Annotated in this window: 100 protein-coding genes and 1 tRNA gene; 35 read left to right on the forward strand and 66 right to left on the reverse strand. The window is 65.6% G+C overall.

Annotation, left to right across the window (positions count from 1 at the left end; translation table 11 throughout):
* Nucleotides 1-207, forward strand: a 207-nt coding sequence (locus ASC78_RS08745; RefSeq protein ID WP_162246093.1) for a response regulator transcription factor, incomplete at its 5' end; no start/stop codon positions are given.
* Nucleotides 208-252: 45 nt separating this feature from the next.
* On the opposite strand, the gene ASC78_RS08750 is transcribed toward ASC78_RS08745, so the two are convergent.
* The 15 genes from ASC78_RS08750 to ASC78_RS08815 form a co-directional block, all read right to left on the reverse strand.
* On the reverse strand, nt 253-1,158 hold the full coding sequence (locus ASC78_RS08750; RefSeq protein ID WP_055799403.1) for a type II secretion system F family protein: 906 nt from the start codon (nt 1,156-1,158) through the stop codon (nt 253-255).
* Nucleotides 1,159-1,169: 11 nt separating this feature from the next.
* Complete coding sequence (locus ASC78_RS08755; RefSeq protein WP_055799405.1) at nt 1,170-2,162, reverse strand: type II secretion system F family protein; 993 nt, start codon at nt 2,160-2,162, stop codon at nt 1,170-1,172.
* 9 nt (nt 2,163-2,171) lie between these two features.
* The gene (locus ASC78_RS08760) at nt 2,172-3,545 is read right to left on the reverse strand and encodes a CpaF family protein (protein ID WP_055799408.1); all 1,374 of its coding nucleotides are present in this window, start codon (nt 3,543-3,545) and stop codon (nt 2,172-2,174) included.
* A 66-nt stretch (nt 3,546-3,611) separates the two neighbouring features.
* On the reverse strand, nt 3,612-4,763 hold the full coding sequence (locus ASC78_RS08765; protein ID WP_055799413.1) for an AAA family ATPase: 1,152 nt from the start codon (nt 4,761-4,763) through the stop codon (nt 3,612-3,614).
* Between the two features lie 22 nt (nt 4,764-4,785).
* Nucleotides 4,786-5,214 carry a TadE family protein gene (locus tag ASC78_RS08770; protein ID WP_055799416.1) on the reverse strand — a complete coding sequence of 143 codons (429 nt, stop codon included), beginning with the start codon at nt 5,212-5,214 and terminating at the stop codon, nt 4,786-4,788.
* Entirely contained in the window at nt 5,211-5,675 is a 465-nt protein-coding gene (locus tag ASC78_RS08775; protein WP_055799419.1) for a TadE/TadG family type IV pilus assembly protein, read from the reverse strand. The genes ASC78_RS08770 and ASC78_RS08775 overlap by 4 nt, the downstream gene beginning before the upstream one ends.
* Nucleotides 5,676-5,680: 5 nt before the next feature.
* Nucleotides 5,681-6,949, reverse strand: a complete 1,269-nt coding sequence (locus ASC78_RS08780) for a Tad domain-containing protein (RefSeq protein ID WP_055799422.1) — start codon at nt 6,947-6,949, stop codon at nt 5,681-5,683.
* Nucleotides 6,950-6,995: 46 nt separating this feature from the next.
* Nucleotides 6,996-7,172: a Flp family type IVb pilin gene (locus ASC78_RS08785; RefSeq protein WP_055799425.1), complete on the reverse strand. Its 177-nt coding sequence runs from the start codon at nt 7,170-7,172 to the stop codon at nt 6,996-6,998.
* Between the two features lie 94 nt (nt 7,173-7,266).
* Nucleotides 7,267-7,482, reverse strand: coding sequence for a Flp family type IVb pilin (locus tag ASC78_RS08790; RefSeq protein ID WP_055799429.1), 216 nt, complete (start codon nt 7,480-7,482; stop codon nt 7,267-7,269).
* Between the two features lie 164 nt (nt 7,483-7,646).
* On the reverse strand, nt 7,647-7,925 hold the full coding sequence (locus ASC78_RS08795; RefSeq protein WP_055799431.1) for a hypothetical protein: 279 nt from the start codon (nt 7,923-7,925) through the stop codon (nt 7,647-7,649).
* An 11-nt stretch (nt 7,926-7,936) separates the two neighbouring features.
* The gene (locus ASC78_RS08800; RefSeq protein ID WP_443082710.1) at nt 7,937-9,388 is read right to left on the reverse strand and encodes a type II and III secretion system protein family protein; all 1,452 of its coding nucleotides are present in this window, start codon (nt 9,386-9,388) and stop codon (nt 7,937-7,939) included.
* Nucleotides 9,389-9,460: 72 nt separating this feature from the next.
* Nucleotides 9,461-10,303, reverse strand: coding sequence for a Flp pilus assembly protein CpaB (gene cpaB, locus ASC78_RS08805; RefSeq protein ID WP_055799436.1), 843 nt, complete (start codon nt 10,301-10,303; stop codon nt 9,461-9,463).
* A 36-nt stretch (nt 10,304-10,339) separates the two neighbouring features.
* Nucleotides 10,340-10,924, reverse strand: a complete 585-nt coding sequence (locus ASC78_RS08810; protein WP_055799440.1) for an A24 family peptidase — start codon at nt 10,922-10,924, stop codon at nt 10,340-10,342.
* 43 nt (nt 10,925-10,967) lie between these two features.
* A complete protein-coding gene (locus ASC78_RS27695) occupies nt 10,968-11,114 on the reverse strand; it encodes a hypothetical protein (RefSeq protein WP_200934285.1) in 147 nt (48 codons plus the stop codon).
* Between the two features lie 269 nt (nt 11,115-11,383).
* Nucleotides 11,384-12,091 carry an SDR family NAD(P)-dependent oxidoreductase gene (locus ASC78_RS08815; protein ID WP_055799443.1) on the reverse strand — a complete coding sequence of 236 codons (708 nt, stop codon included), beginning with the start codon at nt 12,089-12,091 and terminating at the stop codon, nt 11,384-11,386.
* Nucleotides 12,092-12,235: 144 nt separating this feature from the next.
* On the opposite strand from ASC78_RS08815, the gene ASC78_RS08820 reads away from it, so the two are divergent.
* Nucleotides 12,236-12,311 (forward strand) — tRNA-Lys (locus ASC78_RS08820).
* Between the two features lie 88 nt (nt 12,312-12,399).
* Here ASC78_RS08820 and ASC78_RS08825 read toward each other — a convergent pair.
* The 22 genes from ASC78_RS08825 to ASC78_RS08930 all read right to left on the reverse strand — a co-directional run bounded on the left by ASC78_RS08825 (nt 12,400) and on the right by ASC78_RS08930 (nt 37,131).
* The gene (locus ASC78_RS08825; RefSeq protein ID WP_055799446.1) at nt 12,400-12,864 is read right to left on the reverse strand and encodes an acyl-CoA thioesterase; all 465 of its coding nucleotides are present in this window, start codon (nt 12,862-12,864) and stop codon (nt 12,400-12,402) included.
* 2 nt (nt 12,865-12,866) lie between these two features.
* Nucleotides 12,867-13,394: a MarR family winged helix-turn-helix transcriptional regulator gene (locus tag ASC78_RS08830; RefSeq protein WP_055799449.1), complete on the reverse strand. Its 528-nt coding sequence runs from the start codon at nt 13,392-13,394 to the stop codon at nt 12,867-12,869.
* Nucleotides 13,394-14,170, reverse strand: a complete 777-nt coding sequence (locus tag ASC78_RS08835) for an SDR family NAD(P)-dependent oxidoreductase (RefSeq protein ID WP_055799453.1) — start codon at nt 14,168-14,170, stop codon at nt 13,394-13,396. Before ASC78_RS08835 ends, ASC78_RS08830 begins: the two co-directional genes overlap by 1 nt.
* Nucleotides 14,171-14,259: 89 nt before the next feature.
* Entirely contained in the window at nt 14,260-15,873 is a 1,614-nt protein-coding gene (locus ASC78_RS08840; RefSeq protein ID WP_055799456.1) for an ATP-dependent acyl-CoA ligase, read from the reverse strand.
* Entirely contained in the window at nt 15,863-16,594 is a 732-nt protein-coding gene (locus ASC78_RS08845; protein WP_055799460.1) for an ABC transporter ATP-binding protein, read from the reverse strand. The genes ASC78_RS08840 and ASC78_RS08845 overlap by 11 nt, the downstream gene beginning before the upstream one ends.
* Nucleotides 16,591-18,387, reverse strand: a complete 1,797-nt coding sequence (locus ASC78_RS08850; protein WP_055799463.1) for a branched-chain amino acid ABC transporter ATP-binding protein/permease — start codon at nt 18,385-18,387, stop codon at nt 16,591-16,593. The genes ASC78_RS08845 and ASC78_RS08850 overlap by 4 nt, the downstream gene beginning before the upstream one ends.
* Nucleotides 18,384-19,439: a branched-chain amino acid ABC transporter permease gene (locus tag ASC78_RS08855; protein WP_055799466.1), complete on the reverse strand. Its 1,056-nt coding sequence runs from the start codon at nt 19,437-19,439 to the stop codon at nt 18,384-18,386. The genes ASC78_RS08850 and ASC78_RS08855 overlap by 4 nt, the downstream gene beginning before the upstream one ends.
* A gap of 43 nt (nt 19,440-19,482) precedes the next feature.
* On the reverse strand, nt 19,483-20,646 hold the full coding sequence (locus ASC78_RS08860; protein ID WP_055799468.1) for an ABC transporter substrate-binding protein: 1,164 nt from the start codon (nt 20,644-20,646) through the stop codon (nt 19,483-19,485).
* Nucleotides 20,647-20,687: 41 nt separating this feature from the next.
* Nucleotides 20,688-21,155 (reverse strand): aromatic-ring-hydroxylating dioxygenase subunit beta, encoded by a 468-nt coding sequence (locus ASC78_RS08865; protein WP_055799472.1) that lies wholly within the window; start codon nt 21,153-21,155, stop codon nt 20,688-20,690.
* Entirely contained in the window at nt 21,152-22,477 is a 1,326-nt protein-coding gene (locus tag ASC78_RS08870) for an aromatic ring-hydroxylating dioxygenase subunit alpha (protein ID WP_055799475.1), read from the reverse strand. The genes ASC78_RS08865 and ASC78_RS08870 overlap by 4 nt, the downstream gene beginning before the upstream one ends.
* Before the next feature lie 19 nt (nt 22,478-22,496).
* Nucleotides 22,497-23,639 carry an ABC transporter substrate-binding protein gene (locus tag ASC78_RS08875; protein WP_055799478.1) on the reverse strand — a complete coding sequence of 381 codons (1,143 nt, stop codon included), beginning with the start codon at nt 23,637-23,639 and terminating at the stop codon, nt 22,497-22,499.
* A gap of 1 nt (nt 23,640) precedes the next feature.
* On the reverse strand, nt 23,641-24,807 hold the full coding sequence (locus ASC78_RS08880; RefSeq protein ID WP_055799481.1) for an ABC transporter substrate-binding protein: 1,167 nt from the start codon (nt 24,805-24,807) through the stop codon (nt 23,641-23,643).
* Between the two features lie 46 nt (nt 24,808-24,853).
* Nucleotides 24,854-25,576, reverse strand: coding sequence for an SDR family NAD(P)-dependent oxidoreductase (locus tag ASC78_RS08885; protein ID WP_055799484.1), 723 nt, complete (start codon nt 25,574-25,576; stop codon nt 24,854-24,856).
* 139 nt (nt 25,577-25,715) lie between these two features.
* Nucleotides 25,716-26,528, reverse strand: a complete 813-nt coding sequence (locus tag ASC78_RS08890; protein WP_055799487.1) for a cyclase family protein — start codon at nt 26,526-26,528, stop codon at nt 25,716-25,718.
* A gap of 16 nt (nt 26,529-26,544) precedes the next feature.
* Nucleotides 26,545-27,798, reverse strand: a complete 1,254-nt coding sequence (locus tag ASC78_RS08895; RefSeq protein WP_055799490.1) for an SDR family NAD(P)-dependent oxidoreductase — start codon at nt 27,796-27,798, stop codon at nt 26,545-26,547.
* Nucleotides 27,795-28,967: a thiolase family protein gene (locus ASC78_RS08900; RefSeq protein ID WP_055799493.1), complete on the reverse strand. Its 1,173-nt coding sequence runs from the start codon at nt 28,965-28,967 to the stop codon at nt 27,795-27,797. Before ASC78_RS08900 ends, ASC78_RS08895 begins: the two co-directional genes overlap by 4 nt.
* The gene (locus ASC78_RS08905; RefSeq protein WP_055799497.1) at nt 28,964-30,589 is read right to left on the reverse strand and encodes an AMP-binding protein; all 1,626 of its coding nucleotides are present in this window, start codon (nt 30,587-30,589) and stop codon (nt 28,964-28,966) included. The genes ASC78_RS08900 and ASC78_RS08905 overlap by 4 nt, the downstream gene beginning before the upstream one ends.
* A gap of 7 nt (nt 30,590-30,596) precedes the next feature.
* On the reverse strand, nt 30,597-31,085 hold the full coding sequence (locus tag ASC78_RS08910; protein ID WP_055799499.1) for an aromatic-ring-hydroxylating dioxygenase subunit beta: 489 nt from the start codon (nt 31,083-31,085) through the stop codon (nt 30,597-30,599).
* On the reverse strand, nt 31,085-32,398 hold the full coding sequence (locus tag ASC78_RS08915) for an aromatic ring-hydroxylating dioxygenase subunit alpha (RefSeq protein WP_055799502.1): 1,314 nt from the start codon (nt 32,396-32,398) through the stop codon (nt 31,085-31,087). Before ASC78_RS08915 ends, ASC78_RS08910 begins: the two co-directional genes overlap by 1 nt.
* Before the next feature lie 20 nt (nt 32,399-32,418).
* Nucleotides 32,419-33,411 (reverse strand): PDR/VanB family oxidoreductase, encoded by a 993-nt coding sequence (locus ASC78_RS08920; RefSeq protein WP_055799504.1) that lies wholly within the window; start codon nt 33,409-33,411, stop codon nt 32,419-32,421.
* 14 nt (nt 33,412-33,425) lie between these two features.
* On the reverse strand, nt 33,426-34,934 hold the full coding sequence (locus ASC78_RS08925; protein WP_055799507.1) for an indolepyruvate oxidoreductase subunit beta family protein: 1,509 nt from the start codon (nt 34,932-34,934) through the stop codon (nt 33,426-33,428).
* A gap of 4 nt (nt 34,935-34,938) precedes the next feature.
* Nucleotides 34,939-37,131, reverse strand: a complete 2,193-nt coding sequence (locus ASC78_RS08930) for a thiamine pyrophosphate-dependent enzyme (protein WP_055799510.1) — start codon at nt 37,129-37,131, stop codon at nt 34,939-34,941.
* 159 nt (nt 37,132-37,290) lie between these two features.
* Here ASC78_RS08930 and ASC78_RS08935 point away from each other — a divergent pair, with 159 nt between their 5' ends.
* Nucleotides 37,291-37,767, forward strand: coding sequence for a MarR family winged helix-turn-helix transcriptional regulator (locus ASC78_RS08935; protein WP_055799513.1), 477 nt, complete (start codon nt 37,291-37,293; stop codon nt 37,765-37,767).
* On the opposite strand, the gene ASC78_RS08940 is transcribed toward ASC78_RS08935, so the two are convergent.
* From ASC78_RS08940 to orn, 6 genes are all read right to left on the reverse strand, one after another.
* A complete protein-coding gene (locus ASC78_RS08940; RefSeq protein ID WP_055799516.1) occupies nt 37,764-38,642 on the reverse strand; it encodes a quinone oxidoreductase family protein in 879 nt (292 codons plus the stop codon). The genes ASC78_RS08935 and ASC78_RS08940 overlap by 4 nt on opposite strands.
* Nucleotides 38,639-39,439, reverse strand: a complete 801-nt coding sequence (locus tag ASC78_RS08945) for an alpha/beta fold hydrolase (RefSeq protein WP_055799520.1) — start codon at nt 39,437-39,439, stop codon at nt 38,639-38,641. Before ASC78_RS08945 ends, ASC78_RS08940 begins: the two co-directional genes overlap by 4 nt.
* On the reverse strand, nt 39,436-40,440 hold the full coding sequence (locus ASC78_RS08950; protein ID WP_055799523.1) for a 3-hydroxybutyryl-CoA dehydrogenase: 1,005 nt from the start codon (nt 40,438-40,440) through the stop codon (nt 39,436-39,438). Before ASC78_RS08950 ends, ASC78_RS08945 begins: the two co-directional genes overlap by 4 nt.
* Nucleotides 40,430-41,503: an NAD/NADP octopine/nopaline dehydrogenase family protein gene (locus tag ASC78_RS08955; RefSeq protein WP_055799525.1), complete on the reverse strand. Its 1,074-nt coding sequence runs from the start codon at nt 41,501-41,503 to the stop codon at nt 40,430-40,432. Before ASC78_RS08955 ends, ASC78_RS08950 begins: the two co-directional genes overlap by 11 nt.
* A gap of 214 nt (nt 41,504-41,717) precedes the next feature.
* A complete protein-coding gene (locus ASC78_RS08960) occupies nt 41,718-43,652 on the reverse strand; it encodes a DEAD/DEAH box helicase (protein ID WP_055799529.1) in 1,935 nt (644 codons plus the stop codon).
* A 247-nt stretch (nt 43,653-43,899) separates the two neighbouring features.
* Complete coding sequence (gene orn, locus ASC78_RS08965) at nt 43,900-44,496, reverse strand: oligoribonuclease (protein ID WP_055799690.1); 597 nt, start codon at nt 44,494-44,496, stop codon at nt 43,900-43,902.
* Nucleotides 44,497-44,554: 58 nt separating this feature from the next.
* Between orn and ASC78_RS08970 the strand changes: the two genes are divergently transcribed.
* From ASC78_RS08970 to rsgA, 3 genes are read left to right on the forward strand one after another with little or no spacing between them, the layout of a single operon-like run.
* Entirely contained in the window at nt 44,555-45,820 is a 1,266-nt protein-coding gene (locus tag ASC78_RS08970) for a M48 family metallopeptidase (protein WP_055799532.1), read from the forward strand.
* Nucleotides 45,821-45,847: 27 nt separating this feature from the next.
* Entirely contained in the window at nt 45,848-46,198 is a 351-nt protein-coding gene (locus ASC78_RS08975) for a 4a-hydroxytetrahydrobiopterin dehydratase (RefSeq protein ID WP_055799535.1), read from the forward strand.
* Between the two features lie 12 nt (nt 46,199-46,210).
* The gene (gene rsgA, locus ASC78_RS08980) at nt 46,211-47,164 is read left to right on the forward strand and encodes a ribosome small subunit-dependent GTPase A (RefSeq protein ID WP_055799539.1); all 954 of its coding nucleotides are present in this window, start codon (nt 46,211-46,213) and stop codon (nt 47,162-47,164) included.
* Nucleotides 47,165-47,173: 9 nt separating this feature from the next.
* Here rsgA and hisC read toward each other — a convergent pair whose 3' ends face one another.
* The 7 genes from hisC to rpsP form a co-directional block, all read right to left on the reverse strand.
* Nucleotides 47,174-48,262: a histidinol-phosphate transaminase gene (hisC, locus tag ASC78_RS08985; protein ID WP_055799542.1), complete on the reverse strand. Its 1,089-nt coding sequence runs from the start codon at nt 48,260-48,262 to the stop codon at nt 47,174-47,176.
* Between the two features lie 20 nt (nt 48,263-48,282).
* Nucleotides 48,283-49,281 (reverse strand): CobD/CbiB family protein, encoded by a 999-nt coding sequence (locus ASC78_RS08990; RefSeq protein WP_055799545.1) that lies wholly within the window; start codon nt 49,279-49,281, stop codon nt 48,283-48,285.
* A gap of 48 nt (nt 49,282-49,329) precedes the next feature.
* Nucleotides 49,330-50,049: a CoA pyrophosphatase gene (locus tag ASC78_RS08995; protein ID WP_055799693.1), complete on the reverse strand. Its 720-nt coding sequence runs from the start codon at nt 50,047-50,049 to the stop codon at nt 49,330-49,332.
* Nucleotides 50,050-50,202: 153 nt separating this feature from the next.
* A complete protein-coding gene (gene rplS, locus ASC78_RS09000) occupies nt 50,203-50,577 on the reverse strand; it encodes a 50S ribosomal protein L19 (protein WP_028259815.1) in 375 nt (124 codons plus the stop codon).
* 132 nt (nt 50,578-50,709) lie between these two features.
* On the reverse strand, nt 50,710-51,456 hold the full coding sequence (gene trmD, locus ASC78_RS09005) for a tRNA (guanosine(37)-N1)-methyltransferase TrmD (RefSeq protein WP_055799548.1): 747 nt from the start codon (nt 51,454-51,456) through the stop codon (nt 50,710-50,712).
* 22 nt (nt 51,457-51,478) lie between these two features.
* Nucleotides 51,479-52,033 carry a ribosome maturation factor RimM gene (gene rimM / locus ASC78_RS09010; protein WP_055799552.1) on the reverse strand — a complete coding sequence of 185 codons (555 nt, stop codon included), beginning with the start codon at nt 52,031-52,033 and terminating at the stop codon, nt 51,479-51,481.
* Between the two features lie 16 nt (nt 52,034-52,049).
* Complete coding sequence (gene rpsP, locus ASC78_RS09015) at nt 52,050-52,313, reverse strand: 30S ribosomal protein S16 (RefSeq protein WP_007831311.1); 264 nt, start codon at nt 52,311-52,313, stop codon at nt 52,050-52,052.
* Between the two features lie 182 nt (nt 52,314-52,495).
* Between rpsP and ASC78_RS09020 the strand changes: the two genes are divergently transcribed.
* Nucleotides 52,496-53,020: a GNAT family N-acetyltransferase gene (locus ASC78_RS09020; protein ID WP_055799555.1), complete on the forward strand. Its 525-nt coding sequence runs from the start codon at nt 52,496-52,498 to the stop codon at nt 53,018-53,020.
* Nucleotides 53,017-53,463 (forward strand): NINE protein, encoded by a 447-nt coding sequence (locus ASC78_RS09025; RefSeq protein ID WP_055799557.1) that lies wholly within the window; start codon nt 53,017-53,019, stop codon nt 53,461-53,463. Before ASC78_RS09020 ends, ASC78_RS09025 begins: the two co-directional genes overlap by 4 nt.
* Nucleotides 53,464-53,495: 32 nt before the next feature.
* Here the strand turns inward: ASC78_RS09025 and ASC78_RS09030 are convergent, their stop codons facing one another.
* The 5 genes from ASC78_RS09030 to hda all read right to left on the reverse strand — a co-directional run bounded on the left by ASC78_RS09030 (nt 53,496) and on the right by hda (nt 58,265).
* Nucleotides 53,496-54,506 carry an inorganic phosphate transporter gene (locus tag ASC78_RS09030; RefSeq protein ID WP_055799560.1) on the reverse strand — a complete coding sequence of 337 codons (1,011 nt, stop codon included), beginning with the start codon at nt 54,504-54,506 and terminating at the stop codon, nt 53,496-53,498.
* Nucleotides 54,507-54,520: 14 nt separating this feature from the next.
* Complete coding sequence (locus ASC78_RS09035; protein ID WP_021006205.1) at nt 54,521-55,165, reverse strand: DUF47 domain-containing protein; 645 nt, start codon at nt 55,163-55,165, stop codon at nt 54,521-54,523.
* Between the two features lie 118 nt (nt 55,166-55,283).
* Entirely contained in the window at nt 55,284-55,925 is a 642-nt protein-coding gene (gene folK / locus ASC78_RS09040; protein ID WP_327198118.1) for a 2-amino-4-hydroxy-6-hydroxymethyldihydropteridine diphosphokinase, read from the reverse strand.
* On the reverse strand, nt 55,922-57,559 hold the full coding sequence (pcnB, locus tag ASC78_RS09045; protein ID WP_055799563.1) for a polynucleotide adenylyltransferase PcnB: 1,638 nt from the start codon (nt 57,557-57,559) through the stop codon (nt 55,922-55,924). The genes folK and pcnB overlap by 4 nt, the downstream gene beginning before the upstream one ends.
* A gap of 19 nt (nt 57,560-57,578) precedes the next feature.
* Nucleotides 57,579-58,265, reverse strand: coding sequence for a DnaA regulatory inactivator Hda (gene hda, locus ASC78_RS09050; RefSeq protein WP_055799699.1), 687 nt, complete (start codon nt 58,263-58,265; stop codon nt 57,579-57,581).
* 132 nt (nt 58,266-58,397) lie between these two features.
* On the opposite strand from hda, the gene purM reads away from it, so the two are divergent.
* The 5 genes from purM to ASC78_RS09075 all read left to right on the forward strand — a co-directional run bounded on the left by purM (nt 58,398) and on the right by ASC78_RS09075 (nt 62,818).
* On the forward strand, nt 58,398-59,438 hold the full coding sequence (gene purM / locus ASC78_RS09055) for a phosphoribosylformylglycinamidine cyclo-ligase (protein WP_055799566.1): 1,041 nt from the start codon (nt 58,398-58,400) through the stop codon (nt 59,436-59,438).
* A gap of 40 nt (nt 59,439-59,478) precedes the next feature.
* Nucleotides 59,479-60,543, forward strand: a complete 1,065-nt coding sequence (locus tag ASC78_RS09060; protein ID WP_055799569.1) for an AI-2E family transporter — start codon at nt 59,479-59,481, stop codon at nt 60,541-60,543.
* Between the two features lie 108 nt (nt 60,544-60,651).
* Nucleotides 60,652-61,236, forward strand: coding sequence for a cysteine hydrolase family protein (locus ASC78_RS09065; RefSeq protein WP_055799702.1), 585 nt, complete (start codon nt 60,652-60,654; stop codon nt 61,234-61,236).
* Nucleotides 61,233-61,856 carry a DJ-1/PfpI family protein gene (locus tag ASC78_RS09070; RefSeq protein WP_055799572.1) on the forward strand — a complete coding sequence of 208 codons (624 nt, stop codon included), beginning with the start codon at nt 61,233-61,235 and terminating at the stop codon, nt 61,854-61,856. Before ASC78_RS09065 ends, ASC78_RS09070 begins: the two co-directional genes overlap by 4 nt.
* Nucleotides 61,826-62,818 (forward strand): GlxA family transcriptional regulator, encoded by a 993-nt coding sequence (locus ASC78_RS09075; RefSeq protein WP_055799574.1) that lies wholly within the window; start codon nt 61,826-61,828, stop codon nt 62,816-62,818. The genes ASC78_RS09070 and ASC78_RS09075 overlap by 31 nt, the downstream gene beginning before the upstream one ends.
* Before the next feature lie 27 nt (nt 62,819-62,845).
* Here the strand turns inward: ASC78_RS09075 and ASC78_RS09080 are convergent, their stop codons facing one another.
* The 6 genes from ASC78_RS09080 to murJ all read right to left on the reverse strand — a co-directional run bounded on the left by ASC78_RS09080 (nt 62,846) and on the right by murJ (nt 68,093).
* On the reverse strand, nt 62,846-64,144 hold the full coding sequence (locus ASC78_RS09080; RefSeq protein ID WP_055799577.1) for an RNA polymerase sigma factor: 1,299 nt from the start codon (nt 64,142-64,144) through the stop codon (nt 62,846-62,848).
* A 2-nt stretch (nt 64,145-64,146) separates the two neighbouring features.
* A complete protein-coding gene (locus ASC78_RS09085; protein WP_055799580.1) occupies nt 64,147-64,566 on the reverse strand; it encodes a YciI family protein in 420 nt (139 codons plus the stop codon).
* A gap of 26 nt (nt 64,567-64,592) precedes the next feature.
* Nucleotides 64,593-65,021, reverse strand: coding sequence for a YciI family protein (locus ASC78_RS09090; RefSeq protein WP_055799583.1), 429 nt, complete (start codon nt 65,019-65,021; stop codon nt 64,593-64,595).
* Nucleotides 65,022-65,151: 130 nt separating this feature from the next.
* Nucleotides 65,152-65,580 (reverse strand): bleomycin resistance protein, encoded by a 429-nt coding sequence (locus tag ASC78_RS09095; RefSeq protein WP_055799586.1) that lies wholly within the window; start codon nt 65,578-65,580, stop codon nt 65,152-65,154.
* A complete protein-coding gene (locus ASC78_RS09100; RefSeq protein ID WP_055799589.1) occupies nt 65,580-66,431 on the reverse strand; it encodes a SirB1 family protein in 852 nt (283 codons plus the stop codon). The genes ASC78_RS09095 and ASC78_RS09100 overlap by 1 nt, the downstream gene beginning before the upstream one ends.
* Nucleotides 66,432-66,539: 108 nt before the next feature.
* Complete coding sequence (murJ, locus tag ASC78_RS09105; protein WP_055799592.1) at nt 66,540-68,093, reverse strand: murein biosynthesis integral membrane protein MurJ; 1,554 nt, start codon at nt 68,091-68,093, stop codon at nt 66,540-66,542.
* A 106-nt stretch (nt 68,094-68,199) separates the two neighbouring features.
* Here murJ and rpsT point away from each other — a divergent pair, with 106 nt between their 5' ends.
* Nucleotides 68,200-68,514 (forward strand): 30S ribosomal protein S20, encoded by a 315-nt coding sequence (gene rpsT, locus ASC78_RS09110; protein ID WP_055799596.1) that lies wholly within the window; start codon nt 68,200-68,202, stop codon nt 68,512-68,514.
* A gap of 132 nt (nt 68,515-68,646) precedes the next feature.
* Here the strand turns inward: rpsT and ASC78_RS09115 are convergent, their stop codons facing one another.
* Nucleotides 68,647-68,976, reverse strand: coding sequence for a DUF3579 domain-containing protein (locus ASC78_RS09115; protein ID WP_055799599.1), 330 nt, complete (start codon nt 68,974-68,976; stop codon nt 68,647-68,649).
* A gap of 161 nt (nt 68,977-69,137) precedes the next feature.
* Between ASC78_RS09115 and ASC78_RS09120 the strand changes: the two genes are divergently transcribed.
* From ASC78_RS09120 to ASC78_RS09155, 8 genes are all read left to right on the forward strand, one after another.
* Nucleotides 69,138-70,346, forward strand: coding sequence for an aspartate aminotransferase family protein (locus ASC78_RS09120; RefSeq protein WP_055799602.1), 1,209 nt, complete (start codon nt 69,138-69,140; stop codon nt 70,344-70,346).
* A complete protein-coding gene (gene argF, locus ASC78_RS09125) occupies nt 70,343-71,278 on the forward strand; it encodes an ornithine carbamoyltransferase (protein WP_055799605.1) in 936 nt (311 codons plus the stop codon). Before ASC78_RS09120 ends, argF begins: the two co-directional genes overlap by 4 nt.
* A gap of 19 nt (nt 71,279-71,297) precedes the next feature.
* On the forward strand, nt 71,298-71,606 hold the full coding sequence (locus ASC78_RS09130; RefSeq protein WP_055799608.1) for a YkgJ family cysteine cluster protein: 309 nt from the start codon (nt 71,298-71,300) through the stop codon (nt 71,604-71,606).
* Nucleotides 71,607-71,681: 75 nt separating this feature from the next.
* Entirely contained in the window at nt 71,682-72,332 is a 651-nt protein-coding gene (gene kynB, locus ASC78_RS09135) for an arylformamidase (protein WP_055799611.1), read from the forward strand.
* Between the two features lie 10 nt (nt 72,333-72,342).
* Nucleotides 72,343-73,620, forward strand: a complete 1,278-nt coding sequence (gene kynU / locus ASC78_RS09140; protein ID WP_055799615.1) for a kynureninase — start codon at nt 72,343-72,345, stop codon at nt 73,618-73,620.
* A 13-nt stretch (nt 73,621-73,633) separates the two neighbouring features.
* Nucleotides 73,634-74,119, forward strand: coding sequence for a hypothetical protein (locus ASC78_RS09145; RefSeq protein ID WP_055799618.1), 486 nt, complete (start codon nt 73,634-73,636; stop codon nt 74,117-74,119).
* A 16-nt stretch (nt 74,120-74,135) separates the two neighbouring features.
* On the forward strand, nt 74,136-74,972 hold the full coding sequence (kynA, locus tag ASC78_RS09150) for a tryptophan 2,3-dioxygenase (RefSeq protein ID WP_055799622.1): 837 nt from the start codon (nt 74,136-74,138) through the stop codon (nt 74,970-74,972).
* A gap of 59 nt (nt 74,973-75,031) precedes the next feature.
* Nucleotides 75,032-76,282 (forward strand): hypothetical protein, encoded by a 1,251-nt coding sequence (locus tag ASC78_RS09155; protein WP_055799625.1) that lies wholly within the window; start codon nt 75,032-75,034, stop codon nt 76,280-76,282.
* Between the two features lie 18 nt (nt 76,283-76,300).
* Here ASC78_RS09155 and ASC78_RS09160 read toward each other — a convergent pair whose 3' ends face one another.
* Genes ASC78_RS09160 through ASC78_RS09175 form a run of 4 tightly spaced genes read right to left on the reverse strand, consistent with a single transcriptional unit; the run spans nt 76,301 to nt 80,003 of the window.
* Nucleotides 76,301-77,485: an FAD-dependent monooxygenase gene (locus ASC78_RS09160; protein ID WP_055799628.1), complete on the reverse strand. Its 1,185-nt coding sequence runs from the start codon at nt 77,483-77,485 to the stop codon at nt 76,301-76,303.
* 5 nt (nt 77,486-77,490) lie between these two features.
* Nucleotides 77,491-77,778, reverse strand: a complete 288-nt coding sequence (locus ASC78_RS09165) for a DUF6587 family protein (RefSeq protein ID WP_055799633.1) — start codon at nt 77,776-77,778, stop codon at nt 77,491-77,493.
* 28 nt (nt 77,779-77,806) lie between these two features.
* Nucleotides 77,807-79,705: a ferrous iron transporter B gene (gene feoB, locus ASC78_RS09170; protein ID WP_055799634.1), complete on the reverse strand. Its 1,899-nt coding sequence runs from the start codon at nt 79,703-79,705 to the stop codon at nt 77,807-77,809.
* Nucleotides 79,698-80,003, reverse strand: a complete 306-nt coding sequence (locus ASC78_RS09175) for a FeoA family protein (protein WP_055799637.1) — start codon at nt 80,001-80,003, stop codon at nt 79,698-79,700. Before ASC78_RS09175 ends, feoB begins: the two co-directional genes overlap by 8 nt.
* A gap of 526 nt (nt 80,004-80,529) precedes the next feature.
* Here ASC78_RS09175 and ASC78_RS27700 point away from each other — a divergent pair.
* From ASC78_RS27700 to ASC78_RS27945, 13 genes are all read left to right on the forward strand, one after another.
* Nucleotides 80,530-80,781 carry a TcpQ domain-containing protein gene (locus tag ASC78_RS27700; protein ID WP_200934286.1) on the forward strand — a complete coding sequence of 84 codons (252 nt, stop codon included), beginning with the start codon at nt 80,530-80,532 and terminating at the stop codon, nt 80,779-80,781.
* Nucleotides 80,781-81,749, forward strand: a complete 969-nt coding sequence (locus ASC78_RS09185; RefSeq protein WP_082517480.1) for a virB8 family protein — start codon at nt 80,781-80,783, stop codon at nt 81,747-81,749. Before ASC78_RS27700 ends, ASC78_RS09185 begins: the two co-directional genes overlap by 1 nt.
* Nucleotides 81,746-82,525, forward strand: a complete 780-nt coding sequence (locus ASC78_RS09190) for a TrbG/VirB9 family P-type conjugative transfer protein (RefSeq protein WP_082517481.1) — start codon at nt 81,746-81,748, stop codon at nt 82,523-82,525. The genes ASC78_RS09185 and ASC78_RS09190 overlap by 4 nt, the downstream gene beginning before the upstream one ends.
* A gap of 188 nt (nt 82,526-82,713) precedes the next feature.
* Entirely contained in the window at nt 82,714-83,787 is a 1,074-nt protein-coding gene (locus tag ASC78_RS28240; protein ID WP_200934287.1) for a TrbI/VirB10 family protein, read from the forward strand.
* A gap of 16 nt (nt 83,788-83,803) precedes the next feature.
* Nucleotides 83,804-84,844 (forward strand): P-type DNA transfer ATPase VirB11, encoded by a 1,041-nt coding sequence (gene virB11 / locus ASC78_RS09200; protein ID WP_055799649.1) that lies wholly within the window; start codon nt 83,804-83,806, stop codon nt 84,842-84,844.
* Nucleotides 84,845-84,875: 31 nt separating this feature from the next.
* Nucleotides 84,876-85,670, forward strand: a complete 795-nt coding sequence (locus tag ASC78_RS09205) for a lytic transglycosylase domain-containing protein (protein ID WP_055799653.1) — start codon at nt 84,876-84,878, stop codon at nt 85,668-85,670.
* A gap of 39 nt (nt 85,671-85,709) precedes the next feature.
* Nucleotides 85,710-86,153 (forward strand): TrbC/VirB2 family protein, encoded by a 444-nt coding sequence (locus tag ASC78_RS09210; RefSeq protein WP_082517483.1) that lies wholly within the window; start codon nt 85,710-85,712, stop codon nt 86,151-86,153.
* Entirely contained in the window at nt 86,146-86,454 is a 309-nt protein-coding gene (locus ASC78_RS09215) for a type IV secretion system protein VirB3 (protein ID WP_055799655.1), read from the forward strand. Before ASC78_RS09210 ends, ASC78_RS09215 begins: the two co-directional genes overlap by 8 nt.
* A 22-nt stretch (nt 86,455-86,476) precedes the next feature.
* On the forward strand, nt 86,477-88,966 hold the full coding sequence (locus ASC78_RS09220) for a VirB4 family type IV secretion/conjugal transfer ATPase (RefSeq protein ID WP_055799658.1): 2,490 nt from the start codon (nt 86,477-86,479) through the stop codon (nt 88,964-88,966).
* Nucleotides 88,967-89,014: 48 nt separating this feature from the next.
* Nucleotides 89,015-89,365 carry a hypothetical protein gene (locus tag ASC78_RS09225; protein WP_055799661.1) on the forward strand — a complete coding sequence of 117 codons (351 nt, stop codon included), beginning with the start codon at nt 89,015-89,017 and terminating at the stop codon, nt 89,363-89,365.
* Nucleotides 89,366-89,401: 36 nt separating this feature from the next.
* Complete coding sequence (locus ASC78_RS09230) at nt 89,402-89,695, forward strand: hypothetical protein (protein ID WP_055799664.1); 294 nt, start codon at nt 89,402-89,404, stop codon at nt 89,693-89,695.
* A 57-nt stretch (nt 89,696-89,752) separates the two neighbouring features.
* Nucleotides 89,753-90,544 (forward strand): hypothetical protein, encoded by a 792-nt coding sequence (locus ASC78_RS09235; protein WP_157634416.1) that lies wholly within the window; start codon nt 89,753-89,755, stop codon nt 90,542-90,544.
* 543 nt (nt 90,545-91,087) lie between these two features.
* Nucleotides 91,088-91,558: type IV secretion system protein (locus ASC78_RS27945; protein WP_235505032.1), on the forward strand; the 471-nt coding region annotated here is incomplete at its 3' end.
* Between the last annotated feature and the right edge of the window lie 304 nt (nt 91,559-91,862).

Below are 91,862 nucleotides of genomic sequence, written 5' to 3' on the forward strand. Positions count from 1 at the left end.
AGCCTGACGCAGAAGGAACGGCAGGTCATCCGTGCCGTGGTCGAGGGCAACGACGCTCCGAACAAGACGCTTGCGTCACGGCTGTTCGTGACCGAGCACACCTTCCGCAATCACCTCACGGCGATCTACCGGAAGCTGGGTGTGGCGAACCGGCTGGAGCTGTATATCTACGCTATCAAGCACCAACTGGATGTGGTGCCTCACTGAACGCGAGGCGTGCGACGCCGCCGCCTTGCTTCAGTGCACCACGGATCAATGGCCGCCGAGCATGGGCATCATGATGCGGATCACGCGAATTGCCGCCGGCGTCAGAATGACCATGGAAATGCACGGAAAGATGCACAGCACCAGTGGCAGCAGCATTTTGGTGGGCACCTTCGCGGCCAGCTCTTCCGCACGCACCTGCCGCTTGTGGCGGAGATCGTCGGAGAACACCCGCAGCGACTCGCCGATGCTGGTACCGAATCGGTCCGCCTGGGTCAGCATGGTCGCGAAGGTCCCGATCTCTTCCACCCCGGTACGAAGCGCCAGGTTGCGCAGCGACATCTCGCGCGTGCCGCCTGCGCGCATCTCGAGATTGGTCCAATGCAGCTCCTGCGCCAGGGCCGTGCTCTTGACGCGGATCTCTTCCGTGACCTTGACCATCCCAGCGTCCAGCCCGAGCCCTGCCTCCACACACACCAGCATCAGGTCGGCCGCATCCGGAAAATTCTCGAAAATCTCGCGTTGCCGGCTTCGAATCATCATCCGCAGCACGAGGTTCGGCAGGTAGCAGCCGAACAGCGCCGCAACCGACAGCCACAACAACGTTGTCAGCCCCTCACCAGCCCCTGCCGCGCGTACGGCCATGAATGTCAAGCCGGCCAAACCCAAGGGCAGCAGCGTCTTCAAGCCGAAGTAGACGAGGGCCGCATCCGTATGCCGGACGCCCGCGTTCAGAAAGCGCAGGCGCAGCGGCGACGTCTCGCCGTCTTCGGTAGGCGAGGACAACTGAGCGAACGGACCGACGATCTTCACGGCAGTTTCGGCCCACGCGGACTTTCCTGCCGAAGGTGCGACTTCGCGCAAGCGCTGCTCGGTGCGAGTTGGCAGCACCCAGATCATGAAGCCCCCGAGTGCGAGGGTAACGGCAATGAACACAAGGACAGGGAACAGCATGTTCTTCTCCTTCAGACACGGATTTTCACAATCTTGCGCAGGATCAGCGCACCGATCACCATCAGGCCCAGCATGTACTTGATAATCATGATGCCGATTGGGTCGGTCCACAAAGGCGACATGAACTCCGGATTGAAGACGTTCATGAGCGCTACCAAAGCAAACGGCATCAGCCCCAAGATCCAGGCCGACAGGCGCCCTTCGGCCGACAGTACCCGCACGCGCCCCAGCAGCTTGAGCCGCTCGCGGATAAGTCGGCTCAGATTGCCGAGCACTTCAGTCAGGTTGCCGCCTGAATCGCGTTGGATCAGTACCGACACCACGAAGTAGCGCAGGTCTGTGAGCGGCACGCGTTCGCTCAGGTTCGTGAGTGCCTGTTGCAGCGAGACCCCGAAGTTGACCTCGTCCGCCACCATGCGGAACTCGCCCGCAATAGGCTCCGACATTTCGTCACCGATCATCTGCACGCTGCTCGCAAACGAATGGCCCGCTCGCAAGGCCCGTGTCACCAGATCCAGGGCTTCTGGCAGCTGCCTCTCGAGACGCGCCAGACGGCGACCGCGCCGATGGCTCAGCAAGAGCAGCGGCACCGCCGCGCCAGCGCAGCCGGCCAATGCGGCAACCCACACAGGTTGGTTTGCCAGCGACATCATTGCCAGGAAAACAAGCACGCTCGACAGCAGGCAGGCAAGCAGGACGTGCGACACCGTCCACTCCAACCCAGCCTGCAAGATGAATCGATCCAGGCTATGCACTCGCGGCAGCTTCAGCAGCACGCTCTGCAACCACGGTGCGTCGCTGAGCATTCGGTCTCTCACGAGCCGCGCCTGCGCACCGCGGCTGCCACCGGCAGAGAGCGCCTGAAGCCGCTTTTCGATCTTTTTGGCATCGCCCCCCCGATAGGAGTTCCACAGTAAGTAAAGACCCTCGATGACCATCAGCACCGTGACGAAAACCAGCACGGCCAGAATGATGAGAGTGTCGCCAACCAGGTTGTCGAACATGATGGCCTCCTATTCGTAGTGCTTGTCGGGATCGAACATGTTGTCGGGCAGCGTGACGCCAAAGGACTGCAGCCGTTCAACGAATTTGGGCCGCACGCCCGTCGCATGAAAATAGCCTCGCAGCTGGCCGTCGGGGCCCATGCCCGTCTGGCGGTAGGCAAAAATCTCCTGCATCGTGACGACCTCCCCTTCCATGCCAGTGATCTCCTGAATGCTGGTGACCTTGCGCCGGCCGTCGATCATCCGCAGGACTTGAATCACCACGGTGATGGCCGATGCGATCTGCTGGCGCACGGTGCGGTGCGGCAGGTTCAGGTTGGCCATGCCAATCATGTTTTCCAGCCGCGCCAGCGCATCCCGGGGCGTGTTGGCGTGAATGGTGGTCAGCGAGCCTTCGTGGCCCGTGTTCATGGCCTGCAGCATGTCGACCGCCTCGGCACCGCGCACCTCACCAATCACGATACGGTCGGGCCGCATGCGCAGCGCATTGCGCACCAGCGCACGTTGCGTGATCTCGCCCTTGCCCTCGATGTTCATCGGCCGCGTTTCCATTCGCGCGACGTGCGGCTGCTGGAGCTGAAGTTCGGCCGCGTCCTCGATGGTGATGATGCGTTCGGTGGCGGGAATGAAGCCCGAAAGAATGTTCAGTAGCGTCGTCTTTCCCGCGCCGGTACCACCGGAAATCAGCATGTTGACCTTCGACTGGGCCAGGCCTTCAAGCATCTGCGCCATCTGCGGCGTGAGCGTCTTCAGGTCGTTCACCAAGTTTTCCATCTTCAGCGGAATCTTTGCGAACCGCCGAATCGACATCATTGGGCCGTCCAGCGCCACCGGCGCAATCACCGCGTTGACGCGGGATCCGTCGGGCAGCCGGGCGTCGACCATAGGGCTGGACTCGTCGATACGCCGGCCGACGAGCGACACGATCTTGTCGATGATTCGCAGCAGGTGCTTCTCGTCGGTGAAGCTCACGTCCGTCAGCTCCAGCCGACCCCTGCGTTCGACGTAGATCTGTTCGTGCGAGTTGATCAGGATGTCCGAGACCGTTGGGTCCGCCATCAACAGCTCGATGGGCCCGAAGCCGAGCATCTCGTGCTGGATGTCGCGTATCAGCGTGCGCCGCTCGATGTCGTTCAGCGCCTCGGGGTCTTCCTGCAGCAGCCGCGTGACCATGGTGGAGATTTCTTGCCGCAGAAGCTCGGGCTTCAGGGTTTCGAGCGCGGCCAGGTCAAAGCGGTCCAGCAGCTTCAGGTGCATTCGCTCTTTCAGGAGCTTGTAGGAATCCGATGCAAAAGACGAAAGCGTCGCCTCTGCCAAGTGCGGCCCCGGCGGGCGCGCGGTCGGTTCGGCTTCGATTGCATTGAGCTGTTCTCGAAATGACATGGGGAACCTGCCTTGCTATGGAAGAAGGAATAGGGAAGAAATGATCTACAGGGGCGCCTTGGGCGCTCAGGCTCTGCGGAAAAGCCGGCCAATGAACCCCGTCGATTCCTTTGGGCGCGGACTGAGCGAGTGCGAGATCTCCGCAAGCTGCTTGCAGAGCGGACTGCTCCGAGACATGTCGGCTAAGGGCACACCGCGATTGATTGACGCATCAACGTCCTTGCCGCCGTCGGGCACGCTGATCAGCGTGGCGCCGCCGAGCGAACGGCGCATGTCGGACAGCCCGATTTCTGTGCCCCCGGCGCTGCGGTTGACCAGCAACTCGACCTTGCCGGCCGCATAGCCCAGCGACTTGAACACCTGCATGAGGCGCGTCACGTTGCGGATGTGCGGCAGGCTCGGCTGAAGCACCGGAAAGATGCGGTCGGCACGGTCCAGAACGCGAATGGTGAGCGGATCCATACGCAGTCCAAGGTCGAACAGCACGAAGTCGTACTGGGCCGCAGCCACCTGGAGAATGGTGTCGATGTGCTCGGCCTTGACCTCAAGCGCACGCGAAAGATCATCCGGTGCTGCAAGAATACTGAAGCCGGGTGCAACTTTCACCGCGCTTGCGGCGAGCAGCGACGCGTCGAGCCGGCCGATGTCGCGCGCCACGTCGGCCACCGTGGACGACGGCCGCAGGTCGCTCACATAGGAAAGCGCATCGCCGAACTGAAGGTTCAGGTCGATGAGCAGCACCGATCGGCGCATCGAAAGCTGATGTCCGATGTTGGTCGCAAGAAAGGTCGCGCCGCTACCGCCCTTGCACGGCATGAACGCAACCACCTGCCCCTGTTCTCGCGCCAGCGTGCCGGCCATCTTGATCGCAATGCGCTCCACGGCTGCTTCGAGGGCCGCGGGCTCGGGCGGCGAAGGCAGCACCTCCCGCACGCCTGATCGCATGGCAAGAATCAGGAATTCTGGCGTCTGCATTGCACACATCAGCACCACCGCAATGGCGGGGTGGCGCATGGTGAGCTGCTCGACCATCTCCAGCTCCTGGGGGTCGCAGCACATGCCGTCCACCAGCATCAGGTCGGGTGCCGATCGCTCGACGACCCATTGCATGCGGCTCTTGCCTCCTTCGAACACCGAGACGGCGTGGGAGCGTGCCTCGAGTACCTTGCGCATTTCTTGCAAGTGGACAGGGTTGGGCGAGATGATCGAGATCTTCATGGTGGGTTCCGTTTCGTCTCTACTACGAGCAGATGGTTGGGCTGTGAGGGTCCTTCCGCATCACTTCGCGCGGCAGGAAGGTGGAAAAACTCGGCATCGGAATCAATGGCGCAGCCACGCCGACAATGGGCGAGATCCATTGGTAGTTGAGGCCGGTGATGCCAACCGTGACCCCCTCGCAGGTGGAGGCGGTGCAGCCCGCCGGCGTCCATGCCACGCTCGCCGTGGTGATCTGCGGCAGCAAGGCCTGCATGCGGGCCAGCACCAGCGCCTGCTGGCTGGTGTCGTCGCAGACCACGGCGTAGCGTGCCCCCGCACGCGTGGCCTCATTGGCCGCGTTCCAAGTGAACAGCATGCGCGCGAAATCCAGGATGCCCAGGAACAGCATCAGAAAGACGAGCAGGCCCAATGCAAACTCGACGGTGGTGGCACCGGCTATCTGGCGTTTCATGATGGAGCCCTCATGGTGGCGGTGATGTCGCTGAAGACGATGTCGCCGTTTGCATCGGCAAACACGACGCCCATCACCGACGGAAAGAGCGAATGGAAGGTATAGCTGCTGATGCGCACGGTCACCGTGTTGATGATTGGATTCGCCCCCACCGTCTGCCAGGTGCAGCAACTGCCCGCAGGCACGTTCGTCAGGCTCAGGCCACGAGCCAGCGGCGTGCCCGTGCCTGCGGTGTTGCCGTACACCATCAGGTTGCGAGCTTCTGTGATGTGCGTGCCCGGCGTTTGCACCGACAGGTAGCGAACCGCATCGCGGGTCGCCTTCACTACCGTGTTGTACTCGTACATGGCGCGGCCGAACTCGGTTGTGATGAATGTGAGCAGCAGCAAGAGCGGCATGATGAGCGCTAGCTCGATCAGCGCTGCGCCGCGCTGCGGCCTGGAGTTGGATGCCTTTTTCATTCGCATCACCTCACCAGGACCGGAACCAACGGACCCGCCGCACCTCCAGCGAGTCCGCTGGTCGTGCAGGGGCTGTTGATTGCACCGGCATTGCCGCGGAACTCCAGCCACGTGTCAGTCATTGGAATGCTCAGCGGCTGCAGCATCAGCAGGCAGGCGTAGTCGATGACATGCCCGGCGCCGTCGATGATCGGCGCAGTGACGATGCGTCGATCGGCCCCGTACTGCATGTGACCGCCCGCGACATTGCCTGGTGCTGCCAGTTTCTGGAAGCCATTGAGCGACAGCCCCGTGATGGCCTCGCAGCCGTTCGCGCCCTTCACGTTGGTGCCGGTGTCGGCGCAGGACGCAAAGGCTGCCCGCTTGGTCAGGAAGTTCTGGGCGCTCGCAGGCGATCCGGGTGCCGGGCCGTCGTAGGCATTGGATTGCGCGGGCCAGCTGAGGGCCGTGTAGGCATAGCCGGTGTAGTCGGGTCGCTGGGTGCTCGGATTTCCGCTGTTCTTGTAGATACCGAAGCGCTGGTTCCAGACGTCGACGATCGAAGTCTGGACGCCGGGCGTGCCGAGCACATCGCCCACCTCGGTTCCACAGTAGTTGTTCATCTCGGACTCGGTCTCCGAGGCGCTGTTGCTTCCATCGAGATTGGCCCAACCGATCTCGCCACCGGCAGCCCCGCTCTGCGCCTGGATCAGCTTCACCCACTCGCCGACTGCGAAGCCGTAGTTGGGCGCGGCGCTACCGGGCTTGGGTTTCACGCCGACGGGAATGGGGCATGTCGTCTGCGCGCTTGCGCGGGTTGCGACTGCGCTGGCCGCGACATTTTGCGTGGCGGGGTAAGCGGCAGCATTTCCGGAGAATGCGCCCATGACCTTCATGAGCCAAATGTCGATATTGGGCTGTGTGTGCGCGCACTGCGCATAGGTGGCCACGAGCGGATCGGTCGTGGGGGCATAGGCGGTATCGCGAAAGCTGATGTCAGCGGCGACGATCTGGCCCTGCCCACTCCATGTGACCGACTGCATGTTTACCCGGTTTGCGTTGCCTGCCGACTGCCCGGCGCTCTGGGCTCGGGTGATCGCGGTAGCTTGTTTGTCGAGCTCACGCGCCGCTGCCAAGGCGCAACTGTCCACGGCAGTCTGAAGCTCGGTCTTGACAACGAACAGGTGACCGAAGTCCAGCGCGATACCCATGAATCCAAGGAGGAACAGCAGGGCCAGAGCGGCGGTGATGATCATCGCACCGCGCTGGCGGCGGACGGAAGTCTGGACTTTCATGATCGTCTTCCTGTGCAGTGATGGCAGTTCGAAAAAGCCCCGCGCTTCAGCCGCAGTCCATATTGCCGAGGCAGGTACGGACGACCTCGACCAGATCACTGAGGCGGGTGTCAGTTGCAAGTGGCTGCAGCGCGACGATAAGCAGGATTGAGATCACAGCGACAATCAGCGCGTACTCCACCACCTGGGCGCCGCCCTCTTCCTTCAGAAAGGACTTGACCATGGGACTGCTCCTTTTTCTTTGAGAAGAATGCGGGCCTATAAACCGAGGCGGCGAGCGTGGGGCATGCCCCGCTCGCGCGCCTCAGCCCCAGCTACTAGATGCAAGAGGCCCCTGTAGTCAGACAGGTGGTAACGCGACCGATGAATGTCGCGAAGCCTCCAGCGGGATCTTCGGTAAGCCCTCTCAGCAATACGATCAGCGCGATCGAGACGACCGCGATGATCAGCGCGTACTCGATGACTTGGGCGCCTTCTTCATCACGCAGGAAGCTACGGGTAAATTGGCCGATGGATTGGAGAATGTTGGACATGAGTCTTTCCTTTCAAGGTTCAAACGAGAAAACAAGATTTACTGAATGAGTGAAATGTGTGCATAAGAGTGATGACTTTGGTCGTGACTCTCCTTTCGTACAAAGCTGGTTGCTAAAGAAAAAGGGCGATGGAAAGAAGTGCGATCGGTCGTTGGACCAGCGCACTACTTTTGGCCCCCTATCGCCCCGCCGATATTGATGACGTTCACCGCTGGCGGCGGCGTCTTGTAGGACTCCTGGTACTGCAGCATCGACTCGCGTGCTGCGCGGCCGTCCATGCCCACCACCGGATTCCCGTCTTTGCCGGCATTGGGGTTGAGCGTCATCTTTCTTTTGGCGTCGCGCACGGCATCGCCAAAGCGCGCGTCATAGTTGGGGGTGACGTGGGAGCAGCCGGTGCCTACGAGCAGCGTCAGCGCAAAGATGGTCGACTTGAAGAACATGGTGATGCTCCTTATTGGGTATCGCTGCCCGGTGCGACCGGGGCCGGGGTGCTGCTTTCGAGGCTTCCGTTCAGGTAGATCTCGGCGCGGCTTGGAACGACGTGGTTGTCGGTCGGAACGCGAGGCGAATCGCCGAGCGGCCGAACGAGACGCGGCGTAATGACGAACATCAGCTCGGTCTGGTCGTTCTGGAATTCGGTGCTGCGGAACAGCGCCCCCATCACCGGAACCTCGCCCAAGCCGGGGTAACGCTTCACGGTTTCGGTCGAGTTGCTCTTGATGAGCCCCGCGATGACAAAGCTCTGGCCATCGTTGAGCTGCACGGTGGTGTCCGCGCGGCGTACGGTCAGCGAAGGCAGCACGGCGGTTGCGCCGCCCACGGTGGTGAAGGGTGAACCGGTCTGCGACAGGTCCGACACTTCCGAGATCATCTTTAGATTGATCCGCCCGCCGTTGAGCACGGTGGGGGTGAACTTCACGCCGATGCCGAATTCTTTTTCTTCCAGCGTGATGGTCGAACCGGCGCGGCCGTTGGAGTTCTGCGAAACCGGGATGAAGATCTTTCCGCCCGACAGGAAGCTGGCCTGCTGGCCGCTGATGGACATGATGTTGGGCTCGGCCAGGATGCGCACCAGGCCGTCGTCTTTCTGGCCGTCGATAGAGATGGATGCGCGGCCAATGCGCAGCGCCTCGACAAGGCCGCCCCCGCCGCTCAAGAAGTTGGAGATCAGCGAATAGGTGTTGAGCCCGCCGCTGGCCGTGCGTTGCAGGCCGACGCGCGCCCCCAGGCGATCCAACAGCGTCTTGCTGACCTCTGCGATTTTGACTTCGAGCATCACCTGCTGCGGCGCCGCCACGCGCATCAGGTTGACCACCTTCTTGCCGTCGGCGCCATAGGCCATGGCCAGGCTCATCACGTCGTCGAGCTTGAGCGCATCGCTGATCTCGCCGGTGAGCACGATCGATTTTTCGGCGCTGCGCACGCGGATGCGGCTTTCTTCCGGCATCAACTCGGCGAGCTTGGACTGCAGCGCGCCCGGATCGATGGTGACGATGACGTCCTTGATGTAGCAGGTGCCGTCGACGCTTTGCAGTACAACGTTCATCGAGCCCGCCTGGCGGCCGCGGAAGAAAAGATCGGTTGGGCTCAGCAGCATGACGTCGACATCCGCAATGCCATCACCTGCATTTCGCGCAGCGGCAGGCGGCTGTGCGGCAGCGGCCGGTGCAGCCGCTGGCGCGCCGCTTGGCGGCTGACCGCTGACCACGATGCGCGCAACTCGCGCCTTGAGCGGGATGACCACCGACTTGCCGAGCACGGCGTAGGTCGGCTGGTCGTCCGGGATGATCGCGGTGCAGCGCCGGGTGGCAGGAGCGGCCGGTGCTGCGGCCGGGGTTGCAGCAGCAGCAGCCGGCGCCGCAGCCACTACGTCCGCGGCCATGGCGGGTGCCGCCAGCGTCATGAGTGCCGCCAGCAGCCAGGCGGGTGAAGAAGAAGAGAGATGTTGCACTTGTGGTTCCTCCTGCGGGGGTGATCAGAAGCAATTGAGCGAGCGGGCTGCGTGCTGGATAACTTCCACGCACTCAGATTGCCGCATTGCCACGGGGGCGGCACGCGGCACTCGCACGGGGGCCGGCCGCGCTGCCACAGTGGTGGAGATCGGCAGAATTTCCTTTTCGCCGAACAACTGGCCCTTGGTGATACCGGCGGTCGCAACCGTGGTCTTGTCCATCTGGTTGCGCAGCACGAGCGAGAGGGTTCCCACGCTGCGAGCCAGGTCGAGCTTTTCCGAGTCTTCGAGCGAGAGCTCGAGCGTCACGGCGCTGACCACCTTGGGTTTGGTGTCGTCGCGGTTGGCCTCCTGCGCCACCGCCAGCACCAGCACTTTTTCAAGTACCGTTTTGCTGATCTGACGGTTCTCCTCGCCACGGTTCTTGTCTTGTTGGGCATTGACCATTACGTCGACGTAGTTGCCTGGCAGTGCGAAGCCCGCTACGCCCACCACGTCGTTCACTCGCACGGTCATGGCGCGCTTGCCGTTTGCAATGACCGCGGAAAGTCCGCCCTTGGTGCCGACGGGCGCAAGCTTGCCCTCCAGAATGGCTTCGCCGCGCAGCACGCCAACCTTGACCACCCGGTCTTCCAGCGACTTGGCGTCCTTGAACGAGCCCGACGGCAGGGAGCCGCTCGGCCAGTCGACCAGCGACAGCATCTGGGGGTTGACCCGGCTTCCCAGCTCGATGTCGACCGCGGCCACGACCACCTTGTTGGAGGCGATTCCGCCCTGTCGCGAGACCCATCCCGCCGCGTAGACTGCGGCGGCCAGACCAGTGAGGAGGGCCAGCAGCAGCAGCCCGAGTGCCTTGATGTTTTTCATGCGAATCTCCGAGTGCGGTGGGACGAAAATGGCGGACTACACGTAGCCCAGTTGATGCGCCAGGACCTGTGAAATCGTCCCCACGCAAATGCAAATTCCGTAAGGCAGCTTTCCGATGGATTGCTGCATGTCGATGGTTCCGTTGGGCCGCAGGCCCGCAATGCCCGACATCGCGATGCCGTTCACGGCGTCCTTCACGTTGGTCAACATGTGACCGAGGCGGCGCCGGTGCATGGCAACGATCAGCGCGGCCGCGCCGCCCGCAATGCAGGTGAACAGAATGGCCCACAGCGTCTGATAGGGGCCGATAAAGGCACCGACCATGGCCATCAGCTTGACGTCGCCCGCGCCCATGATTCCCAGCGCATAGAGCGGCAGCATGATCAAAAGGCCCGTTCCCAGCCCAGCCAGTGCCTGCGTCGCGCCCACCAGCGGCGTGCGAGCCGCGAAGGTTCCGTAGATCAGCGCGAAGACCATGCCGCCGAACGTCAGCCAGTTGGGAATGCGATATGTGCGCAAGTCGCTGACTGCGGCTATCACCAGCAGGACAAGCAGCGCAACCATGCGGAAATCAGTTGCCAGCATTGCCAGCAGTCCGAAGAAGGCGTCGAATTCACGCATGAATGGCTCCGTATGTCGTTGTTGTTGATTTGCCGTTGCGCATTCAGGCGCTGCGCCGTACAGCAAACAGCAGCAACAAACTCACGAACACCACGAGGGAACCGAGCAACGCGAATTCCATGAACGACATGCCCGCGTCTTCCCGCAGCAGGTTCATGAAATTTCTTGGCGGCAAGGTGATCGATTCCATGCAGGTCTCCAGTGATGTGGTCGGCTGGCGTTGCCTTGCTGCCCTCATCGGGCACCAACGTTTCGCCGTGGAGTCACTGTAGAAATTGCGCCGCCCGGGCACATGAGCGGTGCGCCCCTTCTGAAGCGAGACAAGCGCCCCGCGCGCCCTGCCCGCATCCATGACAAAGCGCCTGCCCCCAAAACGCGCGCCATTGCGGCCGCAGAGGGCAAAAAAAGGGCCCTGGCATTGCGCCAGGGCCCTGTGTCACTACCGATCTATCTGCTGTCTCAGGTGTCGAGCGTCAGGTGCTGGCCATGCAGTGCCGCCGCCGCGGGCGACGCAAGAAAGCCGATGGTCTGCGCCGCCACTGCGGTCGACACCCATTCCGCCGGGTTGGCGTCGGGCATGGCCTGCCGGTTGGCCGGCGTGTCGAGCACGCTGGGCGCCACGCTGTTGACGGCCACGCCATGCGGCGCCGCCTCGGCCGCCATGGCTTCCACCAGGCGCTGCAGCGCACTCTTGGATGCGATGTAAGCCGCCATGGCCGGCAGGCCGCGCGCCGCCACCTTGGCCGTGACCGCCACGATACGGCCGGCGCCGTGCTCGATCATCGACGGCAGCACCGCCTGCGTGACCGCGACGAAAGACCAGGCGTTGAGATTCATCATGCGGTCCCAGCTTGCACGCGAGAGCGCATGCGTGGCCTCGCCCATCTCGAAGCCGCCCGCAATGTGGATCAACGCGTCGATGCGGCCGAAGGCCTTGAGAGCCTGGCCCGCAAGCTCCGACATCTCAGCCGCCGAGGTCACGTCGCCCGCCAGCAGCAGGTGCTGCGAATTGTCCAGGCCCGGGAAGACCTCGGACAGGTGGTCGGCACGGTGGTCGACCAGTGCAAGGCGTGCGCCCTGCTCCAGAAAATGCTGCGCCACTGCGCGCCCCAACGCGCCGGCGGCCCCGGTGATCACAACATGAGGCATGGTGGTTGTATCTGGCATGGAAGATTCTCCTGGTGGAGGGCCCCCGGGGACCCGCGGATGATGGCCAATGCTAACGCCGCCGCGTACAAAACCGTTGAACCCAGGAATTTTTACGCTATACTTGCGGTCTTGCCAAAAAACGCAAAACGTTTTCTAGTGCAAGGGCTCTTAGCTCAGTTGGTAGAGCAGCGGACTCTTAATCCGTAGGTCGAGTGTTCGAGTCACTCAGGGCCCACCAACCAACATCGCGGAAACGCTGAAAAGCCTGCTACCTCATCGGTAGCAGGCTTTTTTTATTGGGCGAGCCTGCGTAGGTTCGTTTGGCTTCAGGCCCGCGACGGCGTTGCGCCGCGCAAGATGGCCGCGCGCATGTCCTGCGGAACCTCAACCGCGCGATGGCTTTCGAGCGAGGTAGTCACAAGCACCTGCTTCATCTGCATGCGCAGTTCGCCGCTGGCGGGATCGAAGCAGCGCAACACGAGCGTCAGGGAGCGCGAGCCCAGCCGCTCCACCGCCAGGCCGAGCGTGACCTTGTCGCCCATGCGGCTCACGGCGCGAAAGTCGGCCTCGAGCCGCACCGTCGGCAAGCCGATGCGCCGCTCGCTGATAAACGCGTGGTAGTCGATGCCCAGTCCGTCGCTCACCCAGTCTTCCACCAAGCCGTTGAGCATGACGAAGTACTGCGGATAGAAGACGATGCCGGCGGGGTCGCAATCGGAAAAGCGGATCATCCGCGGGCGCTGGAACTCTGCACCTGAGACTTCTTGTGGCTGCGCTGCTGCACTCGTCATGTTCAGCCCTCCTCGCCCGAAGGCTCGCTGCGCATCACGTGCACGCGCAACTGGCCGAGCTGCGTGTGCATCTGCTTGACGGTCTTCATGTCGAGGCCCGAGAACATTTCCAGAATCCACTGCTCGTGTTCCTTGGCCATGGTCTCGAAGCTCGCGCGGCCCTTGGGCGTGAGGCTCACGATCCATGAACGGCGGTCGTCTGGGCTGTGTGCGCGCGCCACCAGGCCATCACGCTCGAGCTCGTCGGTCAGGCCCGTGACGTTGCCACCGGTCACCATCAGGTAACGCGACAGCACGCGCATCTTGAGGCCTTCTTCATAGCGGTAGAGCTGGGCCATGTAGTCGAAGCGGGCCAGCGAGATACCGAAGCGCTCACGCAGCCGGCGCCGGATCTCGGCTTCGATCTGCGTGGTGCTGGCGAGCATGCGCAGCCAGAGCCTGAGCATCGCGTGATCTTCGCGGCCGGCGCGGGCCTCGTGGCCGAGTTCTTCTGCATCGCTGAGCGCGGCATGCGAGGCATCGTTGCGCATCACATCACCTCCCCGCCCGAGACCGAGACCGACTGTCCGGTGACGGATGCGGCACCATTGCCGCAGAGCCAGCGCACCGCATCGGCCACCTCGGCCGGCTGCACGATGCGCCGCTGCGGATTGACGCTGGAGAACTCGGCCAGCGCGTCGGCTTCGCTGCGCCCAGTCTTGTCCACCACGTTGGCAACGCTTGCTCGCAGGATGTCGGTGTCGGTGTAGCCAGGGCACACCGCGTTCACGGTGATGCCCTTGCGCGCCACTTCGAGTGCGAGCGATCGCGTGAGCCCGATCACGCCATGCTTGGCCGCCGAATAGGCTGCGACGTAGGCATAGCCCTTCTGCCCCGCGGTACTGGCGACGTTGACGATGCGGCCCCAGCCGGCTTCGAGCATGTCGGGCAGCGCCGCCTGCGTGCACAGGAAACTGCCGGTCAGGTTCACCGACAGCATGCGCTGCCAGAGTTCGACCGAGGTCTTGAGAAACGGCGCGCTCTCGGCCGCGCCAGCATTGTTGACGAGGATGGCGATGGGCCCGCGCTCGGTACGGGCCAGTGCAAAGGCCGACTGCACCGCTTGCGCGTCGGCCACGTCGGCGGCGGCAACACCGTGCCCCTGGCCCGCGAGCGTGTCGGCCACGCGCCGGAGCGCATCGGCGTCGCGCCCCAGCAGGGTCAACGTTGCACCCTCCGCAGCCAGTGTGCGGGCAATCTCGGCGCCGATGCCGCGCGCGGCACCGGTGACGAGGGCGTGGCGGCCAGTCAGTGAATTTGCGTGCATACCTGAAATGTTTAGTTCTGAACGATTTTAGCGATTGTGACCTATCGCCTCGTCAACCGGCAAACTCGCTGCAAGCGTGCGGACGAAACTCATGCCTTGGCCGCCGAACGAGCGGCTGGCCCGCGGTCCCAGGTCTGCGCGCCGACGCCGCGCTCGCGCAGCTTGAACTTCTGAACCTTGCCGTTCTCGGTGCGCGGCAGGTCTTGCAGCACGTCGATGTAGCGGGGCACTGCGAAGTAAGGCAGCCGGCTCTCGCAGAAGCGAACCAGTTCGGCGGGGTCGATGCGCTCGCCGTCGCGCGGCACCAGCGCGGCCATCACCTCGTCTTCGGCCAGCTCGGATTGCACGGGATACACGGCGCAGGAGGCCACCGAGGAGTGGCTCAGCAGCACCTGCTCGACCTCGAACGACGAGATGTTTTCACCGCGCCTGCGGATCGCGTCTTTGATGCGGTCGACAAACCGGAAGGCGCCGTCGCCATCGCGCACCACGCGGTCGCCGGTGTGAAACCAGAGGTTGCGCCAGGCTTCGACCGTTTTCTCGGGCATGTTGAAGTAGCCGCTTGCGAAGGCGTGCGGCTCGTCGGCGCGCAGCAGCAGTTCGCCGGCTTCTCCGGTGGGCAGTTCCGCATCGCTTTCGTCGGCCACGCGCGCCTGAAAGCCGGGCCGAAGCCATCCCATCACGCCGCCGCGCGGCGAGTCCGGCGCCGTGGCAATGGCAAAGTTGGTTTCGGTGGAGCCGTAGCCTTCGAGCAGGCGAACACCGGTGCGCTCGAAAAAGGTCTTGCCCGCGGCGTCGGGCACGCCCGGGCCGAGCCCGGTGCGCACGCGATGATTTCGCTCCGCCTCGCCCGCGGGTTGCGCAAGCAGTATCGGAACCATGGCGCCCAGCAGGTAGACCACGGTGGCGCCATTCGCACGCATCGAAGGCCAGAAGCCGGAAGCCGAAAAGCGCGTTTCAAAGACGACCTCGGAACCCGTGAGCGCCGCCTGGGCAAAGGTGTTGAGCGCGTTAATGTGGAACAGCGGCAAGGTGGTGCACAGCACGTCCTCCGCGCCCACGCCCAGCACCTCCGCGCTATTCGCGCCCCACCAGAAATACTGCGCATGCGGGCACACCACGCCCTTGGCCGGGCCCGTGGTACCCGAGGTATATAGGATGGCCAGCGGATCGCCGGGCTGCATATCGGCGGGCGGAATGGCTGGCCCGCCAGCGGGATAGGCGCGCACGCGCACGCCGGCCGGCGGCTGCCATGCAGCACCGCTGCCCGCCGGCGCATCGCCGACAACCCAGATTTCCTCGAGCTTCGTCTGCGCAAGCTCCGCAGTCTGCAGGCGTTCCAGAAAGCCGGCTTCGATGACCAGCAGCCTGGCCTCGCTATGCGCCAAAAAGTACCCGATCTGAGGCCCCATGGAGGCGGTGTTCACCGGCACCGTGGAAGCGCCGATCCAGCCGGCACCCAGGAAGGTTTCGAGAAACTCGATGCGATTGCCGCACATGACGGCGATGCGGTCGCCCCGCGCGACGCCGGCTTGCGCCAGCACGGCAGCTCGCACGCCCGCCTCTTCGGCCGCTTCGGAATGCGACCACTGGCGACCCGCGATGCGCAGCAGCGGACGCGAACCGAACAGCGCCGCCTGCCGACGCAACATGTCGGGCAAAGTACGTTGAACGGCCGGCACCGCGCGCGGGTCATTCGTCATCGTGCGTTCCTCCGCCGAGGTAAGTGGCCTGCACCCGCGGATCGCTTGCCAGTTCGCCCGAAGCACCAGAGAGCGCGATCTCGCCGGTTTCGAGCACATAGCCGTGGTCCGACGTTTCGAGCGCGGCGCGCGCGTTCTGCTCCACCAGCAGGATCGAGACGCCGTCGTCGCGCAGCTTGCGCACGATCGAAAGAATGTCGCGCACGATGAGCGGCGCCAAGCCGAGGCTCGGCTCGTCGAGCATCAGCAGGCGCGGCGCGGACATGAGCGCGCGGCCCACCGCGAGCATTTGCCGCTCGCCGCCCGAGAGCGTGTCGGCGCGCTGCGAGCGACGCTCGGCCAGGCGCGGGAAACGGTCGTACACCGACTGCAGCTGCCGCTTCATCGCATCGCTGCGCAGCCGTTTGGCATAGGCGCCGAGCTGCAGGTTGTCGAGCACCGTGAGCTCGCCGAACAGCTCGCGCTTCTCGGGCACGAGGCACAGGCCGCGCTCCACACGCGCCTCCACGTCGAGCCCCTGCAGGTCCTCGCCCTCGAAGCGCAGCGTGCCCTTGCACGGCAGCAGGCCCATCGCAGCCGCAAGCAGCGTGGTCTTGCCCGCGCCGTTCGGGCCGATCACCGAGATGATCTGGCCCGGCTGCAGCTCGAGCGACACTCCGCGCACCGCCTCGACCTGCCCATAGGACACGTGCAGGTCGCCGATTTCCAGCATTGCGCTCATACGACGCTCCCCAGGTAAGCCGCCTGCACGCGCTCATCGGCCCGGACCGCAGAAGGCACGCCTTCCACAAGCTTGGAGCCGAAGTTCATCACCACCAGACGGTCCACCAGTTTCATCACGAAGTCCATGTCATGTTCGACGATGAGGATGGTCACGCCCTCCTCGCGCAGCTTGCGCAGCAGGTCGCCGAGCGCCATCTTTTCCTTGCGGCGCAGGCCCGCCGCGGGCTCGTCGAGCACCAGCAGCACCGGGTCCGCTGCCAGCGCGCGCGCAATTTCCAGGATGCGCTGCGTGCCCAGCGGCAGGCTGCCCGCGAGCTCGTGCGCGCGGTCGCCCAGGCCGATGCGATCGAGCTGGCGCTGCGCTTCCTGCAGGATCTGCTTTTCTTCGGCGCGGTCGAGCCGCAGGCCCGCCTTCAGGATGCCCGAGCGCGTGCGCGAATGCGCGCCCAGCGCCACGTTGTCGAGCAGGCTCATGTGCGGCCGCAGCTTCACGTGCTGGAAAGTGCGCGCCAGGCCCAGCCGCGCCACCTGCCGCTGCGGCATGCCGGCAATGTCGTGTTCCAGAAAGCGCACCTGCCCCGCGCTCATCGGCAGCGTGCACGTCAGCAGGTTGAACATGGTCGACTTGCCCGCGCCGTTAGGCCCGATCAGACCAACGATCTCGCCCGCGTTCACTTCAAAGCTCACGTCGTTGACCGCCACCAATCCGCCGAAACGCTTGACCGCACCCTTCACCGACAGCACCTGCGTGCCGCGCTGTGGCAACTGGCGATGCGGCAGCGGATCAACGACGGCGGCGTCGTAGCGCGAAGCACCTTGTGCACCGGCGCGCCGGCGGGTCCAGCGCCGCAGCAGGCCCATGAGTCCGCCCCGCGCAAAGTGCAGCAGCAGGATGAAGAGCGTTGCGAACGCCACGGCCTCCAGTTGCCCCGCACGCTGCGTGAGCATCGGCAGCACGTCTTGCAGACCATTCTTCAGCACCAGCACCAGCGCTGCGCCCACCAGCGCGCCCGCCAACTGCCCCAGCCCGCCGGCCACCGCCATCAGCAGGTACTCGATGCTCGCGCGCACGTCGAACGGCGAGGGGCTCACGAACCGGTTCATGTGCGCGTAGAGCCAGCCCGCCAAGCCCGCGAAGAGCGCGGCCGTGACGAACAGCGTGAGCCGCACACGGTAGGCGTCGGCACCGACGCTGGCCAGCAGCGTGGCACCGCCGCGCAGTCCGCGGATCGCGCGGCCCGGCCGCGATTGCAGCAGGTTGTGGCTGAACAGGCAGGCCAGCCCAACCACCACCCAGATCAGGTAATACATCGCGCGCGGATCGGCCAGCGACCAGCCCGCGATCCGCAGCGCCGGAATGTTCGACAGCCCCGTGTGCCGCCCGAGCGCATCGACATTGCCGAACAGCATGGCGATCGACAGCCCCCACGCGATGGTGCTGAGCGGCAGGAAGTGCCCGCCGAGCCGCAGCGTGAGCATGCCGATGGCCAGCGCCGACAGGCCCGTGAGCAGCAGCGCGAACAGCAGCCCGATCCATGGCGACATGCCCTGCGTGGTGGTGAGCCATGCCGTGGCATAGGCGGCAATGCCCACGAAGGCGGCCTGGCCGAACGACGTGGCGCCGCCCACGCCGGTGAGCAGCACCAGCCCGAGCGCGACCAGCGCGCCAATGCCGATGTCGTTGAGCAGCGAGACCGTGAAGCTGCCCGCCACCGCCGGCACCAGCGCCAGCACGGCGACCACCGCGGCGATCCAGGCCATGCGCTTGCCGTTTCTGTTGTTGTCGTTCATTGGTCCACCTCGTCTTCTTCCTCTTCGGCGTGGGCCGCAAGAAAGGAGCGCAGCATGAGCACGGGGATCAGCAGGCTGAACACGATCACGTCCTTCAGCGCGCCGCTCCAGAACGAGGCGAAGCTCTCGACCACGCCGACCGCCAGCGCACCCAGCGCCGTCATCGGGTAGCTCACGAGCCCGCCGATGATCGCGGCCACGAAAGCCTTCAGCCCGATGATGAAACCCGAGTCGTAATACATGGTGGTCACCGGCGCAATCAGCACGCCGATGAGCCCGGCCAGCAGCGAGGCGCAGCCGTAGGCGAGCAACGCCGTGCGCACCGGCCGGATGCCGACCAGCCGCGCGCCGATGCGGTTCACCGCCGTGGCGCGCAGCGCCTTGCCCGCCACCGTGCGCTCGAACACCAGGAAGAAGAGCCCGCTCAGCACGATGGCCGCGCCCACCATCAGCACCACCTGGCCGCTGACCGTGAACCCGTCGCCCAGCGTGAACACGGCGCTCGTGAGCGGCGTGGTGCGCGAGCCCTCGGGCCCGAAGAACAGCAGGCCGAGGCCCGACAGGAGAAAGTGCAGCGCGAGGGACACGATCAGCAGTACCAGCACCGAGGCATCCGCAATCGGCTGGAACACCACCCGCGCGAGCAGCGGCGCAATGGGCACCACCAGCAGCACGGCCACCGCGATGTGCACCGCCACCGGCACACCCGGCCGCGCCGCAAGCCATGCAAGCAGGCACGGAATCGCGGGCAGCACGCCCCACATCAGCACCGCCTTGGGAATGCGCTTGGTCTCCCCGCGCCGCAGGAGGCTGCCGACTTCCGTGGCCAGGGCCAGCGCGGCGAGCACGGCCACCATGCCGATGGTCGGCGGGACGCGGCCGGTTTCGAAAGCCGCGAGCGACAGGGCCGCGAAGGCCGCGATGTCGCCGAACGGCACGAACACCACTCGCGTGACGGAAAAGATCAACACCAGCCCGAGCCCGGCCAGCAGATAGACGGCACCATTGGCGAGGCCATCGGTGACGAGGATCAGCGCCACGTCCCATGTCATAGAAATGCCCCTCGGGGAATCGTGGTCGTTGGCATGAAGCGGTTCAAGGTGCGAGCTTCCATTGGCCGTTGTCGAGCTTGACGATCACGCGGGCGCGTTCGTCCACGCCGTAGAGGCTGCCGGGCTTGAAGCTGTACACGCCGTGTGTGCCCACCACTTCCTTGGTGCTGAAGATGGCGTCGCGCAATGCGACGCGAAACTCCGCCGTGCCCGGCTCCGCCTTCTTCATGGCGCGCGATGCGGCATCCGCAAACACCAGCCAGCCGTCGAAGGAATAGGCCGAGAAGGCGTCGCTGGTGGGCGCGTTGTTGACCTTCTGGAACGCGGCTCGGAAGTCGGTCGCGATCTTCTTGGTCGGATAGTTGTCCGGCAGCTGTTCGGCGACGATCACCGGACCGGTGGGCATCAGCGCGTTCTGTCCCGAAGCACTGACCACGCGCACGAAGTCCGGGTTGATCAGGCCGTGCTGGCCATACACCCCGCCCTTGTAGCCGCGCTCCTGCAGCGCAAGGAACGGCAGCGCACCCGGCGTGCCGGCGCCGCCAGTCATCACCGCGTCGGGCCGCAGCGCCACGATCTTCAGCACTTGCCCGGTCACCGAGGCGTCAGCGCGCGCGTAGCGCTCGTTGCTCACCACCTTGATGCCGGCCTCGGGCGCGGCCTTCATGAGCGCGTTGTAGACCAGGTCGCCCCATGCATCGGTAAAGCCGATGTAGCCGACGGTCTTCACGTTGTTGCGCTTCATGCGCTCGACCACCGCATCGATCATCAGCTGGGTGGGCTGCGCCACCGTCACGACCCAGGGGTTCTCATTGGGATCGAGCAGGATGGGGGTGAGGCCGATCATCGGCACCTTGGCCTCCTTGCCCACCTGCGCCATCGCGATGGCGGCAGGCACGCCCGAAGTTCCCATGAGCACGTCGACCTTGTCTTCCTCGATGAGCTTGCGCGCATTGCGCCCGGCGGTGGTCGGGTCGGAGCCGTCGTCCAGCACGATGAGCTGCACCTTGCGGCCATTGATCTCCGGCTTGTAGGCCAGCGCGGCCTGCATGCCCTTGGCATACGGCACGCCCAGCGAGGAGTTGGGCCCCGACAGCGACACGCTCAAGCCGACCTTGAGGTCGGCCGCTAACGCGCTCGCAACGCCACAGGCGGTCAGTGCCGCGGCGAGGGCACCGCGCGTCAAGGTCTGCATCAGGCTCTTCATGTCGTAGCTCCAGTGAGGAAGGATGGAATGAACGGGAAAACTCAGATGAACAACTGGACCGCAGGCAACGCGCGGCCAGCGTCGAGCAGGTCGATGCGCTTCTCGCGAATGGCCCAGCCCGTGGTCGTGCGCACGAGGTGGTGACGAGCGGTGCCGGCCAGCAGGACCTGGCTTTCGCCGCGCGCTTCTATGTAGATGAAGGGCGTGCGCAACCGCACTTCGCCGGCCGACTCGTGCTCGATGCGCGAAGGCTGCAGCACATGCTGGCTGTGGCTTGCCGGATGCTGCGAATGCGCACGCGGGTTCTTCAGGCGATCGACTCGCAGCTGCAGCAGCAGCCGGTCTTCGTAGGCCAGGGAGTTGTACGAGAACGGATCCGTCTGCGCCGCGCCGAGCAGCGGCACCCAGTAGTGGCCGTCTTCGGCGAACAGGGCCAACCAGTCGTCGAGGCGGCGCTCGTCGAGCAGCGCTGCTTCGTGGGCGGCAAAATCGCGCGGGTCGCCGTTCATGCCGCGGCCTCCATGCCCGCCGCCATCGACTTCGCCCAGGCGCGGAACTGGTTGCGCATGAGCAGCTCGTTGGTGCCGTTGGTGGTGATCGTCTCTTGCGCGAGTTCGGCCGGGTCGTAGTTGCGATGCAGGCTCACCCATTCGTTGCCACCGGCGCGCAGGCCCTGCTGGATGCTCTCGAACAGATGCACGTCGTCGTGCGCGACCACCGACATCGGCGAGAACACCAGCCGGTTGTAGCCCATCGCGCGCTCGAACAGCAGCGCGGGCGCACCTGCCGCGCGAAAGCTCCAGGCCTCGATGAGCGTGCGGTTCGCGGCCAGCGGACGGATCACCCGGATGGCCTGCGGCGAGCCCTTGACCGAAAGGCTCGGATACAAGACCGAGTTCTGGGGCGAGCGCTGCAATATCTCGGCCGCGCGCTCTTCGCCATGCGCGGCGCGCATCGCGGCCTCGTACTCGGGCAGCTGCGCGTAATTGGAATGGATGCTGAAGTTGACGCCCAGCACACTGTGGCCGTTGGCGAACACACGGCCGCCCATCTTGTCGAAGAACTCGTAGCCCGAACCGAATGGCAGGATCTGCTCCATTGCCATCGGCTTGGCATCGTGCGGCGCGCGGCCTTCCCACAGCGCCTCGGCCGCCTTGGTGGCCGACTCATGCGTCGACATCGGGTGCACCGTGTCGTTGATGTTCTCGAGGTACATCTTCCAGTTGCAGTGCACGATATTGCGAAGCACGCCGCCACCGGCAGTGAGCTTGCCCTCGGGCGAGCGGTCGACCATGTTGTCGATGGCGCCCAGCACCTCGCCGAAATAGTCCTCGAAGGAAGGGCCCGCATCGGACAAGCGCACGAACACGAAATCGCGATACACCTTCACGTGCTTCACCACCGAGAGCCCCTGCCCCGACTCGCAGGCCTTGAGCTGCGTGCCCTCGTAGCCGTTCTTCAGCGGCAGGCCGAGCGGCGCGCCATCGAGCTTGTAAGTCCACGCGTGGTACGGGCAGCGAAAGAAGCGGCCGGTGTTGCCGCACTCGTCCGTCACCAGCTGCGTGCCCTTGTGCGCACAGCGGTTGTAGAGCACGTGCACCGCGCCATCGGGCTGCCGCACCATGAGCAACGGCCGTCCCGCAATGTCTTGCGCCACGAAGTCGCCCGCCTCCGGCACCTGGCTCGCATGGCCGAGAAACACCCAGGTGGTCGCGAACAGATGCTCCTGTTCGAGCGCGAAGATCTCATCACTCAGGTAGAGGTCGCGGTGCACGCGGTCGTGCTGCACCAGGGCGGCAATGCGATCGGGATGATGGCGGTAGCTGGTCATCGGCGTGCTCGGGCTTATTTCAGGGCACCAGCTTCCACTGGCCCTTGTTCATCTGCACGATCACCACGCCGCGCTGATCGGAGCCGTAGCGGTCGTCGGGCTTGAAGGTGTAGATGCCGTGTGTACCCACCAGCTCGCGGGTCGCCACGATGGCGTCGCGAAGCGCCGTGCGATATTGCGGCGTGCCCGGCTCGCCCTTGGTGCGCGAAACTGCATCGGCCAGAAGCAGATAGGCGTCGTAGGTGTACGACGAGAAAGCATCGGTGGGCATCGAGCCGTTCGCCTTCTGATAGGCGTTGCGAAAGCCCATCGACACCTTCTTGATCGGGTTGCTGTCGGGCAGCTGATCGGCCACCAGCACAGGGCCACTGGGCACTTGCAGGCCCTCGATCGAGTTGCCGCCTACGCGCACGAAGTCGGCGTTGATGAGCCCGTGCGTCCCGTAGATCTTGCCCTTGTAGCCGCGCTCGGCCAGTGCGATGTAGGGCAGCGCGCCGGGTGTGCCCGAGTTGCCGGCAAACACCGCGTCGGGCCGGGTGGCGACGATCTTCAGCACCTGCCCGGCGACCGACGAATCGCTGCGCGCGTAGCGCTCGTTCGCCACCACCTTGATGCCGGCCTTCTCGACGCTCTTCACGAGCGAGTCGTACGCCAGGTCGCCGAGCGCGTCGGAAAATCCGATGAAGGCCACCGTCTTCACGCCGGACTTCTGCATGCGGTCGACCACACCCGCGACCATCAGTGGGAACGGCTGCGACACCGTCACCGTCCACGCGCCTTCGGCGCCCGGAATGGTGACTGGCGTCGGCGAGATCAGCGGCGTGTTGAGTTCGCGCGCTACCGAAGCGATAGCCATTGCGCCCGGCACGCCCGAGGTACCGATCAGCACGTCGACCTTGTCCTCCGTCACCAGCTTGCGCGCGTTGCGGCCAGCTGTGGTGGGGTCGGAGGCATCATCGAGCACGATCAGTTGGACCTTGCGGCCGCCGATCTCCGGACGCTCCGCAATGGCAGCGCGAATGCCCTTTTCATACGGCACGCCCAATGCGGCCACCGGGCCCGAAAGCGAGCTGATGAAGCCGATCTTGAGGTCGGCCGCCATGGCCTGCGCGGCGGCCAGCGCAACCGCGGTGGCGCCAAGAAATCGAGTGAGTTTTTTCATGTCAGGGAACCAGCTTCCACTGGCCTTTTTCAAGCTTGACCACCACACGCGAACGCTCGTCCGATCCATACCGATCGTTCGGCTTGAAGTTGTAGACGCTGTGCGTACCCACGAGCTCCTTGGTGCTCACGATGGCGTCTCGCAGCGCCAGGCGGAACTGCGGCGTGCCCGGCTCGGCCTTGGTCGCAAGCGCGCGCTGCGCCGCGTCCAGGTACAGGAGCCATGCATCGAAGCTGTAGGCAGAGAAGGCATCGGTCGGCGGCACGCCGTTGGCCTTCTGGTAGGCCGCGCGGAAATCCATCGACACCTTGCGGATCGGGTTCTCGTTCGGCAGTTGCTCGGCCACGATCACCGGGCCGGTGGGTGCGAGCAGGCCTTCGACAGATGTACCGCCCACGCGCACGAAGTCCGGGTTGATGAGCGCATGCATGCCGTAGATCTGGCCCTTGTAGTCGCGCTCCGCGAGCGCCAGGTAGGGCAGCGCGCCGGGCGTGCCCGAGGTACCGGTGATCACCGCATCGGGGCGCAGCGCGACGATCTTCAGCACCTGGCCCGTCACCGACGAATCGGCGCGCGCATAGCGCTCATTCGACACGATCTTGATGCCGGCAGGCTCCGCGCTCTTTTGCAGCGCGTCGTACACCAGGTCGCCCCAGGCATCGGAGAAACCGATGTAGCCGACCGTCTTCACGCCTGACTTCTTCATGCGATCGACCACCGCGCTCACCATCAATGGTGCAGGCTGCGGCAGCGTCACCATCCATGCGCCCTCCTCGCCCGGCAGGTTGGCGTTGGCGATCGAGATCAGCGGCGTCTTGGTTTCGCGCGCCACGCCGGCAATGGCCAGCGCGCCGGGCGATCCTGCCGTACCGATGATGACGTCGACCTTGTCCTCGTCAATCATCTTGCGGGCGTTGCGCGCGGCCGTGGAAGGGTCGGACGCATCGTCGAGCTGCACCAGCTGGATCTTCCGGCCGCCCACCTTCGACTTGTAGGCGATGGCGGCCTTCATGCCCTTCTCATAGGGAATGCCGAGCGACGACACCGGTCCCGACAACGAGGTGATGAAACCGACCTTGAGATCGGCGGCCCATGCGCCCGCGGCGCCCAGCGCTCCAAAGGCTGCAGCAATGCCCGCGAGGGCACGGAATCGGTTCAGGACTTTCATGGCGATGCTCCAGAAGTAAGGAATGAACGTGACGAACGCTGAATGACTAGAGGGCGAGGCTGCCGACACTGGTGCCGCCGCACACGTAGAGAACCTGCCCGGTGATGAAGCTGCTGGCCGGGTCGGCAAAGAAACGCACCGCGCGCGCCACGTCGCCCGATTCGCCGAGCCGCTTGACGGGCACGGAAGCCGCAAGCGCGCGTTCCTTCTCGCTGCCGGCCTCCACCACGTCGTAGAACATGTCGGTTCGAATCGGGCCGGGTGCCACCACGTTCACCGTGATGCCATCCGCGGCGAGCTCGAGCGCCCAGGTGCGCGCCATGCCCAGCATGCCGGCCTTCGTCGCGGAATAGCTGGTGCGCGTGGCCAGCCCCAGCGCGGCGCGCGACGACAGCAGCACCACACGGCCGAACCGCCGTGCGCGCATCGCAGGCAATGCGCCTTGCACGAGCTGGATTGCGCAACCCAGATGCAGGTCGACCAGCGCATCGAGATCGTCGAGCTTGACTTCGGGCAGCAGCGCGGCCCGGATCACGCCCGCGTTGTGGACGATGGTGGTCGGCGCAAAGCGTTCGACCAGTTCGCGCACCGCTTCGCCGGTAGCGGCACGGTCGCTCAGGTCGACCTCGATGCTGTGCAGCTTCGGATGTTCGATCTCGGACTTGCGGCGCGCGAGCGACACCACCTCGTAGCCCTGCGCGAGCAAGTCTTCGCAGATCGCCTTGCCGATGCCGGCGCTGCCGCCGGTGACGGCTGCTACCTTGTTCATGCGCGCGCTCCCTGTCTTGCCCCCTCCCCCGCACGCGGGAGAGGGCTGGGGTGAGGGCGAGCGCAAGGCACAGAGCCCTCATCCCCCGCCTTCTCCCGCAAGCGGGAGAAGGAGCCAAAGCCAATACCGCGGCAGCGAGTCATAGCGATGCTCCCACGAGTGCCAGCACGCGCAGCGGACTGCCACTGCCCTTCTCGATCTTGAGCGGCGGGCAGATCAGCACTGCGCCCGATGGCGGCAGCAGGTCGAGGTTGCTCAGGCACTGCAGTCCATAGCGGCCCGCACCGTGCATGTAGTAATGGCACGGATACGGCGGCCGCAGGTGATAGCCCTGCCCCGCATCGGTACCGATGGCCTCGGAGCCGAAGCCCAGCACGTCGCGCTGCTCTACCAGGAAGCGCACGGCCTCGGTGCTCGGGCCGGGCGTGTGCTGGCCGGTCTCGTCGAAGTTCTGATAGGCCGCCGGGTCGCTGCGCTTGGACCAGTCGGTGCGCATCAGCACCCACGCGCCCTTCGGGATGCGGCCGTGCGCGGCTTCGTAGCGCTCGATGTCGGCCACGCTTAGCAGGTAGTCGTCGTTCGCCTGCGCATCGGCCGAGCAGTCGATCACGCAGGCAGGGGCCACGAAGTGCTGCACGGGAATCGTGTCGACGGAATTGTTCGGCAGGTCGCGGCCCGAGATCCAGTGGATCGGCGCGTCGAAGTGCGTGCCCGTGTGCTCGCCGCAGGAAAAGTTGTTCCAGTACCAGCCCGGGCCGCGCTCGTCGTACTTGGACACTTCCTCGATGCGAAAGGGCCAGCACTGGCCCATCTCGGGCGGCAGCGCGATCTGCGGGAACTCGGGCGTGAGCGTCTGCGTGAGGTCGATCACGCGGATGCGACCGCTCGCCATGGCGGTCACGAGGCCGCCGAGGATCTCGGCGGCGGACATCAGTTCGGTCGTTGTCGTCATCGTGTGGCTCCTGTTCTCAGCCGCCTGCGGCCAGCTCGCGTTCGAGCACCTTGGGGTTGTCGCGCCAGCGCTCCAGCCACTCCTGCGCCACGTCGCCGGGGTACACGTCTTCGACGCCATCGCGCAATGCCTTGACGATGGCGTTGGCCAGCGCGGTGGGCGCCAGCTTGGGCGGTGGCGTGTGCTGGTTCCACTCGTCGTCGATGGGCCCGGGGAACACGTTGATCACGCGGATGCCGGCCGGCCGCATCTCGGCGCGCAGGCATTGCGCGAGCGAATGCGCAGCCGCCTTCGACGCACTGAAGGTGCCGTGCGGCGGAAAGTTGCTGAGCGCGTAGATCGACAGCAGGTTGACCCACGCGGTCGCGCCCGTCGCGCCGTCGGCCGAGCGGCCCTTGAGCGCGGGGCCAAACTCCTGCGCGAGGCGCAGCAGGCCGAAGTAGTTGATGTCCATTTCGGCCTTGGCCACGTCGGTGCCACGGCGTGCGCCGATGCCGAAGGTGCGGTGCACCTCGGCGTTGTTGATGACGATGTCGACCTTGCCGCCGATGGAGCCCGCAAGCTCGGTCACCTGCCGGCCGTTGGTCAGGTCGAGCGGCACCAGCGTGACCTGCGGCAGCGCGGAGATGTCGTCCAGGCCGTCGCCGAGCTTCTTCCAGGGCTCGGCATGGCCGACCCAGACGATGTCGGCGCCGGCCTTCACCAGCGCGCGCACGAGGGCCTGGCCCACCTCGGTCTTGCCGTCGGTCACCAGCGCCTTGCGGAACTTGGGGTCGCTGGTCATTTCACGGAGCATCTTGTCGTCGGCCATATGGGCACTCCCTTCGTTCGGAAAACCAATGAGAACGGCCTGGCCCGCTCGGTCGAGCCGGGCTCCGACCCGCACGCGCTGGGGCGCATCGCCAACCTCGCCGTGCAGGTGGACCATGAGCGTGGGTCCGGCGTCCAGATGCACGAGGCCCAGCCGCCAGGGCAGTCGCTCACGGAAGAACAGGTCGTTGCTGTGGTGCAGCGTGGTGCTGCCGAGCAGTTCGCCCTCGCCGCTTTGCGCGCGCCAACGCAGCGCAGCGGAGAGGCACTTGTGGCAAACCTCGCGCGGCGGGTACTGCACCGTGCCGCAGTCCTCGCAGGTCTGCAGCTCGAAGCGGCCTTCGGCGGCGGCGGCCGTGAGGCCGAGCGCCACGCGGCCACGCGCGCCGGGCGGCAGGTTCATCTGCCGGGTACGCAGCACCGGGTTCTTGCGCGGGGGGCGCATCATCGGCATCGTCATGCGGGTCTCCCCAGGATCACCGCGCCTGTGCACAGGCAACGGTCGTAGGTCACCATGCCGAAGCCGGCAACGAGGCCCAGTTGCGCATCGGGCACTGCGCGCTTGCCGGCCTGGTCGGTCAGTTGGCGGATCGCCTCGACCATGCCGAGGAAGCCGCCCGCCGCGCCGGCCTGCCCGGCCGAGAGCTGGCCGCCGCTGGTGTTGTTCGGAAAGCTACCGTCGAAGGTCATGGTGTGCGACTGCACGAAGGCGGGGCCTTCGCCCTTCTCGCAGAAACCCAGGTCCTCGAACTGCATCATCACAATCACCGGGTAGTCGTCGTAGGTCTGGACAAAGTCGAGCGCTGCGGGCCGCACGCCGGCCTGCGCATACAAGTCGTCGCGGTCCTTGCGCCAGCCGCCCTGCACCATCACCGGGTCTTCGGCATAGGCGTTATGGCGCTCGATGGCGCCGCGGATCGCGACGTGCGCCAAGCCCAGGTCGCGCGCGCGCTCCTCGCTCATCACCAGGAACGCATCGGCGCCGGCACACGGCATCACGCAGTCGAACAGATGAATCGGATCGGAGATCGGCCGAGCGGCCATGTACTCCTCCAGCGTTAGCGGCTTCTTGAACATCGCGTTCGGATTGCCGAGCGCATTGATGCGCTGGTCCACGCAGATGCGGCCGAAGTCTTCGCGCTTCGCGCCATAGGTGCGCATGTAGTTGGCAGTGATGAAGGCGAAGATCGAGTTGGGCCCGCCGGAACCGTAGGGGTAGCTCGCATCGCGCGCAAAGTTGCTGAAGCTGCCGAGCGTCTGGCGGAAGGAGTCGACATGGTTGGTATCCGCACCCACGCAGGCCACGATGTCGGCATCACCCGCCTGTACCGCACGCGCGGCGCGGCGCAGGCACATCACGCCCGAGGCACCGCCGGTGGGCACATGGTCGAGCCAGCGCGGCGACAGACCTAGGTGCTGCGTCACGCCCACGGCCGTGTCGGGCGCTAGCGAGAAACTGCTGAGGCAGAGGCCATCGATCTGCTCCTTGACCACGCCGCTGGCGTGGACCAGCGCCTCGATCGCCTGTCCGATGAACCAGTGCGCGGTGCGCGTGGAGTAGCGCACGTAGGGCACGGTGACGGGCACGGCGACCGCGACGCCTTCGTAGGAAAGCCGTTGCTTCGTCATGTCTGCCTCTTTTTCATCGAACGGGTGTCGATGCAATGGCCCTGCCCCGGCAGCGACTGCGCCATCTCGCGCAACTGGCCGCGCTGGATCTTTTGCGAAGGCGTGAGTGGCAGCGCATCGACGAAAGCCACATAGCCCGGCGCCTTGTAGTACGCCAGTTGTGCGAGCGCGTGTTCTACGATGCTGGCAGCGATCTGTGCGCGTTCTGAGGCATCGGCGCCCTCGCGCATCACGATGCAGGCCAGCACCTCGTCGCCGCGCACCGCATCGGGCGTGGCGGCCACCGCCGAGGTCTTCACGGCCGGGTGCTGGTTGAGCACGCTCTCGACCTCCACGGCCGAGATGTTCTCGCCGCTGCGGCGGATCACGTTCTTCTTGCGGTCGACGAAGAAGAAGTTGCCCTCGGCATCGCGGCGCACGAGGTCGCCGGTGCGGAACCAGCCATCGGCCCAGGCCTCGCGCGTCGCTTCCTCGTCCTTCAGATAGCCGGAGAAGAAGTAGCGTTTCGGGTCGCTGCCCGTGGAGCGGACGAGCAGTTCGCCCGGCGCATCGATGTCGACGTCGTTGCCATCCTCGCCCACGAGGCGGATCTGAACAAAATCTTCCTGCCGCCCGAAGCAGCTCGTGCCCACGAGGCGCGGCTCCCGGTTGGCCATGATGCAGGCGGCCGCGCCGGTCTCGGTCATCGCCCAGGCCTCGACCAGCGGGAAGCCGAAGCGCTTCTCGAACGGCGCATGGTTCTTGCGGTCCACGCCAGCGCCGAAGCCCCAGCGGATCGCATGGTCGCGGTCTGCGGCAGACGGCGGTGCCGACAGCAGCATCGCGGGCATCACGCCAAGGTAATGCACGATGGTCGCGCCGCTTTCTCGGGCGCTTGCGAGCCAGGTCTTCGGGTGGAAGCGGTCGAGCTGCACCAGACAGCCGCCTGCCACCAGCACCACCATGGTGGAGAACGCCATCGCGTTCATGTGGTTGAGCGGCAGCGGCGTGATGACGCGTTCGGCATCAGGGCGGATGCTGCAGACGCCGTCGAGCGCGGCATACCACTCGCCAGCGCGCTGGAAGTACGCGTTGCTCAGGATGCAGCCCTTGGGCCGGCCCGTGGTGCCGGAGGTGTAGAGCAGGCCGCATTCGGTGTGGACGCTAATCGGCTCGTGGGCGCGTGGCGCGGTGGTCTTCGCTTTCGGCACGGCGTCATCAGGCCCCATGGTCTCGAAGGGCACGCCTGCTTGTGCCGCGGCTGCGAGCAGATCGCTCGCGCGCTCGGGCAGCGTGACTGCGAGACCGATTTCGCTATGGCCGATCAGGTAGACCAGTTCTGCCGATCGCATTTCGGCATTGATCGGCACGACGCTTACGCCCAGCGCGTTGAGCGCGAACCAGTGAAAGAGGAAGGCCGGCCTGTTCTCCAGCAGCAGGCCCACGCGATGGCCGTGGCCGTAGCCGGCTTTCGCATAGGCAGTGCGCAGGCGCTCGACTTCGGCCGCTGCCTCGCCCCATCGGATGACGCCGGCCGGGATGCCGTAGGCTGAAGCGGTCACCGACTCGGTGAACAAGAACTCGGCCTGCGGCGTGCGCGCCGCGGTGGCCGCAAAGACTTGATGGACGGTGACGTGTGGCATCGCGTCCCTAGATGAAGAGCTGCACGGCCGGCAAGGCCGCGTCGCAGTTGAGTAGGTTCACGCGCTTGAGCGTCATGCGCAACGCGCCGTTCTGCACCGTGAGGTGATGGAAAAAGGTGCCGACATAGAACTGAAGCTCATCGCCCTGCGATTCGGTGTAGTGAAACTCGGTGCGCACCACGAAGCGGTTGCCTTCGGCATCGAGCGTTTCGACCACCGGCATTTGCAGCAGATGGTGGCAACGGCTTTGCGGCTGCTGCGAGAACGCGCGCGGACTCTTCAGGCGCTCGATGCGCAGCTCGCGCAGCAGCTTGTCTTCGTACAGGTGCGAGGTGTGGTTGATGCCATCTTCCTGATCGGGCACCAGTGGAATCCAGTAGAACGCGTCGTCGGTGAAAAGCGCGTTCCATTCTTCATAGCGGCGCGTGTCGAGCAGGTGCGCTTCGTTCACGACGAAGTCGATCAGGTCCTGGCGGGTGATTTCGACGGCGGCCATCACATCGTCTCCGTCATGCGCTGCACCCAGCTGCGGTACTGGTTGCGCATCGGCAGTTCGTTGGTGCCGCCGGTCGTGATCTCGCCGCCTTTCAGCTCCGACGGATCGTAGTTGCGATGCAGGCTGACCCAGTCGTTCCCGCTCGCGTGCAGCCCGGCCTGCATGCCGCGATACGCCTGCAGATCGTCGTGCCCCACCACCGAGAACGGTGAGTTGATGAGCCGGTTGTACATGGTGGTGCGCTGCAGCAGTTCGGGCGGCGCGCCCTTCAGGCGGAAGGTCCAGCTCTCGATCAGCGTCTTGTCGGCCGAGATCGGCTTCACCACGCGGATCGCCTGGATCGCGCCCTTGATCGTGAGGTTCGGGTAGTACACCGTGTTGTGCCGCGCCATGCCCAGGATCTGCGCGGTCTTTTCCTCGCCGTAGCGCGCCTTCATGGAGTCGTCGTACGCGGGAATCGCCTTGTACTTGCTGTGGATGCTGAAGTGCACACCCGTGAAGCTGTGGCCGTGGTCGTAGGTGCGAATGCCCATGTCCTCGAAGAACTTGTAGTCGGACATGAAAGGCACGAACTGCTCCACCGCCATGGGTTTGGGTTCGTCCTCGGGCTTGTCCGCCCACATGCGCTTGGCGGTGCCGGCCGACGATTCATGCGCCACCATCGGGTGCATGGTGTCGTTGAGGTTCTCCACGAACATCTTCCAGTTGCACTGGTGCATGAAGCGCAGGCATCCGCCCGCGATCTCGAGTTCGCCTTCTGGCGATCGGTCGGCCATGTTGTCGATGGAACTCAGCGAGTCGCCGAAGTATTCGTCGAAGTCCGGCCCCGCATCGTTGACCTTCACGAAGATGAAGCCGCGGTAGCTGCGCACGTGCTTCAGCGTGATGAGCCCCTTGGCCGATTCGCACTCGTGCAGCGCGGTGTACTCGTAACCGGTCTTCAGCGGGATGGCGAGCAGCGAGCCGTCGGTCTTGAATGTCCAGGCGTGATAGGGGCAGCGAAAGAACTTGCCGGTGTTGCCGCAGGGCCCACTCACGAGCCGCGAGCCCTTGTGGGCGCAGCGGTTCATCATCGCGCGCACGCTGCCGTCGGTGTGGCGCACCACGATCAGCGGCCGGCCAGCAATCTCGTTGCTGATCCAGTCGCCCGGCTTGGGCAGCTGGCTCTCGTGGCCGACGTAGTTCCAGGTGTTGGCGAAGAAGTGCTCCTGCTCCAGCTCGAACAATTCCTGGCTGATGTACAGGTCGCGATGCACGCGGTCGTTCTGCACCAACGCGCGGACCACTTCCGGGTTGTCTCGGTACGAGGTCATGGTTCTCGTGGCTCCTTGCTTCAGATGTCGAGCACCAGACGTGCGCCCTTGGCGCGCGAGATGCAGATCTGCATGACGGTGCCTTCCGCCTTCTCTCGTGCGGTCAGCACGTAGTCGCGGTGGTCGATCTCGCCTTCGAGCACAGGGGTAGCGCATACGCCGCATTCGCCGCGCTTGCAGTCGAACATGGGGTCGCAGCCGTTCTCGATCAGGCAATCGAGGATGCTCTGGTCGGCCGGCACGGTGAAGCGCTGGCCCGATTGCGCCAGCTCCACCTCGAAGGGCTGGTCACCCTCTTCCACGACCGGTTCGGTAAACAGCTCGAAGTGCACGCGGTCGTGTTCCCAGCCGCGCGCCTGGGCGCGGGCGAGCACGGCGTCGAGCATGACCTTGGGGCCGCAAACGTAGAGGCGGTCGCCGGTGGGGACGCCGTCGAGCAACGCATCGACGGCCCGCGGCGTGCCGGCTTCGGCGTCGGCATGCACGCGCAGGTCGTCGCCCAGGAGCGCCTGCAGCTCGGGCAGGAAGGCCATCAGGTCGCGGCTGCGGCCTGCGTAGTGCAGGCGCACCGGCGCCCCTTCGGCGCGGCGCCGTGCCGCCATGGTGGCGAGTGGCGTGATGCCGATGCCGCCTGCTACCAGCACCGTGCCACCGGGGCCGGTGTGCAGCGGAAAGTCGTTCTTCGGCGGCTCGATGGCAAGGGTGTCGCCCTCTTTCAACTGCTCGTGCATGAAGCGCGAGCCGCCACGGCCTTCGGCCTCCTTGCGCACGGCAATGACATATTCCGTCGGCGCGTTGGTGGCGTTGCGCGCCGTCGCGAAGTTGATCAGCGAGTAGTGGCGCCAGTCGGTCTTGCCGTCGGGCAGCGTCACCTGCACGCGGATGTGGGCACCGGCCGCGAAGCCGGGCAATGCGCGGCCATCTTCCGCGCGCAGCCGCAGCATGCGGATCAGCGGATTGAGTTCGCGCGCTTCGGCAACGCGAAGCTGAAGGGTGGCGGTGGGAGCAGTCATCGTGCGTGGTCTCTTCAGGCCAGGGCGTGCTGCGCCAGCGCGGCTTGCAGCTTGTGGCCGTGTTCGTCGGCGAGCGCCGCGTCGCGCAGTTCGCGCAAGGTGGCAGGCGCGAGCGCCGTGCCGGCACGCTCGACCGCGCGCATCACGGTGTCGTAGTTGCGGATACCGCGCTCGTGCGTGTCGCTGTAGCCCTTGACGAGGCGCTGGCACTGGGCCAGCTCGACGGCCAGCTCGGGGTTGCGCTGGGCCGTGGCGGCAATGCGTTGAAGCCACTCTTCGATGCGGCGGTTTTCTTCCGCGTAGCGCATCGTCGAGCGGCGCCAGCGCTTGCATGCCGCCACGGTGCGCAGCATCAGATAGCCATGCAGCGAACTGGTCTGGATCACACGGCCGTGCTGCGTGAAGCCCTCGACGATCCTCTTCGGCAGCGTTGAGTTCATGAGCCAGCGGCCGATGCCGCCCGGCAGCGTCTCGCAGATTTCCTGCAGTCGCGGATGCATGTATTCGTTGATGGCGAGCACCTGCCCCGGCTGCACGCGGGCCTCGCCGCGCACGCGCTCGAAGCGGGTGGCGCGGGTTTTGAGCGCGGCGACGCGGGCGGTGTCTTCGTAGGACATCCACAGTGCAAGGTGTCGTGCGGTTTCGCGCAGCAGTCGGTGATCGTCGCTTCCGGGCAGCGTGGCGATGGCGGCCATGCGGTCGAGGTACAAGGCCGCGTAGGCCGGATCCTGGTAGTCGATGAGGCGACGCACGCCTTCGAGCAAGAAGTCTTGTGCAGCGAGCGGGAAACCGTGCTGCACGCGTTCGACCAGCGCGCGCACCGCGGGGTGGCGAGGTTGCGGCACTGGCGTGGCGACAACCGGCTCCGGCGGCGTCTCGCCATCGTCGCCACCCTGGGCTCGCGCAAACGCCGCACCAAACGCCTTCAGGCTGGGCTTGACCCCTACGCCACCGCGCTCGATGGTGGCCTCGAACTGCGCGCGGCTGAACGGCAGCACGCCGGATCCCGCCAGCGCACCGAACAGCACGGCGCTGATCACGCTGCCCGAAGCTTCGGCCGCTTGCGCCATGTCGAAACGGATGAAGCGCTTGGCCGCCCTGCCGGTGTGCGCGAGCAGCTGCGCGCTGTCGACGCGGCCATCTCCGAGCGCGCTCTTCTCCGCGATGGAGAACACACGGTGCGTCGATGCGATGAGCGTGGTGCGGTCACGCGTGACCAGCCCGCGTTGCACGGCACGGCCGGCTTCCATGAGTTCCGATGCGAGCACCACGTCAACGTCACCCGGCAAGGGCATCAGTGCCAGCACGGGCTTCCCGCCGTCTGCCTCGGCCTGCGCCAGGGGATACAGCTCGACGTAGTAGATGGTGGCGCCAGTGCGCTGCGCCACGCCGGGCACAGAGGTGGTCTGCGCGACATAGCCGTTGGCCTCGCCCATGTCGACGATCCAATCGGCCAGCACGCCGCCGCCCTCCCCGCCCATGGCGAGGATTGCGATCTTGATGGGCTGTGGCTTGTTCGTCATTGCTTCAGAAGGCATAGGCTTCGCGGCGGCGCGCCTCGCCGCGCTGCAGCCAGCCGATGACGGCGGCGCGCACGCGCTCGCGCAGCAGGTCCCAGCGGCTCGGGTTGCTGACGATCTGCGCCTTGTAGAACGAGGGGCACAGCACCGCGGCATGCGAGACCTCGCCGCAGACCCCGCAGCCGACGCAGCTGTCGAGCACGGTCGCAACCGGATCGGTGCGCAGCGGATCGGGGTTGGGCTTGATCGAAAGCGAGGGGCAGCCCGAGAGACGGATGCACGAGTGGTCGCCGGTGCAGGTGTCGGAATCGACGCCGAACTTTTCGCGCACCATGCGCTTGCCGTCTGCGATGGCCTTGCGCACCAGCGGCTTTTCGCGGCGCTGCTTGTTGAGCATGCATTCCGACTGCGCGATGAGGACCTTGGGACCCTTCTTCGTCGTGGTGAGCGCTTCTTTCAGCGCATCGCGCATGCCGGCCACGTCATAAGTGCGGCGCAGCGTCTTCACCCATTCGACGCCCACGCCGCGAACCGCGCGCTCGATCTCGTGGCCGGTGCTGCGCGTCTTGTTGACGGCATTCGACGAGAGAATGTCCTGCCCGCCTGTGGCCGAGGTGTAGTTGTTGTCGACGACGATGGTGAGGTTGTCGCTTTTATTGAAGACCGCGTTGGCCACGCCGCTGGTGAGGCCGTTGTGCCAGAAGCCGCCGTCGCCCATCATCGAGATAGCGCGCTTTCCGGCCGGCGCATTGAGCGCCGCCGCACCGGCCCCGCCAAGGCCGTAGCCCATGGTGGTGTTGCCGATATTGAAGGGCGGCAGGATGGAGAACAGGTGGCAGCCGATGTCGGCGCTCACGTGGTGCGCGCCGAGCTCGCGCTCGACCAGCTTCATCGCGCTGAAGATCGGCCGCTCCGGGCAACCGGTGCAAAAACCTGGAGGACGCGCATGCACCACTTCGCCGAGCGACGAGGACGGCAATGCCGGCTCGGGCGCGCCATCGACGCCGATGGCGGCCACTTCCTTGAGCGGGATCACCTTGCGCTCGGCCACCTTGACAGGCAGCGGCGCCAGGCGCTCGTAGCGCTCGCAGAAAGTGCGCGCGCCCTTCAGCAGTTCGGAGGCGGTGTACTCGCCGGCCACCGGCAGCATGTCCTTGCCGTGAAGTGCGGTGGGCGAGCCGGCCTGGCGCAAGATGGTCGCGAGGTTCTGCTCGACGAAGTTGGGCTGCCCTTCTTCCACGATCAGCACCGCGCGCTTGCCTTCGCAAAACCGGATCACCTCGCTCTCGATGACAGGGTAGGCCACGTTCATCACATAGAGGGGCACCTGCGTGTTGCCGTACACGTCGGCCAGGCCGAGCCGCTCCAGCGCGCGCAGCAGCGTGTTGTAGCTACCGCCCTGAACGATGATGCCGATGTCGTCGGCGTCTTCCGAGAAGAACTCGTTGAGCTTGCGCTCCTCGATGAAGCGCACGGCGGCGGGCCAGCGGTCCTTCACCTTTTCCTGCTCGTGCACGAAGCTCGCGGGCGGCAGCACGATGCGGCCGACGTCGCGCTGCGGGTTCTCGAGCGCGTCTTTCAGCGTGAACTTCGCGCGCTTGTTGTCACCGGCGATGAAGTGGCCGTGCACGTGGCAGGCGCGGATGCGCAGCTGGAGCATCACGGGCGTGTTACTGGCCTCGGAAAGATCGAAGCCCGTCTTCACCGCATCGACGATGCTCGGCAGGTTGGGACGCGGATCGAGCAGCCAGATCTGCGACTTCATCGCGAACGCATGGCTGCGCTCCTGCATGATCGATGAGCCTTCACCGTAGTCTTCGCCCACGATGATCAGCGCGCCGCCGGTCACGCCACCCGAGGCGAGGTTGGCCAGTGCGTCGGACGCCACGTTGGTGCCCACGGTGGCCTTGAAGGTGACGGCGCCGCGCAGCGGGTAGTTGACCGACGCAGCCAGCGTGGCGGCCGCCGTAGCTTCGCTCGCGCTGTTCTCAAAGCGGATGCCCTGCTCCGCAAGAATGTCCTGCGCATCGGCCAGCACGTCCATCAGGTGCGAGATGGGCGCGCCCTGGTAGCCGGCCACATAGGAAACCCCCGATTCGAGGAGGGCCTTGGTGACCGCCAGAATGCCTTCACCGCGAAATACCTCGCCACCGGAAAGCCGTAGCTTCTTGACTTCTTCGACGAACGAACGCTCAGCCATGTGGGTCCTTGTTCTCTCTCGTGGGACGATGCGAGCAAGCTGCTGCACCGTGGTTCCTATAATGTTGACAAATGAATGTATCCACAATCATGAATTACCCTAGACATGCAATCTGCGTGCCTGCCGTTGGCGTGAGGCGCATGGCCATGAGGTGCCTTCATGGCTGAGCAGCCGCCCGAACCGCATCGCTTCGTCGATGACTACCTGCCGGCGCTGCTGGCGCAGGCCAGCCAGCTGATCTCCTCGGAGTTCCACGAGGTGGCGCGGCAGCAGGGTTTCTCGGTGTCGGAGTGGCGCGTGATGGCGTCGCTCGCGGGCAGCGAGCCGATCAGCATCGGGCAGCTCGCACAGCTGACCGTGACCAAGCAGCCGACGGTGACGCGCCTGCTCGACCGCATGGAAGCACGCGGACAGGTCGAGCGGCTGCCCCATGAAAGTGATCGCCGCATCACGCTGGTGCGCATCACGCGCAAGGGGCTGAAGGCGGTAGAGCACCTGATGGATCTCGCGCGCGACCATGAGCGGCGCGTGCTCGAACCCTTCGGCCTCCGTCGCGCCGAAGAGCTGAAGCAGACCCTGCGGCAGATGATCGACTTGCACGTGCATGTGCCGGTCGAGGGGCCGGAAGAAGACTAAGGAATCAGCACCGCGCGGCCACGATGGCCGCGCTGCGCGATCCAGTCGAGCGCCATGGCGGCATCGGCAAAGGCGAAGCTGTGCACGTCGAGATGCAGGCGGCCGTCGGCCAGCCGCTCGAGCAAACCGGGTACCGCCGCGCGGCCTTCGGCTTCGCGTCTGAACATGTTGAGCGGCAGCAGCGCGACGTCGCACTGCAGAAAATGGGCGATGTCGAGCTGCAGCGTAGGGCCCGCCGTGTAGCCGATGAGCACAGCGCGGCCACCGGGCCGCACGGCAGGCAGCACCGACGAAAGAACGCTGCCGCCGACCGTGTCGATCAGCAGGTCCGCACTTGCGTTTGCCGGAGCCTCGGCCTGTGGATCGACTGCCGCCACGGTGCAGCCAAATTCGCGCGCCAGCTGCACAGCGAGAGAACCCACCGCACCGCTCGCGCCCGTCACCAGCACCCGCTCGCCGGCTTGCAGCTTGGCGACTTGATGCAGTGCCACCCACGCCGACGTGGTGGGCGAGAAAAATGCGGCACCGAGCGTCATCGGCAATGCGTCGGGCAAGGGGCCGAGCGCTTCATCGGGTGCATCGATCTGCTCGCACCAGGTGCCGTCGAACAGCGTGCCCAGGCCACTGCCACGCAGCCACACGCGCTGCCCGGCTGTATACCGGCCGCTCGCGACGACGATGCCCGCGGCCTCCACGCCCGGCGTGTAGGGCAGCGGCGGATGGCGCAGGAAGCTGCCACGCCACACGGTGCGGTCGATGTGACCAACAGTGGCGGCCTGCATGCGAACGATGGTGCGGCCGGGCCGTTGCACCGGATCGGGCATTTCTTCGAGCACCGGTGCGGCATCGAAACCGTGGATGCGTATGGCTTTCATGGCAAGGTTGAAAGGAAGCTGAGCACGGTCTGTGCAAAGGCGTCGGGCATCTGGTCGGGCAAGGGCACCATGCCGCCTTCGATGTCGACGATGCGCCCCTGCGGCAGATGGTGCTGCAGCTCTATGGCATGCGGCGCGGCAAACGGATCGCCGGTGGCGCGGATGATGAGCGCGGGCTGGGTCACGCGGCCAATGCGCTCTTCCATGCGATAGGACGCAACGGCGCGATGGCCCTCCTCCACGCGATGGCCGACCTTCAGCGCGTCGAGCACGAAGGCCTCGAGGAGATCGGGGCGGCCCGGCGGATAGAAGCCCTGGCGCTTTTGCCAGAGTGCGGCCAGATGGCTTCCATCGGCGCTTGGCGCCACCTCGTCGATGGGCGGCCTCTGGGCCCTGGCGATGCGAAAGGCTTCGCCGGTGTACGGCGTGGACGACAGCACGAGGCCGCGCACGCGATCAGGAAAGGCCGCGGCCAGCTCGATCGCCACGACGCCGCCGGTGTGATGGCCCACCACGTCGGCCTGCCGGATGTTCAGCGCATCGAGCAGCTCGCACGCCACGCGCGCCCATTGCGCAATGCTTGCCGGCACGCCGCCGTCCGACGAGTCGCCGAAGCCCGCGGTGTCCATGGCAATGGCGCGATACCGCGTGCCGATCAGTGGGAGCACGACGCGGTATTCGGCCCAGCTGCGCGGCGATTGATGCAGCAGCAACACGGCCGGCGCATCTGCACCGCCGCACGCCGCGTAATGCACCTGCCCCACCGACAGGTCGGCAAAGGCGCGGCGGATGGTCATGACAGCGTCTCGTCGGCAGCTGCGCGCCACAGGCCCGCATGCTTCAGTTCGCCGAGCGTGCGCGAGAGCACGTCGCGCCGGTAGGCGGCAATGTCGCGGCCCTTGTAGTCGTAGAAGCCGCTGCCGCTCTTGAGGCCGAGCCGCCCTTCCTCGACCATGCGATCGACGATGCCCGGTGCGGTGTAGCGGCCCTTGTCGATCGAGGCCGACATCTCGCGGCTCGCGTGATGCAGGATGTCGCAGCCGCCGAAGTCGATGAACTCGACCACGCCAAGCGCTGCGAAGCGCAGGCCCAGGCCGTAGCGGGTGGCCTTGTCGATTTCCTCGGCGGTGGCGGCCCCCTCCTCGATCATTCGCGCAGCCTCGTTCATCACCAGCGCCTGCAGCCGCGGCACGATGTAGCCCGGCGATGCACCGCAGACCACGGGCAGCTTGCCGATCTCTTCCATCAGCGCCTTGGTGCGTGCGAGCACGGCGGCATCGGTGCCCGGGTGGCAGCTGAGCTCCACGACCGGAATCACGTAGGCCGGGTTGAGCCAGTGCATGTTGAGAAAGCGCCCGGGCAACCGCACTAGCGCCGCGAGCTGCGTCACGAGGATGCTGCTGGTGGTCGAGGTCAGGATTGCGTCGTCGCGGCAATGGCGATTGAGATGCTCGAAGGCCTCGCGTTTGGCGTCCAAGGTCTCGGGCACGCCTTCGAACACCAGTTCGGCGGCGGCCAGCGCCTGCGGGGCCGATGCGGCATTGACGAAGCTCACGCGTTCGGCGATGCGCTGAACCTGCGCCGCATCGATCACGCCGAGCTGCGCCAGGCTCGCGAGGCTGGCTTCGATCTCGGACCTGGCTTCGCCCTGCAGGCGTTGCCAGGCTTCATCGCTGCGCTGGCGCAGGTCGACAAGCGAGATGCGGTGTCCGGCATAGGCGAATGCGATTGCGATGCCGCGCCCCATGCGGCCGGCACCGACGGCGGCGAATCGCGGCAGCAATGGCTCATTCGCCATCGTGCAGCCTTTGCTTGAGCTGCGCCGCGCTCAGTTCAGCGAGGCCCAGGCTTTCGAAGGTGCGCGGGCCGTAGCGGAGCTCGCGGCCGAGGAAGCCGCCGACGATGGCCAGCAGGCCGTGCGCAATGGGCGCATCCACGCCCGCATGGCGCGCGGCCGAGGCGAGGAACGCGAGCCCGAGCTCGGTGTCTTCGGTGATGTAGCGGTGCGTGTGCAGGTCGATGTTCTCGCGCCAGTCGCCCGACTTGACGAGCTGCTTGTGCGCATCGCCGTACATCCACTGGTCGTTGTTGTAGTGGTCAGCCAGCGGATAGTGCGGCGCGCCCTGCCCGAAGGCCTCGCGCACCGCGATGCGCTCGCGGTCGAGCCGGTCGGTCACGTCGCGCACGGCGCGCTGCGTGCCTTCGTTGTGGATGTCCCAGCGCTCGAAGTGCTGCAGCGGGGCGGCGTTCATCACCATCAGCGGCGGGTGGATGACAGGGCCGGCGTTCATGAGCGCGCCCGAGAGCGCATCGCCACAGGCATGCACCGCCGGGTAGGCCCTGCGAATCACCTCGATCGCTTCCGCCTCCTTTCGCGCCGGGTAGACGCCGGTGGGCAGGCGGATGGCGCGGATCGTGACGTTCACTTCGCGCTCGCCGTGCTTACGCGCCAGGTACGGCAAGGTGCCGGTCTCGGCCCAGGCCACGTCGGCGCGGTTGCCGGCCTGCCGCACCGTTCTTGCCATCACGTAGCTGCCGAAGGTGCCCGGCGGCAGGAAGACAACCTGGCCGTCGACCAGGTGCGGTGCCATGGCAAGCGCGATGTCGTGCTGGGCGATGGCAGGCGTGGGAACGACGATGAGTTCTGCACCCTTCAGCGCCGCGGCAATGTCGGCCGTGGCCAGCGCAAGCGGCACCTCGCGCGCGCCATCGGCATCCTTCAGCGTGATGGCGCCGGCTTGCACGACCGGCTCGAGAGCGGCTGCGTCGCGGCGCCAGAGGCGCACCTCGTGGCCGGCTTCGGACAGGTCCGCGGCGGCCGCATAGGCGCCGTGGCCACCCCCAAGAATCGCGATTTTCATGTTCGAAATTTGAAAAGCAGATGTCGATGAACCGGCGGCCGCGGTGCGGACCGGGGAAGCAATGCGCTATTACATTACTTTTCATCGATTCATGTGTCAATCAAAATCCGCTGCAGGGAGCCTCTCGGAAACCCGCAATGAAAAAGCCCGCGCTTCTTGCGAAGCGCGGGCTTTATGTTGGGGCGAGGCAGCCAATCGACTGCTTCGAAATGGATCAGCGCGTGGGCTTGAACGCACGCTTTTGTGCGTCACGGGGCACGAACACCTTGCCCGGGCCGCCATGGCCTGCGCCGTTGCCGCGCGGTGCAAAACCTTCGCGGGGTGCAAAGCCTTCGCGGGGCGCGAAACCGCCGTCGCCGCGGCCGCCGCCATGGCCATGGCCGCCGCGCGGAGCGCTGTCGCCCCAGCCCGGCTTGCGGCCATAACCACCGCCACCGCCGCCATTGCCGCCGTCGTCACGGCTGCCGCCGAAGCCGGCGTTGTTGCCGCCCTGGAAGCCGCGCGGGCCCTGGTGACCTTGGCTCGGGGCCGGACCACGTGCATTGCGGTCGTTGAAGCCGCTGGCACCGGCGTAGCCGCCGCTGTTGCCGCCGCGGTATCCACCGCCGCCGCCTGCACCGCCATTGCCGAACTTGCGGTCACGCGACTGGTTGTCACCACGGCCACCGCGGTACTCGCCCATCGGGGGACGCGATTGCGGCATGCGCTGCTGCGGCTCGAGGCCAGCAACCACTTCGGCCTTGAACTGCTGGCGGCTGTACTGCTCGATGTCCATGATCTTGCGGCGATCGCGGAATTCGGCAAACGTGATGGCCAGGCCATCGCGGCCTGCACGGCCGGTGCGGCCGATGCGGTGGGTGTAGTCCTCGGCCTTCATCGGCAGGCCGAAGTTGAAGACGTGGGTGATGGTTGGCACGTCGATGCCGCGGGCGGCAACGTCGGTGGCCACCAGGATCTGCACCTGGCCCTGGCGCAGCGCCATCAGGCGGCGGTTGCGCAGGCCCTGGCTCAGGGCGCCGTGCAGCGCCACGGCGCTAAAGCCTTCTTGCTGCAGGTCGCCGGCGAGGCCGTCGCATTCGACTTGCGTGCTGGCGAACACGATCGCCTGGTTGATGCTGGTGTCGCGCAGCCAGTGGTCGAGCAGCTTGCGCTTGTGCTGGCTGTTGTCGGCCCAGTACAGCGATTGCTTGATGTTGGCGTGCTTTTCTTGCGGGCTGTCGATGGTGATGCGCTGCGGCTCGCGCATGACGCGCTGGGCCAGCTGCTGGATGCGCGGCGCGAAGGTGGCGCTGAACATCATGGTTTGCTGGCGCTCGATGGTGAGCTGGTTCACTTCGGCCAGGTCATCGGAGAAGCCGAGGTCGAGCATGCGGTCGGCTTCGTCGACCACCAGGAACTTGACCTGGTCGAGCTTGAGCTGCGACGAGCGCTGCAGGTCGAGCAGGCGGCCGGGCGTGGCCACCACGAGGTCGGCGTTCTGCAGCTTGGCGATCTGCAACTGGTAGGGCATGCCGCCCACCACGTTGGCAACGCGCAGGCCCCGGCAATGGCGAACCAGCTCGATGGCGTCGTGCGCAACTTGCTGCGCGAGTTCGCGCGTCGGGCACAGGATCAGGGCGCCGGGCGTGGCGGCCTTGAAATGGCGTGCGTTGGTCGGGTCCTTGCGCTTCGGCTTCTTCGGCACGGCTTCGCCGCGGGCGGCGGCTTCGGCGGCCAGGCGCTGGAATTCAGCCTTGGCTTCGGCTTCAGCTTCGGCCTGGCGCTTGAGCAGCGTGTGCAGCACGGGCAGCAGGAAGGCGGCGGTCTTGCCGGAGCCGGTCTGGCTGGAGACCATCAGGTCGACGAAACGGGCCTTGCCGTCCTGGCCGGCTTCACCGCCCATGGCGAGCGGGATCACCTTGTCTTGCACGGTGGTGGGCTGGGTGAACCCCAGGTCGGCCACGGCGGCGATCAGTTCGGGCGCGAGGCCGAGCTTGATGAAGCCGTTGGGCAGGCGGGGTTCTTCGGCCACGGCCGCTTCGGGGGCTGCTGCGTCGAGCGCCTCGAGAATCGGCGCCTCGGACACGGTGTCCACGGTGGCGATGAATTCGTTGTTGTTGGTGGATTGCACAGGCGCGAACTCGCCCTGCGCTTCAAAAGCGTCGGTCATGTAGATATCAATCTCAAACGCGAGCGCTGCCGAAGGCGGCGCCCCGTTGGTGGTTAAAAACATCAACCATCCAACGACATTCAGCTTCTGGCTTACGCCGGAGGCTGCGGCCCTTTTTGATCAGCGAATGCGATCGGGCGCGGTGTGCAAGATAGGGAGATGCAAGAGACGCTGACCAGAAAAACCAAAAATACCGGCAACCCGGATCAGCGAAGCCTTCGATTATGGCACGGGTCGGGGTTTTTACCTAATCCGTGAGTTTTAGAAAGGTTTCCCGGTAGTGCGCGAGTTCCTCGATGGATTCGTGCACGTCGGCCAGAGCCGTGTGCGCCTGCTGCTTCTTGAAGGCGTTGTAGGCCGCGGGCTTCCAGCGCTTGGCCAGCTCCTTCAGGGTGCTGACATCGAGGTTGCGGTAGTGGAAGTACGCCTCGAGCTTGGGCATGAACTTGACCAGGAAGCGCCGGTCCTGGCCGATGGTGTTGCCGCACATGGGCGAGCCGCTACGCGGGATGTACTTGGCGATGAATTCCAGCAGCTGCTGCTCGGCCGCGGCTTCGTCGAGCGTGGAGGCCTTCACCTTGTCGATGAGGCCGCTGCGGCCGTGCGTGCCCTTGTTCCAGGCGTCCATGGCGTCGAGCACCTCGTCGCTCTGGTGGATGACCAGCACGGGGCCGTCGATGCGGGGCGTGAGGTCGGGGCCGGTGACGACCACGGCAATCTCGAGCAAGCGCTCTTTTTCGGGGTCGAGGCCGCTCATTTCGCAGTCGAGCCAGACCAGGTTCTGGTCGCTTTTCTTCAGGACCGGCGTGGTCGTGACGATCGTGGGGTCAAGGGATTCGGGCATCGCTGGATTGTCGTCGAAGGTCTGCACCGGCCGGACCCGAGGGCTAAACTCGGCGCTCATGTCCTATTCGCTCATCTTCACCACTGCCTTCGCCTCTGCACTGGTCGCGGGCCTGCTCGTGAAGTTCTGGCTCGCTTCGCGGCAGATACGCCACGTGGCGCGGCACCGGAGCGCCGTACCGGCCGCTTTCGAACACACCATCAGCCTGGCCGCGCACCAGAAGGCCGCCGACTACACCATTGCCAAGGCGCGCTTCGGCCTGGTCGAGATGGCATGGAGCACCGCTTTGCTGCTGGGCTGGACGCTGCTGGGCGGGCTCGACGTGCTGAATCGGCTGCTGCTGGCCTGGCTGGGCGGCGGCATGGTGCAGCAGTTGACCCTGCTGGCGGTGTTCGCAGCCATCGGTGGCCTGCTCGAGCTGCCCTTCACGCTCTGGCAAACCTTCAAGCTCGAAGAACGTTTCGGCTTCAACAAGATGACCTTTCGCCTCTGGCTCGGCGACACCGTCAAGTCGACGCTGCTCGGCGCGGCGATCGGGCTGCCCATTGCCGCGCTGATCCTCTGGCTCATGGGCGCCGCGGGCAGCACGTGGTGGCTCTGGGCCTGGGCCGTGTGGATGGGGTTCAACCTGCTGGGGATGCTGATCTATCCCACCTTCATTGCGCCGCTGTTCAACAAGTTCAAGCCGCTCGACGACCCCGACCTCAAGGATCGCGTGACGGCCTTGATGAAGCGCTGCGGCTTTGCCGCCAAGGGCTTGTTCGTGATGGACGGCAGCACCCGCAGCGCCCACGCCAACGCGTACTTCACGGGCTTTGGTGCGAGCAAGCGCGTGGTGTTCTACGACACGCTGCTGCGCCAGCTCAACGCAAGCGAAGTGGAAGCCGTGCTCGCGCATGAACTCGGCCACTTCAAGCACCGCCACATCGTGAAGCGGCTGGTGGCCATGTTTGCGCTGAGCCTTGCGGGCTTCGCGCTTCTGGGCTGGGTGTCGACGCAGGCCTGGTTCTACACTGGCCTGGGGGTGCAGCCCAATATGGCCGCAACGGCGCCAAACAATGCGCTTGCGCTGCTGCTTTTCATGCTCGCGGTTCCGGTGTTCGGATTCTTCGTCGCGCCCCTGCCCGCCCGACTGTCGCGCAAACACGAATTCGAAGCCGATGCCTATGCCATTGCGCAGACCAGCGGCGCCGACTTGTCGGCTGCGCTGCTCAAGCTCTACCAGGACAACGCATCGACGCTCACGCCCGACCCGGTGTTCGTCAAGTTCTACTATTCCCACCCTCCGGCCTCCGAGCGCCTCGCGCGCATGGCGGCGGCCTGAAAAATAACTGCCCCGGAAGCCGAGACCATGAGCAGCATGTTCAAGCCCAAAGACTGGAAAAACATCCCTCCCCGCCACGCACTGAGCGCCACCGAGATCGTGTCCGGCCTCGCCAAGCTCGACGGATGGAAACTCAGCGGCGACGGTGCCAACGTCGCCATCGAGAAGACCTTCACCTTTGCCAACTATTTCGAGACCATCGCATTCGTGAATGCGCTGGCCTTCATCGCCCACACGCAAGACCATCATCCGGACCTGTCGGTGCACTACAACCGCTGCGCCGTGCGCTTCAACACGCACGACGTGGGCGGGCTTTCAGTCACCGACTTCGAGTGCGCACGCCAAGCCGACGCGCTGGTTGCGGGCCCCACCGCATGACGGAACACGCCCGTGGCTAAACCGGGCCGCGCCGCTGCCTCCGCCGCCACTGCTGCGAAGACACTCCACGACGGTCTCGTTGTTGCCAGCCATGGGCGTCATTGCCTTGTCGAAACACCCACCGGTGAGCGGCTGATCTGCCACCCGCGCGGCAAGAAGAGCCAGGCCGTGGTCGGCGACCGCGTGCGCTGGCAGGCCACGGAGGATGAAGGCACCATCGAAGAGGTCGTGCCGCGCCGCAATCTCTTCTACCGGCAGGACGAGATTCGCACCAAGTCGTTTGCGGCCAACCTTGACCACGTGCTGATCCTGATCGCGGCCGAGCCGGAGTTTTCCGAGCACCAGCTGGCGCGTGCATTGATTGCGGCGGAGGCCGAGCGCATCACGCCGATCATCGCGCTCAACAAGAGCGACCTGGTCGAGCCCTTCGCGCGCGCATGGAACAAGCTGGCGCCCTATCGCCGCATGCATCACGGCGTGCTGCCGCTGTCGCTGAAGGCGTCGGGCGAAGCCGACTATGCGTCGCTGATGAAGTTGCTTGCCGGCAAGTCGACCCTCGTGCTCGGACCTTCCGGCTCGGGCAAGAGCACCCTGACCAACCTGCTGGTGCCGGGCGCGACCGTGCTGACGCAAGAGATCTCGCAGGCGTTGAACTCGGGCAAGCACACGACCACCAGCACCACGTGGTACTGGATCGACGAAGCGCGCACCACCGGCCTGATCGACTCGCCGGGGTTCCAGGAATTCGGGCTCAACCACATCCAGCCAATGCAGCTCGCGAAGCTGATGCCCGACATTGCCGAGCACGCGAACGACTGCAAGTTCTACAACTGCACCCATCTGCACGAGCCTGGATGCGGCGTGATCGCGAACGTGGATTCGCCGGCCAAGCCGGGGCCGATCAGCGCGACGCGCTACAAGATCTACGGCGAGCTCTTTGCCGAACTGAGCCAGTCGCGTTACTGAGCTGCTGAGCTACTGAACGCCCAGGATCGATTCGAGCGCCCGCACCAGTGCCCCGCACTGCTCCCGCGTGCCGATGCTGATGCGCAGGTACTGCGCAATGCGCGGCTGCTTGAAATGCCGCACCAGCACCGCCCGATCGCGCAGCTGCGCCGCAAGCTCTGCCGCATCGCGCTTCGGATGGCGCGCAAAGATGAAGTTGGCCTGCGACGGCAGCACTTCGAAGCCCAGGTCTTCGAGCTGCAGGCTGAGCCCTTCGCGGGTGTCGACGACCTTGTCGCGCGTGGTCCTGAACCAGTCCTCGTCCTCGAGCGCCGCCACCGCACCCGCCGTGGCCAGCCGGTCGAGCGGATACGAATTGAAGCTGTCCTTCACGCGCACCAGTGCGTCGATGAGATGCGCCTGTCCGCACGCAAAGCCCACCCGCAAACCAGCCAGCGAGCGCGACTTGGACAGGGTCTGCACCACCAGCAGGTTCGGATATTTGCCGACCAGCGGAAGCGCGCTCTCGCCGCCGAAATCAACATAGGCCTCGTCCACCAGCACCACGCGCCCGGGGCACGCCGCGAGCAGTTGCTCGATGCGCGCAAGCGGCAGCCCGATGCCCGTCGGCGCGTTCGGATTGGCGATCACGAGACCGGCACAATCGCCACGGGCACGGGCCGCCATGGCATCGACATCGATGCGCAGTCCCTCGTCGACTGGAAGTAGTTCGCATGCGATGCCATACAGCTGCGCATAGACGCGATAAAAGCTGTAGCTCACGTCGGGCATCAGCAAGGGTTCGGCTTGCTGGAAGAAGGCGAAGAAGGCGTGCGCCAGCACCTCGTCCGATCCGTTTCCCGCAAATACCTGGTCGGCTTGCAGGCCGTGCCGCCGCGCCACCGCTTCGCGCACTGCGAGCGAGGTCGGGTCGGGGTAGCGCTCCAGGCCGTTCGCAGCCGCTCGCTGGATGGCGTCGATGGCGCTCGGCGACGGCGGATAGGGGTTCTCGTTGGTGTTGAGTTTGACGAGGTTGGCAATCCGCGGCTGCTCGCCGGGCACATAGGGTTCGAGCGCGCCGATGCGCGGGCTCCAGAAGGCCGGCACTGTGGCGGTCATGGCGTTTGCGTCGCTTGTTCTCAGCCGAGCAGCCGGGCCAGCGTGAGCAAGGCCAGCAGCACCATCCACATCACGACCGAGCGCCACACCAGGCCGACCACGCTGCGCAGGTGACCGGGCTCGGGTTCGCGGCCCGGCGTGCTGCCGCTGTCGGTCCGGCCGCCCCCCATCGAGTCGCCGGCCTGCGCACGCGGCAACGGGTCGGTAACGGGAATCGGGCTCAGCGCTCCGCCGCCCAAGCGCACGTTGACTGCGCCCGAGGTCGCCGCGAGGATCACGCCGTCGTTCTCGCTCGGAAAGCGCCGCGCGTCGTTGCGCCAGCAATCGATGGCCTCTTCGAAGCTCCCGACGACCGCGAAGCCCAGCGCGGTGATGCGCGCGGGCAGCCAGTCGATCGCGTGCCAGGCGCGCTCCGCGGCCCGCTGCACCGAGACACTCGAAGGCTGTATTGCGGCGCCGTTCTTGTGCGTCCAGTAGCGCGAGACGAATTCGCTCATGCGATAGAACGCCGCACCAGCCGGCCCCAGGCCCAGGGCGGCGAGTATCGAGAACCACGCCAGCACGCCGAACACGTGGCGGTGCGCCGCGATCACTGAATGCTCGATCACGTGGCGGACGATTTCGCTGCGCGGCAGGTCGGCCGCATCGACACCCTGCCAATGCGCCAGCAGCGAACGCGCGAGCGGCTCGTCGCCTTCGTCGAGCGCATCGCGAATATCAGTGAAGTGGTGGCTGAACTGCCGGAAGCCGAGGGTGACGTAGAGCACCGCAATGCTCCAGAGCACGGCGAACGGAAGCCCCAGCGTGAGCACCAGCAGCCAATGGATGCCAAGCGTCAGCAAGGTGGGCACGAATACCGCAAGGGCCCACGCGACCCATCCGTGATGCGGCTTGCCGGCATCGAAGTTGCGGCTGGTCCAGCGCGTCCACGCCAGCACGCCGCTATACACCGGGTTGTGGGGGGCGAGCGGCCGCACCTGCTCGATCAGCAACGCACACAGGATGGCAAAGAAGCTCATCCTTCGATGATAGCGAGAGAGTTTGCATAGGCCCGGACCGGGCCAAGCTCAGGCGCTGAGGAAGCGATAAAGATTGCGCAGCATGCCTGCGGTGGCACCCCAGACGAAGCGCTCTTCGGCGCCGTCCTGGTAGGGCATCGAATACCACTCGCGCCGGGTGCCGTCGGGCGCGGGCACAGTGTGGCGGCGATGGTTGGCCGGGTCCATGAGCCAGGCCAGCGGCACTTCGAAGGCCAGCGCCACTTCGTAGGGATTGATGGTGAGTTCGAAGTCGGGCTTCACCAGCGCGACAACGGGCGTCACGATGAACGAAGTGACCGTGGTGTAGGTTGGAAGACTCCCGAGCACTTCGATGAATTGGGCGGACAGGCCCACCTCTTCCCAGGCTTCGCGCAACGCGGCCGCCGCGACGTTCGCGTCCTCGGGGTCGACACGGCCGCCCGGAAACGCCACCTGGCCCGAGTGGGTGGACAGGTGCGCGGTGCGCTCGGTCAGCAGCACGGTGGGGCCCTGCGGTCGCTGCACGATGGGCACCAGCACAGCGGCCTGCGCCGGCGCGCGCTCGGTCATGCGCGGCTCGCGGCGCAATTCGGGCACCCACTCCGGTGGGGCGGCAAAGCGGCTGCGCAGCGCCTCGGTGGTCAACTGCGCGGGCGTAACAGCCGGCAGGCCGTCAGGACCGCCCACCACCGGTGCTTTGCGCGGGTCGATCGCCAACAGCGTGGGTGGCACCACGGCGTTGACGGGTTCGTCGGGCGCAAATGACATGGAGGCGGCGGAATTGGTCAAGTGAGAGAGTTTCAGTGAAGGAGTAGAGCGTAAAAAAGGCCTGCTGTCTTTTCGCAGGTTCGCAAGAAGCGTGCACGGCGCACAACGCAAAAAGCCGCCAGAGCGGCGGCTTTTTGCACGGGAGCAAGCAGCTTACTTGGCAGCCTGCGACTTGCCCGGCAGCTTTTCCTTGATACGTGCCGAACGGCCGCTACGGTCGCGCAGGTAGTACAGCTTGGCGCGGCGGACATCGCCGCGGCGCTTGATTTCGATGCCGGCGATCAGCGGGCTGTAGGTCTGGAACGTACGCTCCACGCCTTCGCCGCTGGAGATCTTGCGCACGGTGAAGCCGCTGTTGAGGCCGCGATTGCGCTTGGCGATCACGACGCCTTCGTAGGCCTGCACGCGCTTGCGGGTGCCTTCGACGACGCTCACGCTGACGATGACCGTGTCACCGGGCATGAAATCGGGGATCTTCTTGCCGAGGCGGGCGATTTCTTCCTGCTCGAGGGTTTCGATGAGGTTCATGATTTCCTGATATTCGATCGTGCTCGCGCTACACAAAAGGCGCCTTTGGTTTCATTGCTCCTCATCGCTTAGTGCAACAAGGGACCGCAACAAGGCCAGGCGCGGCCGGGCAGAGGATCGGGGAACCGAAGATTATAGCTTTTTTTTCAGGGCCGTCTCATCGGCCTTGCTGAGGCGGCCGGCAGCGCGAGCGGCGGCAATCAGGTCGGGACGCCGCGCGGCGGTAATGGCCAGCCGCTGGTCGCGCCGCCAGCGCTCGATCTGCACGTGGTGCCCGGACAACAGAGGTGCCGGCACGCCATGCCCGTTCCATTGCTCTGGCCGCGTGTAGTGCGGGCAGTCGAGCAAGCCGTCGAGCGACGGATTGAAGCTGTCCTGCACGTGGCTGGCCTCATCGCCCAGCACACCGGGCTGCAGCCGGGCGACCGCATCGAGCAGCGCCATGGCCGGGATCTCGCCGCCGGAGAGAACGAAGTCGCCGAGGCTGATCTGGTGCGTGACGCGCGTGTCGATGAAACGCTGGTCAATGCCTTCGTAGCGGCCGCAAACCAGCACCGCGCCCTCGCTGGCGGACCAGCGCTCGACCGCTTCGTGGCGCAGCGCCTCGCCGATGGGAGAAAACAGCACGACAGGCGCCGGGGAGCCGCGCGCAGCCAGTGCCGCATCGAGGCAGGCCGAGAGTGGCTCAGCCATCATCACCATGCCGGGACCGCCGCCGAAGGGCCGGTCGTCCACGCGCTTGTAATTGCCCTGCGCGAAATCGCGCGGATTCCAGAGCACGACCTCGACCTGCTTCGACTCGTAGGCACGGCGCGTCACGCCGCTGGCCATGAAAGGTGCGAAGAGTTCGGGAAAAAGCGTGAGGACGTCGAAGCGCATGCGCGCAAAGCCGATCAGGCCGTCAGTATTCAGGCTGCCAGTCGACCGTGATGAGGCGGCCGGCGAGGTCGACCTTGTCGACAAAGACAGAGACGAAGGGCACCATGCGTTCGATGGTCTTGCCGTCTTCCTCGGCCGTGAGCACCAGCGTGGTTTGCGGGCCGGTGGCGAGCAGTTCGCGCACCGTGCCGAGCGCCACGCCTTCGCGGTTGACCACCGAAAGGCCGATCAGGTCGACCCAGTAGTACTCGTCGTCGCCGGCCGTCGGAAAGCTCGAGCGCGGCACGAAAACGCGCGCGCCGCGCAGTGCCTCGGCCGCATTTCGGTCGGGCACCTCTTCGGACGAGGCGACGATACAGTCGGAATGTTCTTTGGCTTCGCGGATCGCGAGGCGGAAAGCTGCGGTTGCCGAAGCTCCGGGAGCCTGCAGGAACCAGCGCTTGGAAGAAAAAAGCGCCTCTGGCTGGGCGCTATGGGGCAGGACCTTGAACCAGCCCTTGATGCCCCATGCATCGGCGATGCGTCCTACCTCGATCGCATCCGCCGGCAATTCGGCGGCTTCGAGTGCGGGCAACATCGCCGTGCCGGGCAGCTTAGGCTGCCGCCTTGGGGGCCGCAGCAGCGGCTTGCTTGATCAGGCGAAGGACCGTGGGCGAAGCTTGTGCGCCAACGCTCTTCCAGTAGGCCAGGCGGTCCTGGGCAATACGGATGCTTTCTTCGTTTTCCTTGGCGGTCGGGTTGTAGAAACCCAGGCGCTCGATGAAGCGGCCATCGCGGCGAACGCGCTTGTCCGACACGACGATGTTGAAGAACGGACGGCCTTTGGAGCCGCCGCGGGAGAGTCGAATGACGACCATGATTTATCCTTGGGTGGTGCAGCAAGCCCGTTTTCTAAAAGAAGGCCCGCTCACAGTGTTCTTTCAACGTCGAGACACGCGACATGGCCACCCGGCCAGCGACACGCTGAAAAGCCTGCGATTATAGCCCGACCCGCGTTTTCTCCAATTTCAGCGCTTGGCGCGCTTCGTTTTCCACCTGCATGACCCTCACCATCCGCCCCAGCCGCGACGAAGATGTCGCGGCCCTCACGGCCATTTACGCCCATCACGTGCTGAACGGCACCGGCACTTTCGAAACCGAGCCTCCCTCTGCCGCCGACATGGCGGCGCGGCGCGCCGACGTGCTCGGCAAGAACCTCCCCTATCTCGTTGCCGAAGAAAACGGTGAAGTGTTGGGTTTTGCCTACTGCAACTGGTTCAAGCCACGCCCGGCCTACCGCTTTTCGGCCGAAGACTCGATCTACATCTCCGAAGCCGCGCGCGGCCGGGGCCTGGGCAGCCAGTTGCTCGCGGCCCTCTCGCAAGCCGCAGAGGCAGCGGGCGTGCGCAAGCTCATCGCAGTAATCGGCGACTCGGCCAACGCGGGCTCGGTGGGCGTTCATCGCAGCCAGGGCTTCACGCACGTGGGCGTGCTCAAGGACTGCGGCTGGAAGTTCGGCGAATGGCGCGACGTGGTCCTGATGGAAAAGGTGCTCGGCGAAGGCAGCACCACCAAACCCGAATGAAAAACAAGACCATTGCCGCCTGGCTCTCCTTCCTGGGCGGCCCCTTGGGCCTGCACCGCTTCTACCTTCGCGGCATGGGCGACTGGCTTGGCTGGCTGCTGCCCATTCCCACGGCGCTCGGCCTCTACGGCATCGAGCGCGCACGCATGTACGGCCTGGACGACGGCTGGAGCTGGGTGCTGATTCCGTTCCTGGGCTTCACCATTGCCGGATGCGCGCTGATGGCCATCATCTACGGCCTCATGACGCCCGAGAAGTGGAATGCACGCTTCAACGCGGGGGCGCCTTCGGACGCCGCGCCAGGCCGCACCAACTGGGCCACCATCGGGGCGGTGGTGCTGGCGCTTCTCTTCGGCACCACGGTGCTGATGGCCAGCATCGTGTTCAGCTTTCAGCGCTACTTCGAACACCAGGTCGAAGAAGGCCGAAAGATTTCGCAGTAGCCGTGCGCCGCCGGGGGGCGGCTGCACGCGCGTCAGAAAATCTGCAGGCTCAGCCAGTAGGCAATCGCAGCAACAAACGCCGATGCCGGGATCGTGAAGATCCAGGCCCAGACGATGTTGCCCGCCACGCCCCAGCGCACGGCGCTCGCGCGCTGCGCGGAGCCGACGCCGACGATGGCGCCGGTGATGGTGTGGGTGGTCGACACGGGAATGCCTAGCGCAGTGGCCAGGAACAGCGTAAGGGCTCCGCCGGTTTCGGCGCAGAAGCCGCCCACGGGCTTGAGCTTGGTGATCTTCTGGCCCATGGTCTTCACGATGCGCCAGCCGCCGAACATGGTGCCGAGCGCAATGGCGGCATAGCAGCTCACGATGACCCAGCTGGGAGGGGCCGCATCGCCCGCCGTGGCGTAGCCGGTGGCGATCAGCAGCATCCAGATGATGCCGATGGTCTTCTGCGCGTCGTTGCCGCCGTGGCCCAGGCTGTATGCCCCAGCTGAAACCAGCTGCAGCCGCCGAAACCAGCGGTCGACGCGCGACGGAGTGGCGCGCCGGAAACCCCAGGCCACCACCACCATCATCAACGAGCCCAGCAGGAATCCGAGAAACGGCGAGACGAAGATGAAGGCCACGGTCTTCCAGATGCCGGTGGACACCAGGCCGCTGGTGCCGGTCTTCGCGATCACCGCCCCCACGATGCCGCCGATCAGCGCGTGCGACGAACTGCTCGGGATGCCGTAGTACCAGGTCACCAGGTTCCAGCTGATGGCGCCGATGAGCGCGCCGAACACCACGTGCACATCCACCACCCCGGGCTGGGCGATGCCCTTGCCCACCGTTGCCGCCACGCTCAGGTGAAAGATGAAGATCGCGATCAGGTTGAAGAAGGCGGCGAACAGCACCGCATGCCCCGGCTTGAGCACGCCGGTCGACACCACGGTGGCGATCGAGTTGGCCGCATCGTGGAAGCCGTTCATGAAATCGAAGGCGATCGCGAGTGCGACCAGCAATATCACCACCCACAGGGCGACCTGAACCGTTGCCATCAATCGCTACCCGCTCAGGAATTCTCGAGGACGATGCCCTCGATCACATTGGCCACGTCCTCGCATTTGTCGGTGATCGTCTCGAGCAATTCATAGATTGCCTTGAGCTTGATCACTTCGCGAACGTCGGGCTCCTCGCGGAACAGCTTGCTCATGGCGCTGCGCATCACGCGGTCGGCGTCCGACTCGAGGCGATCGATTTCCTCGCAGGTCTTGAGCGTGGCCTCTGCCACGGCCGGGTCGGCGATCTTGCCCAGGAACTTGACGGCATCCTTCAGGCGGTCGCAGCACTTCACGCTCAGTGCCGTGAGGCGCACGATCTCGTCGGTCATGTGGCGCACGTCGTACAGCGCCATGGTCTCGGCCGAATCCTGGATCAGGTCGGCCACGTCGTCCATCGTATTGATGAGCTTGTGGATCTGTTCGCGGTCGATGGGCGTGATGAAGGTCTTGTGGATCAGCCGGTTGACGTCGTGCGTCACACGGTCGGCCGCACGTTCGGCGTTGTCGACGTCGCGGTTGTATTGCTCCCGCAGGTGCACGTCGTTGTAATTGGCCACGAGTTGCTCGAACGCGCGTGCCGCTTCGACGATGCGCTCGGCGTGCTGGTTGAACATCTCGAAAAAATTCCCCTCGCGGGGCAACAGCTTGCCGAACATGGCGCTCTCCTGGATTCGCGGCTGCCACAAATGCGTGACAACCTCATGAAAAACCGCGCAAGTGTAATGGGCGGAGCAAAGCGGGCCGGGTCCGGCAGGATTCCGGACCCCGGCCGGCTCAGTCGCGGATACGTTCGATGACCTGCGACGAGACGCGGGCGATCGCCGCGCGCGGCACCTTGTCGGGCGCGATCTCGGCCAGCGGCTTGAGCACGAAGGCGCGATCCCGCATGCGGGGATGCGGCAAGCTCAGCGCGGGCGTGTCCTTGATCGCATTGCCGTGCATCAGCAGGTCGAGATCGAGCGTGCGCGGCGCATTGGGAAAGGGCCTTTCGCGGCCGGCCTGCTCTTCGAGCAGATGCAACTCGGCCAGGAACGCCTCGGCCGTGAGCCCGGTTCGCACGGCCACCACGGCGTTGATGAAATCGGGCCCGGCGGCATCGACCGGTGCACTGCGGTAAAGCGACGAGCGCGCCGTGACCACGGTGCGTTCGATGGTGCCGATGGCATCCATGGCCGCTTTCACCGCCGCCTGTGCGTCCCCAAGGTTGGCGCCGATGGCGACGAAGGCCTGCACGGTCGGGTAGTCCTCGCGTGTGCGGCGTGCGGCAGGGCTGCCAGGTGCCACCTTGCCCGAGGGACGGCTGGGCGCGCGGCGTGCCGGCGCCGAGCCGCTCTTCGGTTTGGCGGCGCCGCCGCGCGGCGGGGGCTGGCTCCTGCCGCCGCTCTTGCCGTCCTTCGGCCGGTTGGGCGCGCTCATTCGCCTGCGGCGCTCCCGCCGCCCTCGCCTGCACCGCCACCGCCCGCGGCACCACCGGTGCGGGGCTTCCGGCGCCGCCGGCGTTTGCGCGGCGCCGCGGCGTCACCGTCGGCCGACGCGCCGGCAGTTTCGGTTTCCAGCTCATCCTCCGGCTGCGCCGGTTCCTGGCTGTCCTGTTGCTGGCGCGCAGTCGCCTCTCCACGGGGCTTCGAGGGGACGGGATCGCGCGTGCGCACGCGCTGGCGGGTCTTCTGCTCGTCGCGCACCTGCTCCAGCAGGTCTTGCCGGCGCACGTCGTCGGCGGTGCTGAACTCCTGCCACCACTCGGCGATGGCCTCGCTGATTTCGCCCACGTCGGCGCGCAGGCGCATGAAGTCGAAAGCGGCGCGGAAGCGCGCCTGCTCGACCAGGCTGTAGGGCGTGGAGCCGGTGCGCTTGTCGAAGCGCGGCTGCATCATCCAGATTTCGCGCATGTCGGCGGCCAGCTTGCCGCGTCCCGACACGTCGCCGATGCGGGCGTTGAACACGTCGTCGATGGCATCTTGCAGCGCCGGGAACGGCGGCTGCGGACGTTGGCCGTGCCGGCCCTCGATGCGCTGGGCCCAGCCGTCGCGAACGTCGGCCCACAGCACGCAGGCCAAGAGGAAGCTGGGCGCTACGGGCTTGCCTTCGCCCACGCGGCGATCGGTGTCCTGCAGGGCCGCCTTTACGAATTGCGAATCGGCGCGCTCCACCACCACGTCGAGCAACGGATAAATGCCCGTAACCAGGCCCAGCTTGCGCAACTGCTCCACCGTGGCAATTGCGTGGCCGGTCTGCAGCAGCTTGAGCATCTCGTCGAACAGGCGGCTCTGCGGCACGTCGGCCAGCAGCTTGCTCGATTCGACCAGCGGGGCTGCGGTCTTGGTTTCCATCTTGAAGCCGAGCGCCGCAAGCTTGGCCGAGAAGCGGATGGCGCGGATGATGCGCACCGGGTCTTCGCGGTAGCGCGTAGCCGGGTCGCCGATCATGCGCAGCGTGAGCTTCTGGGCGTCCTTGATGCCGTTGTGATAGTCGACGACGATCTGATTGGCCGGGTCGTAGTACATCGCGTTCACGGTGAAGTCGCGACGCGCAGCGTCTTCGTCCTGCGGACCCCAGACGTTGTCGCGCAGCACCCGGCCGCTCGAATCGACCGCGTGCGTCATGCCTGCGAGCTCGCCCTTGCTGGTGCGCTCGTTGCCCTTCACCTGCTCGGCCGCCGCGTTGTCCATGTAGGCGCGGAAGGTCGAGACCTCGATCACCTCGTGCTCGCGGCCGCGCCCGTACACCACGTGCACGATGCGAAAACGCCGCCCGATGATGAAGGCGCGCCTGAAGAGCGACTTCACCTGCTCGGGCGTGGCGTTGGTGGCGACGTCGAAGTCTTTCGGACGCAGGCCCAGCAGCAGGTCGCGCACCGCACCGCCCACCACGTAGGCCTCGTAGCCGGCCTGCTGGAGCGTCGTGACGACGTTCTTCGCCCGTTCGTCGACCAGGGCTGGATCGATCTTGTGAACCTCTGCAGACACCTCCTGGCGCTTGCCGAAACGGCTCTTGCCCTGTGCGCCGCCGGCTGATTTGCCGAGCAGCTTGTCGATGAATTTCTTGATCATTGTTGGTTGAAGCTCTTCTTTATTCGTTTTCGAGCATGGATCGGATCAGCGGGATCGTGATCGCGCGCTGTGTCTGGAGGGCGTAACCGTCGAGCTGCGTGAGCAGCTCCATGAGGCTGCCCAGGTCGCGGCTGAAGCGGTGCAGCATGTAGTCGAGCACCTCGTCCGACAGCATGACGCCGCGCGCATCGGCCGCCTGCCGCAGCACCGCGCGGCGTTCGCTTTCGCTCAGCACCTGCAGGTGGAACACGTGGCCCCAGCCCAGCCGGGTGCGAAGGTCTTCGCGCAGCGGCAGGTCCGCCGGCGGCAGTGCGCCCGCGGCCACCACGCCGCGCTGCAGGCTCTGCGCGTTGACGAACCAGTTGAAGGCCGCGTGCTGCTGTACCGCGGTGAACAGGTGCACGTCGTCGAGCAGGACGGCGCCCCAGCGCTCGTCGAACTCGGGCGGCTCCAGCAGTCCGGCATGCAGCCAGCCCACGCTCGCGCCCTGCTCGCGCAGCGCGACGTGCACCGATTCGAGCAGATGGGTCTTGCCGCTGCCGCTTTCGCCCCACAGATAGGTGGGCACGGGAGAGTGCGGCACCGATTGGCCGGCGCCGCCCACCCACAGTTGCAGGTGCCGCAGCGCCGCCTCGTTGGGGCCGGCAAAAAAAGCGTCGAAGCTGGGGCCCGTCGCAATGCCGATATCGAGCGCGAGCTGTTTCATCCCGGGAAGGTTCATGGAGGGGGCCCGGAGGGCCCTTAAAATCGTGAGGAATTCTATCGGCCCGGCCGCTTCGGTTACCGGCGCCTCCACCTCTTCGCCTCCTTCCCGCCCCTTTCTCGACACCGTCCGACCATGACTTCCCCTACGCCCACCCCGCTCAGCTACAAGGATGCCGGTGTCGATATCGATGCCGGCGACGCCCTGGTCGACCGCATCAAGCCGCTCGCCAAGAAGACCCTTCGCGAAGGCGTGCTGGCCGGCATCGGCGGCTTCGGCGCGCTGTTCGAGGTGCCCAAGCGCTACAAGGAGCCGGTGCTGGTGAGCGGCACCGACGGCGTGGGCACCAAGCTCAAGCTGGCTTTCGAATGGAACATGCACGACACGGTCGGCATCGACCTGGTGGCCATGAGCGTCAACGACGTGCTGGTGCAGGGCGCCGAGCCCCTCTTCTTCCTCGACTATTTCGCCTGCGGCAAGCTGGACGTGGACACGGCCGCGGCCGTGATCGGCGGCATCGCCCGCGGCTGCGAGATTTCCGGCTGTGCGCTGATCGGCGGCGAAACCGCTGAAATGCCCGGCATGTACCCGGCCGGCGAGTACGACCTGGCCGGCTTTGCGGTCGGCGCGGTCGAAAAGTCGAAAATCCTCACCGGCCAGAGCGTCAAGCCCGGCGACGTGGTGCTGGGCCTGGCTTCGGCCGGCGTGCATTCCAACGGCTTTAGCCTGGTGCGCAAGGTGATCGAGCGCGCGGGTGCCGATCTGCCCGCCACGCTCGACGGCAAGCCTTTTCGCGAAGCCGTGATGGAGCCCACCCACCTCTATGTGAAGCCGGTGCTCGAAGCGCTGGCCAAGCACCCGATCAAGGCGTTGGCCCACATCACGGGCGGGGGCCTGCTGGAGAACATTCCGCGCGTATTGCCCGAAGGCACGGCCGCCCACCTCAAGAAGGGCAGCTGGCCACAGACCGAACTCTTCGCCTGGCTGCAGAAGGTGGCGGGCATCGACGACATCGAGATGAACCGCACCTTCAACAACGGCATCGGCATGGTGGTGGTGATCGATGCGGCGGAAGCCGCCGCCTGCGCCGCCACGCTGCGCGCGGCCGGCGAGTCGGTGTTCGAGATCGGCACCATTGCCGAGCGCGGCGCAGGCGCTGCCGTGGTCGTCGGTTGATCTTTCCTTTCCGAGGCCCGCGCGCAGCACCCGGACCCTGATGTCCAAACCCACCCTCGTCACCATCGACACCAAGCCCAAGCCCGCCTCACGCAGCGTGGTGCTGGCCAGCTATCTGCTGATGCCGGCCGCCCTGCTGCTGGTGATGTGGCAGCACCTGCTGCCCGGACTGTTGTGCGTATGCATCGGCTTTCTCGCTACCCGCCGGTTTGCGCGCCTGATCGGCAGCGGCCTCGCACGGGCGAGGCTGCCGCAACCCCGTGCCGACGTGCTGGCCCGGGTACTGGCGGTCACTCTGGTGCTGCTGGCACCCATTGGGCTGATCTCGCTGGGGCTTTCGCAGGCGCGCGAGTACATCCTCGACGCACCCGACCAGTACCGCGAACTGCTCGACTACACGGCCCGCACGGTGCTGGAGCTGCGGCTCAAGCTGCCGGTAGAAATTGCGGTCTATCTGCCGGAGGGCGCGGCCGAAGTGCAGCGCGTGGTGGCCAACTACCTCCGCGCGCAGGCCGGTTCGCTGGCGCTGGCCGGGCGGGCGTGGCTGGGCGGACTGCTGTTTGCCTATGTGGGCCTCATCGTGGGCGGGCTGGCCGCCATCGCGCCGCCGCCACTGCAGCACCGGCCGCTCGCCGCGCAGCTGTACCGCCGCATCACCATCTTCGGCGAGGCGTTCGGCCAGATCGTTGCGGCGCAGTTCTGGATCGCGGCCTTCAACACCCTGCTGACTGCCATTTTCCTGCTGTTCCTGCTGCCGCTCTGGGGTCCGCACCTGCCCTACACACCGGCACTCATCACGTTGACTTTCGTGGCGGGCCTGGTTCCCATCGTGGGCAACCTGGTCTGCAATGCGGTGATCACGCTGGTGGCGCTGTCCGTGTCGCCGATCACGGCGCTGGCGTGCCTCGTCTTCCTGATCATCATCCACAAGGCCGAATACGTGATCAACGCCAAGGTGGTCGGCAGCCGCACGCAGATGCGGGTGTGGGAGTTGCTGGCGGTGATGTTCGTGGCCGAGGCCGTGTTCGGCCCGGCCGGGCTGGTGGCGGCGCCCCTTTTCTACGCCTACCTCAAGAAAGAGCTGCAGGCCGCGGGCCTTGTTTAGCTCCAATGTCCTGATTTGATCGGTTCTGGTCCGCTTCGGCGCGGACCATGGCCTGGCGGCGCAGAAGAATAGGCGGCATCATTCACTCCGCCCTCGAGCCCCATGTCCATGAAATCGTGTCTGATAGTGATCGATGCGCAGGAATCATTTCGCCAGCGCGCCTACTGGTCGGAAGATGTTGCACGGCCCTATTTCGCCGCCCAGAACGCGCTGATCGAAGGCTTCGCACTCGCCGGCATTCCGATCGTGCGGGTCTTCCATGTCGATGAACCCGCAGTCGCAAGCCACCCTTTCGCCGTCGAGTCGGGCCTGGTGCGACCGATCGAAGGCCTGGCGGCATTCGAAGCCGCGGCCACGTTCACCAAGCATCGCCACAGCGCACTGGTCAACAGCGGGCTCGACATCTGGCTCACCCAGCAGGGCATCGGGCGGCTGGTCGTGAGCGGGATTCGCACCGAGCAATGCTGCGAAACCACCACGCGCCACGCCTCCGACCTGGGCTGGGAGGTCGACTATGTGACCGAAGCCACGCTGACCTTCGCCATGGTGCAACCCGATGGCCGCCCGCTTGCTGCGGCCGACATCAAGGCCCGTACGGCGGCTGTGCTTGATGGCCGGTTCGCCACCGTGTGCAGCGTTGCGCAGGCGCTGCAACGAGCCCGCGCCGAAGCCAGCGAAAGCGTCGCCGCATGACTTTGCGCGTACGAATCCTCGCCTACGACGGCGTCGAGGCACTGGACTTCGCGGGCCCCTTCGAAGTGTTCACCACGGCGAGCCGCGTCAGCCAGCGCCTGAATCCCGGCACGGAAGTCCCGTTCGAGGTCGCCTCCGTGGCGCTCGCAAGCGCAGGGCAGCCCGTGAAGGCACGTGCTGGCCTGCGCCTGCTGGCGGACCACGACCTGGCCGACAACCCCAAGGCCGACGTGCTGATCGTGCCCGGCGGCGTGGTCGATTCGCCGATGGCGAGTTCCGCCACGCTGCGCTGGATCGCCCAATGTGCGGCCGGCGCGCAGCTCGTCGCCTCGGTCTGCACCGGCGTTTTCCTGCTCGCCAAAAGCGGCGTGGTCACGCACGAGGCCGCCACCACCCATTGGGAAGACATTGTGGACTTACGCGAGCAGTTCCCCGCGCTCGACGTGCGCGAAGGCGAACGCTGGATCGACAGCGGCCGCGTCGTCAGCTCCGCGGGCATCAGCGCGGGCATCGACATGAGCCTGTACCTGGTCGAACGGCTGGCCGGGCGCGCGCTGGCCGAGCGCACGGCGCGCCAGATGGACTACACATGGATTTCCAGCAGCAGCCCATCCGTGTAGTGTTCGTTTTGCTGCCGGGCAGCCTGGTGCTCGACTGGGCCGGGCCGGCCGAGGCGCTGCGCATTGCGAACCAGCGGTTGTGCGCGGCGGGCCAGCCCGATCGCTTCCAGATCGAATTCGCAAGCCCGCGCCCCACGTCGGTCGGTTCCGTGGGCATCGCGCTCGCCAACCTCGCGCCCTTGCCGGCGCAGTGGAATGGCCCTGCCTGGGTGGTGCTTGTCGGCCTGCCCGGCGACACCATCCCAGTCGACAACGCCGAGACCCAGGACCTGCTGCACTGGCTGCGCGGCCAACGCTTCGAGCGCGGCCGCCTCGAGCTGATCACGGTCTGTGCCGGCGCCCTGTTCGCCGCGCACGCGGGGGCGCTTGCAGGCCGGCGCGTCACCACGCATCACCACCACCTGGACGAGCTGCGCGCGGCAGAGCCGCGCTGCGATGTCGTGGCCAACCGCGTGTTCGTCATCGATCCGCCGGTCTACAGCAGCGCGGGCGTCACGACCGGCATCGACCTGATGCTGTACCGCATCGCGGACGTATGCGGCGAACCCCTGGCAGCCCAGGTGGCGCAGACCATGGTTGTGGCGCAGCGGCGCGGTCCGCACGACCCGGAGTTGTCGCCCTTCCTCGCTTACCGCAACCACCTGCACGCCGCGCTGCACCGGGTGCAGGACGCCGTCAGCGAACAGCCTCAGGCCGACTGGAGCGTGCCTCGCATGGCGGAAGTGGCCCACACCTCGGCACGGCACCTGACGCGGCTGTTTGTGGAGCACGCGGGCGTGGCGCCGCTGGCCTACCTGCGCCGGCTGAGGCTTGCGGCGGCGCAGCTCGCGCTGGCCTCGGGTGCGAGCGTGACGCGGGCGGCGGAAATCTCGGGGTTCGGGTCGGACACGCAGTTGCGCCGCGCATGGCACCAGTTCGGGCTCCCTGGCTCGCCGTCGGCTTCCGCTCCGTCGAGGGTTTAGCGGCTTTGCACGGCAGAGGCCGCCAGATCAGCTTTCCGGAAGGGTGCAGGCCCGCGCGCGCGCCAGCAACAATGTCTTCTCGCGCGTGTTGCGCGTGAGTGCGGCGGCACGATCGAATTCCCTGCGCGCCTCGTCGCGGCGGCCGAGTTTGAAGAGCAGATCGCCGCGCACTGCCGGCAGCAGGTGATAGCCCTGCAACGCCGGCTCACCGACGAGCGCATCCACCACATCGAGTCCGGCGGCGGGCCCAAAGGCCATCGATAGCGCTACGGCCCGGTTCAACTCGACGATGGGCGACGGCGACAGCTGTGCCAACGCCTCGTACAGCGCGGCGATGCGCGGCCAGTCGGTTTCTTCCGCCGTGCGCGCACGTGCGTGGCAGGCGGCAATGGCGGCCTGCAGCGCATAGGGGCCGAGGGCGCCGCCCAGCGCTTCGGCGCGCGCGAGCCCGGCCAAGCCGCGGCGAATCAACACGCGGTCCCAGCGCGCACGGTTTTGCTCGAGCAGCAGCACCGGTTCGCCCGACGAGCCTACGCGGGCCACCGTACGGGACGCCTGGATTTCCATCAGCGCCACGAGGCCATGCACCTCCGACGCATCGGGCACGAGTTCGGCCACGATGCGGCCGAGGCGCATGGCTTCGTCGCACAGGGCTGGCCGCATCCAGTCGTCACCCGCCGTGGCCGAGTAACCCTCGTTGAAGATCAAGTAGAGCACCTCGAGCACCGACGCGAGCCGCGCTTCGAGCTCATGCCGGCGCGGCACCTCGAAGGGCACGCGCGCTTCAAGCAGCGTGCGCTTGGCGCGAACAATGCGCTGCGCGACGGTGGCCTCGGGCACAAGAAAGGCCCGCGCAATTTCATCGGTCGTGAGGCCGCCCATCAGGCGCAGCGTGAGCGCCACGCGCGCCTCGGTCGAAAGCACCGGATGGCAGGCGGTGAACACCAGCCGCAACAGGTCGTCGCCGATGTCGTCGTCGATGGCCGCATCCACCGCTTCGGCAAAATCGGCCTGCGCCATTTCGTGCTGCGCATCGAGCTCCCGGCCGATTTCCGTGGCTTTGCGCTCGGCCAGCTGGCCATGGCGCAAGCGGTCGAGCGCGCGGCGCTTGGCCACGGCAGTGAGCCAGGCCGCGGGGTTGTCGGGCACGCCGGTTTCCGGCCATTGCTCCAGGGCTGAAACGAGCGAGTCCTGAGCCAGCTCTTCCGCCAGGCCCACGTCGCGCACCATGCGAGCGACGGTGGCGATGATCTTCGCGGACTCGATGCGCCACACCGCCTCGATGCTGCGGTGGATGGCGGCCTCGTCGCCAGGCGCAGCGCTCATGCTCAAGTTTTCTTGACCGCCTGCATCGACGCGAATTCGGTGGTCAGGGCCTGCACCTCAGGCGGAAAATCTGCAATCTCCTGGATCTGCCGGACCTCGATGACCTCGTTCTCGCTGCCGGGGCAGCGCGTGGCCCATTCGATGGCGGCGGCGCGCGAGGGCACGTCGATGATCCAGTAGCCGCCGAGCACTTCCTTGGCTTCGGCAAAAGGACCGTCCACCACCTTGGGCTTGCGCCCCGGAAAGCTCACGCGCGCGCCCATCGAGGGCGGGTGCAGGCCGTCACAGCTGATCAGAATGCCGGCCTTTTGCATCGACTCGTTGTAGGCCATCATGGCCCCCACCGCATCGACGTCGTCGGGAATGGTGCCGGGGGCGGCCGTTTCGTAGCCGTGGGGAATCATCAGCAGCATGAATCGCATGGTGGGTCTCCTTAGGTGCGGCCGGCTCAGTTGCCGGCCTTGCCGCGGGCCTCGGTCTCCGCGCGCAGGCGGTCTTCCTGCGCCAGCAGCTCGGGCGTCATCGAATCGCCGAAATCGGAGGCTTCGAAGACCTGGCGGATCTCGATCTCGCCCTCCTGGAACGGGCTGCGCTTGATCCACTCAATGGCTTCTTCCTTCGACTTGACCTGGAGCAGCCAGAAACCCGCGAGCAGTTCCTTCGTCTCGGCGAAGGGGCCGTCGATCACGGTGCGCTTCAGCCCGTCGCAGCGTACGCGCGCGCCCCTGGACGACGGATGCAGCCCTTCGCCCGCCAGCAGCACGCCGGCCTTGACCAGTTCCTCGTTGAACTTGCCCATGGCGGTGAGCAGCTCGGTGCTGGGCATCACGCCGGCTTCGGAATCCTTGTTAGCCTTGACCAGAACCATGAATCGCATGTCGTTTCTCCTGAAGGTTGATGAGGTTGGGGAGCCGCAAAAACCACGTGCTCCTGTTCACACGTCGGACGAGCGAAAGACAGATCGACACGTCCGCGCCGATCTATTTGTAATTATCTGTATCGGAAACTCAGGGCAAATAACCGCAAAAGCGCAGGATGTGTCCATCCGGCTCGCGGATCGCGAATTCGCGCAGGCCCCAGGGTTGGGATGCCGGCGGCTCGACCACCGTCACTCCGCGCTTGACGTAGGCGGCGTGCAGGCCGTCGACGTCCTTGCCGACGTGGATCACGATTTCGCCGCGCCAGGGCGGCGTGCCGCGCGTGTTGCACTGCCAAAGCCGCAGGTAGACCGGATCGCCGTAGCTGCGGTCGCCCTTCTTGACCCGCGCATAGCTGGGCGGCTCGCCGGCGATGAAGTCGAGCTCGAAGCCCAGCACGTCGCGAAACCAGCGTGCGGCGCGCGTGACGTCGGACACCGGCAGCACCGGCTGCACCCCGTGGAATTCGTGCAGCGTGCCGAGATCGGGCGCGGCGGCCAGGCCGTCGGTCGCATCCATCAATTGGCCTCGCGCCGCAATGCGGCTACGCGCTCGGCAATGGCGTCGACGTCGAGCGCGTCTTCGGCATGGGCCAGGTAAGTTTCGAGGTCGCGCACCGCAGCCGCGGTGTTGCCCTGCTCGGCATGCGCGATGCCGCGGTCGCGGTATTCGCCCCAGGCGCTGGGCAGCAGTGCGATCAACCGGTCTTGTACGGCAATGGCGCGCTGCCAGTCTTCCTGCGCGCGGTGCACTTCCTTCAGGTTGCGCAGCATGCGCCCGATGATTTCGCGCGAACTGGCCGGCTGCAGGTACAGCCCGAGCGGCACATCGAAATCGCCGACCAGCCCGTTGCTTCGCTTGTACGGTTCGAGCCGCTCGCCCAGTTCTTCGCGCGAGAGCGATTTGCCGGTGAAGGGGTCGATGACCACCTGCCCCTTCGGCAAAGTGACCTTGAGCATGAAGTGGCCAGGAAAGCCAACGCCGCGCGCCTGCAGCCCAAGGCCCTGCGCCAGCTCCATCCACAGCACCGCCAGCGAGATCGGAATACCGCGTCGCGTGCGCAAGACGGCGTTCAGGTAGCTGTTGTCGGGGTCGTAATAGTCGTTGACGTTGCCGCCAAAGTTCAGGTCGTTGAAGAAGAACTGGTTGAGGGCGCGCAGCCGGGCCAGAGGCGCGGCATCGGCTGGCAGCCGGCGCTTGAGGCGCGCCAGCAGCTGGTCGACGTCGCCGAGCACCTGCTGCACGTCCAGGTCGGGGTATTCGTCCTGCGCAATGCTGGCGGCGGCCTCGAGCAGCGGAAAATGGTCGTCGCTCTGCACCAGCGATTCGAAATACGCGAGTGCGGTGGGAACCTGAAAGCTGAACGTCATGTGTCTTTGTAGAGGAGCATTCGGGGAGCGTCAAGGCGGTGTTTTCAGCTTGCACAATTTGCAAACAACCCTGTTGCGCGAGCTCCCACCGGGCACCGTCCGGGCCCCTTACCGGCGCATGAAACTGCGCAATCGCACGCCCACGGCCGCCAGCACTGCGAAATACAGCAGCCCCGCGCCCGCGATCAGCGCGGCCAGCAGCCCGATGCGATGCAGCCGCTGGGCACGCAGGCCCAGCCAGTCGAAATAGTACGTGCCCCAGGCGAGCAAGGCCGCCAGCACCAGCGTGCCCGCCGTCACCTGCAGGATGAACTTGCCCCAGCCGGGCTCGGGCTTGTAGCTGCCGCGGCGGATCAGGCCGACCAGGAGCCAGATGGCGTTGACCACCGCGCCAATGCCGATGGTCAGCGTGAGCGCGGCATGCTGCAGCACCGGCACCAGGAAGACGTTGAGCACCTGGATCAGCACCAGCACCGATACGGCAATGATCACCGGCGTGCGCATGTCGTGCTTGGCGTAGTAGCCCGGCGCCAGCACCTTGATGGCCACGATGCCCACCAGCCCGACGCCGTAGCCCATCAGCGCCAGCGTGGTGCGCTTCACGTCGTCGTCGCCATAGGCGCCGTTGTGGAACAGCACGGCCACCAGCGGCTGCGAGAACAGCAACAGGGCAATGGCACAGGGCGCCGAGAGCAGCACCACCAGCCGGAGCCCCCAGTCGAGCAAGGCCGAGTAGCGCTCGTCGTCCTTGGCGGCGCGCGCGCCAGCCAGTTGCGGCATCAGCACCACGCCAAGCGCAACGCCCAGCATGGCCGTCGGAAACTCCATCAGGCGGTCGGCGTTGACCACCCAGGTCACGCTGCCGGTGGCAAGGTGCGAGGCGATCTGCGTGTTGATGAGCAGCGAAATCTGCGCCACGCTCACCCCCAGCAGGGCGGGCAGCATCAGCCTCATGACCTTGCGCGTGGTGGGATCGGTCCAGGCGGTGCGCAGCGCCGTCCAGCTGGCACCGATGCGCGGCATGAGGCCCAGGGCGCGAAGGGCCGGCACTTGCAGCGCCAGCTGCAGCACCCCGCCGACCAGCACGCCGGCGCACTGGGCATAAATGGGCTCGATGCCGTAGCGCCTGAACAGCGGCGCGCCCACCACGATGGCAAGAATGAGCGAAAGGTTCAGCAACACCGGCGAAGCGGCCGGCACCGCGAACTTGCGCCAGGTATTGAGCACACCACCCGCCAGCGCCACCAGCGACATGAAGCCGATGTAGGGAAACATCCAGCGCGTCATGACCACGGCCGCATCGAACCCCGCCAGGCCGCTCGCCATGGCCCACACGAGCCACGGAGCCCCCACCACGCCAGCCACGCACAGGACCAGCAGCGCCCAGGTGAGCAGCGTGGCGACGTGGTCGATCAGCGCCTTGGCGCCCTCTTCGCCGGCCTCGGTCTTGCGCGCTGCGAGCACCGGCACGAAAGCCTGGCTGAAGGCGCCTTCGCCAAAAACCCGGCGGAACAGGTTGGGAATGCGGAACGCGACGTTGAAGGCATCGGTCAGGGCACTGACGCCGAATACCGAGGCAAAGAGCACGTCGCGCACGAGGCCCGTGATCCGCGATGCGAGCGTCAGCAGGGAAACGGTGGAAGCGGATTTGAGCAGGGACACGGGGCGAGTGTAGGGCCCGCCAAGCCCCCGATTCGGTGAAAAAGGCAACCCAGCCTATAATGGAGGGCTTTGCTGCATCATCCTCAGACACCTAAGGAACTAAATCATGGCATCCGCCAAGCCCAAGAAAAAGAACCCGCGCCTCGCCTCCGGCCGTAAGCGCGTCCGCCAGGACACCAAGCTCAACGCTGCGAACACCTCGCTGCGCTCCAAATACCGCACCGCCGTGAAGAATGTCGAAAAGGCCGTCCTGGCCGGCGACAAGACCAAGGCGAGCGAACTCTTCGCGAAGGCCCAGAGCATCGTCGACATCGTCGCCGACAAGGGCATCTTCCACAAGAACAAGGCAGCTCGCGACAAGAGCCGCCTGTCGGCGAAGGTCAAGGCCCTCGCCCTCGCGCCTGAAAAGGCCGCCGCCTGACACCTGTCAGGCAAGCCCGGATCGGAATTCTCCGGTCCGCCGTTTGATCGGGGTGCGCTGCAGCAAAGTGTAAAAAACCGCCTTCGGGCGGTTTTTTCATGTCCGATCGCTTCCCGAAGTGGAAGCGCTGGCTCAGGTTTTGAGTGGTGCGACGGGCGCGTCGGGGACCAGGCAGGCTTCGGCCACCTGCAAGTCGTTGTCCCGCGCGAAGTTGACGCAGAAGTCCCAGGCCATGGGCTCGGCATCGCGCAAGGCACGGTTCACGACCACGCACTTGACCCCGTTGAGGGTCGTCGGAACGCACCAGGGCGAATAGCTGAGGTGGCTGCCGGGGTAGGCGCCGCCGGGCCGAAAAGAGCACATCACGCCGGCCAGCCGCTCGGCCCAGTCGCTCGGTCGAAAAGTCCGGCCATCATGGGTGATGCCCTGGATGAAGATTTCTTTGGCAGTGGGGGAAATCATCGTTGAATCAGGCGCCCGGAGCGGGTGCTGCGGTGCAACAAGCGATTCTATCCGGCCCGCTTTTGCCTCCCTGACGGCGGGCATTGCTGTGATGCGGAATCCTCAACGAAGCCGCCATGGGGCACGCCTAGAATCCGCGGTTCCCTTTCTGGAGAACCCGAATGAGCGCTACCGCCCAGCCCACCTCGCCCCACGTCATGAACACCTACGGTCGCCTGCCGATCGCGCTGTCGCACGGCCAGGGCTGCCGAGTCTGGGACACCACGGGCAAGGCGTACCTCGACGGCCTCGGCGGCATTGCGGTGAACACGCTCGGCCACAACCACCCCGAGCTGGTGCCCGCGCTGCAGGACCAGATCAGCAAACTGATCCACAGCTCCAACTACTACCACGTGCCCGGGCAGGAACAGCTGGCCACCAAGCTGACCGAGCTGTCGGGCCTGACCAATGCCTTTTTCTGCTGCACCGGACTGGAAGCCAACGAGGCCGCCCTGAAGCTCGCACGCAAGTTCGGCCACGACAAGGGCATCGAGCGGCCCGAGATCGTGGTGTACGAAGCCGCGTTCCACGGCCGCAGCATCGCCACCCTGTCGGCCACCGGCAACCCGAAGGTTCAGGCCGGCTTCGGCCCCCTGGTCGAGGGCTTCATCCGCGTACCGCTGAACGACATCGAGGCGCTCAAGAAGGCCACTGAGGGCAACCCCAACGTGGTCGCGGTGTTCTTTGAAACCATTCAGGGCGAAGGCGGCATCAACCCGATGCGCGTGGATTACCTGAAGCAGGTCCGCGCCCTGTGCGACGCGCGCGACTGGCTCATGATGATCGACGAAGTGCAGTGCGGCATGGGCCGCACCGGCAAGTGGTTCGCGCACCAGTGGGCCGGGATCAAGCCAGACGTGATGCCGCTGGCCAAGGGCCTGGGCTCGGGCGTGCCGATCGGCGCCGTCGTGGCCGGCCCCAAAGCCGCCAACATCTTCGGCCCGGGCAACCATGGCACCACCTTCGGCGGCAACCCGCTCGCGATGCGTGCCGGCATCGAGACCATCCGCATCATGGAAGAGCACAAGCTGCTCGAGAACGCCGCCACCGTTGGCGAGCACCTCAAGAGCGCGCTGGAGCGCGAAATCGGCGGCCTCGCGGGAGTGACGGAAATCCGCGGCCAGGGCCTGATGCTGGGCATCGAGCTGGACCGGCCCTGCGGCGTGATCCTGAACCGCGCCTGCGACGCGGGCCTGCTGCTGAGCGTCACGGCCGACAAGGTGATTCGCCTCGTGCCGCCGCTCATCCTGAGCATTGCCGAGGCCGACGAGATCGTCGCCATCCTCGCGCCCCTGGTGAAAACCTTTCTGTCGGAGCCCGTAGCGCAATGACGACCGCCACCACGCCCAACGCCATCCGCCACTACCTGCAGTTCTCGGACTTCACGGCCGACGAATACGCCTACCTCTTCGATCGCATGGCGATCATCAAGAAGAAGTTCAAGACCTACGAAAAGCACCAGCCGCTGACCGACCGCACGCTGGCCATGATCTTCGAGAAGGCCAGCACGCGCACTCGCGTGAGCTTCGAGGCGGGCATGTACCAGCTGGGCGGCAGCGTGGTGCACCTGACCACCGGCGACAGCCAGCTCGGCCGCGCCGAGCCCATCGAGGACAGCGCCAAGGTCATCAGCCGCATGGTCGACCTGGTGATGATCCGCACCTACGAGCAGACCAAGATCGACACCTTCGCCGCGCATTCGCGCGTGCCGGTGATCAACGGGCTGACCAACGAGTTCCACCCCTGCCAGATCCTCGCGGACATCTTCACCTACATCGAGCATCGCGGCTCGATCCAGGGCAAGACCGTGGCCTGGGTGGGCGACGGCAACAACATGGCCAACACCTGGCTGCAGGCCAGCGAGATCCTGGGTTTCAAGGTGCACGTGAGCACGCCCAGCGGCTACGAGGTCGACCAGTCGGTGGCGGGCCTGCGCTCGGCCGACAGCTACCAGGTCTTCAAGGACCCGATGGAAGCCTGCCGCGGCGCCGACCTGGTGACCACCGACGTCTGGACCAGCATGGGCTACGAGTCCGAGAACGAGGCGCGCCGCAAGGCTTTTGCCGACTGGTGCGTCGACGAAGACATGATGCGCATCGCACAGCCCGACGCCCTCTTCATGCACTGCCTGCCCGCGCATCGCGGCGAGGAAGTGCAGGCCGAGGTCATCGACGGCCCGCAATCTGTGGTGTGGGACGAGGCCGAGAACCGGCTCCATGCGCAGAAGGCGCTGATGGAGTTCTTGCTCCTGGGCAGGCTCTGAACAGCTGAAGCGCGGCCGCGTGTCCCATTGCCAGCAATGCGGCGCCTGCTGCGCCAGCTACCGCGTCGACTTCAGCGTGCATGAGCTCGACGACAACGGCGGGCGCGTGCCCTCGGGCCTCGCGGTCGAGGTGAACGATGCGCTTTGCCGCATGCGCGGCACCGACCACACGCCGATGCGCTGCGCGGCGCTGACCGGCAAGATCGGCCACGCCGTGGCCTGCGGCATCTACGAATGGCGCCCCAACCCGTGCCATGAGCTGCAGGCCGGCAGCGACGCCTGCGAGCGGGCGCGCTCGCGGCACGGGCTGCCGCCGCTCGATCACTGACCCGGTTCATCTGGTCACGCATGGTGTTGGAAATAACCGACACCACGACCCCTTGCCGGGCGCTAACTTCGCGCCATGGCTTCCACACATCCTCAACGCATCTGGGACATTTCGCCGCCCGTGCATGAAGGCACGCCGGTGTTTCCCGGCGACACGCCCTATCAGCAGCGCTGGGCGGCGACCATTTCGCCGGAATGCCCAGTCAACGTCAGCGAGATCAAGCTCTCGCCGCATGTCGGCGCGCACGCCGATGCGCCCCTGCACTACGACCCCGAAGGCCAGACCATCGGCCTCGTGGACCTGGCCCCCTTCATCGGCCCCTGCCGCGTGATCCATGCCATTGCGAAGGGCCCGCTGATCGAGTGGGAGCACATTGCGCATGCGATCACGGGCGACCTGCCGCCCCGCGTGCTGGTGCGCACCTACGCGGCCATGCCCGTCGGCCATTGGGACCCGCAACTCGCGGCCTACGCGCCGGCCACCATCGAGCGCCTGGCGGCCATGGGCGTGAAGCTCATCGGCATCGACACCGCCAGCATCGACCCGGCCGACAGCAAGACGCTGGAAAGCCACCAGCGCATCCGCCGCCTCGACCTGCGCGTGCTCGAGAACCTCGTGCTCGACGAGGTGCCCGAGGGCGACTACGAACTCATCGCGCTGCCGCTCAAGCTGGTCAGCGCCGATGCCTCCCCCGTCCGCGCCGTGCTGCGCGAACTTTCACGCTGAAACACCGCCCATGATGACTCTTGAAGACTGCCGCGCGCTCGACGCGCAAGACCCGCTGCGCGCGCTGCGCGATCAATTCACATTGCCGGAAGGCGTGATCTACCTGGACGGCAATTCTCTCGGCGTGCTACCCAAGGCCGCGCCGGCGCGCATCGCCGAAGTCGTCACCCAGGAATGGGGCCAGGGCCTGATCCGTTCGTGGAACACCGCGAGCTGGTTCGACCTCCCGCAGCGCCTGGGCGACAAGGTGGCGCGACTGATCGGCGCCGCTCCCGGCGAAGTGGTGTGCACCGACAGCACCTCGGTCAATCTCTACAAGGTGCTGTTCGCAGCGCTTTCGCAGCAAAAGGACACCGGACGCAAGCTGGTGGTGAGCGAGCGGAGCAACTTCCCGACCGACCTCTACATCGCCGAGTCCCTTTGCCGCGAACGCGGTTTCACGCTCAAGCTGATCGAGGCGGGCGAACTGCCCGCCGTACTGAACGATGAGGTTGCCGTGCTGATGCTCACGCACGTCAACTATCGCACCGGCGCCATGCACGACATGAAGGCCATCACCGCCGCGGCGCACGCCGCCGGTGCGCTGACCGTATGGGACTTGGCGCACAGCGCCGGCGCCGTACCTGTGGCATTGAACGACAGCAACGCCGACTACGCCATCGGCTGCGGCTACAAATACCTGAACGGCGGGCCGGGCGCGCCCGCATTCGCATGGGTTCATACGCGGCATGCGGGTAAGTTCGAGCAGCCCCTGTCGGGCTGGTGGGGTCACGCGGCGCCGTTCGAGTTCACGCCGCACTACCGGCCCGCACCGGGCGTGGGCCGCTACCTCTGCGGCACGCAGCCGATCATCGCTTTGGCCGGATTGGAATGCGGCCTGGACACCGTGCTGGCCGCCGAAGCATTCGACAAGGATCAAGGCGCCATGGCCGCGCTGCGCGCAAAGTCGCTCGCCCTCACCGACCTCTTCATCCAACTGGTGGAAGAGCGCTGCGCGGGCCAGGGCCTGTCGCTGGTCACGCCGCGCGAACACGCACAGCGCGGCTCGCAGGTGTGCCTGAGCCGCGGCGAAGGCGCGTACGCCATCGTGCAGGCGCTGATCGCGCGCGGCGTGATCGGCGACTACCGCGCGGGCGATTCGCAGATGGCCGACATCCTGCGCTTCGGCTTCACGCCGTTGTACCTGGGCTTCGAGGACGTGTGGAACTCCGTCGAGCACCTGGTGCAGGTGCTCGAATCCGGCGAGTGGAAGCGCGAAGAATTCAACCGCAAGAACGCAGTGACCTGAGCAAAACCTCCCCATGAAACACCGATTGACCGTCCTCTTCGCTTCGCTCCTGATGCTGGCCGCACCGGCCTTCGCACAACAGCCGAACTTCACGCTGGACCAGCTCAAGGCTTTCGTTGCGCTCACGCCCGATGCGTTCCGTCAGCAGGTCAAGGCCCAGGGCTTTTCCTATGCCGACAAGACGGTGACCGACGAGGTCAGCATGATCGAGTACGAAAAGATGGTCGACGACCAGAACATCCGCCTCATGAAGTCCACCTATGTCGAAAGCCGCGCCAGCGAGAACAGCGTCGAGCTCGCGCTGACCGACAAGGCCGCCTTCGACCGGCTGGTCAAGGAGGTTCGCGCCGCGGGCTACACGCCGGCCGAAAAGGGCCGCATTCCCGGCGGCGAGACCTACCAGGATTTCAAGCGCAAGACCGATGTCGTGCGCTTCGTCTACCCGCGGAAAGACTCGATCCCGGGTCGCCCGTCCTATACCGCCGTGGTTTCGCGATGACTGGCCAGTAAACATCATGAGCACTGAAAAAATCGTTCACGAAGAGAAGGCGCAGCTGGACTTCAGCAAGTCGATGAGCTACGGCGACTACCTGCACCTCGACGAGATCCTCAACGCGCAGCATCCGCTCTCGCCCGCGCACGACGAGATGCTGTTCATCGTGCAGCACCAGACCAGCGAACTCTGGATGAAGCTCATGCTGCACGAGCTGCGCGCCGCCACGCGCTGCATCGCGGAAGAAAAACTGGCCGACGCCTTCAAGATGCTTGCGCGCGTGAGCCGCATCATGGAACAGCTGGTGAGCGCATGGACCGTGCTCTCGACCATGACGCCGCCCGAATACACGGCAATGCGCCCCTACTTGGCCAACTCCAGCGGCTTCCAGAGCGCGCAATATCGCTGCATCGAGTTCGCGCTCGGCAACAAGAACGCCGCCATGCTCAAGCCGCATGCGCACCGGGTCGATCTGCTGGCGCAGGTCGATGCTGCCTATCGGACGCCTTCGCTTTATGACGAATCGCTGAAGCTGCTTGCGCGCCGTGGCCTTCCGGTGCCCACCGACCACCTGGAGCGCGACTGGACCCAGCCCTATGAGGCCAGCGATGGCGTCGAGGCGGCGTGGCTCATCGTGTACCGCAACCCGCACGACCACTGGGATCTGTATCAGCTCGGCGAGAAACTCACCGACCTCGAAGATGCCTTTCGTCTCTGGCGCTTCCGCCATGTGACCACCGTCGAGCGCGTGATCGGCTTCAAGCGTGGCACCGGCGGCACGGGCGGCGTGAGCTACCTGCGCAAGATGCTCGACGTGGTGCTGTTCCCCGAAATCTGGAGGCTGCGCACCGATCTTTGATGCGGCTTGTTGCCTCGTTTGCACAAAGCGCTACATTGGCAACAACGGAGGCACTGCCAATGAACGATGTCCAGTTCTCGCTCGAAGAGCTTGCAACCCTGCGCGAGCATGGCGTGGTCCTGTTCGCGGACCGCGTGATCTTCGATGCGCAACCACCCATGGCCGAGCCGCGCATCGCCGCGATCGAAGCGCAATGCGCGGGCCCGATTCCCGAGGCCCTGGCCGCGCTGTGGCGGCAAACGGCCGGCGGCCGGCTCGACTACGACCTGTCGCTGCTGATGAACGGCAACGTGGAATCCGTCAGCTGGTCGGAGCTGTTCTGGGACGGCAGCGACGGCTATCGCGATCTGCAGGGCTGGATCGGGCACGAACAGGAGTTGGCCAAAGAGGCCGCCGAAGAAGAAAGCCGCCCCTGGAGCGGCAAGCTCACGCACCTGCCCTTCGGCGGCTTCGAGTACCTCGACCGGGTCTACGCGGTGGTCGAGCCCGGCCCGCAGCACGGGCACATCACCGCATGGAAACAAGGACTGCCGCCGGCCTGGACGCATGCGCTGCACGAAGACGGCGTGAGCACCATCGCACCCGACCTGCGCGGCGCCTTTGCGGCCCTGCACCTCGACGAAAACCCGTTGGCACCCACGAGCGACTATTTCTCAGGCCAGGCCCTGCTGCAGTACCTCGACGACAGGCACCAGGACCACGGCCTGGATCTCGACCTGATGGACAAGCTGGTGAGCTTTTATTGCCAGGCCATGATCGACTGGCGCACGCCCCTGGCGGATGGAACGCTGCGCCGCTTGCCGGCCACGGCACGTGCGGCGCTGCACCATGCCATAGCCACCGACGACGCAGACCTGGTGGCCGAACTCGCGGCTGCGGGCGTGAGCTTCGACGGCCCGCAGCAAGGCAGCGCGCTCGCCACCGACGTGGCCATCGGCAAGGATGCCTTCACCGCCGCCATGGCGCTGGTGCGCGCGGGTGCGCCGGTGGCGGCCGATGCCTTGCGCAACGTCGACGGCCAGATTTCGCCCGAACTCACGAGCGCATTGCTCGCCAACGGTGCGGAGCCCAGCGTGGGCGCTATCGTCCATTGCGCGGCCTGCGGTGCGCCGGCGAGCGCGCACCTGATCGCCGATGCCTGCGCGCAGGCCGGCATCGACGTGCAGCCCGCATTCGCTGTCGAGCGCGATGCGATGCTGGCGGAACTCCAAGCCACGCTGCTCGAGGTTCGCGATGGCTCCCACGGCCACTACCTCGGTGCCGAGGGATTGGCCGAGCGCATCGAACACCTGCAGGCATTCAGGCTCTGAGGCCTGGCGCGGCGGCCGTCAGCCCCCGTACAGCCACGGCTGGTCCAGCAGCCGCGCACCCAGTGCGCGCATCGCAAAGTCGCGACCCAGGCGCATGGGGCCGGTGGCATGAAAGACCTGCCCATTGCGGCGAGCCCTCGCCTGCACCATGGCGTTGCGCTGCCAGCGTGCCTCGGCATAGCGGGCAAAGGCGGCCGGCACCTCGGCCGCCCCGCCGTCGCCGAGCGCTTCGGCCAAGGCCACCGCGTCCTCGATGGCCATGCCGGCGCCCTGCGCGAGGTAGGGCACCATCGGATGCGCGGCATCGCCTACCAACGCGACGCGCTCGTGCGCCATGTCGGCTGCTGAACTCAGCGGAGCGCGATCGCTGAGCGTCCAGGCGCGCCAGCCTGGCATGGCTTCGAGCAAGGCTTGCAGGCCGCTGCCGCTGCGTCCCGTGGCCTGCTGCAGCGCGGCCAGGCTGCTGGCCTGGTCCCAGTCCTGCGCATAGCCGGCTGGTGCGGCTTCGGCGATGACAACCACGTTGAGCCACGCACCGCCGCGCACCGGGTAGGCCACCGCATGCAGACGCGGACCGAGCCACACGTCGATCCGTTGGCGACGCAGCGCCTGCGGCAAATCAGTCTGCGCAACGATCCCGCGCCAGGCCGTGTGGCCCGTGACACGGGGAGGCTCGGCCGCCGATGGCGAATCGAGCCGTTGCCGGGCAACGCTCCACAGTCCGTCAGCACCGACCAGCGCCTCACCCTCCCAGGCCCGCGCGCCGCTGCTTGAGACACACACCAGATCGTCGTCGGCTTCCACCTGCGCGATGTGTGCATCAGTCACCAGGGTGCCCGTGCCGCGCGCGCGCACGGCTTCGAGCAGCAGCGAATGCAGATCAGCGCGATGCACGCAGAGATAAGGGGCGCCGTAACGGTGACGCATGGCATCGCCCAGCGGTAGGCGAGCCAGTTCGGCGCCGCTGCCGGCGCTCCGGACCACCAAGGCCTCGGGGCAGGCGGCAACTTCGGCAAGGCCATCGGTCAGGCCGAGTTGATGGAGACGCCGCGTGACGTTGGGTCCGATCTGGATGCCGGCGCCAATTTCGCCGAATGCGGCCGCCTGCTCGAAGACGTCGACTCGATGCCGACCGCCGGAGAGCGCCAGCGCGCTGGCAAGCCCCCCGATGCCGCCCCCGACGACGAGGATGTGTGCGGGCATCGGCCTCAGCGGCTGTGCGTGGACAGCGCGCCGCGGCCGGCTTCTTCGGATGCCTTCTTCTCGGCTGCCTTGGGGCCGCAGCTGCCACAGCTGTCGCAGGACCCGCAGCCCGAAGTCTTGGCCAGCGAGGCCGCCAGCTGGTCGGCGCGCTCCTGGTCGACCAGCCCGGCGCGGTGCGTACCTGATGCGAGCTTGCGCGCCGCGCTGCGCCGCCAGCCCGCGGGCATCCAGCGCCAGACCGCGTAGAACGCGGCGGCCGCGACGATCAACCCGACGATCAGTTGCTGTGTCATTTCTTCTTCAAGCCTTTCATTGCAGGTTTTAACCTGCTCCGAGCGCCACCGCGACGCGGTAGGTGATGAAGCATGCCGCATAGGCGAGCGCGAACAAGTAGCCCGCCATGATCCACACGTAGCGCCACGATCCGGTCTCGCGCTTTACCGCCGCGAGGGTCGAGATGCACTGCGGCGCGAACACGTACCAGACCAGCAGCGACAGCGCGGTAGCGAGCGACCAGCTGCCCGCGATCAGTGGCTCGAGCTGCCCCGCCACGTCGTCGCCGCTGGCAGAGAGCGCATACACCGTCCCGAGCGCGCCCACCGCCACTTCGCGCGCCGCCATGCCCGGCACCAGCGCGATGGAGATCTGCCAGTTGAAACCGATGGGCGCAAAGATGTGTTCGAGCCCGCGGCCGATCATGCCGGCCAGGCTGTACTGGATGGCGGGCCCCGTGGCGCCTTCGGGCGGCGACGGAAAGGTCGACAGGAACCACAGCAGGATGGTGAGCGTGAGGATGATCGTCCCCACGCGCTGGATGAAAATCCAGGCCCGTTCGTAAAGCCCCAGCGCCAGGTTGCGCAAGTTGGGCCAGCGGTACGCCGGCAGCTCCATCATCAGCGGCGAATGCTGCTTGTTGTCGCGGAAGCGCTTCATCACCCAAGCCACCGCCATCGCCGAGACGATGCCGAAGACATATAGCGCGAACAGCACCACGCCCTGCAGGTTGAACACGCCGCCCACGGTGCGCGCCGGAATGAAGGCCGCGATCAGCAGCGCATAGACCGGCAGGCGCGCCGAGCAGGTCATGAGCGGCGCAATCATGATGGTGGTGATGCGGTCGCGCCAGTTGCTGATGGTGCGCGTGGCCATCACGCCCGGAATGGCACAGGCAAAGCTCGACAGCAGCGGAATGAAGGAGCGGCCCGAAAGCCCCACGGTGCCCATCACGCGGTCGAGCAGGAATGCGGCGCGCGGCAGGTAGCCCGAATCTTCGAGCGCCAGGATGAAGAGGAACAGGATCAGGATCTGCGGCAGGAACACGATCACGCCGCCCACGCCGGCAATCACGCCATCGACCAGCAGGCTCTGCAGCATGCCTTCGGGCATGTGGGCCTTGAGCAGGTTGCCGAGGCCCTCGGTGCCGGCCTTGATGGCGTCCATCGGCACGTTGGCCCAGCTGAACACCGCCTGGAACATCAGGAACATGGTGACTGCCAGCACCAGCATGCCCCACACCGGGTGCATCACCACGCGGTCGATGCGGTCGCTGGTGGCCAGGCTGCCGACCGGCTCGCGCACGGCGATGCCGAGGATGCGGCGCACTTCGCGCTGCGTGGCGAGCACGTCGTCGAGCCCCGGCGCCTGCCAGGGCTGCTGCGGCGCGCCGGCGGCCACCGGCGCATCCAGGGCCTCGAGCAGGCCCTGTGCGCCGCCCGAATGCACGCCGACCGTCTCGACCACCGGCACGCCCAGTTCGCGGGAGAGCACGGCCGTGTCGACGGCGATGCCCTGCTTCTTCGCCATGTCGGTCATGTTGAGCGCCACCACCATCGGCAGCCCGAGGCGCTTGGCCTCGAGCACGAGCCGCAGGTTGAGCCGCAGGTTGGTGGCGTCGGTCACGCACACCAGCAGGTCGGGCAACGGCTCGCTGCTCTTGCCGGTGACCACGTCGCGCGTCACGGCTTCGTCCGCGCTGAGCGCGTTGAGGCTGTAGGCACCCGGCAGGTCCAGCACGAACACGCGGCGGCCCGATGCGGTGCGCAGCAGCCCTTCCTTGCGCTCGACCGTCACGCCGGCGTAGTTGGCCACCTTCTGGCGGCTGCCGGTGAGCAAGTTGAAGAGCGCCGTCTTGCCGCAGTTGGGATTGCCCAGCAGCGCAATGCGCCCTGGCTGTGCGGTGGCCGCGAGGCGCCCCGGCCCCTGGATGACGGCTTCAACCATGGCGTGCGCCTTCCGGCACGCCCGGCGCCACGTGAATCAGCGCGGCCTCGTGGCGGCGCAATGCAAAAGTGGTGTGGCCCAGCCGCACCGCCAGGGGCTCTCGCCCGGGGAGGCCGCTGGCCACGATGCGCACGGCTTCGCCGGGCACAAAGCCGATTTCGGTCAGGCGCAGTGCCAACTCTTGCCCCTCGGCATCGGCCGACCGCACGACGTCCAACACCGTCGCCCACTGATGGCTGGGTAATTCGTCCAGACGGATAGAGACAGGGGTAGCGGCCACGGAAAGAGGGATGGTCATGCGGGTTGGAACTCGTTCATCTCAACAATGAGAACTATTATCATTGAAGCGGGCTCATCCCTGGTCTCGGTGGGCCATCACTGACCGCCCGACGTCGACGAATTGCCTCTGCGCCGAGGTCTCAACCCGGCCTAATCCGCGAAGACGAGGAGCCCACGCTCTCCGCGGACAAGCCAGCGTTTCGCCGCACTAACGATATGTGGCATTAAATCCCGCCGATTCGTGCACTCCTGCACGGCGCTGTGCTGGCACGGCCGCCTCGTCTCCCTAAGATGGGCGGACATAAAAAAGACTTCAGGGAGTCGCAGTGTTTAACCAAACGCAAGCTATTGCGTGGGGCGCTCGTGTGCGCGCTACAAGCCGCCTTTCGGCGGGTACGGCCTTGTCCATTCTGGCCGTCACGCTCATCGGGTGCGGTGCGCCTGCACCCAAGGAGTACGGTGGCTCGTGGGCGCCGGTGAACCGGTTCCAGAGTGCGGCTACCGAGATCCCGCTCTCGCCCGCGTATACGTTCTACGCTTCGCCCATGGACGCGACGCTCAGGACCATGCTGAAGCGCTGGGCGTCGGACAACGGACTGCAGTTGTCCTATCAAATAGGCTCCGACTTCACCCTCCACCAACCTGTTGCGAAGGTTCGCACCAACGACCTCCAGTCGGCCATGGGCGAGCTGAGCGCCATCTACTCGCCGCAGGGTGTGTCCATTTCGGCGGACGGCAAACAAATCCTGGTTCAGGCCACAAGCGCCGCTGCGCCGGCCACACCCGGGCCGCGCTGATGTTCAAGAACAACGCGTCGACCTCGAAGATCGACCAAACCATCAGTCAATCGGTCAACTTCGAACTCACTGTTGCGGACATCGCACGACGCAGCGAACGGCGCGCCTGGTGGGTTGCGGGCTCTGCCGTGGTCATGTCGCTGGTGCTGCTGGGCGGCTACTTCTACGTGTTGCCGCTCAAGGAGAAAGTGCCATACCTGGTCATCGCCGATGCGTACACGGGCACCAGCACCGCCGCACGCCTGACCGACGACACGGCTTTGCAGCGCATCACCACGAGCGAAGCAATCAATCGCAGCAATGTTGCCCACTTCGTGCTGGCCCGCGAGTCCTATGACCTAGCGATCACCAATCTGCGCGACTGGACCACGGTACTGACCATGTCATCGGGCAACGTCTCCGGCGGCTACACCAATTTGTATTCGTCGGGAAATCCCATCAACCCGTACACCATTTACGGCAAGGACAAAGCCATCCGGGTCCGCATCCTGAGCATCACCCTGATCGGTGGCGGAGGCGAAGTTCCCAAGGGCGCCACAGTGCGCTTCCAGCGCAGCGTCTACAACAAGCAGAACGGCTCTTCGGTGCCTCTGGACAGCAAGATCGTGACGATGGCGTTCACCTACAAGTCGAACCTCACGATGGACGAGCAGCAGCGGATCGAAAATCCGCTCGGCTTCCAGGTTACCGACTATCGCGTGGATACCGACTACGCCTCATCGCCGCCCGAAGAAGTCCCAAGCAATCCAAAGTCCGCCGAAAGCGGGCCCGCGATTCCCGGCGCGGCGCTCCCGCCGGGCACCGATGCCCTTGCTGGCGCGGCAGGCAGTGCCCAAGCGGTGACTCTGCCTGCGCAAGCCGTCATGCCAACCACTCCTCCTCCACCCAATTTTGGGGTCCCAGGCGCCCCCGCGCCCGCCGCCCCAGTCGCGCCGACAGGTGCCAATCAGGGAACGCGCCGCCGATGAAATCACAACAGTCCAACCACCGCCGATGGGCGCTGATGGCCGCAGCGTGCGCAGCCATCGCCAGCGCCACGCCCTGCGCCTTTGCGCAAACCGTCCAGATGTACGAGTACCAGCCCGATCGCATCTACCCGGTGCGTGTCGGCCTGGGCATCAGCACCCAGATCGAGCTGAGTCCCGAAGAAAAAATCCTCGACTACAGCACCGGCTTCAGCAGCGGCTGGGACCTTAGCCGCCGCGACAACGTCTTCTATCTCAAGCCGAAGAACGTCGATGTGGACACCAACATGATGATCCGCACCGCGATCAATTCCTACATCTTCGAACTCAAGGTCGTGGCCGCCGACTGGCGAACCCTGGAGCAGGCGCGCAATGCGGGCGTCCAGTACCGGATCAAGTTCACCTATCCCGCCGACATGACCTTCGGCAAGGAAGCCAAAAGCGTCGCCGAAGCACCCGCGCTCAATACGGCGCTGCTCAAGGACAGGAGCTACAACTTCGAGTACGACTTTGCCACCAGCAGCGCCGGCGCAGCCTGGTTGGTTCCGGTCAATGTCTACGACGACAGTCGCTTCACCTACATCAAGATGAGCGACCTTAAGCAGTTCCCGACGGGCAACTTTCCGACCGTCTACATGCGCCAGAAGGAACGCGGCGAAGACTCCTTGGTGAACACCACCGTCGAAGGCAGCACCCTCATCGTCCACGGGACCTATCCCTACCTGGTCATCCGCCACGGCGACAACGTCGTGGGTCTTCGCAGGAACACCGTCCAGTGAACCAACATCCTCCTTCCCGAACAGGAGACGCCGTGCCTGACTATGACCGGCAAGATCCCACAGACGGCAACAGCCAGCCTGCTTTTCAAGCCAATCCTTATTCGAGGCAATTCGAGGGCATGGGAGCGTCAGCCACACCCAATCTTGACGCGCACGCGCCGGAACTTAAATCCAGCGAAATGCAGCGCATGAATCGCCGCGCTCTCGGGTTCCTCGCGGGCATCGTGCTTCTGCTCGGGTTGGCTGCCATCTGGCTGATCGGCAACGTGATGCGCCCCGACAAGCCACAAAAGGCCAAGGAAGAAGTGGTTACGGTCCCCGCGGCGCCCCAACTGCCGGCACCGCCGCCCCCGCCACGGGTTGCCACGCCACCAACCCCACCCATCCCCTTGGCCCAGCCATCGCTGCCGCCGATTCCGCCCGCACCGCAAGGTCCGCAAGGCCCACAAGGTCCGACGCTCATGGAACGCCGCATGGCATCGAGCGCGGGCACGATTGCAGTGGGTCCCGCAGAGGGGGGCCAGCCCGGGCAAGGTCAATATCCCGGCATGGCGCCAGGCATGGCCGGCATGGCCGGCATGCCCGGCGCGGGCGGCGACCAGGGCATCGCGCCGAACAGCGCCTATCGCATGAAGCCGCTGTCGGCCGTGTCGAGCGCACAAGCCCTTGTCCATCCGAACGTGCTCATGCTGCGCGGCACCTACATCCGCTGCGTGCTGGAGACGCATATCGTCAGCGACATTCCGGGTTTCACGTCCTGCGTCGTCACCGAGCCGGTCTACTCCGTCACCGGCAAGCGCCTGCTGCTGCCGAAGGGCTCCAAGGTACTTGGAAAGTACGACACCGAACCCAATGGGGATCGCATCGCCGTCATCTGGGATCGCATCGTCACCCCGAACGGGATCGATGTGAACATGGCCAGTCCCGGCGTCGACAACCTCGGTGGCTCGGGTCATCCGGGCCACCTCGATCAGCACTGGGCCCAGCGCATCAGCTCGGCCCTGCTGATCAGCATGTTTGCCGACGCCTTCAAATACGCACTGGCACAGAACGGCCCGCAGTCGACCACCGTTGCGGCGGGGGGGCTCGCCGTCCAGTCGCCTTACGAGAGCACCACGGCACAGACGTTGCAGAGCCTGGCCGGCCAGGCCGTGCGCCGCAACGCCAACCGGCCCGACACGGTCACCATCAACCAGGGCACCGTCGTCAATGTCTACGTCGCCAAGGATGTCGACTTCAGCGCCGTGGTCGCGAGCTTCTGACACGGCATAGCGTTACATGACCGACGAACTCGTTGCCGCCGTCTCGAACGAATTTCTGGATTACCAGTACCAGGTGCTGGGCATCCGGGATTTCATGCACTCGCCCGACGTCACTGAAATCTGCATCAACCGGCCCGGCGAGATTTACCTCGAAAACCGTTCCGGCTGGCAGCGCGTCGAGGTGCCAGGCCTCACCGCCGCGCGTGCCCTGCAGTTCTGCACCACCGTGGTCAACGAGAGCAACACGGGCCAGCGCATCACCGACGTCAACCCGGTCGTCTCGCTGACCTTTCCCACCGGCCAGCGCGCCCAGTTCGTCATTCCGCCAGCGGTTGAAGCGAGCCAGGTGTCCATCACCATCCGCCTGCCGTCCAGACAGACCCGCACCCTGGGCCAGTACCACGAGGACGGATTTTTCGACGCGCTGCTCGAAGAAAAATCGGGCCTCAACGCGCACGACAGGGAACTGCTCGAACTGCGCGCCGCAGGGCGCTACGCGGACTTTTTCAAGCAAGCCGTTCTTCACAAGAAAAACATCGTGGTCTCGGGTGCCACCGGCAGCGGCAAGACCACCTTCATGAAGTCGCTCGTCCACCACATCCCGCCCGATGAGCGCCTGGTCACGATCGAAGACGCACGCGAACTTTTCATCGAGCAGCCCAATGTGGTCCACCTGCTCTACTCCAAGGGAGGCCAGAGCACCGCCAACATCACAGCCAAGAGCTGCATGGAAGCATGCCTGCGCATGAAGCCCGACCGGATCATCCTGGCCGAATTGCGTGGCGACGAGGCGTTCTATTTCATCCGCAACTGCGCCTCGGGCCACCCGGGCTCCATCACGAGCTGCCACTCGGGCAGCACCGAGCAAACCTGGGACCAGCTGGCGCTCATGGTCAAGGCATCGAGCGAAGGCGCCGGGCTCGAATTCGCCACCATCAAGCGACTGCTCATGATGACCATCGACATCATCGTGCACATCAAGGCCCATGCGGGGCGGCGGTACATCACGGGCATCGACTTCGACCCCGGTCGCCTGGTGCCGTCCGGCGCCTCCTGAGGCCGAAGGAGCAAACACCGTGTTCCCAGGAATGGAAGCCATCGCTTGCCCCAACCTCGCCGTTCCGGCGCAGGTGATGCGACACGTCGTGCACGTCGAATCCGGCGCCAATCCGTTCGCCATCGGCGTCGTCGGAGGCCGGCTCGTGCGGCAGCCTAAAACGCTTGAAGAGGCGGTGGCCACAGCGCAAATGCTCAAGTCCAAGGGCTACAACTATTCGCTAGGCGCAGCGCAAGTCAACCAGGTCAACTTTCGCAAGTACGGGTTCGACACCCACGAGAAAGCCTTCGATCTTTGCGCCAATCTGGCCGCCGGTGCCAGCATCCTGGCCAACTGCCATGCCCGCGCCGGTGGCGACTGGGGCAAGGCCTTCAGCTGCTACTACTCCGGCAACTTCGTGAGCGGGTTTCGCAGTGGCTACGTGCAGAAAATCTACGACTCGATCAGCCGCGGCGTCACCCTCGCACAAACACCCGCCGAGCCGCCCGCCGCGATTTCCCTGCGTCCAGCCGGTGTGACACCGGACGCCGTCGTGCCAGCATCCATGCCTGCCGCGGCTGGCGTCCGATCCGTCGCGGCGGTGCAGTCCACCACCGCGGCATCCCGCATCTCGATGCGCGTGGTACCGCTGGGTGCTTCCATGCAACCAGTTACTGCGCCTGCAATCACTGCGGCGCCCGTTGTCCCGCCAGTTGCGGCGGCGAGCACCGCCCCTGATGTCTTCGTGCCCCATGTTCGCCAACCAAGCGCGGGTAACGCGCCAGCCGCAGCAGTACAGGCCGCTCCGATCGATCGCCCTGCCGGCGACGGCGCGTTCGTCTTCTGACCCGGCCCTTCACTTTTATCAACCAGAGAGGAACTCACCATGCACCGCCTATACAACAATACCGCCACTCCATCGTTCGCTAGCAGCACGCACGCGCGCACGCTTCGCAATCTCGCCATTGCCGCGTTGGTCGTTCTGCCTTGCCTGGCCATGGCTCAGGGGTCCGCAGACGGTGGGCTCGGGGAAACCGCATGTGGTTTCGTCAAAACCATCGTCGGCGTACTCAATGCCGTGTCCATCGTGGTGGTCACTGTCGCCATCATTTTCTCGGGCTACCAGATTGCGTTCGCCCACAAGCGCATCAGCGACGTTGCTCCAGTCTTCATTGGCGCCCTGCTGATCGGCGCGGCCACCCAGATCGCCAAACTGTTTCTTGGCGGCAGCTCCACCGTCGGCGGCGGCACCAGCTGCTCTGCCAGCATCGCGGTCGATCCCTTGACCCAACTCGCCAGCATCGTGCAGTCGCTGGCCCGCTATGCATAAAAACGCGATGTTCCGCGGCTGCACCCGTCCGCCCATGTTCATGGGCGTGCCCTACGTGCCCTTTTTCGTGGGCGCGGGCGGATGCATGTTGCTGGCCATGTACTTCAACCTGTTCTATTTGCTGCTGATCCCGCCGGTCATCTTCGCCATGCGCTTGATGGCCAAGCGCGACGAAATGATTTTCCGGCTGCTCGGGCTGCGCCTGCAGTTCCGTGTCCGTACGCGCAACATCGGACAGCATGAAGGCATGTGGGTGTTCACGCCCAACGTATATCGCGGGCAGTCCAAGGACAACGTCTAGAAGAAGCCAGGATTCCACAGTCATGTCCACGCCCCCCTTCAGCCCTGACACGCCCATCAGCGAATTCATCCCGCTGTCCACGCACGTGTCTCCTACCGTGCTCAAGACCACGGGTGGCGACTACTTCCTGACTTGGCGACTGGAAGGGTTGCCCTTCGTCGGCCGCGAAGAATGGGAGCTCGAGCACCGGCACAACACCTTCAACCGCATGCTGCAAACGCTGCGCGCGCCGGACTTCACCAACGTGGCCTTCTGGGTGCACGACCTGCGCCGCCGCCGGCACGTCAAGGACAGCAGCCGGTTCAAGGAAGCCTTCAACCAATCGTTGTCCGATGCGTACTTCAAAGGGTTGTCGTCGCAAAAGCTCATGCAGAACGAGCTCTACGTGACGATGCTGTACCGCCCCGTGGTCTCGGGCAAGCGCTTCGTTGAAAAGTCGACCGATGTCTCTCGGCTGGCGTCCGAACAGCAGCAAGCCATCGACAAGGTGCTCGAGTTGGCCGGCAACATGGAAGCCGTGCTCAAGGACTACGCGCCCGCGCGCCTTCGCATGTACGAGGCCACCAACGGCATCGTCTTTTCGGAAACCCTCGAATTCTTCGGCTACCTGCTCAACCGCGTCGACGAGCCCGTGCCGGTGCTGAAGGCGCCCGTGTACCGCTACCTGACCGTCAGCCGTCAGCGCTTCTCGGCCAAGACCGGTGACTTCGTGCTGACCACACCGAACGGCGTCAATCACTTCGGCGCCATCCTCAACGTCAAGGAATACCCCGACGGTACCCATCCCGGCATCCTCAACGGACTCAAGTACCTCGACTTCGAATACGTCATCACTCATTCCTTCAGCCCCATGGGGCGGCACGACGCGCTCAAGGCGCTCGAGCGCACCAAGGGCATGATGATTTCGTCCGGCGACAAGGCCGTCAGCCAGATCATCGAGCTCGATCAGGCCATGGACCAGATTTCATCCGGCAACTTTGTGCTGGGCCAGTATCACTTCACCATCGCCGTCTACGCGCCCGACCAGGCGACGCTTTCCCAGCACATCGCCACCACCCGCGCCGAGCTTTCCAACGCGGGCTTCGTCTCGATCAAGGAAGACCTGGCCGTCACGGCCGCGTTCTACGCGCAATTTCCCGGCAACTGGAAATACCGCACCCGGTTGGCGAACGTCAGTTCGCTCAATTTTTTGGGCATGTCGCCACTGCACAACTTTGCCAGCGGCAAGCGAGACAACAACCCCTGGGGCTCGTGCGTCACCACGCTGCAGACCGTCAACGGCCAGCCTTATTTCTTCAACTTCCACGCCACGCTGCCGGGCGAGAACTCCCTGGGCGAGAAGGCCATTGCCAACACCATCGTCATCGGCAAGTCCGGCACCGGCAAGACGGCGCTCATCAACTTCCTGCTCAGCCAGATCCAGAAGCTCGACCCGTCGCCCACCATCTTCTTCTTCGACAAGGATCGCGGCGCGGAGATCTTCGTGCGCGCCTGCGGCGGCAACTACCTCTCGCTGGAAAACGGCCAGCCCACCGGCTTCAATCCCTTCCACTGCGAGCGCACCGAGGCCAACGTCCAGTTTCTGAGCGACCTCGTCAAGGTGCTGGCCGCCAAGCCGGTCTACACCTCTCGTGAAGAAGACGACATCTTCCGCGCCGTCGAGGCGATGCTCGACACGCCCGAGCACCTGCGCAACATGACCAACTTTCAGAAGAGCCTGCCCAACATGGGCGATGACGGCCTCTTCATCCGCATGCGCAAGTGGACCGCGGGCAACTCGCTGGGCTGGGTGTTCGACAACCCCAAGGACACCATCGACCTGCAAAAAGCAAACATCATCGGCTTCGACTACACAGATGTCATCGACAACCCCGAGGTACGCGTCCCGGTCATCAACTACCTGCTGCACCGGCTCGACGCGCTGATCGATGGCCGCCGCCTCATCTACGTGATGGACGAATTCTGGAAAATTCTGGACGGCGGCGGCGCCCTCAAGGACTTTGCCAAGAACAAGCAGAAGACCATCCGCAAGCAGAACGGCATGGGCATCTTCGCCACCCAGAGCCCCGAAGATGCGCTGGGCAGCGACATCTCGGCCGCGCTCATCGAGCAGACCGCCACCATGATCCTGCTGCCCAACCCCAACGCCAGCCGCAAGGACTACATCGAGGGCCTGAAGCTCACCGAGTCCGAATACCAGGTGGTGGTCAGCCTCGACGAACGCTCGCGCCGCTTCCTCGTCAAGCAGGGCCACATGTCTTCGGTGTGCCAGCTCGACCTGCGCGGCATGGACGACGCGCTGGCCGTCATTTCAGCCTCCACCGACAACATCGAGATCCTGCACGGCGTGCTGGACGCAAGCGCCAGAGCCGAAGGCATCTCCGTCAACGACTTGCGGCCCGAGCAATGGTTGCAGAACTTCTACGATCAACGCAAGGGCAGCGGCAAGCGCGCCTCCGCGTCAACCGATCAGCCCGCCCAGCGCGCGGCGCGTCCGCGCCTCATTGCCTGATCGACCTCAAGCCATGTCACCCATCACTTCAATACTTCGGAGGCTTCCATGAGACTGCGCACCTCTTTCGCGGCCCTCTCCCTCGCACTGGGCATCACCGGCGTGAATACATCGGCACAAGCCCAGGCTCCAGACCCCTGCACCCTCTACCTCTGCATGGCCAGCATCTCCGGCCAAGGCACCCCTACCGGCAGCTGTGCCTCCGCCATCGCCTACTGGCACATACCGTTCCCCGGTGGCCTTGCCATCTGGACCTACTATCCCGTTGTCAAATTCTGGCCAGACCAGTCTCACGATTACCGCAAGCAGTACATGAACAGCTGCTCGGGCGCAACCAACACCCAGAACAACAGCAATATTTCCGACGCCATCATGGACCAATGGGGGCGGGTCGAGTGAGCGCAGGCATCACAGCAACACACCCACACATGCGCCATGCAGGCCCCACTGAACAAGAAGCTGCGCCTCTATCTGCTGAGCTGGCGAACAGAAGCCATTGCCGTCCTTTGTTGCACGGTGATCTACCAGCTTTTCACCCACCCCAAAACTCTTTCTCAGTTTGCCGCGGATTCACTCGGTCGAGTTCTGATGATGCTTGGCGTGGCAGTGTTCGCAGTCGTGATCCTCTGGCTGTGGTGGCGCGTCAGCAGCAGGTTCTTTCGCTTTCTGCTCGCACTGCCGGTGAAAAAACTGGCAAGCCACAAGAACCACAAGAGCGCCAAACGTTGAATTCAGGTCCGCACCGGCTGCCGCACCACGACAACTATGCCTAAAGGGAATCCCACCATGTCACAACACATTGAAGTCCGCCGATTCCTGCCAAGCAGTGCAATCCGTTGCGCTCTGGTCGTCGCAGCCTGGATGCTGATGAGTGCCGCCCATGCGCAGGTGGATGTCAAAGACGCGGAGGCCGAAAAATCCCTGGACAAGATCGACTCGACCACTGGCGACATCAAGAAATCGGCCTCCGACATCCTCAGTCAGCTCAAGAACAGCACCCAAAACCTCGGCTTTGCCGCCACCCTCACTCCCAACAACAAGCTTCAGAAGATTGGCGACGTCTCCGGCTACATCTCCCAAGCCTGCCCCAGTTCCAGCAGCAGTGTCGCGGCGGCCGGTGCGGGCGCCGGCAGCCAGCCCCTCACCAGCCTGACCACCATCAGCGCAACCGGCAGCAGCGACATGTCGCAAAAAATCTGCCAGGAACTCATCCAGCTTCGCGTGCAGTCGTTCAACGAGACGATCGACATGGCCAACCGCTTCGAGCAATACAGCCAACAGATCACCGCCATCGACAACAAGCGCAGCTCCAGCAACACCCATGGCGACGTGCAAGCCCTCACCAACGAGGCCGCTCGCACCACGGCCAAGCTGCAAGCCGAAATGGGCTTTTGGCGCACCCGTATCGACGCCTACGACGCGGCCATCAAATTCCACGAAGGCCAGCAGAACACCCTCACAAAGACCGCCATGAAGGGTAGTGGGAGCGGGGGTGCCAGTGCCGACAGCTTCGGCCGCATGAATGCGGGTCAGCTCATTCAAGCCGCCGCCATTGCCGCGGCCCTGGCCGTCAAGTAGCCATCGCCCCATTGCACCGAGCACAAACTTCCCTCAGGGAACCCCATGTCGCAACACATTGAAGCCCGTCCCTACTCGCCGCACGGCGCCCTCCGCTCGGCACTCACCATGGCCGCTCTGGCGCCCATGGGCGCAGCCCATGCGCAAGTGCCCGATGCCGGCGGCGGCGCCTTCGTCTTCGGTCTGATCTACAAGTGGCTGTCCGGCCGAATTAGCGATTTCGGCGTCGAGTTCATGGGTCGGGCCATGCAGTGGGTCAGCACGGTCGCACTGGTGCTGCTCACGCTCTGGATTCTGATCCAGGGCTTTCGCATCCTCACCGGCCAGTCGCGCGAGCCGATGATTGCCCTGGTGGCTAGCATGAGCCGCAACGCCTTGATCGTGATCGCTGCAAGCACCATGGCCCTTGGGGGCTCAGACCTGCACTCGATCTTCACGAATGGTCTGCTCAAGGAGGTCAACTACATGGTCACCGGCGAGAAGGAATCGCCCGTCTCGGCCATCGACAAGAACCTGGTGCTCACCCAGGTGGTCATGTCNAGCATGAGCCGCAACGCCCTGATCGTGATCGCTGCAAGCACCATGGCCCTTGGGGGATCGGACCTGCACTCGATCTTCACGAACGGTCTGCTCAAGGAGRTCAACTACATGGTCACCGGCGAGAAGGAATCGCCCGTCTCGGCCATCGACAAGAACCTGGTGCTCACCCAGGTGGTCATGTCGGCCATCGACAACGCGCAGGGCCTGGACGTGAGCACCAGCGGCTCCAACGTCACCAGCGTGGGCATGTCCTCGCTCGTCGGGGCGCTGGGCGTGTCCAGCCCGGCGATCACGGCCGGGGCGCTGCTGCTGACCTACCAGGTGGGGCTGGCGCTGTTCATCAGCCTGGGGCCGCTGTTCATCCTGTGCCTGATCTTCAAGCAGACCGAGTCGCTGTTTCACAAGTGGCTGCTGTACGGCATCGGGCTGCTGTTTTCGATGGCGGTGCTCAGCTTCATGGTGTCGCTGGTGCTGNTGATGTTCAAGCAGACCGAGTCGCTGTTTCACAAGTGGCTGCTGTACGGCATCGGGCTGCTGTTTTCGATGGCGGTGCTCAGCTTCATGGTGTCGCTGGTGCTGGAGTTGAACCTGCGCATTGCCGCGGGGCTGTGGGCGAGCAAGGCGATCACCAGCTTTCTGGGTGTAGGCGGCAGCACGGGCCTGACCAGCCAGGCGATGCTGCAAGGGGGCATCGGGCTGCTGCTGACGGTGCTGCTGGTGACCGCGCCTGCGGCGGCGGCGCAGTTCTTCGGGGGGACGCTGGGGCAGTTCTATACGA

Origin of the sequence: Variovorax sp. Root318D1 (assembly GCF_001424835.1) — a bacterium.
Taxonomy (GTDB): domain Bacteria; phylum Pseudomonadota; class Gammaproteobacteria; order Burkholderiales; family Burkholderiaceae_C; genus Variovorax.

Coding starts and splice junctions, on each gene's coding strand:
- ASC78_RS08905 (WP_055799497.1), bottom strand. CDS start 30,589: ATGCCACACGTCACCGTCCATCAAGTCTTTGCGGCCACCGCGGCGCGC.
- ASC78_RS08880 (WP_055799481.1), bottom strand. CDS start 24,807: ATGAAAGTCCTGAACCGATTCCGTGCCCTCGCGGGCATTGCTGCAGCC.
- trmD (WP_055799548.1), bottom strand. CDS start 51,456: ATGCGCTTCGACGTCCTCACGCTTTTTCCCGAACTCTTCGCACCTTTC.
- ASC78_RS09155 (WP_055799625.1), top strand. CDS start 75,032: ATGAACGATGTCCAGTTCTCGCTCGAAGAGCTTGCAACCCTGCGCGAG.
- ASC78_RS08925 (WP_055799507.1), bottom strand. CDS start 34,934: ATGACGAACAAGCCACAGCCCATCAAGATCGCAATCCTCGCCATGGGC.
- hisC (WP_055799542.1), bottom strand. CDS start 48,262: ATGACCGCCACAGTGCCGGCCTTCTGGAGCCCGCGCATCGGCGCGCTC.
- ASC78_RS08780 (WP_055799422.1), bottom strand. CDS start 6,949: ATGAAAGTCCAGACTTCCGTCCGCCGCCAGCGCGGTGCGATGATCATC.
- ASC78_RS27695 (WP_200934285.1), bottom strand. CDS start 11,114: ATGGAATCGATCACCTTGCCGCCAAGAAATTTCATGAACCTGCTGCGG.
- ASC78_RS09215 (WP_055799655.1), top strand. CDS start 86,146: ATGCATAAAAACGCGATGTTCCGCGGCTGCACCCGTCCGCCCATGTTC.
- ASC78_RS09230 (WP_055799664.1), top strand. CDS start 89,402: ATGCAGGCCCCACTGAACAAGAAGCTGCGCCTCTATCTGCTGAGCTGG.
- ASC78_RS08810 (WP_055799440.1), bottom strand. CDS start 10,924: ATGCGTGAATTCGACGCCTTCTTCGGACTGCTGGCAATGCTGGCAACT.
- ASC78_RS09165 (WP_055799633.1), bottom strand. CDS start 77,778: ATGACACAGCAACTGATCGTCGGGTTGATCGTCGCGGCCGCCGCGTTC.
- ASC78_RS08795 (WP_055799431.1), bottom strand. CDS start 7,925: ATGTTCTTCAAGTCGACCATCTTTGCGCTGACGCTGCTCGTAGGCACC.
- ASC78_RS08960 (WP_055799529.1), bottom strand. CDS start 43,652: ATGACCGACGCTTTTGAAGCGCAGGGCGAGTTCGCGCCTGTGCAATCC.
- rimM (WP_055799552.1), bottom strand. CDS start 52,033: ATGTTGCCCGCACTCGAAGCCGCCGAATTGCCGGCGGATGCGATCGAG.
- ASC78_RS08860 (WP_055799468.1), bottom strand. CDS start 20,646: ATGAAGAGCCTGATGCAGACCTTGACGCGCGGTGCCCTCGCCGCGGCA.
- ASC78_RS08990 (WP_055799545.1), bottom strand. CDS start 49,281: ATGAGCTTCTTTGCCATCCTGTGTGCGTTGCTGATCGAGCAGGTGCGG.
- ASC78_RS09085 (WP_055799580.1), bottom strand. CDS start 64,566: ATGCGATTCATGCTGCTGATGATTCCCCACGGCTACGAAACGGCCGCC.
- ASC78_RS08935 (WP_055799513.1), top strand. CDS start 37,291: ATGGCTGAGCAGCCGCCCGAACCGCATCGCTTCGTCGATGACTACCTG.
- purM (WP_055799566.1), top strand. CDS start 58,398: ATGACTTCCCCTACGCCCACCCCGCTCAGCTACAAGGATGCCGGTGTC.
- ASC78_RS09220 (WP_055799658.1), top strand. CDS start 86,477: ATGTCCACGCCCCCCTTCAGCCCTGACACGCCCATCAGCGAATTCATC.
- ASC78_RS08870 (WP_055799475.1), bottom strand. CDS start 22,477: ATGACCAGCTACCGCCATCATCCCGATCGCATTGCCGCCCTGGTGCAG.
- ASC78_RS08815 (WP_055799443.1), bottom strand. CDS start 12,091: ATGCCAGATACAACCACCATGCCTCATGTTGTGATCACCGGGGCCGCC.
- ASC78_RS09035 (WP_021006205.1), bottom strand. CDS start 55,165: ATGTTCGGCAAGCTGTTGCCCCGCGAGGGGAATTTTTTCGAGATGTTC.
- ASC78_RS27700 (WP_200934286.1), top strand. CDS start 80,530: ATGGACGCGACGCTCAGGACCATGCTGAAGCGCTGGGCGTCGGACAAC.
- ASC78_RS09065 (WP_055799702.1), top strand. CDS start 60,652: ATGAAATCGTGTCTGATAGTGATCGATGCGCAGGAATCATTTCGCCAG.
- ASC78_RS09225 (WP_055799661.1), top strand. CDS start 89,015: ATGAGACTGCGCACCTCTTTCGCGGCCCTCTCCCTCGCACTGGGCATC.
- ASC78_RS08830 (WP_055799449.1), bottom strand. CDS start 13,394: ATGCGCAACGATGCCTCGCATGCCGCGCTCAGCGATGCAGAAGAACTC.
- ASC78_RS08910 (WP_055799499.1), bottom strand. CDS start 31,085: ATGGCCGCCGTCGAAATCACCCGCCAGGACCTGATCGACTTCGTCGTG.
- ASC78_RS08955 (WP_055799525.1), bottom strand. CDS start 41,503: ATGAAAATCGCGATTCTTGGGGGTGGCCACGGCGCCTATGCGGCCGCC.
- ASC78_RS08915 (WP_055799502.1), bottom strand. CDS start 32,398: ATGACCTCGTACCGAGACAACCCGGAAGTGGTCCGCGCGTTGGTGCAG.
- ASC78_RS08825 (WP_055799446.1), bottom strand. CDS start 12,864: ATGACGAGTGCAGCAGCGCAGCCACAAGAAGTCTCAGGTGCAGAGTTC.
- ASC78_RS09075 (WP_055799574.1), top strand. CDS start 61,826: ATGGATTTCCAGCAGCAGCCCATCCGTGTAGTGTTCGTTTTGCTGCCG.
- ASC78_RS08890 (WP_055799487.1), bottom strand. CDS start 26,528: ATGACGACAACGACCGAACTGATGTCCGCCGCCGAGATCCTCGGCGGC.
- ASC78_RS09030 (WP_055799560.1), bottom strand. CDS start 54,506: ATGGCAACGGTTCAGGTCGCCCTGTGGGTGGTGATATTGCTGGTCGCA.
- rpsP (WP_007831311.1), bottom strand. CDS start 52,313: ATGGTCGTCATTCGACTCTCCCGCGGCGGCTCCAAAGGCCGTCCGTTC.
- ASC78_RS09020 (WP_055799555.1), top strand. CDS start 52,496: ATGACCCTCACCATCCGCCCCAGCCGCGACGAAGATGTCGCGGCCCTC.
- ASC78_RS09160 (WP_055799628.1), bottom strand. CDS start 77,485: ATGCCCGCACACATCCTCGTCGTCGGGGGCGGCATCGGGGGGCTTGCC.
- kynA (WP_055799622.1), top strand. CDS start 74,136: ATGAGCACTGAAAAAATCGTTCACGAAGAGAAGGCGCAGCTGGACTTC.
- rplS (WP_028259815.1), bottom strand. CDS start 50,577: ATGAACCTCATCGAAACCCTCGAGCAGGAAGAAATCGCCCGCCTCGGC.
- ASC78_RS08930 (WP_055799510.1), bottom strand. CDS start 37,131: ATGGCTGAGCGTTCGTTCGTCGAAGAAGTCAAGAAGCTACGGCTTTCC.
- ASC78_RS08835 (WP_055799453.1), bottom strand. CDS start 14,170: ATGCACGCAAATTCACTGACTGGCCGCCACGCCCTCGTCACCGGTGCC.
- ASC78_RS08865 (WP_055799472.1), bottom strand. CDS start 21,155: ATGAACGGCGACCCGCGCGATTTTGCCGCCCACGAAGCAGCGCTGCTC.
- ASC78_RS09080 (WP_055799577.1), bottom strand. CDS start 64,144: ATGAGCGCTGCGCCTGGCGACGAGGCCGCCATCCACCGCAGCATCGAG.
- ASC78_RS08875 (WP_055799478.1), bottom strand. CDS start 23,639: ATGAAAAAACTCACTCGATTTCTTGGCGCCACCGCGGTTGCGCTGGCC.
- ASC78_RS08750 (WP_055799403.1), bottom strand. CDS start 1,158: ATGCTGTTCCCTGTCCTTGTGTTCATTGCCGTTACCCTCGCACTCGGG.
- ASC78_RS09060 (WP_055799569.1), top strand. CDS start 59,479: ATGTCCAAACCCACCCTCGTCACCATCGACACCAAGCCCAAGCCCGCC.
- ASC78_RS08900 (WP_055799493.1), bottom strand. CDS start 28,967: ATGACGAAGCAACGGCTTTCCTACGAAGGCGTCGCGGTCGCCGTGCCC.
- kynU (WP_055799615.1), top strand. CDS start 72,343: ATGATGACTCTTGAAGACTGCCGCGCGCTCGACGCGCAAGACCCGCTG.
- ASC78_RS09235 (WP_157634416.1), top strand. CDS start 89,753: ATGTCACAACACATTGAAGTCCGCCGATTCCTGCCAAGCAGTGCAATC.
- ASC78_RS09190 (WP_082517481.1), top strand. CDS start 81,746: ATGAAATCACAACAGTCCAACCACCGCCGATGGGCGCTGATGGCCGCA.
- ASC78_RS08970 (WP_055799532.1), top strand. CDS start 44,555: ATGTCCTATTCGCTCATCTTCACCACTGCCTTCGCCTCTGCACTGGTC.
- ASC78_RS08855 (WP_055799466.1), bottom strand. CDS start 19,439: ATGACATGGGACGTGGCGCTGATCCTCGTCACCGATGGCCTCGCCAAT.
- ASC78_RS08920 (WP_055799504.1), bottom strand. CDS start 33,411: ATGACTGCTCCCACCGCCACCCTTCAGCTTCGCGTTGCCGAAGCGCGC.
- ASC78_RS08950 (WP_055799523.1), bottom strand. CDS start 40,440: ATGGCGAATGAGCCATTGCTGCCGCGATTCGCCGCCGTCGGTGCCGGC.
- ASC78_RS08760 (WP_055799408.1), bottom strand. CDS start 3,545: ATGTCATTTCGAGAACAGCTCAATGCAATCGAAGCCGAACCGACCGCG.
- ASC78_RS08945 (WP_055799520.1), bottom strand. CDS start 39,439: ATGACCATCCGCCGCGCCTTTGCCGACCTGTCGGTGGGGCAGGTGCAT.
- folK (WP_327198118.1), bottom strand. CDS start 55,925: ATGAGCGCGCCCAACCGGCCGAAGGACGGCAAGAGCGGCGGCAGGAGC.
- ASC78_RS09120 (WP_055799602.1), top strand. CDS start 69,138: ATGAGCGCTACCGCCCAGCCCACCTCGCCCCACGTCATGAACACCTAC.
- ASC78_RS08770 (WP_055799416.1), bottom strand. CDS start 5,214: ATGAAACGCCAGATAGCCGGTGCCACCACCGTCGAGTTTGCATTGGGC.
- virB11 (WP_055799649.1), top strand. CDS start 83,804: ATGACCGACGAACTCGTTGCCGCCGTCTCGAACGAATTTCTGGATTAC.
- ASC78_RS08975 (WP_055799535.1), top strand. CDS start 45,848: ATGAGCAGCATGTTCAAGCCCAAAGACTGGAAAAACATCCCTCCCCGC.
- ASC78_RS09205 (WP_055799653.1), top strand. CDS start 84,876: ATGGAAGCCATCGCTTGCCCCAACCTCGCCGTTCCGGCGCAGGTGATG.
- ASC78_RS08765 (WP_055799413.1), bottom strand. CDS start 4,763: ATGAAGATCTCGATCATCTCGCCCAACCCTGTCCACTTGCAAGAAATG.
- ASC78_RS09025 (WP_055799557.1), top strand. CDS start 53,017: ATGAAAAACAAGACCATTGCCGCCTGGCTCTCCTTCCTGGGCGGCCCC.
- kynB (WP_055799611.1), top strand. CDS start 71,682: ATGGCTTCCACACATCCTCAACGCATCTGGGACATTTCGCCGCCCGTG.
- ASC78_RS09115 (WP_055799599.1), bottom strand. CDS start 68,976: ATGATTTCCCCCACTGCCAAAGAAATCTTCATCCAGGGCATCACCCAT.
- ASC78_RS08775 (WP_055799419.1), bottom strand. CDS start 5,675: ATGAAAAAGGCATCCAACTCCAGGCCGCAGCGCGGCGCAGCGCTGATC.
- argF (WP_055799605.1), top strand. CDS start 70,343: ATGACGACCGCCACCACGCCCAACGCCATCCGCCACTACCTGCAGTTC.
- ASC78_RS08800 (WP_443082710.1), bottom strand. CDS start 9,388: ATGACGCTGGCGGCACCCGCCATGGCCGCGGACGTAGTGGCTGCGGCG.
- ASC78_RS08940 (WP_055799516.1), bottom strand. CDS start 38,642: ATGAAAGCCATACGCATCCACGGTTTCGATGCCGCACCGGTGCTCGAA.
- ASC78_RS08755 (WP_055799405.1), bottom strand. CDS start 2,162: ATGTTCGACAACCTGGTTGGCGACACTCTCATCATTCTGGCCGTGCTG.
- ASC78_RS08885 (WP_055799484.1), bottom strand. CDS start 25,576: ATGAACAAGGTAGCAGCCGTCACCGGCGGCAGCGCCGGCATCGGCAAG.
- ASC78_RS09210 (WP_082517483.1), top strand. CDS start 85,710: ATGCACCGCCTATACAACAATACCGCCACTCCATCGTTCGCTAGCAGC.
- ASC78_RS08840 (WP_055799456.1), bottom strand. CDS start 15,873: ATGACGAATGACCCGCGCGCGGTGCCGGCCGTTCAACGTACTTTGCCC.
- ASC78_RS08895 (WP_055799490.1), bottom strand. CDS start 27,798: ATGACGATGCCGATGATGCGCCCCCCGCGCAAGAACCCGGTGCTGCGT.
- ASC78_RS09185 (WP_082517480.1), top strand. CDS start 80,781: ATGTTCAAGAACAACGCGTCGACCTCGAAGATCGACCAAACCATCAGT.
- ASC78_RS08850 (WP_055799463.1), bottom strand. CDS start 18,387: ATGAACGACAACAACAGAAACGGCAAGCGCATGGCCTGGATCGCCGCG.
- ASC78_RS08995 (WP_055799693.1), bottom strand. CDS start 50,049: ATGTCATTTGCGCCCGACGAACCCGTCAACGCCGTGGTGCCACCCACG.
- ASC78_RS09100 (WP_055799589.1), bottom strand. CDS start 66,431: ATGACGTTCAGCTTTCAGGTTCCCACCGCACTCGCGTATTTCGAATCG.
- orn (WP_055799690.1), bottom strand. CDS start 44,496: ATGCCCGAATCCCTTGACCCCACGATCGTCACGACCACGCCGGTCCTG.
- ASC78_RS09095 (WP_055799586.1), bottom strand. CDS start 65,580: ATGGATGCGACCGACGGCCTGGCCGCCGCGCCCGATCTCGGCACGCTG.
- hda (WP_055799699.1), bottom strand. CDS start 58,265: ATGAAACAGCTCGCGCTCGATATCGGCATTGCGACGGGCCCCAGCTTC.
- ASC78_RS08790 (WP_055799429.1), bottom strand. CDS start 7,482: ATGTCCAACATTCTCCAATCCATCGGCCAATTTACCCGTAGCTTCCTG.
- ASC78_RS09090 (WP_055799583.1), bottom strand. CDS start 65,021: ATGCGATTCATGGTTCTGGTCAAGGCTAACAAGGATTCCGAAGCCGGC.
- ASC78_RS08845 (WP_055799460.1), bottom strand. CDS start 16,594: ATGAGCGCAATGCTGGAAATCGGCGACCTGCACGTGTCCTATGGGCAG.
- rpsT (WP_055799596.1), top strand. CDS start 68,200: ATGGCATCCGCCAAGCCCAAGAAAAAGAACCCGCGCCTCGCCTCCGGC.
- ASC78_RS09175 (WP_055799637.1), bottom strand. CDS start 80,003: ATGACCATCCCTCTTTCCGTGGCCGCTACCCCTGTCTCTATCCGTCTG.
- cpaB (WP_055799436.1), bottom strand. CDS start 10,303: ATGAAAAACATCAAGGCACTCGGGCTGCTGCTGCTGGCCCTCCTCACT.
- ASC78_RS09145 (WP_055799618.1), top strand. CDS start 73,634: ATGAAACACCGATTGACCGTCCTCTTCGCTTCGCTCCTGATGCTGGCC.
- ASC78_RS28240 (WP_200934287.1), top strand. CDS start 82,714: ATGAATCGCCGCGCTCTCGGGTTCCTCGCGGGCATCGTGCTTCTGCTC.
- ASC78_RS09070 (WP_055799572.1), top strand. CDS start 61,233: ATGACTTTGCGCGTACGAATCCTCGCCTACGACGGCGTCGAGGCACTG.
- pcnB (WP_055799563.1), bottom strand. CDS start 57,559: ATGATCAAGAAATTCATCGACAAGCTGCTCGGCAAATCAGCCGGCGGC.
- feoB (WP_055799634.1), bottom strand. CDS start 79,705: ATGGTTGAAGCCGTCATCCAGGGGCCGGGGCGCCTCGCGGCCACCGCA.
- ASC78_RS08785 (WP_055799425.1), bottom strand. CDS start 7,172: ATGGTCAAGTCCTTTCTGAAGGAAGAGGGCGGCGCCCAGGTGGTGGAG.